This window comes from Pseudomonas sp. RIT-To-2, from assembly GCF_029623465.1.
Taxonomy (GTDB): Bacteria; Pseudomonadota; Gammaproteobacteria; order Pseudomonadales; family Pseudomonadaceae; genus Aquipseudomonas; species Aquipseudomonas silvicola.
On sequence record NZ_JAPYKM010000032.1, the window covers coordinates 1 to 81,153 of the forward strand.

Here is an 81,153-nt window from a genome sequence, read left to right on the forward strand (position 1 = left end):
CTGGCGGGACAACTCCCGGATCTGCCGAAAATGCCTGTGCGGATGTCGGTCAAACGCTATCGCGCTTTCTATGCAACGGCCATCGGCATGGCTATCATGCGTGCCTCATTGTGAGGCGAATCTGGCATGTTGACGTTGTTGAAGCTCTTGAAGGATGGTCGCTTCCATTCCGGGCAGGCCCTGGGTGCTGCGCTGGGCGTAAGCCGCAGTGCGGTCTGGAAACAGCTCCAGCACCTGGAAGCCGAACTCAATCTTCCTATCCACAAGGTCCGCGGCCGCGGCTACCAGTTGGCGACGCCGTTGGCGCTGCTTGATGCTGATGAAATAAAGGCCTATGCCGGGGCTCCAGGCTGGCCTGCCTTCATCTTCGATTCCATCGACTCCACCAACGCTGAAGCGCTGAGGGCTGTAGCGCAAGGTCGGGAGGCGCCCTTCATGGTCCTGGCGGAGCGCCAGACTGCTGGGCGGGGCAGGCGAGGTCGTACCTGGGTCAGCCCTTTCGCGGAAAACCTCTATTACAGCCTGGTGCTGCGTATCGACGGTGGCATGCGCCAGCTGGAAGGGCTGAGCCTGGTGGTTGGCCTTGCGGTCATGCAGGCATTGCGGGAGCTGGGTATCGCCAGGGCTGGATTGAAGTGGCCCAATGATGTGCTGGTAGGCCAACAGAAGATAGCCGGTATTCTCCTGGAGCTGGTCGGCGATCCTGCTGACGTCTGCCATGTCGTCCTGGGTATCGGTATCAATGTGAACATGCAGTCTACCGACGCGGTCGACCAGCAGTGGACTTCGATGCGGCTCGAGTCGGGCAAGTCTGTGGACCGCAATCAGTTGGTGTCATTGCTCAGCAAGCGCCTGCAGGAATACCTGGTGCTGCATCGCGAGCAGGGCTTTGCGCCTATCCAGGCGCAATGGGAAGCTAATCATCTGTGGCAGGGCAGGGCAGTATCGCTGATTGCCGGGGTCAACCAGGTGGATGGTGAGGTCATGGGCATTGATCACCAAGGCGCCTTGCGCCTCAAGGTCGATGGCGTGGAAAAAAGCTTTAGTGGCGGTGAGCTCAGCCTGAGGTTGCGCAATGATTCTTGAGCTGGACTGCGGTAACAGTTTCATCAAGTGGCGGGTCACCGCAGGCGATGACGACAAGCGTATTGCCGGCGGCGTGGTGGACGCTGACGGTGTCCTCATTGATGCCTTGAAAGCCATCGACGGGTTGCAGCTGCAGCACTGCCGCCTGGTCAGCGTGCGCAATGAAGATGAAACCGGCAGGTTGGTGGCGGCCCTGGCAGACGAGTTCAAGGTGCAGCCGATCACTGCGCGGCCGTCCCGGGTGCTGGCAGGTGTCCACAACGGCTATGAAGAGTACGAGCGCCTGGGGCTGGATCGTTGGGTAGCGTTGGTGGCGGGTTATCGCCTGGCCGGCCGAGCGTGCGTGGTCATCGACCTGGGCACGGCCATTACCTCCGACTTCGTTGCCGTCGACGGTGAGCACATCGGTGGTTTTATCTGCCCTGGCATGCCACTGATGCGCGGCCAGTTGCGCACCCATACGCGCAAGATCCGCTACGACGACCAGTCTGCCGAGCGTGCCCATGCCAGCCTGCAGCCGGGGCGGAATACCGTCGAGGCTGTCGAGCGTGGCTGCACCCTGATGACGCGCGGGTTCGTGTTGAGTCAGCTCGAGCATGCCAGGCGCCTGTGGGGGGATGACTTCACGCTGTTCCTCACGGGCGGGGATGCCGGCCTTGTCAGCGACGTGGTCCCTCAGGCGCAGGTTATTCCGGACCTGGTGTTCGTCGGCTTGGCAATCGCCTGCCCTATTGTCTGAGGTGCCTTATGCGCTGGTTATTCCTCCTGCTGGTTGTGCTCAATGTTTTCTACGCCGTGTGGCATCAGCAGGTCGCTCCCATGCGGCCCAAGGAAGTCGCGTCGCTGTCCCTTTACAAAGGCGCGCATCAGGATATCAAGCTGCTCAGCGAGTCGGATGCTGGCCAAACACGGGGAGCAGCGGCCGCCAAGCCTGCAGTGGACACTGAAAACTGTCTGTACGTGGGCGGGTTTTCTCGGCTGGAGCAGCTCGCGCCGGTGGAGCAGCGCCTGACCAGCCTGGATATTTCCTCTCGTGCAGTGGCGGTGAATGCCCCGGAGGGAGTCTCTCACTGGTTGCGCATTTCGCCGGAAGCCCGGCGTTTGCTGGACGAAACCCTGCTCCAAAGACTTTCCAATGATTTCAAAGACTTAAAACAGAAAATAATGTTGTGTGGGGGGTTGCAAGTACCTTGAATCCTGCATAGAATGGCGCCCGCTCCACAGCGATAAGCGGAAACGCTCAAGGTGTGAAGCAGCTGTCAAACGAAGCTAACTTCAAGATTTAATTGAAAAAATAGCTTGACAGCAGGACGGCAGAGGTTGATAATGCCGCCCACGTTACGGAGGGGTTCCCGAGCGGCCAAAGGGATCAGACTGTAAATCTGACGTCTCAGACTTCGAAGGTTCGAATCCTTCTCCCTCCACCAATTTAGCGTGAGCAGCAAGCTCCGCGGGTATAGTTTAGTGGTAGAACCTCAGCCTTCCAAGCTGATGATGCGGGTTCGATTCCCGCTACCCGCTCCAAGTTTGCTGGTTGTGCAAAGTGTTTCGCTCTTGTAGCTCAGTTGGTAGAGCACACCCTTGGTAAGGGTGAGGTCAGCGGTTCAAATCCGCTCAAGAGCTCCATTACTCAGGCAGATATGAAAATATCTGCCTTTGTTTTATAAGTGGTTGAAATCGCTTATTCGGCCCGGCATAATGGTCGGCCTGATTATGTTTTTAGGTCAGTAGCTCAATTGGCAGAGCGACGGTCTCCAAAACCGTAGGTTGGGGGTTCGATTCCCTCCTGACCTGCCAGATTCACTCGGTGATGTCTGGCTTTCTTTTCACAGGATCCTCCTAGATGACCCCGAAGGCTGAAGCCCAAGACTCTCGCTTTGATCTGCTCAAGTGGCTGGTTGTTGTCGCTTTGGTGGTGGTTGGCGTGGTTGGTAATCAGTATTACCACGCGTCTCCGATCCTGTACCGAGTGCTCGCACTGCTCGTCATTGCTGCCGTAGCTGCGTTTACCGCGCTGCAGACCGCGAAAGGCAAGTCGTTCTTCGCTCTGGCAAAGGAAGCTCGCACCGAAATCCGTAAAGTCGTATGGCCAACTCGCCAAGAGACCACGCAGACCACGCTGATCGTAGTGGCGGTCGTCCTGGTCATGGCGTTGCTGTTGTGGGGGCTTGATTCCCTGCTAGGCTGGCTTGTTTCCTTGATCGTCGGCTAAGGGTGTCCCGTGGCTAAGCGTTGGTACGTTGTGCATGCCTACTCGGGTTACGAGAAGCATGTTATGCGCTCTTTGATCGAGCGTGTAAAGCTGGCTGGCATGGAAGACGGTTTTGGCGAGATTCTGGTCCCCACTGAAGAAGTGGTTGAGATGCGCAATGGCCAGAAGCGCAAAAGCGAACGTAAGTTCTTCCCAGGCTATGTGCTGGTCCAGATGGAAATGAACGAGGGTACTTGGCACTTGGTCAAGGACACTCCTCGTGTGATGGGCTTCATTGGCGGTACCGCCGACAAGCCTGCACCTATCACCGACAAGGAAGCTGAAGCTATCCTGCGTCGTGTCGCTGACGGCAGCGACAAGCCAAAGCCCAAGACTCTGTTCGAGCCGGGCGAGGTTGTTCGCGTTACCGATGGTCCTTTCGCGGATTTCAACGGTACCGTCGAAGAAGTCAACTACGAAAAGAGCCGGATCCAAGTGGCCGTGCTTATTTTCGGACGCTCTACTCCGGTAGAGCTCGAGTTCAGTCAGGTCGAAAAGGTCTGATTGAAGGCATATCCCATGCCCCGCAGGCGTAAGCTGCGGGGTTTTGTCGTCTCTGGGATAAAACGCAAGCAACCGGGGAGCCTTTTCAGGCGCCTGTACCCGATATTGGAGTAGCTCATGGCTAAGAAAATCACGGCTTATATCAAGCTGCAAGTAAAGGCCGGCCAGGCCAACCCTAGCCCGCCCGTCGGCCCGGCTCTGGGTCAACATGGTGTGAACATCATGGAATTCTGCAAGCTCTTCAACGCCCGTACCCAGGTGCAAGAAGCCGGCCTGCCGACTCCAGTCATCATCACTGTATACAGTGACCGTAGCTTCACCTTCGAAACCAAAAGCACCCCTGCTTCGGTTCTGCTGAAGAAAGCTGCTGGCCTGACCAGCGGCTCCGCTCGTCCGAACACCGTTAAAGTCGGTACCGTGACCCGCGCTCAGCTGGAAGAAATCGCCAAGGCAAAAGATGCTGACCTGACCGCTGCCGACCTGGACGCCGCTGTGCGCACCATCGCTGGCTCGGCTCGCAGCATGGGCCTTAACGTGGAGGGTGTGTAATGGCTAAGCTGACCAAGCGCCAAAAGGCTATTGCTTCCAAAATCGAAGCTGGCAAAGTCTACAACTTCGAAGAAGCCGCCACTCTGCTGGCCGAGCTGTCGACCGTCAAGTTCAGCGAGTCGTTCGACGTCGCCGTGAACCTGGGCGTTGACCCACGTAAATCCGACCAGGTCGTACGTAGCGCTACCGTGCTGCCACACGGCACTGGCAAGACTGTACGTGTTGCTGTCTTCACCCAAGGTCCAGCTGCTGAAGCTGCCCTGGCTGCAGGCGCAGACCGCGTTGGCATGGACGACCTGGCTGCCGAAATGAAAGGCGGCGACCTGAACTATGACGTCGTCATCGCATCGCCTGATGCCATGCGCGTTGTAGGTCAACTGGGTCAGATCCTGGGTCCACGCGGCCTGATGCCTAACCCGAAAGTCGGTACCGTGACTCCAGACGTAGCCAACGCGGTTAAAAACGCCAAGGCTGGTCAGGTTCGCTACCGCACCGACAAAAACGGCATCATCCACACTTCCGTTGGCAAGGTTGGCTTCGAAGCCACCAAGCTGAAGGAAAACGTTGAAGCCCTGATCGCTGATCTGAAGCGTATCAAGCCAGCTTCCTCGAAAGGTATCTACGTCAAGCGCGTTACCCTGAGCACCACCATGGGCCCAGGTCTGGTAATCGATCAGGGTTCCCTGAGCGCGTAAGACTTGCAGCCGGGGCGGGTAACCGCTCCGAGCTGAAAAATTGGGGTCCCTGCTTTGCGGGGGCTATCCAAGACCGTAGGCGGCGCGAGCCTTAAACCACAAGCCTACGCAGATGGTGCTCCCGGTTCCTTTTGGAACTAGACACCAAAACGACATCCGGCCTCGGCCAGATGAAACGGTAACAAGCAGGAGTTAAACCCGTGGCAATTAAACTCGAAGACAAGAAGGCCATCGTCGCTGAAGTCAACGAGGCTGCCAAAGCTGCCCTGTCCGCTGTCGTGGCTGATGCCCGTGGTGTGACTGTAGGCGCTATGACCGGACTCCGTAAAGAGGCCCGCGAAGCTGGCGTGTACGTACGCGTTGTACGTAACACCTTGCTCAAGCGCGCTGTTGAAGGCACCGATTACTCGATCCTCAACGACGTGTTCAAAGGCCCGACCTTGATCGCTTTCTCGAAAGAACATCCGGGCGCTGCTGCTCGTATCTTCAAAGAGTTCGCCAAAGGTCAGGACAAGTTCGAGATCAAGGCAGCTGCGTTCGAGGGCAAGTTCCTCGCAGCCAATCAGATCGACGTACTGGCAACGCTGCCGACCCGTGACGAAGCCATTTCCCAGCTGATGAGCGTGATTCAAGGCGCTACCAGCAAACTGGCTCGTACTCTGGCGGCACTTCGCGACCAGAAAGAAGCCGCTGCAGCCTAAGGGCCGCTCGCTTCTCGCGTTTTTTGTTTATTTCGATGGTCGCGTAGGCCGTCCCCCAATTCAGGAAAAGAGTCATGTCCGTTACTCAAGAGCAAATCCTCGAAGCCGTTGGCGCAATGTCCGTAATGGAAGTTGTTGAGCTGATCAAAGCTTTCGAAGAAAAATTCGGCGTTACCGCTGCTGCCGCTTCGGCTGGTCCAGCTGCTGCTGCCGCTGTTGTTGAAGAGCAAACCGAATTCAACGTTGTCCTGGTTGAAGCCGGCGAGAAGAAAGTCAACGTCATCAAGGCCGTTCGTGAACTGACCGGTCTGGGCCTGAAAGAAGCCAAAGAGAAAGTTGACACCGCTCCTCAGGTCGTAGCTGAAGGCGTTTCGAAAGAAGCCGCTGCTGACGCTGCCAAGAAGCTGGAAGAAGCTGGCGCCAAAGTCGAAATCAAGTAATTTCGACCTTGCGTCTCCAGCCCGAGCGTCAAGCGAACGGCTGATGGCTGGTGGCTCATGCCACCGGCCTTTTTCCGTTATTGGCAGCTGATCAGGTCAGCGCCAACAACGTGCTTCAACCACCGATGATGGTGGCGCAAACCAAGGGGTTTGCACGATTTTCTGGCTGCTCCCCGTCGGGAGGAGCCAAACAAGCAGGTGACCAAGCTGGGGAACGCTGATGGCTTACTCATACACTGAGAAAAAACGTATCCGCAAGGACTTTAGCAAGTTGCCGGACGTCATGGACGTACCGTACCTCTTGGCTATCCAGCTGGATTCGTATCGCGAATTCTTGCAGGCGGGCGCGACCAAGGACCAGTTCCGTGACGTCGGTCTGCATGCGGCCTTCAAATCCGTTTTCCCGATCATCAGCTACTCCGGCAACGCTGCTCTGGAGTACGTTGGTTATCGCCTGGGCGAACCGGCCTTTGATGTCAAAGAATGCGTATTGCGTGGCGTAACGTACGCCGTACCTTTGCGGGTAAAAGTACGCCTGATCATTTTCGACAAAGAATCGTCGAACAAAGCGATCAAGGACATCAAGGAGCAGGAAGTCTACATGGGGGAAATCCCCCTGATGACCGAGAACGGTACCTTCGTAATCAACGGTACCGAGCGCGTCATCGTCTCCCAGTTGCACCGTTCGCCAGGTGTGTTCTTCGACCACGACCGTGGCAAGACTCACAGCTCCGGCAAACTGTTGTACTCGGCCCGTATCATTCCTTACCGCGGCTCGTGGCTGGACTTCGAATTCGACCCGAAAGACTGTGTATTCGTCCGGATCGACCGTCGTCGCAAGCTGCCTGCGTCGGTACTGCTGCGCGCACTGGGCTACAGCACCGAGGAAGTCCTCGATGCGTTCTACACCACCAACGTATTCCACGTGCAGGGCGAAAAGCTCAGCCTGGAGCTGGTGCCACAGCGCCTGCGTGGTGAAATCGCCGTCCTGGATATCCTCGACAACACCGGCAAGGTGATCGTGGAGCAGGGCCGTCGTATCACTGCCCGTCATATCAACCAGTTGGAAAAAGCCGGCATCAAAGAGCTGGAAGTCCCGCTGGACTACGTGCTGGGTCGCACCACCGCCAAGGCCATCGTTCACCCGGCCACCGGCGAAATCCTGTGCGAGTGCAACACTGAACTGAGCACCGAGCTGCTGGTGAAGATCGCCAAGGCTCAGGTCGTCCGTATCGAAACGTTGTACACCAACGACATCGACTGCGGCCCGTTCATCTCCGACACGTTGAAGATCGACTCCACCGCCAACCAACTGGAAGCGCTGGTCGAGATCTACCGCATGATGCGTCCTGGCGAGCCGCCAACCAAGGATGCTGCCGAGACCCTGTTCAACAACCTGTTCTTCAGCCCTGAGCGTTACGACCTGTCCGCTGTAGGTCGCATGAAGTTCAACCGTCGTATCGGTCGCACCGAGATCGAAGGTTCGGGCGTGCTGAGCAAGGAAGACATCGTTGCCGTTCTGAAGACCCTGGTCGACATCCGTAACGGCAAAGGCATCGTCGACGACATCGACCACCTGGGTAACCGTCGTGTTCGCTGCGTAGGCGAAATGGCCGAGAACCAGTTCCGTGTTGGCCTGGTACGCGTTGAGCGTGCGGTCAAGGAACGTCTGTCGATGGCCGAAAGCGAAGGCCTGATGCCTCAGGACCTGATCAACGCCAAGCCGGTAGCGGCCGCGGTGAAAGAGTTCTTCGGTTCCAGCCAGCTGTCGCAGTTCATGGACCAGAACAACCCGCTGTCGGAAATTACCCACAAGCGTCGTGTCTCTGCACTCGGCCCAGGTGGTCTGACCCGTGAGCGTGCAGGCTTTGAAGTTCGTGACGTACACCCGACTCACTACGGCCGTGTATGCCCGATCGAGACCCCTGAAGGTCCGAACATCGGTCTGATCAACTCCCTGGCCGCTTACGCGCGCACCAACCAGTACGGCTTCCTGGAAAGCCCGTACCGCGTTGTCAAAGAGGGTGTGGTCACCGACGAGATCGTGTTCCTCTCCGCCATTGAAGAAGCCGATCACGTGATCGCGCAGGCTTCGGCGACCATGAACGAGAACAAGGTCCTGATCGACGAGCTGGTAGCCGTACGTCACCTGAACGAATTCACCGTGAAGGCGCCTGAAGACGTAACCCTGATGGACGTTTCGCCCAAGCAGGTAGTCTCGGTCGCAGCCTCGCTGATTCCGTTCCTGGAGCACGACGACGCCAACCGTGCGTTGATGGGTTCCAACATGCAGCGTCAGGCTGTACCGACCCTGCGCGCCGACAAGCCGCTGGTAGGTACCGGCATGGAGCGCAACGTTGCCCGTGACTCCGGCGTTTGCGTCGTGGCCCGTCGTGGCGGCGTGATCGATTCCGTCGATGCCAGCCGTATCGTTGTTCGCGTGGCGGACGATGAAGTCGAGCCAGGCGAAGCCGGTGTAGATATCTACAACCTGACCAAGTACACCCGTTCGAACCAGAACACCTGCATCAACCAGCGTCCGCTGGTGAGCAAGGGTGACCGCGTCCAGCGCAGCGACATCATGGCCGACGGCCCGTCCACCGATATGGGTGAACTGGCACTGGGTCAGAACATGCGCATCGCGTTCATGGCCTGGAACGGTTTCAACTTCGAAGACTCCATCTGTCTGTCGGAGCGCGTGGTTCAGGAAGACCGTTTCACCACGATCCACATCCAGGAACTGACCTGTGTGGCCCGTGACACCAAGCTTGGCCCAGAGGAAATCACCGCTGACATCCCGAACGTGGGTGAAGCAGCGCTGAACAAGCTGGACGAAGCCGGTATCGTCTACGTAGGTGCCGAAGTCGGCGCCGGCGACATCCTGGTCGGCAAGGTCACTCCGAAAGGCGAGACCCAACTGACTCCGGAAGAAAAACTGCTGCGCGCCATCTTCGGTGAGAAAGCCAGCGACGTTAAGGACACCTCCCTGCGCGTGCCTACCGGCACCAAAGGTACTGTCATCGACGTCCAGGTCTTCACCCGTGACGGCGTCGAGCGTGACGCTCGTGCTCTGTCGATCGAGAAGAGCCAGCTGGACGAGATCCGCAAGGACCTGAACGAAGAGTTCCGCATCGTCGAAGGCGCAACTTTCGAACGTCTGCGTCAGGCCCTGGTCGGTCAGATCGTCGATGGTGGTGCCGGCCTGAAGAAAGGTCTGGAAATCACCAACGAAGTCCTGGACGGTCTGGAACACGGTCAGTGGTTCAAGCTGCGCATGGCCGAAGACGCCCTCAACGAACAGCTGGAAAAAGCCCAGCAGTACATCGTTGACCGTCGTCGCCTGCTGGACGACAAGTTCGAAGACAAGAAGCGCAAACTGCAGCAAGGCGATGACCTGGCTCCAGGCGTGCTGAAAATCGTCAAGGTTTACCTGGCAATCCGTCGCCGCATCCAGCCGGGCGACAAGATGGCCGGTCGTCACGGTAACAAGGGTGTGGTCTCCGTGATCATGCCGGTTGAAGACATGCCACACGATGCCAACGGCACCCCTGTGGACGTGGTTCTCAACCCGCTGGGCGTACCTTCGCGTATGAACGTTGGTCAGATTCTGGAAACCCACCTGGGCCTCGCGGCCAAGGGCTTGGGCGAAAAGATCAACCGCATGCTCGAAGAGCAGCGTAAAGTCATCGAACTGCGCAAGTTCCTCACCGAGATCTACAACGAGATCGGTGGCCGCCAAGAAAACCTGGAAAGCTTCAGCGACCAGGAAATCCTGGATCTGGCGAAGAACCTGCGTGCTGGCGTTCCTATGGCTACCCCGGTATTCGACGGTGCCAAGGAAAGCGAGATCAAGGCCATGCTGAAACTGGCAGACCTGCCAGAAAGCGGCCAGATGCAGCTGTTCGACGGCCGGACTGGCAACAAGTTCGAGCGTCACGTTACTGTTGGCTACATGTACATGCTGAAACTGAACCACTTGGTGGACGACAAGATGCACGCGCGTTCCACTGGTTCCTACAGCCTGGTTACCCAGCAGCCGCTGGGTGGTAAGGCTCAGTTCGGTGGTCAGCGTTTCGGGGAGATGGAGGTCTGGGCACTGGAAGCTTATGGTGCCGCCTACACCCTGCAAGAAATGCTCACAGTGAAGTCGGACGATGTGAACGGTCGTACCAAGATGTACAAAAACATCGTGGACGGCGATCACCGTATGGAGCCGGGCATGCCCGAGTCCTTCAACGTGTTGATCAAAGAGATTCGTTCCCTCGGTATCGATATCGATCTGGAAACCGAATAACACGCGACGCGAATCGGGAGTGGGCCCTTAAAGCCCGCTCCCTGCTCCGCCAGGAGGAAAGGCCTTGAAAGACCTACTGAATTTGCTGAAAAACCAGGGTCAAGTCGAAGAGTTTGACGCAATCCGTATCGGGTTGGCGTCGCCTGAGATGATCCGTTCGTGGTCGTTCGGTGAAGTTAAAAAGCCGGAAACCATCAACTACCGTACGTTCAAGCCTGAGCGTGACGGCCTGTTCTGCGCCAAGATCTTTGGCCCAGTCAAGGACTACGAGTGCTTGTGCGGTAAGTACAAGCGCCTGAAACACCGTGGTGTGATCTGCGAGAAGTGCGGCGTTGAAGTCGCGCTGGCCAAGGTTCGTCGTGAGCGCATGGCGCACATCGAACTGGCATCGCCCGTTGCCCACATCTGGTTCCTGAAATCGCTGCCGTCGCGTATCGGCCTGCTGATGGACATGACCCTGCGTGATATCGAACGCGTTCTCTACTTCGAGAGCTATGTCGTTATCGACCCGGGCATGACTACCCTGGAGAAGGGTCAGCTGCTGAACGACGAGCAGTACTTCGAAGCCCTCGAAGAGTTCGGTGACGACTTCGACGCCCGCATGGGTGCCGAGGCGGTCCGCGAACTGCTGCACGCCATTGACCTGGAACACGAGATTGGCCGCCTGCGCGAAGAGATTCCGCAGACCAACTCGGAAACCAAGATCAAGAAGCTGTCCAAGCGCCTGAAGTTGATGGAAGCCTTCCAGGGTTCCGGCAACCTGCCTGAGTGGATGGTGTTGACCGTTCTGCCGGTTCTGCCGCCAGACCTGCGTCCACTGGTACCACTGGATGGCGGTCGCTTCGCGACGTCCGACCTCAACGATCTGTATCGTCGAGTGATCAACCGTAACAACCGTCTGAAGCGTCTGCTGGACCTGTCGGCTCCCGACATCATCGTGCGCAACGAAAAGCGCATGCTGCAGGAAGCTGTCGACGCCTTGCTGGACAACGGTCGTCGCGGTCGTGCCATCACCGGTTCCAACAAGCGTCCTCTGAAATCCCTGGCTGACATGATCAAGGGTAAGCAGGGTCGTTTCCGTCAGAACCTGCTCGGCAAGCGTGTTGACTACTCCGGTCGTTCGGTAATTACCGTAGGCCCGACCCTGCGCCTGCACCAGTGCGGTCTTCCGAAGAAGATGGCCCTGGAGCTGTTCAAGCCGTTCATCTTCGGCAAGCTGGAAATGCGTGGTCTCGCTACCACCATCAAGGCCGCCAAGAAGATGGTCGAGCGTGAGCTGCCAGAAGTGTGGGACGTTCTCGCCGAAGTGATTCGCGAACACCCCGTGCTGCTCAACCGTGCACCGACCCTTCACCGTCTGGGTATCCAGGCGTTTGAACCGGTACTGATCGAAGGCAAGGCTATCCAGCTGCACCCTCTGGTCTGTGCTGCGTACAACGCCGACTTCGACGGCGACCAGATGGCGGTGCACGTACCGCTGACCCTGGAAGCCCAGCTCGAAGCCCGTGCGCTGATGATGTCGACCAACAACATCCTGTCGCCAGCCAACGGTGAGCCAATCATCGTTCCGTCGCAGGACGTTGTACTGGGTCTGTACTACATGACCCGTGAAGCGATCAACGCCAAGGGCGAAGGCCGCGTGTTCGCCGACCTGCAGGAAGTCGACCGCGTATTCCGCGCCGGCGAAGCAGCTCTGCACGCCAAGATCAAAGTGCGCATCAACGAAACGGTCAACGACCGTGACGGCGGCAGCGTTAAGAACACCCGTATCGTCGACACCACCGTCGGCCGTGCGCTGCTGTTCCAGGTCGTTCCACCAGGCCTGTCCTTCGACGTGGTCAACACGCCGATGAAGAAGAAGGCGATCTCCAAGCTGATCAACCAGTGCTACCGCGTGGTTGGTCTGAAAGAGACCGTTATCTTCGCTGACCAGTTGATGTACACCGGTTTCGCCTACTCGACGATTTCGGGTGTTTCCATCGGTGTCAACGACTTCGTTATCCCGGATGAGAAAGCTCGCATCATCGGTACCGCTACCGACGAAGTCAAAGAGATCGAAAGCCAGTACGCTTCCGGCCTGGTAACCCAGGGCGAGAAGTACAACAAGGTGATCGACCTCTGGTCCAAGGCCAACGACGAAGTGTCCAAGGCGATGATGTCCAACCTCTCGAAAGAGAAGGTCATCGACCGTCATGGCAACGAAGTTGACCAGGAATCGTTCAACTCGATGTACATGATGGCTGACTCCGGTGCCCGGGGTTCGGCAGCTCAGATTCGTCAGCTGGCTGGTATGCGTGGTCTGATGGCCAAGCCGGACGGCTCGATCATCGAGACGCCGATTACCGCGAACTTCCGTGAAGGTCTGAGCGTACTCCAGTACTTCATCTCGACTCACGGTGCTCGTAAGGGTCTGGCGGATACCGCGTTGAAAACCGCGAACTCCGGTTACCTGACTCGTCGTCTGGTAGACGTGGCGCAAGACTTGGTGGTTACCGAGATCGACTGCGGCACCGAGCAGGGTCTGCTGATGACCCCGCACATCGAAGGCGGCGACGTTGTAGAGCCGCTGGGTGAACGTGTACTGGGTCGTGTCATCGCCCGTGACGTGTTCAAGCCAGGTACCGACGAAGTCATCGTTCCTGCCGGCACCCTGGTAGACGAGAAGTGGGTAGAGTTCATCGAACTCAACAGCATCGACGAAGTGATCGTTCGCTCGCCGATCAGCTGCGAAACCCGCTACGGCATCTGCGCCAAGTGCTACGGTCGTGACCTGGCTCGCGGTCACCAGGTGAACATCGGTGAAGCGGTCGGCGTAATCGCCGCCCAATCCATCGGTGAGCCGGGTACCCAGCTGACCATGCGTACGTTCCACATCGGTGGTGCGGCAAGCCGTACTTCCGCTGCTGACAGCGTTCAAGTGAAGAATGGTGGTGTGGTTCGTCTGCACAACCTGAAACACGTAGAGCGTGCTGACGGTAACCTGGTTGCCGTGTCCCGTTCCGGTGAGCTGGCCATCGCTGATGACTTCGGTCGTGAGCGTGAGCGTTACAAGCTGCCGTACGGTGCCGTGATTTCGGTTAAAGAAGGTGACAAGGTCGACGCTGGCGCCATCGTGGCCAAGTGGGACCCGCACACTCACCCGATCGTTACCGAAATGAAAGGTACCGTGACCTACGTGGGCATGGAAGAAGGTATTACGATCAAGCGCCAGACCGACGAATTGACCGGTCTGACCAACATCGAAGTACTGGATGCCAAAGACCGTCCTGCTGCCGGCAAGGAAATTCGCCCAGCGGTCAAGATGGTTGGCGCCGATGGCAAGGATCTGCTGTTGCCAGGTACCGACGTACCGGCTCAGTACTTCCTGCCAGCCAACGCCCTGGTCGGTGTGGCGGATGGTGTGCAAGTGGGTGTGGGTGACGTTATCGCCCGTATTCCACAGGAAACTTCGAAAACCCGCGACATCACCGGTGGTCTGCCGCGTGTTGCCGACCTCTTCGAAGCACGTCGTCCGAAAGAAGCGTCGATTCTGGCTGAAGTCAGCGGCACCATCGCGTTCGGTAAAGAGACCAAGGGCAAACGCCGTCTGGTCATCACCCCGAACGACGGTACCGATCCGTACGAAGAGCTGATTCCGAAGTGGCGTCACCTGAACGTGTTCGAAGGTGAACAGGTCAACCGCGGCGAAGTAATCTCCGACGGTCCTAGCGATCCGCACGACATCCTGCGTCTGCTGGGTGTGAGTGCGCTCGCCAAGTACATCGTCAACGAGATCCAGGACGTTTACCGTCTGCAAGGCGTGAAGATCAACGACAAGCACATCGAGACCATCCTGCGTCAGATGCTGCGCAAGGTCGAGATCGCCGAGTCGGGTGACTCCAGCTTCATCAAGGGCGACCAGATGGAACTGACTCAGGTACTGGGCGAGAACGAGCGCCTGGCATCGGAAGACAAGTTCATCTCCAAGTACACCCGTGTGCTGCTGGGTATCACCAAGGCCTCGCTGTCCACCGAATCGTTCATCTCGGCGGCTTCCTTCCAGGAAACCACCCGTGTACTGACCGAGGCGGCGGTAACCGGCAAGCGCGATTACCTGCGCGGCCTGAAGGAAAACGTGGTCGTGGGTCGTCTGATCCCGGCTGGTACCGGTCTGGCATACCACAGCGAGCGCAAGCGTCGCCGTGATGCTGACAAACCGTTGCGTGTAAGCGCGAGCGAAGTCGAAGCGGCACTGACTGAAGCGCTGAACTCCAGCGGTAACTGATCAGCGCAGGGCCCTGGCCTCTACGACCGACGAAACCGGACACATGATGTTCGGGTTCGTCTGGTCGGGGAGGGCGGGGCCTTGCCTTGACTGGGGACAAGATCCTCTTTAGACTCTTGTACCCCTAAATCTGGCGGGACGTATGTCCTGCCATTTTGCTTTTCTTGCAAGACAATAGCGTCGCAAGACAACAGTGGAGCTAGTAGATGGCAACTATCAACCAGCTGGTACGTCAGCCGCGTAAGCGTATCGTCGAGAAATCCGACGTACCTGCGCTGCAGAACTGCCCGCAACGTCGTGGCGTGTGCACCCGTGTGTACACCACCACGCCGAAAAAACCTAACTCGGCACTGCGTAAAGTATGCCGTGTGCGTCTGACCAACGGTTTCGAGGTTTCCTCGTACATCGGCGGTGAAGGCCACAACCTGCAAGAGCACAGCGTGGTACTGATCCGCGGCGGTCGTGTAAAAGACTTGCCAGGTGTTCGTTACCACACCGTTCGCGGCTCCCTGGATACCTCTGGCGTCAAAGGTCGTAACCAAGGTCGTTCGAAGTACGGTACCAAGCGTCCGAAGTAATGGCCGCTTGCAGCACATTGCAATTATCTATTTTTCTGAGTCGATAAGAGTAAGGTCGGGTCCCGCACCTCAGGGTGGGATGTCCCGAGCTAACCTGAAGACCGTTTGAGGGCTTATCCATGCCAAGAAGACGCGTAGCAGCCAAGCGCGAAGTGCTTGACGATCCAAAATACGGCAGCCAGATCCTGGCCAAGTTCATGAACCACGTGATGGAAAGCGGCAAGAAAGCCGTTGCCGAGCGTATCGTTTATGGCGCGCTGGACAAGGTTAAAGAACGCAAGAACAGCGACCCACTGGAAATCTTCGAGAAAGCTCTCGACGCCATCGCTCCGCTGGTCGAAGTAAAGTCGCGCCGTGTTGGCGGTGCTACTTACCAGGTTCCGGTCGAAGTTCGTCCGTCCCGTCGTAATGCCCTGGCAATGCGCTGGCTGGTAGACTTCGCGCGCAAGCGCGGTGAGAAGTCTATGGCTCTGCGCCTGGCTGGCGAGCTGTTGGATGCTGCCGAAGGCAAAGGTGCTGCAGTTAAGAAGCGTGAAGACGTTCACCGTATGGCTGAAGCCAACAAAGCGTTCTCGCACTACCGCTTCTAAATCCAGCGTCAATTATTTTGCGAGGGCTTTATGGCTCGTACAACTGATATCAAACGCTACCGTAACATCGGTATCGTTGCTCACGTGGACGCGGGTAAAACCACGACCACCGAGCGCGTCCTGTTCTACACAGGCGTAAACCACAAAATGGGCGAGGTGCATGATGGCGCCGCGACCATGGACTGGATGGTGCAGGAGCAGGAGCGGGGTATTACCATTACTTCCGCTGCTACTACCGCTTTCTGGGCTGGTTCCGTCAAGCAGTTCGAGAAGCATCGCTTCAACATCATCGATACCCCCGGCCACGTTGACTTCACCATTGAAGTAGAGCGTTCGCTGCGCGTACTCGACGGCGCTGTCGTTGTGTTCTGCGGTACTTCGGGCGTTGAGCCTCAGTCGGAAACCGTATGGCGTCAAGCCAACAAATACGGCGTCCCACGTCTGGTTTACGTCAACAAGATGGACCGTCAAGGTGCCAACTTCCTGCGCGTGGTCGGCCAGATCAAGCAGCGCCTGGGTCACACCCCGGTGCCGATCCAGCTGGCAATCGGCGCGGAAGATGAGTTCCAGGGTCAGATCGACCTGATGACCATGGAAGCCGTGTACTGGGACGACGCTGACAAGGGCATGGCTCCTCGTCGCGAAGCTATCCCTGCCGAGCTGCAGGAACTGGCTGAAGAATGGCGCAGCAACATGGTTGAGGCTGCGGCCGAAGCCAGCGAAGAGCTGATGAACAAGTACCTGGAAGGCGAAGAGCTGTCGATCGAAGAGATCAAGGCTGCGCTGCGTCAGCGTACTATTGCCGGCGAAATCGTTCTGGCCGTTTGCGGTTCCTCGTTCAAGAACAAGGGTGTTCCCCTGGTTCTGGACGCCGTTATCGACTACCTGCCGGCACCTGTCGACATTCCTGCCATCAAGGGTTCGGACCCGGATGACGAGACTGTTGCCATGGAGCGTCATGCAGACGACAGCGAGCCGTTCTCGGCTCTGGCGTTCAAGATCGCTACCGACCCATTCGTGGGTACCCTGACCTTCGCTCGCGTTTACTCGGGCGTGTTGAGCTCCGGCGACGGCGTGATCAACTCGGTCAAGGGCAAGAAAGAGCGCGTGGGTCGTATGGTGCAAATGCACGCAAACACCCGCGAAGAGATCAAGGAAGTACGCGCTGGCGACATCGCGGCCCTGATCGGCATGAAGGACGTCACCACGGGTGACACCCTGTGCTCCGCTGACAAGCCAATCATCCTGGTTCGCATGGACTTCCCGGAGCCGGTTATCTCGGTTGCCGTTGAGCCGAAAACCAAGGATGACCAGGAAAAAATGGGTATCGCTCTGGGCAAACTCGCTCAGGAAGACCCTTCTTTCCGCGTCAAGACCGACGAAGAGACTGGTCAAACGATCATCTCGGGTATGGGTGAGTTGCACCTGGACATCCTGGTTGACCGGATGCGCCGTGAGTTCAACGTTGAAGCCAACATCGGTAAACCACAGGTTTCTTATCGTGAGAAGATCACGAAGAACTGTGAGATCGAAGGCAAGTTCGTTCGCCAGTCCGGCGGCCGTGGCCAGTTCGGCCATTGCTGGATCCGTTTTGCTCCGGCAGACGAAGGTCAGGAAGGTCTGGTATTCGTGAACGAAGTGGTAGGTGGTGTGGTTCCCAAGGAATACATCCCTGCTATCCAGAAGGGCATTGAAGAGCAGATGAAGAACGGTGTTGTTGCCGGCTATCCGCTCATCGGCCTGAAGGCGACCGTGTTCGATGGCTCTTACCACGACGTCGACTCCAACGAGATGGCGTTCAAGGTGGCAGCCTCCATGGCGACCAAGCAACTGGCTACCAAAGGTGGCGGTGTTGTTCTTGAGCCGATCATGAAGGTCGAAGTTGTAACACCTGAGGACTACATGGGCGACGTGATGGGTGACCTGAACCGTCGTCGCGGTCTGATCCAGGGTATGGAAGACACGGTTTCCGGCAAAGTTATCCGCGCCGAAGTTCCGCTGGGTGAGATGTTCGGTTATGCGACCGACGTCCGTTCCATGTCTCAGGGTCGCGCGAGCTACTCTATGGAATTCTCCAAATACTCCGAAGCTCCGTCGAACATCGTCGAAGCTATCGTTAAAAAACAAGGCTGATTCAGCCCCTTTAGGCTAGGAGTTCACTGTCGTGGCTAAAGAAAAATTTGATCGTTCCCTACCTCACGTAAACGTCGGCACCATCGGCCACGTTGACCACGGTAAAACCACTCTGACCGCTGCTCTGACTCGCGTCTGCTCCGAAGTTTTCGGTTCGGCCGTTGTTGAGTTCGACAAGATCGACTCGGCTCCAGAAGAGAAAGCTCGCGGTATCACCATCAACACCGCTCACGTTGAGTACAACTCGACTATTCGTCACTACGCTCACGTTGACTGCCCAGGTCACGCTGACTACGTGAAGAACATGATCACCGGTGCTGCCCAGATGGACGGCGCGATCCTGGTTTGCTCGGCCGCTGATGGTCCGATGCCACAAACCCGTGAGCACATCCTGCTGTCCCGTCAGGTAGGCGTTCCGTACATCGTGGTCTTCCTGAACAAGGCTGACCTGGTAGACGACGCTGAGCTGCTGGAACTGGTCGAGATGGAAGTTCGTGACCTGCTGTCCACCTACGACTTCCCAGGCGACGACACCCCGATCATCATCGGTTCGGCTCGTATGGCGCTGGAAGGCAAAGACGACAACGAAATGGGCACCACTGCCGTTCGTAAACTGGTTGAAACTCTGGATACCTACATCCCTGAGCCAGTTCGTCTGACCGACAAGCCATTCCTGATGCCAATCGAAGACGTATTCTCGATCTCGGGTCGTGGTACCGTTGTTACCGGTCGTATCGAGCGTGGTATCGTCCGCGTTCAGGACGCCCTGGAAATCGTTGGTCTGCGTGACACCACCACCACCACCTGCACCGGTGTTGAGATGTTCCGCAAGCTGCTGGACGAAGGTCGTGCTGGCGAGAACTGCGGCGTTCTGCTGCGTGGTACCAAGCGTGACGACGTTGAGCGTGGCCAGGTTCTGGTCAAGCCAGGTTCGGTCAAGCCGCACACCAAGTTCACCGCAGAAGTCTACGTTCTGTCGAAAGAAGAAGGCGGCCGTCACACTCCGTTCTTCAAAGGCTACCGTCCTCAGTTCTACTTCCGTACCACTGACGTGACCGGTAACTGCGAACTGCCGGAAGGCGTTGAAATGGTAATGCCAGGTGACAACATTCAGATGACTGTTACCCTGATCAAAACCATCGCAATGGAAGACGGTCTGCGTTTCGCTATCCGTGAAGGCGGTCGTACCGTCGGCGCTGGCGTCGTAGCCAAGATCATCGAGTAATCGATGAGCCTTGAAAAAACCCCCGCTTAGCGGGGGTTTTTTTATTGGGTTGACACCCAATGAACCCGTCTATAGAATCACGCCTCCTTTTATCGGGCGTAGTGCGTCCGGTGGGAATAGCAGCCTGGAGTCTGAAATCCAATGCAAAATCAGCAAATCCGTATCAGGTTGAAGGCTTTTGACCATCGCCTGATCGACCAATCCACCCAGGAAATCGTGGAAACCGCGAAACGTACTGGTGCTCAAGTGCGTGGTCCAATTCCACTGCCTACCCGCAAAGAGCGGTTCACCGTTCTGGTCTCCCCGCACGTCAACAAAGACGCGCGTGACCAGTACGAGATCCGTACTCATAAGCGCGTTCTGGACATCGTCCAGCCAACGGATAAAACCGTTGATGCGCTGATGAAGCTTGATCTTGCGGCAGGTGTGGAAGTGCAGATCAGCCTCGGCTAAGACAGGGTCTTAGTCGTGTAACGCTCTGAAATGGGCGGCCATAGCGGGTGAAAGCCCCGTACACTCATGAGGTTTACAACATGACTATTGGTGTAGTCGGTCGAAAATCCGGTATGACCCGTATTTTCACCGAAGAAGGTGTCTCCATTCCGGTCACGGTCATTGAGATCGAGCCGAATCGCGTCACCCAGTTCAAAACTGAAGAGACCGATGGCTATCGTGCAGTGCAAGTCACTGTAGGTGAGCGTCGTGCTTCGCGTGTGACTGCTGCTCAAGCAGGTCACTTCGCTAAAGCGAACGTTGCCGCTGGTCGCGGTGTCTGGGAATTCCGCCTTGAAGAAGGCGAGTACCAGGCTGGCGACTTGATCAATGCTGAAATCTTCGCTGCAGGCCAACTGGTAGACGTTACCGGTCAGTCCAAGGGTAAAGGCTTTGCCGGTACCATCAAGCGTTGGAATTTCCGCGGTCAAGATAACACCCACGGTAACTCCGTTTCCCACCGCGTCCCTGGCTCTATCGGCCAGTGCCAGACTCCTGGTCGTGTATTCAAGGGCAAAAAAATGTCCGGTCATATGGGCGCTGAGCGCGTGACCGTGCAGTCCCTGGAAGTTGTGCGCGTCGACGCTGAACGCAATCTGCTGCTCGTCAAGGGTGCTGTTCCTGGCGCTACTGGCGGCAACCTGGTTGTGCGTCCGGCAGCCAAGGCTCGCGGTTAAGGGGAAGCTGAAATGCAATTAAATGTAAATGACGCTCAAGCGATCGAAGTTTCTGAACTGACTTTCGGTGGCGAGTTCAACGAGACGCTGGTTCACCAAGCAGTCGTGGCCTACATGGCCGGCGGCCGTCAAGGTAGCAAGCAGCAGAAAACCCGTTCCGACGTTTCCGGTGGCGGCAAGCGCCCATGGCGTCAGAAAGGTACTGGCCGTGCTCGTGCCGGTACCATCCGTAGCCCAATCTGGCGCGGCGGCGGTACCACCTTTGCAGCGCGTCCTCAGGACCACTCGCAAAAGCTGAACAAGAAGATGTATCGCGCTGCACTGCGCTCCATCCTTGCTGAGCTGGTACGTAGCGATCGTCTGGTCGTGGTTCAGGACTTCGCTGTTGAAGCTCCAAAAACCAAAGACCTGCTGAGCAAGCTGAATGGCATGGGCCTGACTGACGTCCTGATCGTGTCTGACGCTGTTGATCAGAACCTGTACCTGGCTGCTCGCAACCTGCCACACGTCGACGTACGTGACGTGCAAGGTTCCGATCCAGTTAGTCTGATCGCATACGACAAGGTGTTGATCACCGTGTCGGCCGTGAAGAAATTCGAGGAGCTGCTGGGATGAACCAGGAACGCGTATTTAAAGTTCTGCTTGGCCCGCACGTTTCCGAGAAGGCTACGGTTCTGGCAGACAAAAAAGGTCAGTTCGTTTTCAAGGTTGCTACCGATGCAACCAAGCTGGAAATCAAGAAGGCCGTCGAAAGCCTGTTCAGCGTGAAAGTAGAGCGTGTGACTACCCTGAACGTACTGGGTAAAAGCAAGCGCACTGCTCGCGGTCTGGGCAAGCGTAATGACTGGAAGAAGGCAGTTATCTCCCTTCAGCCAGGCCAAGATCTCGATTTCAGCAGCAGTGCTGAGTAAGGAAGGGGTGCATCATGGCAATCGTTAAATGCAAACCGACTTCCCCTGGCCGCCGTTTTGTGGTCAAGGTGGTCAACCAGGAGCTGCATAAAGGCGCTCCTCACGCACCGCTGCTCGAGAAAAAATCGAAGTCTGGTGGTCGTAACAACAATGGCCGCATCACTACTCGTCACGTAGGTGGTGGTCATAAGCAGCATTACCGTCTGGTCGACTTCCGTCGCAACGACAAGGATGGCATCGCTGCCACCGTCGAGCGTATCGAATACGATCCAAACCGTACTGCTCACATCGCACTGCTGCTGTACGCAGACGGCGAGCGCCGCTACATCATCGCCCCTAAAGGCGTGAGCGCTGGCGACCAGCTGATCGCAGGTGCTCTGGCTCCAATCAAGCCAGGCAACTCCCTGCAACTGCGCAACATCCCAGTGGGTAGCACCATTCACGGCATCGAACTGAAGCCGGGCAAAGGTGCTCAAATCGCTCGTTCCGCTGGTGCTTCGGCTCAGCTGATCGCTCGCGAAGGTGTCTACGTGACCCTGCGTCTGCGCTCTGGTGAAATGCGTAAAGTCCTGGCTGAATGCCGTGCGACCCTGGGCGAAGTCTCGAACTCCGAGCACAGCCTGCGTTCGCTGGGTAAAGCTGGTGCCAAACGCTGGCGTGGCGTTCGCCCAACCGTTCGTGGTGTTGCCATGAACCCGGTTGACCACCCACATGGTGGTGGTGAAGGTCGTACCTCCGGTGGTCGTCATCCGGTATCGCCATGGGGCTTCCCGACTAAGGGTGCTAAGACTCGTGGTAATAAGCGTACCGACAAAATGATCGTCCGTCGTCGCAAGTAAATAGAGGGATACGACAGTGCCACGTTCTCTGAAAAAAGGTCCTTTTATTGATCTTCACCTACTGAAGAAGATCGAAGTGGCGGCGGAAAAGAACGATCGCAAACCAGTTAAGACCTGGTCGCGTCGTTCGATGATCCTGCCACAAATGGTCGGTCTGACCATCGCAGTACACAACGGTCGTCAGCACGTCCCCGTTCTCGTGAACGAAGACATGGTCGGCCACAAACTGGGCGAGTTCGCCGGTACCCGCACTTATCGTGGGCACGTGGCTGACAAGAAAGCCAAGCGTTAAGGGGTAAGGAAATGGAAGTAGCCGCTAAGTTGTCGGGCGCTCGAATCTCCGCCCAGAAAGCCCGCTTGGTCGCCGACCAGATCCGCGGGAAGAAGGTGGGCGAAGCGCTCAACCTGCTGGCTTTTAGCAGTAAAAAAGCCGCGGAAATCATCAAGAAAGTGCTGGAGTCGGCCGTAGCCAACGCCGAGCACAACGAAGGCGCAGACGTTGATGACCTGAAGGTCAGCACCGTTTTCGTCAACGAAGGGCGTTCGCTGAAGCGCATCATGCCGCGTGCCAAAGGCCGCGCTGATCGCATCGTCAAGCGGTCTTGCCATATCACTGTCAAGGTTGCTGACAAGTAACGGAGTCGATCAGATGGGTCAGAAAGTACATCCCATTGGCATTCGCCTGGGAATCGTCAAGGAGCACACCTCCGTCTGGTACGCAGACGGTCGGACTTATGCGGACTACTTGTTCGCAGATCTGAAGGTGCGTGAGTATCTCCAAGACAAACTAAAAAGCGCGTCCGTAAGCCGTATCGATATCCATCGTCCGGCTCAAACTGCACGCATCACCATCCACACCGCTCGTCCTGGTATCGTTATCGGGAAGAAAGGTGAAGATGTTGAAAAACTGCGTCAGGACCTGACCAAGCAGATGGGTGTGCCTGTGCACATCAATATCGAAGAAATCCGCAAGCCGGAACTCGACGGTATGCTGGTTGCCCAGAGCGTAGCTCAGCAGCTGGAGCGTCGCGTAATGTTCCGTCGCGCTATGAAGCGCGCCGTACAGAACGCCATGCGCATTGGTGCCAAAGGCATCAAAATCCAAGTGAGCGGTCGTCTCGGCGGTGCTGAAATCGCACGTACTGAATGGTATCGCGAAGGTCGTGTGCCACTGCACACCCTGCGTGCCGATATCGACTATGCCACCTACGAAGCTCACACCACTTACGGTGTGATCGGTGTGAAGGTTTGGATCTTCAAAGGCGAAGTAATTGGTGGTCGCCAAGAAGAACTGAAACCACAAGCACCAGCGCCTCGTAAAAAAGCTGCTAAGTAAGGGGTACGCCAAATGTTGCAACCTAAGCGTACGAAGTTCCGCAAGCAGATGACTGGCCACAACCGTGGTCTGGCACTGCGCGGTAGCAAAGTCAGCTTCGGCGAGTTCGCCTTGAAAGCTGTAGCCCGCGGTCGTCTCACCGCCCGTCAGATCGAGTCGGCACGTCGTGCCCTGACCCGTCACGTAAAACGTGGCGGCAAGATCTGGATCCGTGTATTCCCGGACAAGCCGATTTCCAAGAAGCCTCTCGAAGTGCGGATGGGTAAAGGTAAAGGTTCCGTCGAGTACTGGGTTGCCCAGATTCAGCCAGGCAAAGTCCTGTATGAAATCGAGGGTGTTTCTGAAGAGCTGGCGCGTGAGGCATTCGCCTTGGCAGCTGCAAAGCTGCCTCTCGCCACCTCCTTTGTTAAGCGGACGGTGATGTGATGAAAGCGAATGAACTTCGTGAGAAATCAGCACAGCAACTGAACGAGCAACTGCTCGGCTTGCTGCGCGACCAGTTCAATCTGCGCATGCAGAAAGCAACTGGCCAGTTGGGGCAGTCTCACCTGCTCTCGCAAGTGAAGCGTGACATCGCTCGCGTGAAAACTGTGCTCAACCAGCAGGCAGGTAAGTAATCATGGCTGAAGCCGAAAAAACCGTCCGTACGCTGACTGGCCGTGTTGTCAGCGACAAGATGGACAAGACCATCACCGTTCTGATCGAGCGTCGCGTAAAGCACCCGATCTACGGTAAATACGTTAAGCGTTCGACTAAGCTGCACGCGCACGACGAAACCAACCAGTGCCACATCGGCGACAAAGTTTCGATTCGTGAAACTCGTCCGATGGCCAAGACCAAGTCCTGGGCGCTGGTTGAAGTTCTCGAACGCGCTGTGGAAGTCTAAGGGCTAGGGGTCGGAGAAATTATATGATTCAGACTCAATCCATGCTTGATGTGGCTGATAACAGCGGCGCTCGTCGCGTTATGTGCATCAAGGTGCTTGGTGGCTCGCACCGTCGTTACGCTGGCATCGGTGACATCATCAAAGTTACCGTCAAGGAAGCAATTCCTCGCGGTAAGGTGAAAAAAGGCCAAGTGATGACTGCTGTCGTAGTCCGCACTCGCCACGGTGTTCGTCGCGCTGACGGCTCCATTATCCGCTTTGATGGCAACGCTGCTGTTCTGCTGAACAACAAGCAAGAGCCGATCGGCACCCGTATCTTTGGGCCAGTGACCCGTGAGCTTCGTACTGAGAAGTTCATGAAGATCGTCTCGCTCGCCCCAGAAGTGCTGTAAGGAGATCCGACATGCAAAAGATTCGTCGTGACGACGAGATCATCGTGATCGCCGGCAAAGACAAAGGCAAGCGCGGTAAGGTGCTGAAGGTGCTCGCTGACGACCGTCTGGTCGTTGGTGGGATCAACCTGGTGAAGCGCCATACCAAGCCTAACCCGATGTCGGGCGTACAGGGCGGTATCGTCGAGAAAGAAGCGCCTCTGCACGCTTCCAACGTCGCCATTTTCAACGGCGAAACCAACAAGGCTGACCGCGTTGGTTTCAAAGTAGAAGAAGGCAAAAAAATTCGTGTCTTCAAGTCGACCCAAAAAGCGGTTGATGCTTGAACACTGCTAGGTAGAAGACCATGGCACGACTGAAAGAGATTTATCGGAAGGAAATCGCTCCCAAGCTTAAGGAAGAACTTAAGCTGGCGAACGTGATGGAAGTTCCGCGCGTTACCAAGATCACCCTGAACATGGGTCTGGGCGAAGCGATCGGCGACAAGAAAGTCATCGAGCACGCTGTTGCCGACATGGAAAAAATCACCGGCCAGAAGGCTGTTGTCACTTACGCTCGTAAGTCGATCGCAGGCTTCAAGGTCCGTGAGGGCTGGCCGATTGGCGTCAAGGTTACCCTGCGTCGCGATCGTATGTACGAATTCCTGGACCGCCTGCTGGCGATCTCCCTGCCTCGGGTACGCGACTTCCGCGGCCTGAATGCCAAGTCCTTCGATGGTCGTGGCAACTACAGCATGGGCGTGAAAGAGCAGATCATTTTCCCGGAAATCGATTACGACAAGATCGATGCTCTGCGCGGTCTGGACATTACCCTGACCACCACTGCTCGTTCGGACGATGAAGGTCGCGCTCTGCTGCGCGCTTTCAAGTTCCCGTTCCGCAACTGATTGGAGTAGGAAAATGGCCAAGAAGAGCATGAAAAACCGTGAGCTGAAGCGTCAGCTGACGGTCGCAAAATTCGCCAAGAAGCGTGCTGAGCTCAAGGCAATCATCGTTAGTCTGACCGCAAGCGACGAAGAACGTTGGAACGCCTCGGTAGCTCTGCAGAAGCAGCCACGTGACGCAAGCGCCTCGCGCATGCGTAACCGCTGCCGCATCACTGGTCGTCCACACGGCGTTTACCGCAAGTTCGGCCTCGGCCGTAACAAGCTGCGTGAAGCAGCAATGCGCGGTGACGTACCAGGTCTGGTCAAGGCCTCCTGGTAAGCCGTGTTCCCAAAGTCCCGGCGCGAGGTTGAGCAATCAGCCGACCGCCGGTGACCTTGAGATCGAATCAAGCCCCTTATGGGGCTTGATTCATTTCTGGGGTGTGTCTAGAATGACCGGCTCGCCTGAGCCTGCGTTTTTCGCAGTCTGCTCGGCGACGTAGTAGCCGGAAGGCTAAATATTTTTGTAACAGGAGCGTCTAGCCCATGAGTATGCAGGACCCGTTAGCGGACATGCTAACTCGAATCCGTAATGCCCAGATGGCTGAAAAGTCCGTCGTAAGCATGCCATCTTCTTCGCTGAAGGTAGCTGTAGCCAAAGTTCTGAAGGACGAAGGTTATGTCGCGGGTTATCAGGTAAGCAACGAAGCAAAACCGTCGCTTTCCATCGAGCTGAAGTACTTCGAAGGCCGTCCAGTCATCGAAGAAGTCAAACGCGTCAGCCGTCCAGGTCTGCGTCAGTACAAGTCCGTCGATGAGCTGCCAAAAGTTCGTGGCGGTCTCGGCGTATCCATCGTCTCCACCTCCAAAGGTGTGATGACGGATCGTGCTGCGCGCGCTGCCGGTGTCGGCGGCGAAGTTCTTTGCACAGTGTTCTAAGGGGGGATAAGCATGTCTCGCGTCGCTAAGAACCCCGTAAAGCTGCCGGCTGGTGTCGAAGTAAAATTCGTCGGCCAACAGCTTTCGGTGAAGGGTGCCAAGGGCACTCTGGAACTGAATGTTCACTCGTCCGTTGAAGTCGTTGAAGAAGCTGGTGAGCTGCGTTTCGCTGCTCGCAACGGCGACCAACAGACTCGTGCAATGGCCGGTACCACCCGTGCCCTGGTCAACAACATGGTCCAAGGCGTAAGCCAAGGCTTCGAGCGCAAGCTCCAGCTGGTCGGTGTTGGTTACAAGGCACAGGCCAAAGGCACCGTCCTGAACCTGGCCCTCGGCTTCTCGCACCCAGTGGACTACGAACTGCCGGAAGGCATCACCGCTGAGACTCCTAGCCAGACCGATATCCTGATCAAGGGCATCGACAAGCAGCTGGTGGGTCAAGTGGCCGCTGAAATCCGCGATTTCCGTCCACCAGAGCCTTACAAAGGTAAGGGTGTGCGTTACGCGGACGAAGTCGTCCGTCGTAAAGAAGCCAAGAAGAAGTAGGGCATAGCAAATGACCGACAAAAAAGTTACTCGACTGCGTCGCGCTCGCAAAGCACGCCTGAAAATGCACGAACTCGAAGTCGTGCGTCTCTGCGTGTTCCGCTCTTCGCAGCACATCTATGCCCAGGTCATCTCGGCCGACGGCAGCAAAGTCCTGGCAAGCGCCTCGACTTTGGACAAAGAACTGCGTGATGGCGCCACTGGCAACATCGACGCGGCCACTAAGGTTGGCCAGCTGGTCGCTTCGCGTGCGAAAGCCGCAGGCGTCTCGCAGGTGGCTTTCGACCGCTCTGGCTTCAAGTACCACGGCCGCGTGAAAGCGCTGGCTGATGCTGCTCGTGAAGCTGGGCTGGAGTTCTAAGTTATGTCAAATAACGACCAAAAGCGCGACGAAGGCTACATTGAGAAGCTGGTTCAAGTTAACCGCGTAGCCAAAACCGTTAAAGGCGGCCGTATCTTCACCTTCACCGCGTTGACCGTGGTAGGTGATGGCAAGGGCCGTGTAGGCTTCGGCCGTGGCAAGTCGCGTGAAGTGCCTGCTGCGATCCAGAAGGCTATGGAAGCTGCTCGCCGCAACATGATTCAAGTTGACCTGAACGGCACCACTCTGCAGTACGCCATGAAGTCCGCCCACGGCGCTTCGAAGGTTTACATGCAGCCTGCCTCTGAAGGTACCGGTATCATCGCTGGCGGCGCTATGCGTGCTGTCCTCGAAGTTGCTGGCGTTCAGAACGTTCTGGCCAAGTGCTATGGCTCGACCAACCCAGTGAACGTGGTTCATGCCACCTTCAAGGGTCTGAAAGCCATGCAATCCCCGTCGTCCATTGCTGCCAAGCGCGGCAAGAGCGTTGAGGAGATCGTCTGATCATGGCTACCGTTAAAGTTACGCTGATCAAAAGCATGACCGGCCGCATCCCTAACCACAAACTGTGCGTTAAGGGTCTGGGTCTGCGTCGCATCGGTCACACTGTAGAAGTCCAGGATACTCCCGAGAATCGCGGGATGATCAACAAGGCTTACTACATGCTGCGCGTCGAGGGTTAATCGATGAAACTCAATGATCTGAGTCCAGCGCCGGGTTCCCGTCGCGAAAAGCATCGTCCGGGCCGTGGTATCGGTAGCGGTTTGGGTAAGACTGGTGGCCGTGGTCACAAAGGTCAGACCTCCCGCTCCGGTGGCACCATTGCTCCAGGCTTTGAAGGCGGTCAACAGCCGCTGCACCGTCGCCTGCCGAAATTCGGCTTCGTTTCCCTGAAAGCCATGGACCGCGCAGAAGTGCGTCTGTCCGAGCTGGCCCAGGTGGAAGGCGACGTGGTAACCGTTCAGTCCCTGAAGGATGCCAACGTGATTAACCAGAACGTTCAGCGTGTGAAAATCATGCTGTCGGGCGAAGTTACTCGCGCAGTCACCATCAAGGGCATCGCAGCCACCAAAGGTGCGCGTGCGGCTATCGAAGCAGCTGGCGGCAAGTTCGAGGAATAAATGGCTAAGCAAGGTGCTCTCTCAGCGCTAGGCAAAGGCGGGTTGTCCGAACTCTGGGCTCGTCTGCGTTTCCTGTTCCTGGCGATTATCGTCTACCGAATCGGCGCGCACATCCCAGTTCCCGGCATCAACCCGGACCGCCTGGCGGACCTGTTTCGACAGAATGAGGGGACCATTCTTAGCTTGTTCAACATGTTTTCCGGCGGCGCGCTGGAGCGTATGAGCATCTTTGCACTGGGGATCATGCCGTACATTTCGGCATCGATCATCATGCAACTGATGACCGTCGTCAGCCCGCAGCTGGAGCAGTTGAAGAAGGAAGGTGAAGCTGGCCGTCGCAAGATCAGCCAGTACACCCGCTACGGCACCGTCATCCTGGCTTTGGTTCAAGCAACTGGCATGTCCATTGGCTTGGCCAACCAGGGTGTTTCGTTCTCTGCTGGCATTAGCTTTTATTTCGTCGCGGTCGCCACCTTCGTGGCCGGCGCGATGTTCATGATGTGGCTGGGCGAGCAGATTACCGAGCGCGGTGTTGGCAACGGTATCTCGATGTTGATTTTTTCGGGTATCGTCGCCGGTCTTCCGAGAGCAATCGGGCAGTCTTTCGAGTCTGCGCGTCAGGGTGATATCAACATCTTCGCCCTGGTAGCTATCGGTCTGCTGGCAGTAGCGATTATCGGTTTTGTGGTGTTCATCGAGCGTGGTCAGCGTCGTATTGCTGTTCACTACGCCAAGCGTCAGCAGGGCCGCAAGGTCTTCGCTGCGCAGACAAGCCACTTGCCGCTGAAAGTGAACATGGCAGGCGTCATTCCTGCTATTTTCGCGAGCAGCATTTTGCTGTTCCCGGCTTCGCTGGGTGCCTGGTTCGGTCAGTCTGCTGGTATGGGCTGGCTGCAGGATCTCTCGCAGTCGATCGCTCCTGGTCAGCCGTTGAATATTCTGCTGTTTAGTGCAGGGATTATTTTCTTCTGCTTCTTCTATACGGCGTTGATGTTCAATCCGAAAGACGTAGCGGAAAACCTGAAGAAGTCCGGTGCCTTTATTCCGGGCATCCGTCCAGGTGAGCAGTCTGCGCGCTACATTGATGGCGTTCTGACCCGCTTGACCATGTTCGGTGCTCTCTACATGACGGCCGTCTGTCTGCTCCCCCAGTTCCTGGTGGTCGCGGCAAACGTACCGTTCTACCTTGGCGGGACCTCGTTGCTGATCGTGGTAGTGGTTGTGATGGACTTCATGTCCCAAGTACAATCGCACCTCGTTTCACACCAGTACGAATCCCTGATGAAGAAAGCCAACCTGAAGGGCTACGGCGGCAGCGGCATGCTGCGCTGAAGACCCATAAGGTTCGAGGAGTTGGTGATGAAAGTTCGTGCATCGGTGAAAAAGCTGTGCCGCAACTGCAAAATTATTCGCCGCGAAGGTGTCGTTCGAGTAATTTGCAGCGCGGAACCACGTCACAAACAGCGCCAAGGCTGAGTGTGATCTGTGCTACAAGCCCAGCAGCTAGTGCGCTGCTGGGTTGATTATTTGTTATTACAGCGATATTATCTCGCGCCCTATTTCTTGGCTTCCGGGGCGTAGGTAGCTGTCAATTGGAGTCCCACTGAATGGCCCGTATTGCAGGCGTTAACATTCCAGATAACAAGCACACTGTTATCTCGCTGACCTACATCTATGGTGTCGGTCGCACTACTGCACAGAAGATCTGTGCAGACACTGGGGTCAACCCAGCCGCAAAGATCAAGGATCTGAGCGACGAGCAGATTGAATCGCTGCGTGGCGAAGTGGCGAAGTTCACCGTTGAAGGTGACCTGCGTCGCGACATCAACATGAAAATCAAGCGCTTGATGGATCTGGGCTGCTACCGTGGCCTGCGTCATCGTCGTGGTCTTCCAGTACGCGGTCAGCGTACCAAGACCAACGCGCGTACCCGTAAAGGTCCGCGTAAGCCGATCCGCAAGTAATCGCACCAGCGAATCGACAGGAATCTAGTCATGGCAAAACCTGCTGCTCGTCCTCGTAAAAAAGTAAAAAAGACAGTGGTTGATGGCATCGCCCACATCCACGCGTCTTTCAACAACACCATCGTGACCATTACCGATCGTCAAGGTAACGCCCTGTCCTGGGCTACCTCCGGCGGTTCGGGTTTCCGCGGTTCCCGCAAGTCCACCCCGTTCGCTGCTCAAGTAGCTGCCGAGCGTGCTGGTCAAGCTGCGCTGGAATATGGCCTGAAAAACCTCGACGTCAACGTCAAGGGTCCAGGTCCAGGTCGTGAATCCGCTGTCCGTGCTTTGAACGGCTGTGGCTACAAGATCGCCAGCATCACCGACGTGACGCCAATCCCGCATAACGGGTGCCGTCCGCCGAAGAAGCGCCGCGTGTAATTCAGGAGACGATAGATAATGGCTCGTTACATTGGTCCAAAATGCAAACTGGCTCGTCGTGAAGGCACTGACCTGTTCCTGAAAAGTGGCGTTCGCGCTCTGGAATCGAAGTGCAATATCGAAGCAGCCCCAGGTATCCACGGCCAGCGCCGCGGCCGCCAGTCCGACTACGGCACCCAACTGCGTGAAAAGCAGAAGGTCCGTCGTATCTACGGCGTTCTCGAGCGTCAGTTCAGCGGTTACTACAAAGAAGCTGCCGGCAAGAAAGGCGCTACTGGTGAGAACCTGCTGCAACTGCTCGAATGCCGTCTGGACAACGTTGTTTACCGTATGGGCTTTGGCGCTACCCGTGCCGAGTCCCGCCAGCTGGTTTCGCACAAAGCGATCAGCGTCAATGGCAAGACTGTAAACGTTCCGTCCTACCAGGTTCGTCAGGGTGACGTGGTCGCGGTTCGCGAGAAATCGCAGAACCAGCTGCGCATCGTTCAGGCCCTTGAGCTGTGCGCCCAGCGTGGCCGCGTTGAGTGGGTAGATGTTGACACTGCCAAGAAGTCGGGCGTTTTCAAGAACGTTCCTGCTCGCAGTGATCTGTCCGCCGACATCAACGAAAGCCTGATTGTCGAGCTCTACTCCAAGTAAGGGCTAGAAAATAGGTGCATCCATGCAGATTTCGGTAAATGAGTTCCTGACGCCCCGCCACATTGATGTGCAGGTCGTCAGTCCAACCCGCGCTAAAATCACGCTCGAGCCTCTCGAGCGTGGTTTCGGCCATACCCTGGGCAACGCGCTGCGCCGCATCCTGTTGTCCTCAATGCCCGGCTGTGCAGTAGTCGAGGCCGAGATTGACGGTGTACTCCACGAGTACAGCGCCATCGAAGGTGTACAGGAAGACGTCATCGAAATCCTGTTGAACCTGAAAGGTCTGGCTATCAAGCTGCACGGTCGTGACGAAGTTACGCTGACCTTGTCGAAGAAGGGTTCGGGGGTGGTTACCGCTGCCGATATTCAGCTGGATCATGATGTCGAGATCGTTAACCCCGATCACGTAATCGCCAACCTGGCGTCTAACGGCGCCTTGAACATGAAGCTCGTTGTAGCTCGTGGTCGTGGTTATGAGCCGGCCGATTCGCGTCAGAGCGATGAAGACGAAAGCCGCAGCATTGGTCGCTTGCAGCTGGACTCTTCGTTCAGCCCGGTTCGCCGTATCGCTTACGTGGTGGAAAACGCCCGTGTCGAGCAGCGTACCAACCTGGACAAGCTGGTAATTGATCTGGAAACCAACGGTACCCTGGATCCTGAAGAGGCTATCCGCCGTGCCGCAACCATTCTGCAACAGCAGCTGGCTGCGTTCGTCGACCTCAAAGGTGACAGCGAACCTGTTGTAATCGAGCAAGAAGACGAGATCGACCCGATCCTGCTTCGCCCGGTTGACGATCTGGAACTGACTGTACGTTCGGCTAACTGCCTTAAGGCGGAAAACATTTACTACATCGGCGACCTGATTCAGCGTACCGAAGTAGAACTGTTGAAGACTCCGAACCTGGGCAAGAAATCCTTGACTGAAATCAAGGACGTTCTGGCCTCCCGCGGTCTGTCCCTCGGCATGCGCCTCGACAACTGGCCGCCTGCAAGTCTTAAGAAGGACGACAAGGCGACTGCCTGATCGTCGTAATCACCGAACGTAAGTTTGGTAAGGAATGAACCATGCGTCATCGTAAAAGTGGACGTCACCTGAGCCGTACCAGCTCTCACCGCAAGGCTATGTTCCAGAACATGGCGGTGTCGCTGTTCGAGCACGAGCTGATCAAGACTACCCTGCCGAAAGCCAAGGAACTGCGCCGCGTTGCCGAGCCGCTGATCACCCTGGCCAAGGTAGACAGCGTTGCAAACCGCCGTCTGGCTTTCGACCGTACTCGTTCGAAAGAAATGGTTGGCAAGCTGTTCAACGACCTGGGCAAGCGCTACGCCACCCGTGAAGGCGGCTACCTGCGCATCCTGAAGTGCGGTTTCCGCGCTGGCGACAACGCTCCTATGGCGTACGTCGAGCTGGTCGATCGTCCTGTTGGCGGCGCTGTAGAAGCTGCTGAGTAAGACGAATAGCTGCATGAAGAACCGGGCCTAGTGCCCGGTTTTTTTATGCCCGTCTATCGGTAACGGGCCAGGTATTGTTAAAAACTATCGGGCACAAAAGATCTATAAATTAGATGTTGTCATCCTGCTCAATGATACTGAACACCAAGCCGCTTTAGCCCGGCAACCCTTCAGGTCTGACAGAGGACGACACACCATGAGCGACAGCAAGACACTCACTACTGCCAGCGGCGCACCTGTTGCCGACAACCAGAACTCCCGTTCCGCCGGGCCTCGTGGGCCATTGCTGCTCGATGATTTTCATCTGATCGAGAAACTTGCACACTTCAACCGCGAGAACATCCCCGAGCGCCGCGTCCACGCCAAGGGTTCAGGCGCCTACGGTACCTTTACCGTCACCAAGGACATCACTGGCCTGACCAGCGCCAAACTGTTCTCCGAGGTCGGCAAGCAGACCCCTACGTTTCTGCGGTTCTCCACCGTGGGTGGTGAGCGTGGTTCGGCCGACACTGAACGCGACCCCCGTGGTTTCGCGTTGAAGTTCTACACCGAAGAAGGCAACTGGGACATCGTTGGCAACAATACCCCTGTGTTCTTCATTCGTGACCCGCTGAAGTTCCCCGACTTTATCCACACCCAGAAGCGCCTGGCGCAGAGCAACCTGAAGAGTGCACAGGCCATGTGGGATTTCTGGTCGCACTCGCCCGAGGCGTTGCACCAGGTCACCATTCTGTTCTCCGACCGCGGCATTCCGGATGGCTACCGCTTCATGCACGGCTTCGGCAGCCACACTTACAGCCTGATCAATGCCCAAGGTGAGCGTCACTGGGTGAAATGGCACTACAAGAGCGTACAGGGCATCAAGAACCTTGCCCCGGCCGATGCGGCCCGTATCGCCGGCACTGACCCGGATTACGCTCAGCGCGACTTGTTCCAGGCCATCGAGCGTGGCGATTACCCGCAGTGGCGTGTGTGCATCCAGGTGATGACCGAGGCCCAGGCCAAAGCCCACCGGGAGAACCCGTTCGACGTGACCAAGACCTGGTCGCAAAAGGAATTCCCGCTGATTGAAGTTGGCCTGCTGGAACTGAACCGCAACCCGCTGAACTACTTTGCCGAGGTGGAACAAGCTGCGTTCGGCCCAAGCAACATGGTGCCGGGTGTTGGCCTGTCGCCTGACCGCATGCTGCAGGGCCGTGTGTTCGCCTACGCTGACGCACACCGCTACCGCGTGGGTACCAATCACCAGCAACTGCCGGTGAACGCGCCACGCAGCCCCGTGAACTCCTATCAGCGTGACGGCGCCATGGCGTTCGGCAGCAATGGTGGTGCTGCGCCCAATTACGAGCCCAACAGCTACAGCGATGCGCCCAAGCAGGCCCCGCAATATGCCGAGCCGCCGCTGGCATTGAATGGCGCGGCGGATCGTTACGATCACCGTACTGATCAGGACTACTACAGCCAGGCCGGCGCTTTGTTCCGCCTGATGAACGAGGCGCAGAAGGCCTTGCTGATCGACAACATCGCCAACGCAATGAGTAGCGTTTCCGGCGACGTAATCGAACGTCAGTTGCCGCACTTCTACGCCGCTGACCCGGCTTATGGCGAAGGTGTTGCCCGCGCGCTTGAGAAAAAACGCGGGTAATTCGAAATGGTAAGGAGAACCGCCCTCATTTGGGCGGTTTTCGCTGCCAATCATCCATTTTTCTCCGGTTTTTTGCGATTTTCTGCCTGGTTGTCCGTGACGTCTTGCCCGCCTTGGTTCAAACTATCCACTTTCAAGCAAGGAGATGTAGGGCGATGCAAGGGCACCCGGACGTAATCGATTATCTGAACACGCTGCTGACCGGCGAGCTGGCGGCGCGTGATCAGTATTTCATCCACTCGCGGATGTACGAGGACTGGGGTTTCAGTAAGCTCTACGAGCGCATCAACCACGAGATGGAAGAAGAGGCAGGCCATGCCGATGCTCTGATGCGTCGTATCCTGATGCTGGAAGGCACCCCACGCATGCGTCCTGATGACCTTGAAGTGGGCACCGACGTACCGAGCATGTTCGAAGCCGACCTGCGCCTGGAGTACAAGGTACGTGCCGCGTTGTGCAAGGGCATCGCACTGTGCGAACAGCACCGGGACTATGTCAGCCGCGATATTCTGCGCCAGCAGTTGTCGGACACTGAAGAAGATCACACCTACTGGCTGGAAAAGCAGCTGGGCCTGATCAAGTCCATCGGTTTGCAGAATTACCTGCAGTCGCAGTTCTGACACTGCCTGCAACAGAAAAAGCCCCGGCATCTTGCGATGCCGGGGCTTTTTCGTGCTTGGCTTGTCGGCGCGGCTCCGGTGGGACCTGGTTATGCCTTGTCGCGCTTCAGCAGGGGCTTGAGGTAGTGGCCGGTATACGACTGCTTCATCTCTGCCACCTGTTCCGGCGTGCCGCAACCAATGATCATGCCGCCCTTTGAGCCACCCTCGGGGCCAAGGTCGACGATCCAGTCCGCCGTCTTGATCACGTCCAGGTTGTGCTCGATGACCACCACCGTGTTGCCGTGGTCGCGCAAGCGGTGCAGCACGTCCAGCAGTTGCTGGATATCCGCAAAATGCAGCCCCGTAGTGGGCTCGTCGAGGATGTACAAGGTCTTGCCGGTATCGCGCTTGGACAATTCGCGGGACAGCTTCACCCGCTGCGCCTCACCGCCGGACAAGGTGGTCGCCGACTGGCCGAGCTTGATGTAGGAAAGGCCAACGTCCATGAGCGTCTGCAGTTTGCGCGCCAGGGCCGGAACGGCATCGAAGAACTCGCGAGCCTCCTCGATGGTCATTTCCAGCACCTCATGGATGCTCTTGCCCTTGTATTTGATCTCCAGTGTCTCTCGGTTGTAGCGCTTGCTCTTGCACACGTCGCAGGGCACGTAGATGTCCGGCAGGAAGTGCATCTCCACCTTGATCAGGCCATCGCCCTGGCACGCCTCGCAGCGTCCGCCCTTGACGTTGAACGAGAAACGCCCCGGGCCATAGCCCCGCGACCTTGACTCGGGCACGCCGGCGAACAGCTCGCGAATCGGTGTGAACAGGCCGGTGTAGGTGGCCGGGTTGGAGCGTGGCGTACGGCCGATGGGGCTCTGGTCGATGTCGACGACCTTGTCCAGGTGCTGCAGGCCGTCGCAGCTGTCATGGGCAGCGGCTTCCAGGGTCGTGGCACCATTGAGCGCGGTGGCGCTCAGGGGGAACAGGGTGTTGTTGATCAGTGTCGACTTGCCTGAGCCGGACACGCCGGTGACGCAGGTCAGCAGGCCGATGGGAATTTCCAGGTCGACATTGCGCAGGTTGTTGCCGCGGGCGCCCTTGAGGGTCAACTGCAGCTTCTTGTTGCGCGGCGTACGCTTGGCCGGCACCACGATCTTGACTCGGCCCGACAGGTATTTGCCGGTCAGCGAGTCCGGGTGGTCCATGACCTCCTGGGCGGTGCCTTCGGCGACGATGCTCCCGCCATGCACGCCGGCGCCCGGCCCGATGTCCACCACGTAGTCCGCCAGGCGAATGGCGTCCTCGTCGTGCTCCACCACGATCACGGTGTTGCCGATATCGCGCAGGTGCTTGAGGGTTCCCAACAGGCGGTCGTTGTCCCGTTGGTGCAAGCCAATGGACGGCTCGTCGAGGATGTACATCACCCCCACCAGGCCTGCGCCGATCTGGCTGGCCAGGCGGATACGCTGGGCTTCGCCGCCGGACAGGGTGTCGGCGCTGCGGTCCAGGGTCAGGTAGTCCAGGCCCACGTTGACCAGGAACTGCAGGCGCTCGCGGATTTCCTTGAGAATCTTGTCGGCAATTTCGCCACGGCGGCCGGTCAGTTTCAAACCGTCGAAATAATCAGTGGCATCGCCAATGGGCAGCCCGGTGACGGCTGGCAGGGTCTTCTCGCCCACCCACACATGCCGCGCTTCGCGACGCAGGCGGGTACCACGGCAGTCCGGGCACGGCTGGGTGCTGAGGAACTTGGCCAGTTCTTCACGCACCGTGGCCGACTCGGTCTCGCGATAGCGGCGCTCCAGGTTGGGCACGATGCCTTCGAAGGGGTGCGAGCGCTTGACGATATCGCCACGGTCGTTGAGGTACTTGAAGTCGACGTTCTGGCTGCCGCTACCGTGAAGCAGGATCTTCTGCTTGTCGGCGGCCAATTCGTTGAACGGCTTCTCAAGGCTGAACTTGTAATGGGACGCCAGTGAACCGAGCATCTGGAAGTAATAGACGTTGCGCCGGTCCCAGCCGCGTATGGCGCCCTCGGCCAGCGTCAGTTCGCCATTGACCAGGCGCTTGGCGTCGAAGAACTGCTTCACGCCCAGGCCGTCGCAGGTGGGACACGCACCGGCCGGGTTGTTGAAGGAGAACAGCTTGGGTTCCAGCTCGCTGATGGCGTGACCGCAGATCGGGCAGGCGAAGCGCGCGGAGAAGATCATCTCCTCGAACGGCTCCTCGTCCATCGACGCTACCAGTGCAATGCCATCCGCCAGCTTCAGCGCGGTCTCGAATGATTCGGCCAGGCGCTGCTGCAGGTCTTCGCGAACCTTGAAACGGTCCACGACCACTTCGATGGTGTGCTTTTTCTGCTTGTCGAGCTTGGGCAGTTCGTCCAGCTCGTGCAGGCGGCCGTTGATGCGTGCCCGTACGAAGCCCTGGGCGCGCAGCTCCTCGAATATCGCCAGGTGCTCACCTTTGCGCTCGCGGATGACCGGGGCCAGCAGCATCAGCTTGCTGCCTTCGGGCTGGGCCAGCACCAGGTCGACCATCTGGCTGACGGTCTGGGCTTCCAGCGGAATATCGTGGTCCGGGCAGCGGGGCGTACCTACCCGCGCATACAGCAGGCGCAGGTAGTCGTAGATTTCGGTGATGGTGCCCACGGTGGAGCGCGGGTTGTGGGAGGTCGATTTCTGCTCGATGGAAATAGCCGGCGACAGACCTTCGATGGTGTCGACGTCGGGTTTTTCCATCATCGACAGGAACTGGCGGGCATAGGCCGACAGCGACTCGACATAGCGGCGCTGCCCTTCGGCATACAGCGTGTCGAACGCCAGCGATGACTTGCCGGAGCCGGACAGCCCGGTGATCACGATCAGCTTGTCCCGTGGCAGGGTCAGGTCGATGTTCTTCAGGTTGTGGGTTCGAGCCCCACGAATCAGGATCTTGTCCAAGAGTGGCCTCGCACGGCGGGCGTAAACACAGGAGTATAAGGCCAAATACTGGATGGATGCACACTATTGGATGACATCCCTGATGCCATACATGACAACTGCGCGGCAAAGCGTCGCCATATACCCCCTCTATCGATGGGACTGGTAGAATCGCCGCCGGTTCACACGAGGTTTTTCCATGCACGATCTCCACAGCGAACGCATGAGTGGCAGCGAGACCCGCGCAGCCGGCGGCCTGGCCCTGGTGTTCGCCTTCCGTATGCTGGGCATGTTCATGGTGCTGCCGGTCCTGGCCACTTATGGCATGGACCTGGCCGGAGCCACGCCGGCCCTGATTGGTTTCGCCATCGGCGCCTACGGCCTTACCCAGGCTTTCCTGCAAATTCCGTTCGGTATCATTTCCGATCGTATCGGCCGTCGGCCGGTGATCTACATTGGCCTGGTGATCTTCGCCCTGGGCAGCCTGCTGGCGGCGCACGCCGACTCCATCTGGGGGGTGATCGCCGGGCGCGTGCTGCAAGGCGCAGGGGCAATTTCCGCGGCGGTCATGGCGTTGCTGTCTGACCTGACCCGCGAACAGCACCGTACCAAGGCAATGGCCACCATCGGCATGAGCATTGGCGTCTCGTTCGCCGTGGCCATGGTGGTCGGCCCGCTGGTGACGCGCATGTTCGGCCTGTCGGGGCTGTTCATCGTGACCGCGGTGATGGCCCTGGTGGGCATCGGGCTGATCGCCTTCGTGGTGCCCAACGCCTCCAGTCACTTTACTCACCGAGAGTCGGGTGTAGCGCGCAAGGCCTTGCTGCCCACGTTGAAGCATCCGGACCTGTTGCGTCTGGACGCGGGCATCTTCGTGCTGCACGCCATCCTCATGGCCAGCTTCGTGGCGTTGCCGTTGGCATTGGTGGAGCGGGCGGGGCTGCCGAAGGAACAGCATTGGTGGGTGTACCTGACCGCCTTGCTGGTATCTTTTTTCGGGATGATTCCGTTCATCATTTATGGTGAAAAAAAGCGCAAGATGAAGCGAGTCCTCATAGGGTCCGTTTCCGTCTTGATGCTCACAGAGCTGTTTTTCTGGGCGTTCGGGTACACCCTGAGCGAACTGGTGGTTGGCATCGTGGTGTTCTTCACGGCGTTCAACCTGCTGGAGGCGTCCTTGCCGTCACTGATCAGCAAGGTGTCGCCGGCCGGTGGCAAGGGCACGGCCATGGGCGTGTACTCCACCAGTCAGTTTCTGGGGGCGGCGCTGGGCGGTATTCTGGGGGGCTGGTTGTACCAGCATGGCGGCCTTGGCGTGGTCTTTGTCGGATGCGCCGGGCTGTTGGCGATTTGGCTGGCCATAGCTGTTACTATGCGTGAACCACCATATGTGACGAGCCTGCGCTTGCCGCTGTCGCCCGAAGCGCTGCGCGAAGCGGGGCTGACCGAGCGCCTCAAGGCCGTACCAGGTGTGACAGATGCAGTGGTGGTGGCAGAAGAAGCCGCCATCTATATCAAATTGGACACAGAAATTTTGGATCGTGCATCCCTGGAGCGCCTGGTCAATCCGGCCCCAGAGACGTGCCAAGCCTAGGAGAACGTTATGGCCCGTGGGGTTAACAAAGTCATTTTGGTCGGTACTTGCGGTCAGGATCCTGAAGTGCGCTACCTGCCCAACGGCAACGCGGTCACCAACCTGAGCCTGGCGACCAGCGAGCAGTGGACCGACAAGCAGACCAACCAGCGTGTCGAGCGTACCGAGTGGCACCGCGTGTCGATGTTCGGCAAGGTTGCCGAGATCGCTGGCGAATACCTGCGCAAGGGTTCGCAGGTCTACATCGAAGGCAAGCTGCAGACTCGCGAGTGGGAAAAAGACGGCATCAAGCGTTACACCACTGAAATCGTCGTCGACATGCAGGGCACCATGCAGCTGCTGGGCGGCCGTCCACAACAGGGCGACCAGAACCAGGGTGGCAACAACTACCAGCAGTCGGCCCCTCGTCAGCAAGCGCCGCGCCCTCAGCAGGCCGCGCCACAGCAGTCGCGCTCGGCCCCGCAGCAAGCCCCGCAACAGGCCGCGCCACAGCCTGCGGCAGACTTCGACAGCTTCGACGACGATATTCCGTTCTGATCGATGCCCGATGTCATGAAAAAGCCCCTGCATTTGCAGGGGCTTTTCTATTGATGGGTCATGCCAGTCGATTGCGCACCTGCATCAAGGCGAAGCCCAGCAGGTTCAAGCCCTGCCACCGTGCCGGGTCCTCGGCCGCCGGGTCATCCGCGGCCAGGCCTATGCCCCAGATAGCATCCACCGGGCTGGCCTCTACCAGCACCCGATCACCTGTATTCAACAGAAGCATCTTGAGCGCGGGGTTCTGATCGAACTTGTGCAGGTTGGCCGCGACCACGATATCGAACCGCGACGCGAGCCATCGCGCGTCATCGTAGCCTTTCACTTCGCGTCCCAGTTTCTTCGCCAGCGCCGGTGTGGATGCCTTGAGGATGCGGTCGACAATGGCGGAATCGCCGAACAGCCGCGCCTTCTCGGCCATCATGTAGTGCTCGGCCGTGGCGTAGTGGATACCGTCCAGTTCGAACGCGGCCGGGAACCACTGGCTCAGGCAACTGCGGTCCGCCTCACCCGCGACCCGTGGCGTATGCCCCCAGAACGTCAGGTACTTCAAGCGTTCACCGGCTTGAACCCGGGCCAGCAGCCCGCTCATATCAACAATGCCTTGCATGGCTATTTATTCCTTCGCAAACAAACCCGTCAGTGCTGCAGTGCCCGTGACCGATCGCGGCCCCGGCCGCGTCCCAATCACTGCGCCGTATCGGCCAGCCTACCCCGTAGCGCCAAAACATGCCCGGCCAATCGATTGATCCGCGCAGCACAAATCCGCAAAATGCAATACCATGAGCCTCTTGACCGATCGCCACGCGGGCTTGGCCCCGGGCAATCGCTGGCTCACCGAATTCACCGGACTGGACCTGCTGACTCTATGCGAATGCGCCTTATGCTGTTGGGCGGCGGTAATGCCCTTGGGCAAGCGCTGATTCGTCTCGGGGCGGAGGAAGACATCGGCTTCCTCGCTCCGCGCCCGCCGGAAGCCGGCTGGGATGCGGCGAGCCTTACCCAACTGCTCGACGATACCCGCCCCGACGCGTTGATCAACCTTGCCTACTATTTCGACTGGTTCCAGGCTGCGACTGTCAGCGAGACGCGCCTTGCCCAGCAGGAACGTTCTGTCGAGCGGCTGGCCGAACTGTGCCAGCACCACCAGGTGATTCTGGTGCAGCCTTCCAGCTACCGCGTTTTCGATGGCTCCCGAGCCACGGCCTATAGCGAAAAAGACGAGCCGGTGCCCCTTGGCCTGCGCGGGCAGGCACTGTGGCGGATCGAGCAGAGCGTGCGCGCTACCTGCCCGCAACATGTATTGCTGCGCTTCGGCTGGCTGCTGGACGATAGCGTCGACGGTGTGCTGGGACGTTTCCTGACCCGCGCCGAGCAGCCACAGGAAATCTTCCTGGCCGATGACCGTCGCGGCAACCCGACGCCGGTGGATGATGCCGCGCGGGTGATCATCTCGGTACTCAAGCAACTCGATTGTGCCGCGCCGTTGTGGGGTACCTACCACTACGCCGGCAACGAGGCCACCACGCCGCTGGCGCTGGGCCAGGCGGTCATCAGCGAGGCAGCCAGCCTGCACCCGCTGGCGATCGAGGCCCCCACGGCCCAGGCCCATGCCGCGCAACCCGACGCCGCTCAGGAGCCGCAGCACGCCGTGCTGGCCTGCAAGAAAATCCTTCACACTTTCGGGATAAAGCCGCGCGCCTGGCGCTCGGGGCTCCCAAGTTTACTGGACAGATATTACCGACATGGTTGATGCACCTGTTTTGATCACCGGCGGCGCCGGCTTCATCGGCTCCAACCTGGTGGACGCCTTGCTGGAAAAGGGCCACGCCGTCCGTATTCTCGACGACCTTTCCACCGGCAAGCGCAGCAACCTGCCGCTGGACAACCCGCGGGTGGAGCTGATCGAAGGCGATGTCGCCGACGCTGCCCTGGTAGCCCGCGCGGCCCAGGGTTGCAAGGCGGTAGTCCACTTGGCTGCCGTGGCGTCAGTGCAGGCTTCGGTGGACGACCCGGTGCGCACGCACCAGGCCAATTTCATCGGCACCCTGAATGTCTGCGAGGCCATGCGCGTCGCCGGCATCCAGCGGGTGGTGTTCGCCTCCAGTGCTGCCGTTTACGGCAACAACGGCGAAGGTGAGGCCATCGCCGAGGACACCCCCAAGGCGCCGCTGACCCCCTATGCGTCGGACAAGCTGGCGAGCGAGTACTACTTCGATTTCTACCGCCGCCAGCATGGCCTGGAACCGGTGATCTTTCGTTTCTTCAACGTGTTCGGTCCCCGTCAGGATCCGTCCTCGCCGTACTCCGGGGTCATCAGCATCTTCTGTGAACGTGCCCAGCAGGGCATGCGCATCAACCTGTTCGGTGATGGCGAGCAGACCCGCGACTTCATCTACGTGGGTGATCTGGTAGCGGTGCTGGTGCAGGCACTGGAAGCGCAGGGCGTGGAAGAGGGGGCCATCAACGTTGGCCTGAACCAGGCCATGAGCCTCAACCAATTGCTGGCCGAGTTGAAGTCGGTGCTGGGTAGCTTGCCTGAGGTGAGTTACGGCGAGGCACGGCCTGGCGACATCAAGCATTCGCGAGCCGACAACGCGCGCATGCTGCAACGCTTTACCTTGCCGCCCATCACCCCCATGGCCACTGGCTTGAAGCGTCTGCTGGGGCTGTAGAGCGCTTGCCATGCAGGGCCTGGGCCGCCCGGCCCTGCATGCGAGTAAGTCAGAACTTGTAACCCACGCCTACCATGTACACCCATGGGTCGACATCGACGTTCACCTTGGTGCGGCCTACGCCCAGCGCGGTCGGGCCGTCGACGCTGGCCTGGGTGTCGATGTCCACGTACCAGACGGCGGCGTTGAGCATGATGTGGTCGGTCAGCATGTAATCGGCACCCACCTGCGCGGCCCAACCCCAGGAGTTCTTCAGGTTCAGGTTGCTGAAGCCCTGGGCCTTGCGCGCGCTGCTCAAGTCTTCGTCATAGAACCAGGTGTAGTTCAAGCCCAGACCCGCGTAGGGCTGGAACTTGGAGCTGCTGTCCAGCGGGTAGTACTGCAGCGACAGGGTTGGCGGCAGTTGCTTGATGTCGGCCAGCTTGCCGTCCAGGCCCGCGCCCTTCACGCCCACGGTGTGCTGGAAGGGGGTGGCGGCCAGCAGTTCCACGCCCACGTGGTCGGTCAGCATGTAGGCAAAGGCCAGCCCCAGCTGGGTGTCACTGTCCAGGGTCGCCTTGGTACCGGCGACTTTCGCCCCGTCGAGTTTCAGGTTGCCGCTGTCCTCATTGGGGGCGGTGGTGGCAGAGCCCGCGCGGACGATGAAATCGCCGGCCTGGTGAGCGTGGGCAAAAGGCGTGACAAGGGCCAGGCTGAACAGCGAGGCCCCCAGGAGTTTGGTGTTCATCGGGTCTCCATCGGACAAGGGGGAAAAAGCCTTGGCCAATGGTAGGAATGCTCTAGGTCGAGGGTTTTGACCCAGCTCAATAAAACCGTCATTAACCGACGAATTTACTCCGGCAATTCGTAGATATAGATCTTGTCCGCTTCCAGCTGGTAGCCGGCGTCGGCCAGTTCGCTGCTGGACGGCTTGACCCGCAGGGTGCCTTCGACCCAGAACGCCTGGTACAGGTCGTCGAGCTTGACGCCCACCTGGCTGGTCACGTGCACGATCTGGTTGGACGGCGGCGGCGGTACGTGAATGCAGGCGCCGTAGTAGGGCACCAGCAGAAAGTCGGTGGTGCGGCCTTCATCGCTGACTTCCAATGGCACGATAAAGCCGGGCATCTTCACGTTCTGGCCATCCAGCGCCTTGACCACCGGGGCATCGGGTTCCTGCTGCTTCACCGCCGGTGCCGATTCCATGTCGCTGCCCATCTTGGACAGGTCGTGCAGCGGCGTCATTTGCGGGGCCACCTTCGGCGCATCGGGCGGAATCATTTCCGCCCAGGTCAGTTCGCGCGGCGCGGCGGCCCACAGGGTGGGGGATACCAGCAACAGCAGGCACAGCAAAGCGGCTTTCATGTTGGCAAGGCTCACAGGTGAATGGACAGGCCATCGGCCAGTGACTGCCGGTAAGCACGCCAGGCCGGCACGGCGCCCATGACCAGGGCTGCGCCGAGGATAATCCCCAGCAGCGACCATTCATAGGCCGTAGGTGCCGACAGCGGCAGATACAGGCCGTAGTTGGCTTGCACATACCCTTGGGCAGCCGCGATACCGGCATAGAGCAAGGCCACGCCGGCGCCAATGCCACACAGGGCCAACGCGAAGGCTTCCAGGATCAGCAAGCTGGCGATATGCCACGGCCGAGCGCCAACGGACCGCAGTATCGCCATTTCCCGCCGACGCTCGTTGAGGCTGGTGAGGATAGCCGTGAGCATGCCGATCAGGCCAGTCAGTACCACGAACAACGACACCACGAACAATGCCTTCTCCGCGGTGCCCATCAGGCTCCACAACTCTTGCAGTGCTACCCCGGGAAGAATGGCCAGCAATGGCTCGCCCACGAAATCATTGATTTCCCGCTGCAGGGAGAAGGCCGAGATCTTGTTGTTCAGCCCCAGCATCATCGCCGTGATGGCGCTGGGCGTGAGGTCCATGTTGCGCGCCTGGTCGGCGCTGATGCGCCCGGCGCCGCGGGCCGGCACGCCGTTGTGCCAGTCGATGTGGATAGCTTCCATGCCGCCCAGGCTGATGTGCAGTGTGCGGTCCACAGGCGTGCCGGTGCGCTTGAGGATGCCCACCACGGTGAAGGGCTTGTCATCGTGCTTGATCAGGCTGATGGCCGCTGTGCCGTGGGCCAGCACCAGGGTGTCGCCCAACTTGTAATGCAGGGCGTCGGCGACTTCGGCGCCCAGCACCACTTCGAACGGGTCGGTGGCGAAGAAGCGGCCGGCGGCCATCTCCAGGTTCTGGTGGCGGCCGTACTGGTAGTGCTCGAAGTACGACTGGTCAGTGCCCAGCACGCGATACCCCCGGTGCGAATCCCCCAGGGACATGGGAATGGCCCATTTTACCCGGGGATCGTGGGCGTAGTGCTGGAAGCTGTCCCAGCGGATGTTGTTGGTAGCATTGCCGATGCGAAACACTGAGTACAGCAGCAGGTTCACAGAGCCGGAGCGGGCACCGACGATCAGGTCGGTACCGCTGATGGTGCTGGCGAAGCTGTTGCGGGCTTCGGTGCGCACCCGTTCAACGGCCAGCAGCAGGCACACCGACAAGGCAATGGCGAACGCGGTAAGAAATGCCGTGAAGCGGCGGTTGGCCAGGCTGGCGACGGCTAGGCGGAACAGGTACATCAGACTTCCCCTGGGGCAGCGGGGCGCACGGCCCGGTTGAGTTCGGCCAGTGACAGGCTGCGGTCGAACAGGGGTGCCAGGCTCTGGTCGTGGCTGACGAACAGCAGGCTGGAACCGGCGTCGCGGCATTCAGCGAACAGCAGGCGGATGAATGCCTCCCGTGCGTCGTGGTCGAGGGCCGAGGTGGGTTCGTCGGCGATCACCAGTTCCGGCTGGCCGATCAATGCGCGGGCGGCGGCCACGCGCTGCTGCTGGCCGATGGACAGGGTGTCGGCGCGGCGTTCCAACAACGCCGGGTCGCCAAGGCCGAGGTGGGCCAGCAGCGTCGCGGCGGCCTGGTCGATGGTGCCGTAGCGCTGGCGGGCCTTGTCGGCCCGCAGGCGGGAAAAGTGGCAGGGCAGTTCGACGTTCTCGCGTACCGAGAGGAACGGCAGCAGGTTGAACTGCTGGAAGATATAACCGGTATGGTCGACTCGGAAGCGGTCCCGGCGGCCCTGGCTCAGGTCGCTGAGCTCCTGGCCCAGCACCTGAACGCTGCCGCTGACCGGTTTCTGCACGCCGCCCAGCAGCCCCAGCAGGGTCGTCTTGCCACTGCCGCTGGGGCCTTTGAGGAACAGTGTTTCGCCGGCCTGCAATTCAAACGCGGGTATGTCCAGCAATGCCGGTTGGCGCGGCCAGGCGAAATGCAGGTCGCGCAGTTCGATGAGGGCTGTGCTGGCCATCAGAATGTCAGGGCGCTGTTGTCCGGGGTCGCGTCCAGGCCTTTCTGTCCGGCTGGGCCGATCATCTGCACCACGACTTTGTGGGTGGCCGGGAACGTCTTGAACAGTTGGGCGGTGTCCAGGGCCTTGAGCTTGTCTGGCGCGGTGCAGGTCAGCTCGTAGCTCGCATGAATCTCACTGTGGTGGTGCTCTTCACCGGCGGCGTGCTGGTCATGGTCATCGTCGCCATCATCGGCGGGCATCGCATCACCGAACAGCGGGCTTTGCAGGTGTTGGCTGGTCACGCTGCAACCGGCCGCGGCTGGCAGGCCGAACAGGGCCAGGGGTTTTTCCAGCAAGGCATGGGCCTTGGCGACGGCCGCCTTGTCGGCGTCGGTGGTAGCCAGGTGCTCGAAACCGACAATGTTCATGGCCGGGGTTTGCAGTTCCAGAGCCAGGGTCCGGTCGTCCAGAGCGGCGTTGACGCGGGCGGTACCATGTTCATGCGTGCCGAGGCTGCCGTGTTTTACCGTGGTGTCGTCAGCGTGGGCAATGGCCAGTGGCAGCAACGCGAGGGGCAGGGCGAGCAGAAGTCGGCGCATGAAGAAATCCTGGTGGAATTGGGATAATTGTAACGTTATAACAACTTTAAAGTGCCTGCGCCATAAAGCCCCAGATGAAATTTCTATCAGGCGCAATGGGTGGGAGCTGTGGGAACATGGCCATTCGCACCAGAGGAATGACCATGTTACGAATTCGCGGAACCATCGGCGCCTGGCCGGTGGACTTGACCATCGAAATGGATGCCGCCGACTGGCAGCAGCTGGGGGCGCACCTTCAGGTACAGGCCGAGCCCGCCCCTGTGCCCGCCCCTGAAGCGAAGCCGGCCGGGCAGGGCGACGCGCTGTGGCAGACCACCCTCCAACTGGTGGAACAGGCCGGGCAGATCAGCGGCCCCGAATTGCTCGGGCAGCTCGAGGGCCTGGCGGGCAGCACGGCGGCGGGCAAGCGTCTGCTGGTGCGCCTGCGCCATTGCCGTGAAGTGCGGGTGGAAAGCGGCGCTGACGCGCCGCTGTATTGCTGGGTGGGGTAGATCAGTACAGCGCGGCGAACAGCTTGCGGCGGTAGGTGGTCACCAGCGGGTGGTCATTGCCCAGCAGGTCGAACACTTGCAGCAATGTTTTGTGAGCAACGCCTTCGTTGAAGCTGCGGTTGCGCACGAACAGTTTCAGCAGGGCGTCCAGGGCCGCCTCGTATTGCTGGCGGGCGAGCTGCTGGATGGCCAGCTGGAACACGGCCTCGTCGTCGCCCGGGTTCTGCGCGATACGGCTTTTCAGGTCGGCGGCGTCCGGCAGGTCGGCGGCCTGGCGCAGGAAGGTCAATTGCGCCTTGGCGCCGGCGAGCGCGGCCTTGTGCTCGTCGCCCTTGACCGCATCCAGCACGGTCTGTGCTTCAGTCAATTCGTTGCGTTCGGCCAGGCAGCGGGCATACAGGATCAGCGCCTTGGCATTGCTGTTGTCCGCTTGCAGCAGGTTCACCAGCACTTGCTCGGCCTTGGCGTACTGACCCTCGCTGAACAGCGCCTGGGCGGTTTCCAGAGGGTCGGCCTCGGCCGGAGCCGGCATGTGCACATGCGGCTCGAGCATGGCGCGTATTTCTGACTCCGGCCGCGCCTCGGCGAAGCCGTCCACCGGCTTGCCCTCCTTGAACAGCACTACGGTCGGCAGGCTGCGAATGCCGAAGTGGGCGACGATGTCCTGTTCCACATCGCAGTTGACCTTGGCCAGCAGCAGCTCGCCCTGATAACTCTCGGCGATCTTTTCCAACAGGGGCATCAGCACTTTGCAGGGCGCGCACCATTCGGCCCAGAAATCCACCAGTACCGGTTGCTCGAACGACTTGTCGATCACGTCCTGCTGGAAGGTGGCGGTGGTGACATCGAAAATATACGGCGTGGGCTGGCTCATCGTGCATCTCGAAAAAAGCGGTAATGGTTGCACTATAAAGGCTGGCGCCGCTGGCCGAAAGCGCCTCAGCCGCGGCGTGCGTGATAGAGGCTGACGTAGCGGAATTCGTGAGGCTCGGCCAGATCCGGCAGGGTGCAGGCTTCAAGGCGCGCCAGTTGCCGGTAGACCGGGTGGCTGAAATCCCGCACCCGGGAGTCGGCGACCAGCACCTGGTGGCCGCGGCTGAGGAAGTGGTCGAGCAGCGGCAGGTTGGCGCGGTCGTACAGCACGTCGGCCACCAGGATCAGGTCGAAGCGGTCGGCTTCGGCGAAGAAATCGGCGCTGTACCCTAGTGTCACACCGTTGAGCCCGGCGTTCGCTCGGCAGGCATCCAGCGCCAGCGGGTCCAGGTCGCAGGCGACTACTTCAGCGGCCCCGGCCTTCGCCGCGGCGATGGCGGCAACACCGGAGCCAGCGCCGAAATCCAGCACGCGCAGGCCCTCGACCCATTGCGGCTGCTCGGCCAGGTAGCGGGCAAGCGCCAGGCCGCTGGCCCAGCAGAAGCTCCAGCAGGGCGGCTCGTGAAGAATGCGCCGGGTTTCCTCGGGGCTGAATGCCCGGTCCATGTTGTCACCGTCGAGCAGCCACAGGCGAATATCCGTGCCGGGCAGCGCAGTGGGTACCAGACGGGCGTCGCCCAGCAAGTCGCCAAGCGCCTGTTGCAATCCCTTCATGGTGCCTGCAGCAATTGCAGTTGCCCCAGGGACTGGGTAGTGGGTTGGCCAACCGGCACGGCCGGCAGGTGCAGGATCAGAATGCCGGACTGGCTGGCACGCCCGCGCAGTTCGACCCGCAGGTTGCTGGGAAAGGCCTCCGGGTTGAACCGCAGCTGGAAGGGCAGTGGCTTGCTGGTGCCGGTCTGCTTGCTGCTGGCCAGCAGTTTCTGTGGACGGCCGCGCTCATCCACCGCCAACAGTGCCAGTTCTACCTCGGCGCCAGCAGGGGCGCCCAACAGGGTGCCGGTCAGTTCACGCTGGTAGGCGGGCAGCGGGCCCAGGGGTTCGGGCCCGGCTACCGCGGCTTTGGGCGCCGGTGCCACGGGTGCAACGGGTTTGGGCTTATCGCTGCCACAGGCCGCCAACAGGGCGACCAGGCTCAGCAAAACAAGGGGGCGTAGGGGCATTGGCAGATCCATCGCAATAAATTACCTCTGTATACCGCAAAGGCTTTGGCTTGTCTTGCCAGTGGGATGCGCTACCATGGCCCTCCCATTTTTTGTTGCCTGCCACCATGCACTGTCCCTTCTGCGGTGCCAACGACACCAAGGTCATCGACTCGCGACTGGTCGCCGAGGGCGAGCAAGTACGCCGTCGTCGCGAATGCCTGGCCTGCGGTGAGCGTTTCACCACCTTCGAAACCGCCGAACTGGTTTTGCCCCGCCTGATCAAGCAGGACGGCAGCCGCCAACCCTTCGACGAAGAAAAATTGCGCGCCGGCATGCAGCGGGCGCTGGAAAAGCGCCCGGTCAGCGTCGAGCGGCTTGAAGCGGCCCTGGCCCACATCAAGCACAAGCTGCGCGCCACCGGCGAGCGCGAGGTCAAATCGCTGGTCGTCGGCGAACTGGTGATGGCCGAGCTGCAGAAACTCGATGAAGTCGCCTACATTCGCTTCGCCTCGGTGTACCGCCGTTTCCAGGACCTGGACGAATTCCGCGAGGAAATCGATCGCCTGGCCCGCGAGCCGTCCAAGGAGTGATCATGGCCAGCGAGCAAGCCGTCCTCGATGCACATTACATGGCCCGCGCCATCGAGCTGGCGCGCCGTGGCCAGTACACCACCCACCCCAACCCCCGTGTCGGTTGCGTGATCGTGCGCGATGGCCAGGTGGTGGGCGAGGGCTGGCATGTGCGCGCCGGCGAAGGCCATGCCGAAGTGAATGCCTTGCGCCAGGCCGGCGAGCTGGCCCGTGGCGCCACCGCCTACGTCACCCTGGAACCGTGCAGCCACCATGGCCGCACGCCGCCCTGTGCCGATGCCCTGGTCAACGCCGGGCTGGCGCGGGTGGTGGCGGCCATGCAGGACCCCAATCCACAAGTGGCCGGCCGTGGCCTGCGGCGCCTGAATGATGCCGGCATCGCTGTGCACAGCGGTGTGCTGGAAGGCGAGGCGCGGGCGCTCAACCCTGGCTTCCTCAAGCGCATGGAGCATGGCCTGCCGTTCGTGCGGGTCAAGCTGGCCATGAGCCTGGACGGCCGCACGGCCATGGCCAGTGGCGAAAGCCAATGGATCACCGGGCCGGCAGCACGCTCTGCGGTGCAACGCCTGCGGGCACGGTCCAGCGTGGTGCTGACCGGTGCCGACAGCGTGCTGGCTGACGGTGCGCGCATGACCGTGCGTGCCAGCGAGCTGGGCCTGGACCCCGAGGCCACCGCGCTGGCCACTGAGCGGCCGCCGCTGCGAGTGTTGATTGACGGCCGGTTGCGGGTGCCCCTGGACGCACCTTTCTTCCAGGCCGGTTCCGCCCTGGTGGTCACCTGCCCAGGCAGCGGCGCGGCCGCGCGTTATCAGCAGCAGGGCCACGAGCTCCTGGAAATCGCTGGCCCCGGGGGCCATGTCAGCCTTCAGGCGCTGCTTGAAGCGCTGGCGGCCCGTGGTGCCAGCGAGGTCCTGGTCGAGGCCGGGCCCACGTTGGCGGGCGCGTTCGCCCAGGCCGGGCTGGTGGATGAGTACCAGATATTCGTCGCCGCCAAGTTCCTGGGCTCCAGCGCCCGCCCGTTGCTGGACTGGCCGTTGGCCCGCATGAGCCAGGCGCCACACCTTGAAATCATTGAAATGCGTGCCGTGGGAGCTGACTGGCGAGTCATCGCGGTACCTGCCAAGGCGCCAAGCGTATAATTTCAGCCTCGCGCCCAGCGCAGGCCCGGTTCCGTAGGAGGATCCATGTTCACCGGCATTATCGAATCCATCGGCAGCATCCGTTCGTTGACCCCCAAAGGCGGCGACGTCCGTGTTTACGTAGAGACCGGCAAGCTGGACCTTGCCGACGTCAAACTGGGTGACAGCATCGCCGTCAACGGCGTGTGCCTGACGGCCGTCGAGCTGCCGGGCGACGGCTTCTGGGCCGACGTCAGCCGCGAAACCCTGGACTGCACCGCATTTCATGACTTGAAGGCCGGCAGCCGGGTCAACCTGGAAAAGGCTCTGACGCCAAGCTCGCGCCTGGGTGGCCACCTGGTCAGCGGCCACGTCGACGGTGTTGGCGAAGTGGTCTCGCGTGAAGAAAACGCCCGTGCCATCCAGTTCCGTGTCCGTGCCCCCAAAGAGCTGGCCAAGTACATCGCCCACAAGGGCTCGATCACCGTCGACGGCACCAGCCTGACCGTGAACGCCGTCGATGGCGCCGAGTTCGAATTGACCATCGTTCCGCACACCCTGGCCGAAACCATCATGGCCGACTACCGCGCTGGCCGTAAGGTCAACCTGGAAGTGGACCTGCTGGCCCGTTACCTGGAGCGCCTGCTGCTGGGCGACAAGGCCGCCGAGCCATCCAGCGGTGGCATCAGCGAAAGCTTCCTGGCCGCCAACGGTTACCTGAAGTCCTGACATAGGGGGTGCCGCGTGGCGCTCAACACGATTGAAGAGCTGGTGGAAGATATCCGCCAGGGCAAGATGGTCATCCTCATGGATGACGAAGACCGGGAAAACGAAGGCGACCTGATCATGGCCGCCGAATGCTGCCAGGCCGAGCACATCAACTTCATGGCCAAGCACGCCCGTGGCCTGATCTGCATGCCCATGACCCGCGAGCGCTGCGAGTTGCTCAAGCTGCCGTTGATGGCGCCGCGCAACGGTTCAGGTTTCGGTACCAAGTTCACCGTGTCCATCGAAGCCGCCGAGGGCGTCACCACCGGCATCTCCGCCGCCGACCGCGCGCGTACCGTGCAAGCGGCCGCTGCCAGGGACGCCAAGGCTGAAGACATCGTGAGCCCAGGCCACATCTTCCCGCTGATGGCTCAGGCCGGCGGTACCCTGGCCCGTGCCGGCCACACCGAGGCCGCCTGCGACCTGGCGCGCATGGCCGGTTTCGAGCCCAGCGGCGTGATCTGCGAAGTGATGAACGACGACGGCACCATGTCCCGTCGTGCCGAACTGGAAGCCTTCGCCGCCGAGCACGGCATCAAGATCGGCACCATCGCCGACCTGATCCACTACCGCATGATCCACGAACGTACCGTTCAGCGGATTGCCGAGCAGCCGCTGGACAGCGAGCTGGGCCAGTTCAACCTGGTCACCTACCGCGATTCGGTGGAAGGCGACGTGCACATGGCCCTCACCTTGGGCACTATCTGCGCCGAGGAGCCGACCCTGGTACGGGTGCACAACATGGACCCGCTGCGCGACCTGCTGATGGTCAAGCAGCCTGGCCGCTGGAGCCTGCGGGCCGCCATGAGCGCGGTTTCCGAGGCCGGCAGCGGCGTGGTGCTGTTGCTGGGCAACCCGGTGGACGGCGATGTGCTGCTGGCCCATATCCGTGAAACCGGCGACAGCGCGCCGGCGAAAAAACCGACCACCTACAGCATCGTCGGGGCCGGTTCCCAGATCCTTCGCGACCTGGGCGTGCGCAAGATGCGCCTGATGAGTTCGCCAATGAAGTTCAATGCGATATCCGGATTCGATCTGGAAGTAGTAGAATACGTGCCCTCCGAATAAACACCGGTAAAAGGGTCGCCAGATTGCCAGGCCAGCGCTATGGTTTTCAGTGACCCCGTACGTGCTTGTTCGTGAACCATTACCCCCATAGGACGCCCCTGGCGTCCTTGCTCTTTAAGACGAGACTCACCCGAATGACCCTGAAGACCATCGAAGGTACCTTCATTGCCCCCAAAGGTCGCTATGCCCTGGTGGTTGGCCGTTTCAACAGCTTCGTCGTCGAAAGCCTGGTGAGCGGTGCCGTTGACGCCCTGGTTCGCCACGGTATCAGCGAAAGCGACATCACCATCATTCGCGCTCCGGGCGCCTTTGAAATTCCGCTGGTGGCCCAGAAAGTCGCTCAGCAGAGCGAGTACGACGCGATCATCGCCCTGGGCGCGGTCATTCGTGGTGGCACCCCGCACTTCGAATACGTGGCTGGCGAATGCACCAAGGGCCTGTCCCAGGTGTCCATGGAGTTTGGCGTACCGGTGGCCTTTGGCGTGCTGACCGTCGATTCCATCGAGCAGGCCATCGAGCGTTCCGGCACCAAGGCAGGCAACAAGGGCGCCGAAGCTGCCCTGTCCGCCCTGGAAATGGTCAGCCTGCTGTCGCAGTTGGAGGCCAAGTGATTTCCGACGAAAGCGATCGTTTCAACCCGCGCGATCCAAAACCTGCGGATGCTGGCAAGCCTTCCAAGAGCATGAAGCGTCGTGAAGCCCGCAAGCTGGCGACTCAAGCCCTGTACCAATGGCACATGGCAAGCCACTCGCTGAACGAGATCGAAGCCCAGTTCCGGGTCGACAACGATTTTACCGACGTCGATGGCGCGTACTTCCGCGAGATCCTGCACGGCGTTCCCGCCAGCAAGAGCGAGATCGATGCCGTGCTCACGCCGTGCATGGACCTGGCCCTGGAAGAGCTGGACCCTGTTGAACTGGCTGTCCTGCGCCTGTCCACCTGGGAGCTGCTCAAGCGTGTCGACGTGCCGTACCGCGTGGTCATCAACGAGGGTATCGAGCTGGCCAAGGTCTTCGGTTCCACCGACGGCCACAAGTTCGTCAACGGTGTGCTGGACAAGGTAGCGCCGAACGTTCGCGCCGCCGAAGTGAAGGCTTTCAAGCGCTGATTCGCGCGCTTGCAGACCATGGGCGAGTTTGAGCTGATCCGACACTTCTTCGCCGCCGCGCCCTGTGCGCAGGGCGGTGACGGGGTGGCGCTCGGCATTGGCGATGACTGCGCCCTGCTGGCCTTGCCAGCCGGCCAGCAGTTGGCCGTGTCGACCGACACCCTGGTGGCCGGGGTGCATTTCCCCGACCCCGCAGACCCCCTTCTGCTCGGCCAGCGCGCGCTGGCGGTGGCAGCCAGTGACCTGGCGGCCATGGGCGCTTCCCCACTGGGCTTTACCCTGGCGCTGACCTTGCCGTCGGTGGCCGAAGGCTGGCTGCAGCCGTTTGCCGAGGGCCTGAACCGCATGGCCCGGCAATGTGGCCTGAGCCTGATCGGCGGGGACACCACCCGTGGGCCGTTGAGCCTGACCGTTACCGTGTTCGGCGCTGTACCCGTCGGGCAGGCGCTGCTGCGCAGTGGCGCCCAGCCGGGCGACCTGCTGTGCGTGGGCGGGGTGTTGGGTGATGCCGCTGGCGCCTTGCCGCTGGTACTGGGCCAGGCCCAGGCGCACGACGGGATGGCCGGGCCGTTGCTGGCCCACTACTGGTCCCCACCGCCGCAATTCGGCCTGGGCCTGGCCCTGCGCGGCAAGGCCACCGCCGCCATGGATATCTCCGACGGCCTGCTGGCTGATTGCGGGCATATTGCCTCGGCCTCCGCCGTGGCGCTGGCGCTGGAGCTCGAGGCCTTGCCGCTGTCGGATGCGCTGGTGGCGTTTTGCGGCCGCGAAGGCGCGCAGAACGCGGCGCTCACCGGGGGGGATGACTACGTGCTGGTGTTCAGCCTGCCGCCCCGGCACCTTGACAGCCTGCGGGCCGATGGCTGGCCGATTCATGTGGTGGGCCAGGTACGCGCGGGGCAGGGCGTCAGCCTGCTGGACGGCGCCGGCCGCGACATCACCCCGGTTGTGCGGGGCTACCAACATTTTCGGGAGACACCGTGACACACCCCTCCAACCAGGCCCTGGAAGAGAACGCAGTTCCGTCGGTGTGGCGCAACCCCTGGCATTTCATGGCCTTCGGCTTCGGTTCCGGTACGCTGCCCAGGGCGCCCGGTACCTGGGGGTCATTGGTGGCCATCCCGTTCATGCCCCTGTGGCAGATGCTGCCCGGCTGGGGCTACTGGCTGATGCTGGGCATCACCCTGCTGTTCGGCTTCTGGCTGTGCGGCAAGGTGGCGGACGACCTGGGGGTGCATGACCACGAAGGTATCGTCTGGGACGAAATGGTGGGCATGTGGATAACCCTGTGGCTGGTGCCCCAAGGGTGGGAATGGCTGCTGGTGGGTTTTCTGCTGTTCCGTTTTTTCGACATACTCAAACCCTGGCCGATCAGTTGGGTCGACCGGCATGTGCACGGGGGCCTGGGCATCATGCTCGATGACGTCCTGGCCGGCGTGTTCGCCTGGCTGGCCATGCAGGCGGTAGTCTGGGGGTGGCACTTCGTTTGACAGGGAGCAGGGCGATGGTCAAAAGGATTCTGGTGATGGTGCTGGGCCTGCTGGCGGTAGCCGGCGTGGCCGCGGCCGAGCCGCCACCGGCACAGATAACCGTCGTCAGCGAAGAGTGGAGCGACTACACCAACGCCGACGGCACGGGTCTGGGCTGGGACATACTGCGCAAGGTGTTCGAGCCTGCCGGGGTTCAGATCCACACCCGCAGCGCACCTTATACCCGTTCCATGGGGTTGGTGCAGCGAGGCGAGGCCGATGCCTGGGTTGGCTCTTACCATGACGAGGTCGCCAACACGCTTTACCCCCGTTGGCACTACGACACCGACCATATCTACGCGCTGGGGCTGGCAGACAAGCCAGCGCCTACGCTGAGCACCATCGGTCGTTACCGCCTGGCCTGGGTGCGTGGCTACGGTTTCGAACGCTACCTGCCCGCCATTCACCAGTACAACGAAGTGCAGCGCCGCACTGGTATCCTCTCGATGCTGGTTCACGACCGCGCCGACTATTACATCGACGCCTTCACCGAGGCCGACGGTATTCTCAAGGAAGCCGACAACCCGCGGCAGTTCAAGCTCACGCATATCGCGGAGCTGCCATTGTTTGTCGGCTTTGCCGACAGCCCGCGAGGCCGGGCCCTGATGGCGCTGTTCGATCAGCGCATGGACGAGCTGGTGCCCGATGGCGGCCTGCGGCCAATCTTCGCCCGCTGGAACCAGCCTTATCCCTTTACGCCATAAGCGATCAAACTTCCCGATCTTTAGCCCCAATAATTCAGCCTAAGCGCCGTCCGTAAGCTGCTGTTACAATGCAGCCTTGGGTCAATTTTCACGTCAGATATTTGATAGGAGCACACGGTGCCCGTCGTTTTTGTCGCCGCTTCCAAGCTGCCAACGCCTTTTGCGCAATTCACCATGCACGGTTTCCTCGACGAAGCCACCGGCCGCGAGCACGTTGTGCTGAGCCTGGGCGATGTAGCCGACGGCGAACCCGTGCTGGGCCGTTTGCATTCCGAGTGCCTGACCGGTGATGCTCTGTTCAGCCAGCGTTGCGACTGCGGTTCGCAACTGGAAGCTGCCCTGCAGGCCATCGCGCGCGAAGGCCGTGGTGTGTTGTTGTATTTGCGCCAGGAGGGCCGCGGTATCGGCCTGTTGAACAAGATCCGCGCCTATGAGCTGCAGGATGGCGGCGCTGATACCGTAGAGGCCAACGAGCGCCTGGGCTTCGCCGCCGACCAGCGTGATTACGCCATGTGCCTGCCGATGCTGGAACACCTGGGGGTCAAGTCGCTGCGGCTGATGACCAACAACCCGCGCAAGGTCAAGGCCCTGACCAACATGAACATCGTGGTGGCCGAGCGCGTGCCGCTGCACACTGGCCACAACCCCCACAACAAACACTACCTGGCCACCAAGGCCGGGAAGTTGGGGCACATGATGGGCAACGAACACCAGAGTGAGGTTGGCCAGGCGTGACCCGGTCCCAGGTGCGCCGCCGTCTGGCGGTGGCCTGGTGCCTGTTGGCCTCCTCCAGCGTGTTGCTGCTATGCCTGTACCGAATTCCTCGTCAGCGCTGCTGATGCGCGTGGCGCTGTTGTGTTGCCTGATGTTCTGCGCCGGGGCATCGGCTGCGCAGCGGGTCATCAGCCTGGCACCGTCGTTGACTGAAATCGTCGTCGAGCTGGGCGCGCAACAGCGTCTGGTGGGCATGCTGGATGCGGGGCCTCGGCCTGCAGGCCTGGAGCAGGTGCCGTCGGTTGGGCATTACAGTCAACTCAATACCGAAGCCCTGTTGGCGCTCAAGCCCGATCTGCTGTTGCTGTGGCCGGGCAGCGTCGGGGTGGCCCAGCGCGATCAACTGCAGCGTCTTGGCATTGCCACCCTGGTGGTCGACCCGCACACCCTGGATGAGCTGGCAGTGCAGATCGAGGTCGTGGGCCAGCATCTCGATGCGTCCGAGAAGGGGCGACGGCTTGCCAGCGATATCCGGCAGCGGCTGGCGGCGCTCAGCGAGCGTTACCACCGGCAGGTGCCGTTGCGGGTGTTCTACCAAGTGTGGGACAAGCCGCTTTTCACGCTGGGTGGCCAACAGATCATCAGCGATGCGCTGCGGGTGTGTGGGGGGGAAAACATTTTCAATGAGCTGCGCGTACCGGCACCGCAGGTGAGCATCGAATCGGTGTTGCAGCGCGACCCCCAGGTGATACTGGTGCCGGACCAGGCCCAGGCTGATGCCTGGCGTGCCTGGCCAAAGGTAGAAGCGGTCAAGGCAGGAAGGGTGTGGGCAAGCGATGGCGCGCTGGAGCGCCCCAGTGCCGCGATGATCGATGCCGTTGAATCGCTTTGCCACAAAATGGCATCGCACACCTGATGTGAAGCGTTGCCTGTTCCCGAGCTTCGCCCGGTCCCACAGGGGGCCGCATCAACCCTGTGGGACCGGGCGAAGCTCGGGAAGGCGTCGACACGCAACCAGGATTTTCCCGAAAGCCCGCGCCTATAGCGCTGGCTGCCACGTCAGCCCAATGGTCCAGGCCCGTCCCTGCTCTCGATACCCATGCGCCTGCCCATCAAACTCGTACAGCACCCGGCTGTACTGGCGATCGAACACGTTATCTACCTTCAGGTCGACCTTGACCTGGGGCGTCACCGCCCAACTGCCACGTAACCCCATCAGCGCGTAACCGCCCATCCCTTGCTGATTGGAGGCGTCGTTATAGCTGCGGCTCACCGCTTGCCAGGTCATGCCGACGCCCAGTGCCCCGAAGCGCCGGTCCAGGTCCCCGTTCAACGTGCGTCGGGCCCGGCGGGTCAAGGTATGGCTGCTGTCGCGGTCGCGGGGGTCGATCACCGCTACGCTCAGGGCGCTATCCCAGCCCAGGACTTGCTGGCGCAAGACGCCCTCGGCACCGTTGATGCGCGCGTGGCCAATGTTCTGCGGCAAAAAGTTGCTGTCCAGCACGATGGCGTCGCTAAGGTCGATACGGTACAGCGAGGTCTCCAGGCGTGTGGTATCGCTCAGACGGCTGCGCCACTGCAGCTCATGGCTCTTCGAATGCTCGGGTGTGAGGTTCGGGTTGCTGTAGCCCGGGTAATAGAGATCGTTGAACGTCGGCGCACGGAAGCCTTCGCTGTAGGACAGCACCAGGTCATTGCTGCGGTTGACGAACCAGGTCAGCGCCGCGCTCCAGGTGTTCTGCCCACCGAACTGCTGATTCACGTCGCGGCGCCAGCCGACCTGGGTCCCGAAGCTGTCGCCGCGATAGCTGTGCTGTACGAACGCCGCGCGGTTCCAACGGCTGTCCTCATCGAAAGCGGTGCTGCTGTTGACCCTGTCCTGGAACATGTCCACACCCGCCAGCAGGGTGTGGCGTTCATCCAGGCGCAGGGTGTTCTGCCAGCCAAGCGAGTCGCGGTAGGTATTGAACACGGAATGCTCGTCGCTGAGGGTGTCGCGCGATATTTCCCTGTTCTCGCTATGGCCCAGTTCCACGCGGCTCTTCCAGCGCTCGGTGAGCTGGGCGTCGACATAAGTGCCGAAACTGCTCAGCTGAAAGTCGCTGTAGGGTTTTTGCCCGACCGAGGTGAAGCTTGCGGGGTCAAAACGGCCAAAGGGGTTGTCGAACTCGTTCTTGCCCTGGTTATCCAGCAGGTTGAACCCAGCCTCCAGGTCGTCGGTGAAATAATGGCTGGCGGTCAGGCTCAAGGACCGGTTGCGATAGGCGTCGTGATCCTGGTCGCTGGCAAACGATGCATGGGTTCGGTTGATGCCCGCGCTTTCGTCCAGCCCGGCGCTAAGAGCGAAGCGGCTGTCGTCATCGGCCCCGGATAGCCCGAGGTCGTGCTGCCAACGCCCTTCACTGCCAGCCGCCACGCGCACCCGGCCCTGCAACCCCGATTGATCGGCGCGGCGGGTAAAGATCTGGATTACCCCTGCCATGGCATCGGCGCCATGAATTGCCGAACGAGCACCACGCAACACCTCCACCCGTTCGATCTGGTCGACGCCGAGGTGTTGCAGGTTGCTGTCGGCCGACGTGGCCGTGGCCACCCGCACCCCATCCACCAGTACCAGGGTCTGGGAGGATTGCATGCCGCGAACGAAGATCCCCGGCAGGCTGCCGCGACCGCCGCTTTGGGCCACCTGGACCCCGGGCACGCGGTTGAGCAGGTCAACCATGCTGTCGGGCTGCAGGCGCTCAATGTCGGCACGGGTGAACACAGTGCTGGCGCTGGTACTGGTGTCGCGGGATTCGGCCTGCCGGTTGGCAGTCACCAGCGTGTCGGCCAGCTTCAACGGCTCATCGTCGGCAAAAGCGTCCGGCGGGCACAGCAGGGCGAGGGGCAGCAGCAGGGCGGGGCGCATGGCGTGTCCTTGCAATGCGCTTCCCGGGGCCCTGTCAGGGCTCCCGGGAAGTCTGGCTCAGAGACCGAGCAGTTGCAGGCGCCGGGCCACGGCGGCTTCGATGCCGGCCTCGTCCAGGCCGCATTCGGCCAGCATCTGGGCGGGTTTGGCGTGTTCCACGTACGTATCCGGCAGCCCCAGGTGCAGCACGGGCTTGAGCAGGTTCTCGCGGGCCAGGAACTCGCTGACCGCGGCACCGGCGCCGCCCATGATGCTGTTTTCCTCGACGGTCACCAGCAGTTCGTGACGGGCAGCGATGTCGCGCACCATGGCCTCATCCAGGGGCTTGACGAAGCGCATGTCGACCACGGTGGCGTCGAGTTTCTCGGCCACTTTCAGGGCTTCGGCCAATTGCACGCCGAACACCAGCAAGGCTGTCTTGCTGCCTTGGCGGCGAATGATGCCCTTGCCGATTTCCAGCGGCTCCAGGCCTGCCTCGATAGGGGCGTTGGGGCCGGTGCCACGGGGGTAGCGCACTGCGGCCGGGCCCGGGAACAGGTGCCCGGTGGTGAGCATCTTGCGCAGTTCGTTCTCGTCGCTCGGGGTCATGATCACCATGCCCGGAATGCAGCGCAGGTACGACAGGTCGAAGCTGCCGGCGTGGGTCGGCCCATCTTCGCCCACCAGGCCGGCGCGGTCGATGGCAAACAGCACATCGAGGTTCTGCACCGCCACGTCATGCACCAACTGGTCATAGCCGCGCTGCAGGAAGGTGGAATAGATAGCCACCACCGGCTTGGCGCCTTCGCAGGCCATGCCCGCGGCCAGGGTCACCGCGTGCTGCTCGGCGATGGCCACGTCGAAATAGCGCTCGGGGTAGCGTTCGCTGAAGTCGACCAGGTCCGAGCCTTCCTTCATCGCCGGGGTAACGCCCACCAGGCGTTCGTCGGCGGCGGCCATGTCGCACAGCCACTGGCCGAATACCGCGGAGTACTTCGGCCCCGTGGCTTTCTTCGGCGCGGCGGGCGCGTTCAACGGCTCCAGCTTGGTGATGGCGTGGTAGCCGATCGGGTCCACTTCGGCCGGCGCGAAGCCCTTGCCCTTCTTGGTGACCACGTGCAGGAACTGCGGGCCCTTGAGGTCTCGCATGTTGCGCAGGGTAGCCACCAGGGTGGGCAGGTCGTGGCCGTCGATGGGGCCGATGTAGTTCCAGCCCAGCTCTTCGAACAGGGTACCGGGTACCAGCATGCCCTTGGCGTATTCTTCGGTACGGCGGGCAATCTCCCAGGCACCTGGCAGGCGCGACAGCACTTTCTTGCTGCCTTCGCGCATGCTGGCGTAGGTGCGGCTGGACAGGATCTTCGCCAGGTAGTTGGACAGGCCACCGACGTTGCGCGAGATCGACATGTCGTTGTCGTTGAGGATCACCAGCATGTCGGCGTTGACCTCGGGTGCGTGGTTCAACGCCTCGAAGGCCATGCCGGCAGTCAGTGCGCCATCACCGATCACGGCGATGGACTTGCGCCCGCTGTTCTGCAGGCGCGCGGCGATGGCCATGCCCAGGGCGGCACTGATGGACGTGCTGGAGTGGCCGACGCCGAAGGTGTCGTACTCGCTCTCGCTACGCCGCGGGAAGGCCGCGAGGCCGTCCTTCTGGCGCAGGCTGGCCATGCGCTCGCGACGACCGGTCAGGATCTTGTGCGGGTAGGCCTGATGGCCCACGTCCCACACCAGGCGGTCGTCGGGCGTGTCGAAGACGTAATGCAGCGCAATCGTCAGTTCGATGACGCCCAGGCCGGCACCGAAGTGCCCGCCGGTCTGGCCAACGGTATAGAGCAACTCCTGGCGCAGTTCATCGGCCAGGGTTTCCAGCTCGGCTTCACCCAGGTGGCGCAGCCCGGCCGGCGTGTCGGCACGGTCCAGCAGGGGCGTCAGCGGGCGTTCGCGGGGAATCTCTTGAAACGTCGTGGGCATCAGGCGAATCGTTATAGATATGAAGTGGCGGCAGTTTAACCTATGCAGCGCCGACTGCCCACGCGATGACGCATCGGGTGGTTGGCGCCGGGTTGTTCAACTGCGACGTTCGACAATGTAACGGGCCAGTTCGCGCAGCGGTTCGGCTGCTGCGTCAAAGGGCCGCAGGGCCTCCAGCGCCTGGTCGCGCAGCTGCAGGGCATAGGCCTTGGCCAGGTCCAGGCCCAGCAGCGCCGGGTAGGTCGGCTTGTCGCGGGCGATGTCTGCGCCCTGGCGCTTGCCCAGGGTCTGGGTGTCGCTTTCCACGTCCAGAATATCGTCTTGAACCTGGAACGCCAGGCCGATGGCCTGTGCATAAGTCTTCAATGCCTCGCGCTGTTCAGGCGTGGCCCGGCCGCTGGCCAGCGCACCCAGTTGCACACTGGCCTCGATCAGGGCGCCGGTCTTGTGCCGGTGCATGAACTCGAGGGCGTTCTGGTCGAGCTTCTTGCCCACCGAACCCAGGTCGATGGCCTGGCCGCCGACCATGCCGGCGGGGCCCGCGGCCTTGGCCAGGACCATGGCCATCTGCAAGCGCAGGGCCTCGTTCTGAGGGCTCAGGCGATCATCCAGCAGCGCACCGAAGGCCATGCTTTGCAGCCCGTCACCGGCCAGGATCGCGCAGGCTTCGTCGAAAGCCTTGTGAGTCGTGGGCTGGCCGCGGCGCAGGTCGTCATCGTCCATGGCCGGCAGGTCGTCGTGCACCAGCGAATAGGCATGAATCAATTCCACCGCACAGGCCGCGCCATTGCCGTGCTCGGCCGGCGCGCCCAAGGCTTCGCAGGCCGCATACACCAGCAGTGGGCGCACGCGCTTGCCGCCGTTCATCACGCTGTAGCGCATGGCTTCGTAAAGCCGCGCCAGCTCAGGGGCAGGCGCGGTGAACAGGCTGTTCAGGGCGCCATCGACACGTGCCTGGCAGGTGGCCTGGTAAGTGCTGATCATTCGGGCTGTTCCGCGTCAAAGGGCTCTTGGGTCAGCTCCCCGTCGCGTTCGAGCAGTACTTGCACCTTCTGTTCGGCCTGGGCCAGCGCGGCCTGGCAGTCGCGGGTCAGGCCAATGCCTTGTTCAAAGGCGGCCAGGGAATCTTCCAGCGACAATTCGCCGTTTTCCAGACGCTCGACCAGGGTTTGCAGATCGGCCAGCGATTGCTCGAAATCCACGGAAGCTTTCTTACGGGCCATGGCGGCTCTCTCGACAGGGTTCAAACCGCGCGACACTAGCAGAGCAGGGCGCCACGGGCAAATCAGTGGTTGCAAAACACTGTTGCAGGTTGGCGCCGTTGGTCACTTTTTCGCCAGTGCAGCGCAAATTTCTTGAGTGCCCCTGGCGCCTGCCTTACTGTATATAAAAACAGTGCCGAGAAAACCCATGCAGCTGATCGAGAAACTCAGCATCCTCGCCGACGCCGCCAAGTATGACGCTTCATGCGCCAGCAGCGCCGCGCCCAAGCGCAGCTCCGAAGGCAAGGCCGGGCTGGGCGCCACCGATGGCATGGGCATCTGCCACAGCTATACGCCGGACGGGCGCTGCGTGTCGCTGCTCAAGATCCTGCTCACCAACTTCTGTCTGTTCGACTGCCAGTACTGCGTCAACCGCCGCTCCAGCGACGTGCCCCGGGCGCGCTTCACACCAGAGGAAGTCGTTACCCTGACCCTGGACTTCTACCGGCGCAATTGCATCAGCGGGCTGTTCCTGAGCTCCGGCATCATCCGCTCCGCCGACTACACCATGGAGCAACTGGTGCGCGTGGCCAGACTGTTGCGCGAAGAACATGAATTTCGCGGCTATATCCACCTCAAGACCATTCCCGAAGCCGACCCGCGCCTGATCGAGGAAGCCGGTCGCTACGCCGACCGCCTCAGCGTCAATATCGAACTGCCCACCGACGCCGGCCTGCAGACGCTGGCGCCGGAAAAGCAGGTCAGCTCCATTCGCCAGGCCATGAGCACCATTCATGTCGGCCGCGAGGCGGTCGTCAACGAGCCCAGGGCGCCGTCCTTCGCCCCGGCCGGGCAGAGCACCCAGATGATCGTGGGTGCCGATGACACCGACGACAGCACCATCCTGCACAGCGCCGAGAGCCTGTACGGCAACTTCAAGCTCAAGCGGGTGTATTACTCGGCGTTCAGCCCGATTCCCAACAGCCCCAAGAGCGTACCCCTGGCCGCGCCGCCACTGATGCGCGAACACCGTCTGTACCAGGCCGATTTCCTGTTGCGCGGCTATGGCTTCAAGGCGGGTGAGCTGTTTCAGGGGCCCGGCCACCTGGCGCTGGACATCGACCCCAAGCTGGCCTGGGCGCTGGAACATCGCGATGTGTTTCCCCTGGATCTCAACCGCGCCGAACCTGCCTTGATCGCGCGTATCCCCGGTATCGGCATTCGTACCACTCAGCGTCTGGTGGAGCTGCGCCGCCAGCGCCGCATTCGCTACGAAGACCTCACACGTCTGCGCTGCGTGCTGGCCAAGGCCAAGCCATTCCTGATCACCAGTGACTACCATCCACGCCAGGCCGAGAGCAGCAGCCACCTGTTGCGCGAACAATTGCGCGACCGCCCGGCGCCCCAGCAGATGGGGTTATGGGGATGATCTGCCTGGACTGCGACGACCTGTTCGCCACCTGGCGCCAACAGGCACGCTGGTTGCTCAGCCACGGGGTAGACCCCAGCCAGGTCAGTTGGGAAACCGCGGACCTGTTCGCCACCGACCAGGACCTGCCTGCCACCCCCGGGCCGTTCCAGGCGCGAATTCCGCTGGCGCTGGTCGAACAGTTGGAAGCGGCCGCCCGCTACCGTGGCCAGCAGCGCTGGAGCCTGCTGTATGAAGTGCTGTGGCGGGTGAGCCATGGTGATCGCACCGCGATGCTTGCCGGCGACAGCCTGGGCAGCGAGCTGCATCGGCGCTTGAAACAGGTTTCCCGTGAGGCGCATCACCTGCACGCCTTCGTGCGCTTCGTGGCCCTTGCGCCGGCCGAGGGCGCGGCAGGCCAGCCAGAATACGTGGCCTGGCACGAACCGGCCCACGACATCCTGGAAAGTGCCAGCGCGCACTTCATCGGGCGCATGGGCCGTCACCGCTGGCTTATTGCTACACCTCGGGATGGCGTTTACTACGACGGTGAACAACTGCACTACCAGCGCCAATGCCCCGTGGCATGGCAGCAGATGGCGCAGCAGGCCGAAGACCCTCATGGCGAACTGTGGCTGACCTATTACAGCCACATATTCAACCCGGCGCGGCTCAACACCCGTGCCATGCAGGGGCACCTGCCCAGCCGTTTCTGGAAACACCTGCCGGAAGGGGTATTGATCCCCGGGCTGATCAGCGAAGCCCGCACGGGCAAGCAGCGGGATGGCCAGGCGGGCTCCATTGGCGCCCGCCAGGGCAAGCGCATCGTCACCGGAGGATGAGCACTGCTCGACATTTCCGGCGTGTGGCCGATTGTTAAACATCAGGCAACTGGTTAATCTTCGCCCGCCTTGAAAACGGGCTATAAAGGGTGTCCGGGAATAGACACTCATCATCATGCATTGCAGGAAGCACCCATGCGATTTCTCCTCTGGTTGAGCGCCATCTTCTGGGCATCCAGCGCCCTGGCGGACACCACGGCCACCCTCGACAGCCCCGTGGGTGGCTGGCGTTATTTCGGCCTGCTCGACCGCACCGAGAACCCGCGCGTGGCCTATCCCACGCCGCCCATCGACCGTGGTATCCAGCGCAACCGCAGCATGATCGAGGGGCAGATCAAGGCCACTTCAGCCGCGCGCCAGCCCCATACCCTGGCCGTGAACGGCAACGCGCTGAGCCTGTATACCGACGAACAAGGCCGCTTCGCCCGGCCCTACGCCTTCGGGGCGGGCTCCAACAGCGTCGAGGTGCGCAGCAGCGAAGGCAATTCGCTCAAGCGCGTGCAATTCTACGAAGCCAACGACCAGCGCACGCCCGCACGCATTCGCATCTTCCTGGCCTGGGATGACCCCAAGGCCGAACTCGACCTGCACATCATCACCCCCGACGGCCAGCACGCCTTCTACGCCAACCCGGTGTTGAGCAACGGCGGGGGCCTGGACACTGACAGCGTCGACGGGCCCGGCCCGGAGATGTTCACCATGACCGCGCCGATGCACGGCACTTATCTGGTCTACGTCAACTACTGGGGCAACTACAGTAATGGCGGCTATAACTTCGAGGAGCGCGGCAACCAGAACGAGGTGATCACCTCGCAGATCAACCTGGTGCTCAACGAAAACACCGTCAATGAAAAACGCGAGAGCTTCATCGTGCCCTTGCGCGCCATCGGCGACCTGCTGCTGGTCAAGACCTTCACTTATTGAACCCTGCACCGCATGGATGAATCGGGCTTTGCGAACATGAGCGAAAACACCGCTGTACCGGCCGCCACACCTGCGGCGCCGTCACCTTCCAGCACCGGCAAGCGCCGCAACCTGCTGCTGGCCGCGGGCCTGTGCTTGGTGGCCGCGGTAGCGGGCGGCATGGGCTGGTTCCTGCACAAGCCCGCCTTGCCGGCCGTGGCCCTGGCCATGGACAAGTTCGGCCTCAGCCGCCCTGATGCGCTGCTGGAGACCCGGTCCCTCAGCCAGTTGCCCCGCGACCTGCTGAGCGTGCCGTTCCTGCGCGACACCCTCACCGAGGATTTCGTCTTCTACTACGAAACCCACGGTGACCGCCTGGGCCTGATCGGCAGCTTGCGGCGCATCATCTACGAGCATGACCTGAAACTGCAGGACAACCTCATCGAAGCGCTGTTCGACCAGCCCGCCGATGTGGCCCTGTGGCGCGGCGCCGATGGCCGCCTCAAGGACTTCCTGCTGGTGATGGACCGTGGCGGCCTGGCCAGACTGCTGGAGCCACTGGCCCATGTCGCGCTGGACGATCAGCAGCTGAGCAAGGTCGGTGAGTTGAAAGTGGCAGGGGAGGCTGTCCCGCTTTACCGCCTGAGCTACAACGCCACCAGGTCATTGCTGTTCGCCTCCCGTGGCGACAAGCTGGTGGTGTTGTCCAACCCCGACAAGCTTTACGAACACGCCGATGACAGCGAAGTGGCGCCGGGCGCGGTGTCGACCCAGGCGCTGGCCGCGCTATTGAGCGGCAACCAGCTGTTCCCCGAGGCATTTGGCCTGAAACCGCGTGACGGCGGAATCAAACAGCGTATTTCCATCGGTTCCAGCGTGCTTGCCATGGGCTACCAGCGCTTCATACCCACCTTCGCCGGTGTGCGCCTGGACATGGACGACAAGGGCTGGCACAGCTACCTGGCGCTGGATGAAACGGCAAGCGGCGCGGACCTGAATTTCGCCCCCGTGTGGCAAGCCATGCCGGTTGGCGCCAGTGCCTGTGTGGCGCTGCCTCTGGCTGCCGAACAGCAACAGCCCTTGCTGGTGAAACTGGGCGCCGACGAACAGGCCGCCAAGGCCCTGACCGGCCACATGACCGGCGCGGCAGGCCTGTGCTGGTACCCGGACTCCAAACTCTATACGCCATTGCTGGTAGCCGGCCTCGACACTGCGGACGGCGGCAAGCTGGATGCAGACCTGGGCAACCTGTTCGGCTCCATGGTAGGGGCCTGGGAAAGCAAGGTACCTGGCGGCAAGTTCGCGGTCAGCGAGCAGGCGCCAGCCGACGGCCATCAATGGCAACGGCAGGTGAGTTCCAACTTCGGCCAATACCGCAACCGCGAGGCCGAGAAGCCTGACAGCATCACCGGCAAGGGCTTTTTCAAGGTCAGCCTGGCGCGCCATGGCTCGACCCTGCTGTTCTCGCTGGACGACAAACTGGTGGACAAGGCCGTTGCCACCCTGGACAAGCACTTCGCGCCGCTGGCCGATGTAGCGCCCAAGGATGCCCTGATGTCCGTGTACCTGGGGCCTGACTCCCTGGCACAGCTGATGCAACAGGAAACACTCGATAGCCTGCCCCAGGACATGGAGCCGGTGTTTCGCAATGCCGCCCAGACCCACCTGATTCCCAAACTGCAGAAGTTGGCTGGCTATGGCAAATACGCGCTGACCTTGCCCGAGGGCAGTGAGCCGGATGGGCACTGGCAGTGGCTGCCCTTGCAATGGCGTGCCCTGTGAAATCATTCGTCCTGGGCATGGCCGCGCTGCTGTTCAGCGTTCGGCTGCTGGCCGCGCCCATACCGGCGCTGGATGCCGAACAGAGTCAGGTGTTCCGCGCCTGGTTCGTGCGTATCGCCCAGGAACAACTGACCCAGGGCCCCAGCCCGCGCTGGTACCAACAGGACTGCGCGGGCCTGGTGCGGTTCGCCGCCAATGAAGCGCTCAAGGTTCACGATGACAAGTGGTTGCGCGCCAATGGCCTGTCCAACCGCTACCTGCCGCCAGAGCTGGCGCTCACGGATGCCCAGCGCAGCCTGGCCCAGCAGTGGCAGCAGGGCGGCGGCCAGGTCGGCCCCTACGTCAATGCCATCAAGCTGGTTCAGTTCAACAGCCGCCTGGTAGGCCGTGACATCAACCAGGCTCGCCCTGGCGACCTGATGTTCTTCGACCAGGGTGACGACCAGCACCTGATGATCTGGATGGGCCGTTACATCGCCTATCACACCGGCACCACCACCCCCACCGACAACGGCATGCGCTCGGCAAGCGTGCAGCAACTCATGACATGGAAGGACACCCGATGGATACCCGACGCAGCCAACCCGAATTTCATCGGTGTGTATCGGCTCAATTTCCTGCGATGAGCCGCGCGCTGGTGGTGCGCCTGTGCCTGTGGCTGCTGTGCCTGCTGGCGCCCGTGGGCCTGGTGCGCGCCGAAGACTCGGTGCCGGCCAGCGACTACGCGCCCCTGGCCGGCGAAAGCTTTTTTCTGCTGGCCGACAGCAGTTTCGCCACCGATGAGCAGGCCATGGTGCGCCTGGAGGCACCGGGGCGTGACTACCGTCGGTTCCGCATGGAGCCCTACGGTGGCGCTGACATTCGCGTCTACCGCATCGACCAGCCGCTGGAATTCCTCAAGCGGCAGAAGAACCTGCACCGGGTGGTCAGCGAAGGCCAGTTCAAGGGTGAGGGGCTGTCCAACACCCTGGCGTACCTGTGGGACAATTGGTACCGCAAGTCCCGCCGCGTGATGCAGCGGGCGTTTTCCTACGAGTCGCGCAAGGAAGTGACTGAACAGGTGCCGGAACTGAAGATGGGCAATACCATCGCCGCACCCACCCAGTACGATGCCCAGCCCCAGTACGCGCCCATTCCCGGCCTACCGCTGGTGACCCAGTTCCGCTACCCGCTGTGGCAAGCCAAGCCGATCCAACCGCCCAAGGGCGTCGACCTGGCGGGCTCCTCCAGCGAGTTCATCAGTGTCGCCCCTGGCAACGTGTACATCCCTCTGGGCAAGCTGAAGCCCGGCCTGTACCTGGTGGAAGCGCTGATCGGCAAGTACCGCGCCACCACCGTGGTGTTCGTCTCCAATACCGTGGCCGTGAGCAAGATCGCCGGCGACGAACTGCTGGTGTGGGCCGCGCGCAAGCATGAAGGCAGCTCGGTACCCAAGGTGAAAGTGCTCTGGACCGACGGCCTGGGCGTGATGAGCAGTGGCGAGACCGACAACGACGGCCTGCTGCGCCTCAAGCACGTCAGCCCCGAGCGCTCCTTTGTCATTGGCGAAGACGCCGAGGGCGGGGTATTTGTCTCGGAGAACTTCTACTACGACAGCGAAATCTACGACACCAAGCTCTATGCCTTCACCGACCGGCCGCTTTACCGGCCTGGCGACTGGGTGTCGATGAAAATAGTGGGGCGCGAATTCAAGAACGCCCGCGACTCGGTCAACCCTGCGGGTGGTGCCGTGCACGTCAGCGTCATTGATGCCACGGGTACTACCCTGCAAGGCATGGACCTGAACCTGGACGCCAAGGCCGGTACCCAAGGCCGCTTCCAGTTGCCCGACAACGCCGTGGCCGGGGGTTACGAGTTGCGTTTCACTTACCGCGACCAGACCTACAGCAGTGCCTTCCGGGTAGCTGAATACATCAAGCCGCACTTCGAGATTTCCCTCGACCTGGCCAAGCAGGACTTCCGTACCCATGAACCGGTCAAGGGCAAACTGTTGCTCATGTACCCCGACGGCAAGCCGGTGGCCAACGCCAAGCTCACCCTCAGCCTGCGCGCCCAGCAATTGTCGATGGTGGAAAACGAGCTGCAGTACCTGGGCCAGTTCCCGGTGGAACTCACCAGTACTGAACTGACCACCGATGCCAAGGGCTACGCGAGCATCGAGCTGCCGGCGGCTGAAAAGCCCAGCCGCTACATGCTCACCGTGTTCGCCAGCGACGGCGCCGCGTACCGGGTCAAGACCACCAAGGAAATCCTCATCGAGCGGGGCGCCGCCCAGTACCAGCTCGGTGCGCCCGAGCGCTTCAGTGCCGTGGGTGACAAGGTCGCCTTCAGTTACCAGAGCGAGCAGCCGACTACGGTCAAACCCGCGGCCTACACCTGGGTACGCCTGGAAGACCAGACCACCGGCGGCGCCAAGCTGGGGGCGGCGGACAAGGGCTTCACCGTTGCCTTCGACCGGCCCGGCACCTACAACCTTAGCCTCGTCGACGAACACCAGCGCATCCTTGGCGCCACCGGCCATTCGGTGACCGGCGACGGCGTCAAGGCAGTGCCTGGTACCGTGGAGATCACCCTCGACAAGGCCGAGTACAAGGCGGGTGACGAAGCCTTGGCGCTGATCACGTTCCCCGAGCCTGTCAGTGATGCCTTGCTGTCGCTCGAGCGTGACAAGGTCGAGGCCACCGCGCTGCTGACCAAGGGCGGCGACTGGCTGAAAATCGATACCATCAGCCCCACCCAATACCGCGTGCACATCCCGATGAAAGATACCTTCGCGCCCAATCTGACCTTCTCGGTGCTCTACACCAAAGGCGGCGAATACAGCTTCCAGAACGCTGGCATCAAGGTCGTGCAGCCGCAGATCGACATTGCCATCGCGACCGACAAGGACCACTACCAGCCCGGCGAGACCGTTACTGTCGACCTCAGCACCCAGTTCGCCGGAAAGGCCATTCCCGCACACCTGACTGTCAGCGTCGTCGACGAAATGGTCTACGCCTTGCAACCGGAAATCGCCCCTGGCATCGACCAGTTCTTCTATCACCCACGGCGCAACAATGTGCGCACCAGCGCCAGCCTGTCGTTCATCAGCTACGACGTCGCCCTGCCGGGCAGCCCCACGGCACCTGGCAAGGCCAACCGCAGCGAGCGCGGCGTGAAGGTGCTGGAGCGCCCGCGCCGCGAAGACGTCGACACCGCTGCCTGGCAGCCGGAATTGGTCAGCGACGCCAGCGGCAAGGCGCGCTTCACCTTCCGCATGCCCGACTCCCTGACCCGCTGGCGCATCACCGCACGGGCCATCGCCGATGACGGCCAAGTGGGCCAGAAAAAGCAGTTCATTCGTTCCGAAAAGCCTCTTTACCTGAAATGGAGCGGCCCGACGCGCTTCCGCGCAGGTGACAAGCCTGACCTGGGTGTGTTCGCCTTCAGCCAGGCAGAACAGGCGGTCAAGGCTGAACTGGTTATCCACAACGCCGGCCAGGAACAACGCCTGCCACTGACCCTCAACCCAGGCATCAATTACATTCCCTTGCCTGGCGAGGCGCTGCAACTGGCCTTGGGAACGACCAACCTGACGGCCGAGATCCAACAGGATGGCAAAACCCAGGACGCCTTGGCCATCGACCTGAAAACCGTCGCCGACGGTTGGCAGACCGTGCACACCCAGGCCCTGGACGTTACCGCTGGCGACATCCCCCTGTCGTTGCCCGTCGATGCCAGCAACCTGCGCCTGCGCCTGGACGACAGCCCGCAAGCCCTGTTCCGCGCCAGCCTCGATGACCTGCTCGAATACCCGTGGGGCGGTGTCGAACAGACGGCCAGCCAACTGTTGCCGTTGTCCATCGCTTACCCGGCCATGACCGCCGACCCCAGTGTGCGTGACCGCCTGCGGCTCATCCTGCAGAACAGCCGCCTGCGCCTGGTGCAGATGGCCGGGCCTGAAGCGGCGTTCACCTGGTGGGGCGAAGACCGTGCGCCCGATGCGTTCTTGACCGCATACGCTTATTACGCCGACTGGCATGCCAGCAAGGCCTTGGGTCTGACCCTGCCGCCAGAGCATTGGCAGCGAGTAATGGACGTGTATGCCAAACAGGCGGCCAGCACCCCCTTGCTGCAACGGGCGCTGATCCTGTCGTTTGCCCGCGAGATGCAATTGCCGGTCAACACCCTGCTCAGTGGCCTGATGGCCGACCTCGCCAAGGCTGGCCCGGGGGCCAACGCCAACCTGATGGACGATGGCGAAGACAGCGTGGTCATGGACGCCCCCGAGTCCGCCCTGGGCCTGGCCAGTGCTCGCGTATTGACCGCAGCCCTGGCGCAACAGGCCAAGGTCACCCAACCGCCGGCCTTCGCCAGCGGCCTGGAAGAGGCTCGGCAACGGGTTGCTACCAGTGGCCAGCCGTTCGCCGCGGCCTTGGACCTGTCGCTAAAGCCTGCCACTGCAGACCAGGTCCGCGACCTGCTGCAACGTCTGTTGCCGCAGCAGTCGACCCTTGAGCGTGCGCTGGCTCTGACCTGGCTGCAACGCAGCATCGAACAGGCACCCAAGCCCACTACCTTGGCTTCCGGGGTTGACTGGCGGGCGGCACAGGGCGCCACCGGCACTGGCTTCTGGCAGTGGCAGGGCAGTGGCGTACCGGCCGCCCTCAACATCACCGGCACCAGTGAGCGCCCCGTTCGCGCAGTGCTGACCTTCAACAGCAAGCAGACCGCCCCGGATGACCTGCCGGTGGTGGTCAAGCGCCGGCTGCTGCGCCTGGTTCCCGGTGACCAAGCCTTCACCTTCAAGCTCGAAGCAGTGGGCAACAAACCTCTGGCCAGCGACAGCCTTTACCTGGATGAGGTGACGGTCAGCACCAAGGGCCAGCCACTGCGCTATGGCATGCTTGAAGTGCCGCTGCCGCCGGGCGCCGATGTGGAACGCACCACGTGGGGCATCAAGCTGACAGGGCAGGGCGCCACCGACGCCGCACCGCTGGAAAAGGCCCGCTTCGAACCCGGGCAGATGGCCTATGGGATCGCCGTCGACAGCCTCAGTGGCGAGCTACGCTTCCGCCACCTGGTACGCTTCTCGCAGAAAGGCCAGTTCACCTTGCCGCCTGTGCGCTACACCCAGCTCTATGCGCCGCAGCACAAGGCCGAAGAGAAGAAGGCAGCGGTTGGCCAGGTTACGGTCCAGTAACATGAGACGTGCGCTGCTGGGCGGTTTGCTATGCCTGTTTCCTCTGCTGACCTGGGCAGGGGAGGCGCCTCTGCGCCTGGCCTGGCCCCATGGCGCAGGGTATGAGCTGGTACAGTTCAGTGAAACCCAGGCCATCGGCCGCGCGCCACTGCCGGCCGACTTGACCACGCCTCTGGGCAGCCTGTGGAAACTGTTCGTCTATGCCTGGCTGGTGGACACTGACCAGCACGAACCGGCCTATGACTGCCAGGGCCAGGACCGCGACGAAGTCTATTGCTGTACCCCCGGCGGCACCATTGCCCGTGACGCGGCGCTGGTGCATTCCTGCGGGCTGTATTTCGACCCGCGGCGTTTGCAAATCGATGTGCAGCAGTGGCATGACTACTGGCACGCCCGCCAGGCCCCGGCCTGGCTTGCCGACCTCGGCCAACTCCAGCCCGGCACCCGCGTCCCGGTGGCGCAATTGCTCGACAGCCTGCGTACCCTGCCATCCCAGGGGCAGGCCCGGCAGTTGTTGCTGGACGTGGTGCTCGACGCTGCCGACGGCCAGGCAGTGGGCAGCCTGGGCGGCCGCCTGCGGGTGAAAACCTGGAGCTGGCTGGCCGACAGCGACCCCAAGGCACGGCAGGGCGGTTTTGCGGGCTGGCTGCAGGATGGCACGCCGATCTGGGTTGGCGGGCGCGGTACCAGCCAGATGGTCCTGCGCCATTACGCCGACGTGCTCGGCGCCTTCCTGCCGGCGCCCTGGCCCACGGACACCGGGCGTTGCGTGGAGGTCGACCTGTTCGCCCGCTACCCGCTCAAAAGCGTGCTGACCCCCTCGGGTACCCCAGCACCCCAGGGCATGCTGCAAGGCCGCTACCGTGCTGTATTCGCCAATGGCAACGATCTGGATATCGACAGCAGCGGCGACCTGTACCTGCAGCAAGGTCCCCATCTGATCGCTCGCCTGGACCGCGAAGAATACGTTGCCCGGGTGCTGCAACGGGAGGCGAAAAGCCAGCCTGCCGAAGCGGCCAAGGCACTGGCCGTGGCGATTCGCACCTACCTGCTGCAGAACGCCGGGCGCAATGGCGATTGCCTGAGCATCGACGATAGCAGCAGCCACCAGCGCGTCGCCCCGCGTGCCGCCACGGTCGACACCCGGCGCATCGTCGCGTGGACCAGCGACCTGGTGCTGGCCGGCAGCCCGGTCACCTACCACTCCGATACCCCCGGGCCGGACAAGCTGTCCTGGGCCCAGGCCGTGCAGCAAGCCCGTGATGGCCTGCGTTACGACGTGATTCTGCAGCGCGCCTACCCTCGTGCAAGCCTGAGCCGCTGGGACAACCCGGTCGCCTCCTGCGAAGCGCTACCCGCCGCCCAGGAGTGGTTGCAGAGCCAGAAGCGCCAGTGGCGCCCGGCCCTGGACAACGAAGTGGGCTACAACGAACTCAACACCTTTGCCGTGTGTCGCCTGGCCTACGGCCGCCCCTACGTGGACCGCGAACGCCAGCGTATCTACGTGCGCGGCGTCCTCACCCTGCAAGACCGCCTGGACCTGACCCATGAATACCTGCACCTGGCCTTCGAGGCCCACCCCAATGGCCAGGATGAAACCTACATCGAAGGGCTCGCCCGCCACCTGCTTCTGGACTAGGCCATGACACCGCGTACCTGTACTACCGCCCTGTTCCTCAGCGCCTTGCTGGCGTTGCCGGCCGCCCGCGGCGACAACCCCGTCAGCCTTGATACCCCCATCGGCGGCTGGCGCAGCGCTACCCCGGAAGGCGAGCACTTCCGCCAGACCGTCAATTACCCGGCCTCCTCGGTGAACACCCCCGCCGGCCAGGCCGACACGGCGCGCATCATGGGGGCCATCAAGGGCATGCCCAAAAGTGCCGACCAGCCTGGCAAAGTCATCGTCAACGGCGTCGCCATGCCGCTGAAACTCGACGGCAACGGCCACTTCGACCGCCCGTTCTCGTTCCCCAGCGGCACCAACAGCGTTGAAATCCGCAGCCCTGACGGCCAGCAGAAACGCCGCGTGCAGTTCCTCAACACCGGCAGCGCCAGCCCCGCCAAACTGCGCATCCTGCTGTCGTGGGACAGCGACAACACCGACCTGGACTTGCACGTCATCACCCCTGACGGCGCACACATCTGGTACGGCGACCGCACCGCCCCCAACGGCGCGGCACTGGACGTGGACGTCACCACCGGCTACGGCCCGGAGATCTTCGCCATGCCCGCGCCGCAAAAGGGCCAGTACCTCATCTACGTCAACTACTTCGGGGGCGGTTACCGCAGCGACGACGACAGCGGCGGCCAGGAAAACCCGGTCAAACCCCTGACCACCGCCCAGATCACCCTCATCACCGAAGAGGGCACGCCCAACGAGAAAATGGAAACCTTCCTGGTGCCCATGCGCGCGCCGGGTGAGCTGACGCTGGTGCATCGGTTCAGCTATCCCTGAGGTCTTTGACTACCGGCAGTGGCCTTGGGCTTGTTGGCCAGTGGAAAGCGCGGTGCGGTCCGCCAGGGAGAATGCGGCGCTTGTGACGCGGCCAGGTCCGCTGCTACATCTGATTGCGCTACCAGGTCCTGCCTGGCAAAAGCCCGGGAAACGGGGCGCTTGGACGCTGGCACCGTACAAGTAACCGTACAAGTAACCGTACAAGTAGATCGGTGTACTATTACGGCCGATGAAGCTCCCATTCACTGTCCACTGACTCGCCGGAAAGACCATTGAATCGTTACCAGCCGCCCCTGACCCTCACTACACGCATGCTCGCTCTGGTGGCAGAAATCAGTGAGCAGGTTGGCCGTCTCTCGGAACGCCGTGAAGCCGAACTCACCCCGCAATTGCGGCGCGGCAACCGCATCCGAACGATTCAGGCTTCGCTGGCCATTGAAAACAACACCCTGAGCCTCGAACAGGTCACCGCCGTGCTCGACGGCAAGCGAGTACTCGGGCTGCCCCGCGAAATCCAGGAAGTACGCAACGCGTTCACGACCTATGAGGCCATGCCGACTTTCCGCCCAGACTCTCGAGCGCATTTGCTGCAGGCGCACGGGACGCTGATGTTCGGTCTGCTGGACGACGCAGGTGAGTTCCGTGGTGGCGGTGTAGGCATTTACCGAGGGGATCGCCTTGTACATATGGCGCCTCCTGCCAGCCGTGTCGCTACGCTGGTTGACTCGCTGTTGCAGTGGGCGGGCTCAACCGAGCTGCATCCACTGATCGCGAGTTGCGTGTTCCATTACGAGTTCGAGTTCATCCACCCGTTCGCCGATGGCAATGGCCGAATGGGGCGTCTCTGGCAGACCTTGCTGCTCAGCCAATGGCGCCCCGTGCTCGCTTGGTTGCCAGTAGAGACCGTGATACGCGACCAGCAGGATGCCTACTACGCTGCACTCTCGCGGGCCGATCAGTTGGGTGAGGCAACGCCCTTCGTCGAGTTCATGCTGAGTGCCTTGCAGCAGGCTTTGCTGGATGCAGGTAGCACTGATGACCACAGCACCGAGCCATTGAGCGACCAGGTTGCAAGCCTGTTGCGGTGCTTAAGCCACCGTCAGGCGATGAGAGCTGCGGAGTTGATGGACAGTTTGGGAATTTCCCACCGTGCCACCTTCCGTGAAAACTACCTAAACCCCGCGCTTGCCCAGGGGTTGGTCGAGATGACTCATCCTGATTCACCGCGCAGTCCTGCACAGAAATACCAAATTAGCCAGAAGGGCGCCGATTGGGTCGCCTCGACAGCGGGCTGATCAGGTTGCCCCTCAGTCATACAACCAGGGCTTCAATGCCTGCAGGTTTTTCACCACGATCTGCTGTGCCTCCGGCTTGGGGTTCAGGTTCTTGGGGTCAAGCTGATAGCGCTGCAGCACATATTTCACCAGCGCCCGACGGCTGGGTACCAGCAATTGCCCGTCGACCATGCCGAAGTCCGTCTCGATGATCGCCTTCTGCACCGGTTCCAGGCGCGGGTCCGGTGTGATGACCACATCAATGTCCGTGTTCCAGTCCACGTCGGCAGCGCTGCCGTTGTCCGACAGGCCGAGCAACTCCGGTTCGCCACGCAGTCGGCTCAGCACAAAGTCGCGATACTGGCCGTTCTTCTCGCAGTACGCCCGCACATGCCAGCGCATGCCGGTGTACACCAGGGTGTGCGGCGCAATCAGCCGGACCTCGGCTTGCGGCGTGTTCAGTGACACATACTCGGTCTCCAGCCGCAGCCCCTCGCGGCACGCCTTCAACAAAGGCCGCAGTACCTCCGGACGAATCGGCCGGTCAGGTACTTCCAGTACCCGCGTGTGGGCATAGGCCAGCGCGAGCCCTTCGATATGGTCCTGGCGTTCATTGTTCTGATACAGCAGGTGCAGGTAGGCGCTGGCGCTGTTCTCGATGAACCGCGGTGCGAACGCGGAGGTAGGCACGTAGCCTTTTATTTGTTTGTCATATGTAAGGTTTTCAGGCGCATGCTCGTTGATGTACGTGTTGATGTCCTTGGAGGCCTGCTGACGGCTGATGCCGAAGCTCTGGATCAAGTGCCCCGTGGTCAGCCGGCCTTCCCACCAGGCGACGGTCTCGATCAAACGATAGCGAAGTGCCAGGTCCCAGCGGACCTGTTCGATTTCCTGCAAGCGTTTCATCGGTGCTCCATGTGTGCGAATTGTTTACCTGTATAAGTCTACATTCTAGACCTGTCGTAAAACACTACATATCGTGTGTCTGGCAAAGGCATTCCCGGCCTCCACAAAGGACACCGAACATGAGTATTTCAGAGCTGGTATCAACAGGCGCCATCGCCCTTATCGCCGCGATCCTGCTGATCCTCCTGATGCAATACCTGCGGCTGCGCGAACTCTGGGAACTGGCGCGCGACTGCCAAAAGGGTGCACGCTGGGCACGCATCCATGCCATGGAAAACCGCGAACTACGGCGCACCCTGCGCGCTGAAAAGGCCCGTATCATTGAACTCAAGCAAGCACTGGCCCGCCTGCAGCACACCGAACTGGCATCGTAAGGAGACCGCCATGAACCGACTCGACCGCATCAAGGGCTGCCTGCTGGGGGGCGCCGTTGGCGACGCCCTGGGTGCCCCCGTGGAGTTCCTCGAGTGGCCGGTGATCGAAGCCCGCTACGGCCGACGCGGCATCATCGACTTCGCCCCGGCCTACGGCCGTATCGGCGCCATCACCGACGACACGCAAATGATGCTCTTTACCGCCGAAGGCTTGCTGCGCGCTTACGTACGCGGCAGTTCCCGGGGCATCTGCCACGTGCCCGGCGTCATACACCACGCCCTGCTGCGCTGGCTGGTCACCCAGAACGAACAGCCGGCCACGCACGTGAGCCAGGACGGTTGGCTCATCAGCGAAAGAGCGCTCTGGGCTCGCCGCGCCCCTGGCACTACCTGCATCAGCGCCCTGAAGGCCAGCAAGCGACTGGGCATTCCCGCCCAGAACAACAGCAAAGGCTGCGGCGCGCTGATGCGCTCCGCACCCTGCGCCTTCTTCGCCAACGCCTTCGAGTGGGCCAGCGAAGCCGGCCAACTTACCCACGGCCATCCCAGCGGCTACCTGGCTGCCGGCCTGTTCGCCGACATCCTGCAACGCATGGCCGACCACGGCGCGGGCCTGGAAAGAGCCGTGGTCGACAGCCTGGCCACACATGGCGACAAACCCGGCATGCATGAAGTGCGTGAGCTGCTGGAGCGCGTATTGTTCTTCGTGCGCGAGGGCTACCGGCCCACCCCCGAGCGCATCAGTGAACTGGGCGCCGGCTGGGTCGCCGAGGAAGCGCTGGCCATTGGCGTGTGGTGCGCATTGATGGCGGACAACCTGGAGGACGGCATCATCCTGGCAGTGAACCACAGCGGTGACAGCGACAGCACCGGGCTGGTGGCGGGGCACCTGCTGGGCATCGAGTACGGCGCGGCGGCCATACCGGCACGCTGGTTTCAGCGGCTGGAGTTGCGTGCGGTGATCGAGCGGGTAGCGGAAGACATCGAGCGTGTGCCACGCGATTACTACGGGTATGGCGGCGAGGACGATGAGTGGATCGAGTTGGCGTATCCCGGGGGTTGAACCGGGGGCCAGCATCAGAACCGTTTGTAGTTTCGCGTTACATCTTCCCCGGGATGTAGGGGGTGATCAGAGGGGTAGCGCCTGATAGCCTCCGACCGCCGCTGACAATCAGTGGCCGGAATTGACCGTCCGACATACCTAAGCACTTCAGCTTTCCAGCTGTTGCGGGCACACTCGTCCTGCAGCTTGCATCATGGCGGCTGTAGGCGGGACATCCTCGGATGTGCCGGGTGCTTTGGTCCCGGTCGGTCAACCCGTTTACAGCTGCCACCCTTGTTTGACCGCGAGCGGTGGCCGTTCAACTACCAAAGGAACTGGCGATGATCGATTGCTTCAAACCCACCGCTTTTTACCGTCATAACCGTCCGCTGCGCGGGATGATGTTCGAATTCCAAGCCTGGTTTTGCACCCGCGATCTGGGGCGGCTGATGGGCACAGGAATGCTTGACCGAAAAATTGCCAAGCTTGACCCTGATCAGCGCCGTGCGGCATGGCTCGATAGCGACGGGCAGTGGCGCAAGACGACCATTGTCAGTGAGTCGGCGGTTTTCGCACTGCTGGTTCATCACTACGCACCGGAGAATCGAGCGCTGCGGTACTGGCTCTCCCACGAGGTCATACCGTTGCTTCATGAAGACCGGCACGGACACCTGACGCAGGCGCCGCGCGTGGACCAGATGCGGTTTGGGAGCGGCGTCGTAGGCGTGCTGCAGTGGCGAAATGAGCCGTGGGTGAGGGTTCGCGATTTGCCCGAGGTGCTGGGCGCCGGGACCGTTTGAGGTGCCTGGAGCGGTTTCGAGCTGTCCGGCTCAGCGTGTAACTACAGGTATTCATTCTATTTTTTTGCTTTCGAGCTTGACGCCAAGCGCGTAAAAACGTCTAATCCCGCCTGCGGCCCAGATAGCTCAGTCGGTAGAGCAGGGGATTGAAAATCCCCGTGTCGGCGGTTCGATTCCGTCTCTGGGCACCACACATTGAAAAACCCCTGAATCGCAAGGTTCAGGGGTTTTTTCGTTTCGGTGCTGATGGCGAATAAGTCTGCGACGCAGGCTCTGTACGAAAATTCTTGTTTCGGGCCACAGAGACCCTTGATACGACAGGCATTAAAAAGCCGGCTTGTGGCCGGCTTCTCGGGGACGGCGTTGGTCTATTTTTGGTAGACCGCCACCGCCTTCAAAAATGTAGAACCAGTAACCTTGCGTCACCGGTTAGCCAGGCCGCGATGTACACCGCCCGACTGTGCAAGCCAGCTGCCTGTGCAGCATGCCTTGCGAAAACGTGCGGCAAGAATAGCGGCATTGCCGGCAAATGCCCAGCACAAATGTCATTCCTTCTCATCCGGCCGGCGGGTTTGAAGGGTCGACCACCAGAATACCCAGCCCAGTACTTCTATCGCATCCGTGGCACTGGCCAGTTCATCGCTGAACTGCGACAGGTTGTGCGGGCGCAAGCGCGTGGCGTCGCAGGTCATGGGGTAGAGGGTGCGGATCGCCAGGTCGCCGCCGTGCAATACGGCATAGAGGTGGCCGGGCTGATACAGGGTGTGGCTGCGGTCGATGGCCAAGGCGGCGCCAGGCTGGATGCGGGGGGCCTGGCTGGTGTCGGGCATGATCAGGGCGGCGCAGTGGTCGGGGTTTATGCACAGGCTGTCGATGGCTTCCCGGGGCAGGCGCAGGTAGCGGTCGTCGACGGCGATGAGCTGTTGGTTGAGGGGGCGATGGAAGGGGATGAGGACATCTTCCAGG

89 protein-coding genes and 5 tRNA genes are annotated in these 81,153 nt (G+C 60.9%); 78 read left to right on the forward strand and 16 right to left on the reverse strand.

What is annotated here, in order from left to right; all coding sequences use genetic code 11:
* Positions 1-126: 126 nt before the first annotated feature.
* From birA to bfr, 49 genes are all read left to right on the forward strand, one after another.
* Positions 127-1,086 (forward strand): bifunctional biotin--[acetyl-CoA-carboxylase] ligase/biotin operon repressor BirA, encoded by a 960-nt coding sequence (birA, locus tag QBK88_RS23505; protein WP_277963919.1) that lies wholly within the window; start codon positions 127-129, stop codon positions 1,084-1,086.
* A complete protein-coding gene (locus QBK88_RS23510; protein WP_277963920.1) occupies positions 1,076-1,825 on the forward strand; it encodes a pantothenate kinase in 750 nt (249 codons plus the stop codon). Before birA ends, QBK88_RS23510 begins: the two co-directional genes overlap by 11 nt.
* Positions 1,826-1,833: 8 nt before the next feature.
* Positions 1,834-2,280 carry a hypothetical protein gene (locus QBK88_RS23515; protein ID WP_277963921.1) on the forward strand — a complete coding sequence of 149 codons (447 nt, stop codon included), beginning with the start codon at positions 1,834-1,836 and terminating at the stop codon, positions 2,278-2,280.
* A 148-nt stretch (positions 2,281-2,428) separates the two neighbouring features.
* A tRNA-Tyr gene (locus QBK88_RS23520) sits at positions 2,429-2,513 on the forward strand.
* 23 nt (positions 2,514-2,536) lie between these two features.
* Positions 2,537-2,610 (forward strand) — tRNA-Gly (locus tag QBK88_RS23525).
* Positions 2,611-2,636: 26 nt separating this feature from the next.
* Positions 2,637-2,712, forward strand: a tRNA-Thr gene (locus QBK88_RS23530).
* A gap of 95 nt (positions 2,713-2,807) precedes the next feature.
* Positions 2,808-2,883 (forward strand) — tRNA-Trp (locus QBK88_RS23535).
* A 46-nt stretch (positions 2,884-2,929) separates the two neighbouring features.
* The gene (gene secE / locus QBK88_RS23540; RefSeq protein WP_268147882.1) at positions 2,930-3,298 is read left to right on the forward strand and encodes a preprotein translocase subunit SecE; all 369 of its coding nucleotides are present in this window, start codon (positions 2,930-2,932) and stop codon (positions 3,296-3,298) included.
* A 9-nt stretch (positions 3,299-3,307) separates the two neighbouring features.
* Positions 3,308-3,841, forward strand: a complete 534-nt coding sequence (gene nusG, locus QBK88_RS23545) for a transcription termination/antitermination protein NusG (RefSeq protein WP_108240418.1) — start codon at positions 3,308-3,310, stop codon at positions 3,839-3,841.
* A gap of 117 nt (positions 3,842-3,958) precedes the next feature.
* Positions 3,959-4,390: a 50S ribosomal protein L11 gene (gene rplK / locus QBK88_RS23550; protein ID WP_277963922.1), complete on the forward strand. Its 432-nt coding sequence runs from the start codon at positions 3,959-3,961 to the stop codon at positions 4,388-4,390.
* Positions 4,390-5,085 carry a 50S ribosomal protein L1 gene (rplA, locus tag QBK88_RS23555; RefSeq protein WP_158154249.1) on the forward strand — a complete coding sequence of 232 codons (696 nt, stop codon included), beginning with the start codon at positions 4,390-4,392 and terminating at the stop codon, positions 5,083-5,085. Before rplK ends, rplA begins: the two co-directional genes overlap by 1 nt.
* Positions 5,086-5,285: 200 nt before the next feature.
* On the forward strand, positions 5,286-5,786 hold the full coding sequence (gene rplJ, locus QBK88_RS23560) for a 50S ribosomal protein L10 (protein WP_277963923.1): 501 nt from the start codon (positions 5,286-5,288) through the stop codon (positions 5,784-5,786).
* A gap of 74 nt (positions 5,787-5,860) precedes the next feature.
* Positions 5,861-6,226: a 50S ribosomal protein L7/L12 gene (gene rplL, locus QBK88_RS23565; RefSeq protein ID WP_268147891.1), complete on the forward strand. Its 366-nt coding sequence runs from the start codon at positions 5,861-5,863 to the stop codon at positions 6,224-6,226.
* A 220-nt stretch (positions 6,227-6,446) separates the two neighbouring features.
* Positions 6,447-10,520, forward strand: coding sequence for a DNA-directed RNA polymerase subunit beta (gene rpoB / locus QBK88_RS23570; RefSeq protein WP_268147893.1), 4,074 nt, complete (start codon positions 6,447-6,449; stop codon positions 10,518-10,520).
* Between the two features lie 64 nt (positions 10,521-10,584).
* Positions 10,585-14,784: a DNA-directed RNA polymerase subunit beta' gene (gene rpoC, locus QBK88_RS23575; protein WP_277963924.1), complete on the forward strand. Its 4,200-nt coding sequence runs from the start codon at positions 10,585-10,587 to the stop codon at positions 14,782-14,784.
* A 206-nt stretch (positions 14,785-14,990) separates the two neighbouring features.
* Positions 14,991-15,362, forward strand: coding sequence for a 30S ribosomal protein S12 (gene rpsL / locus QBK88_RS23580; RefSeq protein ID WP_003186084.1), 372 nt, complete (start codon positions 14,991-14,993; stop codon positions 15,360-15,362).
* 119 nt (positions 15,363-15,481) lie between these two features.
* A complete protein-coding gene (gene rpsG, locus QBK88_RS23585) occupies positions 15,482-15,952 on the forward strand; it encodes a 30S ribosomal protein S7 (RefSeq protein WP_010490886.1) in 471 nt (156 codons plus the stop codon).
* A 30-nt stretch (positions 15,953-15,982) separates the two neighbouring features.
* A complete protein-coding gene (gene fusA / locus QBK88_RS23590) occupies positions 15,983-18,085 on the forward strand; it encodes an elongation factor G (protein ID WP_277963925.1) in 2,103 nt (700 codons plus the stop codon).
* Between the two features lie 31 nt (positions 18,086-18,116).
* Positions 18,117-19,310, forward strand: coding sequence for an elongation factor Tu (gene tuf / locus QBK88_RS23595; RefSeq protein WP_268147900.1), 1,194 nt, complete (start codon positions 18,117-18,119; stop codon positions 19,308-19,310).
* Between the two features lie 141 nt (positions 19,311-19,451).
* Entirely contained in the window at positions 19,452-19,763 is a 312-nt protein-coding gene (gene rpsJ, locus QBK88_RS23600; RefSeq protein ID WP_003186070.1) for a 30S ribosomal protein S10, read from the forward strand.
* An 80-nt stretch (positions 19,764-19,843) separates the two neighbouring features.
* Complete coding sequence (gene rplC / locus QBK88_RS23605; RefSeq protein ID WP_008374169.1) at positions 19,844-20,479, forward strand: 50S ribosomal protein L3; 636 nt, start codon at positions 19,844-19,846, stop codon at positions 20,477-20,479.
* A gap of 12 nt (positions 20,480-20,491) precedes the next feature.
* Entirely contained in the window at positions 20,492-21,094 is a 603-nt protein-coding gene (gene rplD, locus QBK88_RS23610) for a 50S ribosomal protein L4 (protein ID WP_158154255.1), read from the forward strand.
* A complete protein-coding gene (gene rplW / locus QBK88_RS23615; RefSeq protein WP_002555488.1) occupies positions 21,091-21,390 on the forward strand; it encodes a 50S ribosomal protein L23 in 300 nt (99 codons plus the stop codon). Before rplD ends, rplW begins: the two co-directional genes overlap by 4 nt.
* Before the next feature lie 14 nt (positions 21,391-21,404).
* On the forward strand, positions 21,405-22,229 hold the full coding sequence (gene rplB, locus QBK88_RS23620) for a 50S ribosomal protein L2 (protein WP_008374163.1): 825 nt from the start codon (positions 21,405-21,407) through the stop codon (positions 22,227-22,229).
* Between the two features lie 16 nt (positions 22,230-22,245).
* Positions 22,246-22,521, forward strand: a complete 276-nt coding sequence (rpsS, locus tag QBK88_RS23625) for a 30S ribosomal protein S19 (protein WP_002555486.1) — start codon at positions 22,246-22,248, stop codon at positions 22,519-22,521.
* Positions 22,522-22,532: 11 nt separating this feature from the next.
* Positions 22,533-22,865, forward strand: coding sequence for a 50S ribosomal protein L22 (gene rplV, locus QBK88_RS23630; RefSeq protein ID WP_003210077.1), 333 nt, complete (start codon positions 22,533-22,535; stop codon positions 22,863-22,865).
* A 13-nt stretch (positions 22,866-22,878) separates the two neighbouring features.
* The gene (rpsC, locus tag QBK88_RS23635) at positions 22,879-23,565 is read left to right on the forward strand and encodes a 30S ribosomal protein S3 (RefSeq protein WP_027982006.1); all 687 of its coding nucleotides are present in this window, start codon (positions 22,879-22,881) and stop codon (positions 23,563-23,565) included.
* A gap of 12 nt (positions 23,566-23,577) precedes the next feature.
* Positions 23,578-23,991, forward strand: a complete 414-nt coding sequence (rplP, locus tag QBK88_RS23640; protein ID WP_003255479.1) for a 50S ribosomal protein L16 — start codon at positions 23,578-23,580, stop codon at positions 23,989-23,991.
* Positions 23,991-24,182 (forward strand): 50S ribosomal protein L29, encoded by a 192-nt coding sequence (gene rpmC, locus QBK88_RS23645; RefSeq protein ID WP_002555481.1) that lies wholly within the window; start codon positions 23,991-23,993, stop codon positions 24,180-24,182. Before rplP ends, rpmC begins: the two co-directional genes overlap by 1 nt.
* A gap of 2 nt (positions 24,183-24,184) precedes the next feature.
* On the forward strand, positions 24,185-24,451 hold the full coding sequence (gene rpsQ / locus QBK88_RS23650; protein ID WP_027982007.1) for a 30S ribosomal protein S17: 267 nt from the start codon (positions 24,185-24,187) through the stop codon (positions 24,449-24,451).
* Positions 24,452-24,474: 23 nt separating this feature from the next.
* Positions 24,475-24,843, forward strand: coding sequence for a 50S ribosomal protein L14 (gene rplN / locus QBK88_RS23655; protein ID WP_002555479.1), 369 nt, complete (start codon positions 24,475-24,477; stop codon positions 24,841-24,843).
* An 11-nt stretch (positions 24,844-24,854) separates the two neighbouring features.
* Entirely contained in the window at positions 24,855-25,169 is a 315-nt protein-coding gene (rplX, locus tag QBK88_RS23660; protein WP_008374158.1) for a 50S ribosomal protein L24, read from the forward strand.
* A gap of 20 nt (positions 25,170-25,189) precedes the next feature.
* Positions 25,190-25,729, forward strand: a complete 540-nt coding sequence (rplE, locus tag QBK88_RS23665; protein ID WP_027982008.1) for a 50S ribosomal protein L5 — start codon at positions 25,190-25,192, stop codon at positions 25,727-25,729.
* Between the two features lie 13 nt (positions 25,730-25,742).
* On the forward strand, positions 25,743-26,048 hold the full coding sequence (gene rpsN / locus QBK88_RS23670) for a 30S ribosomal protein S14 (protein ID WP_158154257.1): 306 nt from the start codon (positions 25,743-25,745) through the stop codon (positions 26,046-26,048).
* A gap of 206 nt (positions 26,049-26,254) precedes the next feature.
* Positions 26,255-26,647, forward strand: a complete 393-nt coding sequence (gene rpsH / locus QBK88_RS23675; RefSeq protein ID WP_027982010.1) for a 30S ribosomal protein S8 — start codon at positions 26,255-26,257, stop codon at positions 26,645-26,647.
* Between the two features lie 12 nt (positions 26,648-26,659).
* Positions 26,660-27,193, forward strand: a complete 534-nt coding sequence (gene rplF / locus QBK88_RS23680) for a 50S ribosomal protein L6 (RefSeq protein ID WP_043861928.1) — start codon at positions 26,660-26,662, stop codon at positions 27,191-27,193.
* A gap of 10 nt (positions 27,194-27,203) precedes the next feature.
* Positions 27,204-27,554 carry a 50S ribosomal protein L18 gene (gene rplR, locus QBK88_RS23685; protein WP_008374147.1) on the forward strand — a complete coding sequence of 117 codons (351 nt, stop codon included), beginning with the start codon at positions 27,204-27,206 and terminating at the stop codon, positions 27,552-27,554.
* A gap of 3 nt (positions 27,555-27,557) precedes the next feature.
* Positions 27,558-28,058 carry a 30S ribosomal protein S5 gene (gene rpsE / locus QBK88_RS23690; RefSeq protein WP_008374145.1) on the forward strand — a complete coding sequence of 167 codons (501 nt, stop codon included), beginning with the start codon at positions 27,558-27,560 and terminating at the stop codon, positions 28,056-28,058.
* Positions 28,059-28,060: 2 nt separating this feature from the next.
* A complete protein-coding gene (gene rpmD / locus QBK88_RS23695) occupies positions 28,061-28,237 on the forward strand; it encodes a 50S ribosomal protein L30 (RefSeq protein WP_003176408.1) in 177 nt (58 codons plus the stop codon).
* Between the two features lie 3 nt (positions 28,238-28,240).
* The gene (gene rplO / locus QBK88_RS23700; protein ID WP_008374142.1) at positions 28,241-28,675 is read left to right on the forward strand and encodes a 50S ribosomal protein L15; all 435 of its coding nucleotides are present in this window, start codon (positions 28,241-28,243) and stop codon (positions 28,673-28,675) included.
* Positions 28,676-30,007, forward strand: coding sequence for a preprotein translocase subunit SecY (gene secY, locus QBK88_RS23705; RefSeq protein WP_158154258.1), 1,332 nt, complete (start codon positions 28,676-28,678; stop codon positions 30,005-30,007).
* Positions 30,008-30,034: 27 nt separating this feature from the next.
* A complete protein-coding gene (gene rpmJ, locus QBK88_RS23710) occupies positions 30,035-30,151 on the forward strand; it encodes a 50S ribosomal protein L36 (RefSeq protein ID WP_002555468.1) in 117 nt (38 codons plus the stop codon).
* 131 nt (positions 30,152-30,282) lie between these two features.
* The gene (gene rpsM / locus QBK88_RS23715) at positions 30,283-30,639 is read left to right on the forward strand and encodes a 30S ribosomal protein S13 (protein WP_176572072.1); all 357 of its coding nucleotides are present in this window, start codon (positions 30,283-30,285) and stop codon (positions 30,637-30,639) included.
* 30 nt (positions 30,640-30,669) lie between these two features.
* Positions 30,670-31,059 carry a 30S ribosomal protein S11 gene (gene rpsK / locus QBK88_RS23720; RefSeq protein WP_002555466.1) on the forward strand — a complete coding sequence of 130 codons (390 nt, stop codon included), beginning with the start codon at positions 30,670-30,672 and terminating at the stop codon, positions 31,057-31,059.
* An 18-nt stretch (positions 31,060-31,077) separates the two neighbouring features.
* Positions 31,078-31,698 carry a 30S ribosomal protein S4 gene (gene rpsD / locus QBK88_RS23725; protein ID WP_158154259.1) on the forward strand — a complete coding sequence of 207 codons (621 nt, stop codon included), beginning with the start codon at positions 31,078-31,080 and terminating at the stop codon, positions 31,696-31,698.
* A 22-nt stretch (positions 31,699-31,720) separates the two neighbouring features.
* Complete coding sequence (locus QBK88_RS23730; RefSeq protein WP_007924176.1) at positions 31,721-32,722, forward strand: DNA-directed RNA polymerase subunit alpha; 1,002 nt, start codon at positions 31,721-31,723, stop codon at positions 32,720-32,722.
* A gap of 41 nt (positions 32,723-32,763) precedes the next feature.
* Entirely contained in the window at positions 32,764-33,150 is a 387-nt protein-coding gene (gene rplQ, locus QBK88_RS23735) for a 50S ribosomal protein L17 (protein ID WP_158154260.1), read from the forward strand.
* A gap of 196 nt (positions 33,151-33,346) precedes the next feature.
* Complete coding sequence (locus tag QBK88_RS23740) at positions 33,347-34,795, forward strand: catalase (protein ID WP_277963926.1); 1,449 nt, start codon at positions 33,347-33,349, stop codon at positions 34,793-34,795.
* A gap of 155 nt (positions 34,796-34,950) precedes the next feature.
* On the forward strand, positions 34,951-35,415 hold the full coding sequence (bfr, locus tag QBK88_RS23745) for a bacterioferritin (protein ID WP_268147917.1): 465 nt from the start codon (positions 34,951-34,953) through the stop codon (positions 35,413-35,415).
* 89 nt (positions 35,416-35,504) lie between these two features.
* On the opposite strand, the gene uvrA is transcribed toward bfr, so the two are convergent.
* Entirely contained in the window at positions 35,505-38,339 is a 2,835-nt protein-coding gene (gene uvrA / locus QBK88_RS23750; protein ID WP_277963927.1) for an excinuclease ABC subunit UvrA, read from the reverse strand.
* Positions 38,340-38,517: 178 nt separating this feature from the next.
* On the opposite strand from uvrA, the gene QBK88_RS23755 reads away from it, so the two are divergent.
* Positions 38,518-39,912: an MFS transporter gene (locus QBK88_RS23755; RefSeq protein WP_277963928.1), complete on the forward strand. Its 1,395-nt coding sequence runs from the start codon at positions 38,518-38,520 to the stop codon at positions 39,910-39,912.
* Positions 39,913-39,921: 9 nt separating this feature from the next.
* Positions 39,922-40,449, forward strand: a complete 528-nt coding sequence (locus QBK88_RS23760; RefSeq protein WP_268147923.1) for a single-stranded DNA-binding protein — start codon at positions 39,922-39,924, stop codon at positions 40,447-40,449.
* 58 nt (positions 40,450-40,507) lie between these two features.
* Here QBK88_RS23760 and QBK88_RS23765 read toward each other — a convergent pair whose 3' ends face one another.
* On the reverse strand, positions 40,508-41,059 hold the full coding sequence (locus QBK88_RS23765; protein WP_277963929.1) for an NADAR family protein: 552 nt from the start codon (positions 41,057-41,059) through the stop codon (positions 40,508-40,510).
* A gap of 258 nt (positions 41,060-41,317) precedes the next feature.
* Here QBK88_RS23765 and QBK88_RS23770 point away from each other — a divergent pair, with 258 nt between their 5' ends.
* Positions 41,318-42,202 (forward strand): sugar nucleotide-binding protein, encoded by an 885-nt coding sequence (locus QBK88_RS23770; RefSeq protein WP_268147927.1) that lies wholly within the window; start codon positions 41,318-41,320, stop codon positions 42,200-42,202.
* Entirely contained in the window at positions 42,195-43,124 is a 930-nt protein-coding gene (locus tag QBK88_RS23775; protein WP_268147929.1) for an NAD-dependent epimerase/dehydratase family protein, read from the forward strand. Before QBK88_RS23770 ends, QBK88_RS23775 begins: the two co-directional genes overlap by 8 nt.
* A 49-nt stretch (positions 43,125-43,173) precedes the next feature.
* Here the strand turns inward: QBK88_RS23775 and QBK88_RS23780 are convergent, their stop codons facing one another.
* The 5 genes from QBK88_RS23780 to QBK88_RS23800 all read right to left on the reverse strand — a co-directional run bounded on the left by QBK88_RS23780 (position 43,174) and on the right by QBK88_RS23800 (position 47,048).
* On the reverse strand, positions 43,174-43,851 hold the full coding sequence (locus QBK88_RS23780; protein ID WP_268147931.1) for an OmpW/AlkL family protein: 678 nt from the start codon (positions 43,849-43,851) through the stop codon (positions 43,174-43,176).
* Positions 43,852-43,955: 104 nt separating this feature from the next.
* The gene (locus QBK88_RS23785; protein WP_268147933.1) at positions 43,956-44,468 is read right to left on the reverse strand and encodes a DUF3299 domain-containing protein; all 513 of its coding nucleotides are present in this window, start codon (positions 44,466-44,468) and stop codon (positions 43,956-43,958) included.
* 11 nt (positions 44,469-44,479) lie between these two features.
* Positions 44,480-45,745 carry an ABC transporter permease gene (locus QBK88_RS23790; protein WP_277963930.1) on the reverse strand — a complete coding sequence of 422 codons (1,266 nt, stop codon included), beginning with the start codon at positions 45,743-45,745 and terminating at the stop codon, positions 44,480-44,482.
* The gene (locus QBK88_RS23795) at positions 45,745-46,467 is read right to left on the reverse strand and encodes an ABC transporter ATP-binding protein (protein WP_277963931.1); all 723 of its coding nucleotides are present in this window, start codon (positions 46,465-46,467) and stop codon (positions 45,745-45,747) included. Before QBK88_RS23795 ends, QBK88_RS23790 begins: the two co-directional genes overlap by 1 nt.
* Positions 46,467-47,048 carry a DUF2796 domain-containing protein gene (locus QBK88_RS23800; RefSeq protein ID WP_277963932.1) on the reverse strand — a complete coding sequence of 194 codons (582 nt, stop codon included), beginning with the start codon at positions 47,046-47,048 and terminating at the stop codon, positions 46,467-46,469. The genes QBK88_RS23795 and QBK88_RS23800 overlap by 1 nt, the downstream gene beginning before the upstream one ends.
* A gap of 143 nt (positions 47,049-47,191) precedes the next feature.
* On the opposite strand from QBK88_RS23800, the gene QBK88_RS23805 reads away from it, so the two are divergent.
* Complete coding sequence (locus tag QBK88_RS23805) at positions 47,192-47,539, forward strand: hypothetical protein (RefSeq protein WP_268147941.1); 348 nt, start codon at positions 47,192-47,194, stop codon at positions 47,537-47,539.
* 1 nt (position 47,540) lies between these two features.
* Here the strand turns inward: QBK88_RS23805 and trxA are convergent, their stop codons facing one another.
* From trxA to QBK88_RS23820, 3 genes are all read right to left on the reverse strand, one after another.
* Complete coding sequence (trxA, locus tag QBK88_RS23810; RefSeq protein WP_268147943.1) at positions 47,541-48,413, reverse strand: thioredoxin; 873 nt, start codon at positions 48,411-48,413, stop codon at positions 47,541-47,543.
* A 65-nt stretch (positions 48,414-48,478) separates the two neighbouring features.
* On the reverse strand, positions 48,479-49,126 hold the full coding sequence (locus QBK88_RS23815) for a 50S ribosomal protein L11 methyltransferase (protein ID WP_277963933.1): 648 nt from the start codon (positions 49,124-49,126) through the stop codon (positions 48,479-48,481).
* Positions 49,123-49,575 (reverse strand): YbaY family lipoprotein, encoded by a 453-nt coding sequence (locus tag QBK88_RS23820; RefSeq protein ID WP_277963934.1) that lies wholly within the window; start codon positions 49,573-49,575, stop codon positions 49,123-49,125. Before QBK88_RS23820 ends, QBK88_RS23815 begins: the two co-directional genes overlap by 4 nt.
* A 107-nt stretch (positions 49,576-49,682) precedes the next feature.
* On the opposite strand from QBK88_RS23820, the gene nrdR reads away from it, so the two are divergent.
* The 11 genes from nrdR to QBK88_RS23875 all read left to right on the forward strand — a co-directional run bounded on the left by nrdR (position 49,683) and on the right by QBK88_RS23875 (position 58,072).
* Complete coding sequence (gene nrdR, locus QBK88_RS23825; protein WP_158152613.1) at positions 49,683-50,147, forward strand: transcriptional regulator NrdR; 465 nt, start codon at positions 49,683-49,685, stop codon at positions 50,145-50,147.
* Between the two features lie 2 nt (positions 50,148-50,149).
* Positions 50,150-51,286, forward strand: a complete 1,137-nt coding sequence (gene ribD / locus QBK88_RS23830; RefSeq protein WP_277963935.1) for a bifunctional diaminohydroxyphosphoribosylaminopyrimidine deaminase/5-amino-6-(5-phosphoribosylamino)uracil reductase RibD — start codon at positions 50,150-50,152, stop codon at positions 51,284-51,286.
* 45 nt (positions 51,287-51,331) lie between these two features.
* Positions 51,332-51,994, forward strand: coding sequence for a riboflavin synthase (locus tag QBK88_RS23835; protein WP_268147951.1), 663 nt, complete (start codon positions 51,332-51,334; stop codon positions 51,992-51,994).
* Positions 51,995-52,009: 15 nt separating this feature from the next.
* Positions 52,010-53,101, forward strand: coding sequence for a bifunctional 3,4-dihydroxy-2-butanone-4-phosphate synthase/GTP cyclohydrolase II (ribBA, locus tag QBK88_RS23840; protein WP_277963936.1), 1,092 nt, complete (start codon positions 52,010-52,012; stop codon positions 53,099-53,101).
* Between the two features lie 134 nt (positions 53,102-53,235).
* Positions 53,236-53,712: a 6,7-dimethyl-8-ribityllumazine synthase gene (gene ribH, locus QBK88_RS23845; RefSeq protein ID WP_158152609.1), complete on the forward strand. Its 477-nt coding sequence runs from the start codon at positions 53,236-53,238 to the stop codon at positions 53,710-53,712.
* Positions 53,709-54,209 (forward strand): transcription antitermination factor NusB, encoded by a 501-nt coding sequence (nusB, locus tag QBK88_RS23850; RefSeq protein ID WP_277963937.1) that lies wholly within the window; start codon positions 53,709-53,711, stop codon positions 54,207-54,209. The genes ribH and nusB overlap by 4 nt, the downstream gene beginning before the upstream one ends.
* Positions 54,210-54,227: 18 nt before the next feature.
* Positions 54,228-55,193 carry a thiamine-phosphate kinase gene (gene thiL / locus QBK88_RS23855; RefSeq protein WP_277963938.1) on the forward strand — a complete coding sequence of 322 codons (966 nt, stop codon included), beginning with the start codon at positions 54,228-54,230 and terminating at the stop codon, positions 55,191-55,193.
* Entirely contained in the window at positions 55,190-55,699 is a 510-nt protein-coding gene (locus QBK88_RS23860; RefSeq protein WP_277963939.1) for a phosphatidylglycerophosphatase A family protein, read from the forward strand. Before thiL ends, QBK88_RS23860 begins: the two co-directional genes overlap by 4 nt.
* Positions 55,700-55,713: 14 nt before the next feature.
* Positions 55,714-56,442 carry a transporter substrate-binding domain-containing protein gene (locus tag QBK88_RS23865; RefSeq protein WP_277963940.1) on the forward strand — a complete coding sequence of 243 codons (729 nt, stop codon included), beginning with the start codon at positions 55,714-55,716 and terminating at the stop codon, positions 56,440-56,442.
* 117 nt (positions 56,443-56,559) lie between these two features.
* Positions 56,560-57,177: a GTP cyclohydrolase II gene (gene ribA / locus QBK88_RS23870; RefSeq protein ID WP_268147960.1), complete on the forward strand. Its 618-nt coding sequence runs from the start codon at positions 56,560-56,562 to the stop codon at positions 57,175-57,177.
* Between the two features lie 103 nt (positions 57,178-57,280).
* Entirely contained in the window at positions 57,281-58,072 is a 792-nt protein-coding gene (locus tag QBK88_RS23875) for a cobalamin-binding protein (protein ID WP_277963952.1), read from the forward strand.
* A gap of 123 nt (positions 58,073-58,195) precedes the next feature.
* Here QBK88_RS23875 and QBK88_RS23880 read toward each other — a convergent pair whose 3' ends face one another.
* The 4 genes from QBK88_RS23880 to QBK88_RS23895 form a co-directional block, all read right to left on the reverse strand.
* Positions 58,196-60,064 (reverse strand): TonB-dependent receptor domain-containing protein, encoded by a 1,869-nt coding sequence (locus QBK88_RS23880; RefSeq protein WP_277963941.1) that lies wholly within the window; start codon positions 60,062-60,064, stop codon positions 58,196-58,198.
* A 57-nt stretch (positions 60,065-60,121) separates the two neighbouring features.
* A complete protein-coding gene (dxs, locus tag QBK88_RS23885; RefSeq protein ID WP_268147964.1) occupies positions 60,122-62,017 on the reverse strand; it encodes a 1-deoxy-D-xylulose-5-phosphate synthase in 1,896 nt (631 codons plus the stop codon).
* Between the two features lie 96 nt (positions 62,018-62,113).
* Positions 62,114-63,001 carry a polyprenyl synthetase family protein gene (locus QBK88_RS23890; protein ID WP_268147966.1) on the reverse strand — a complete coding sequence of 296 codons (888 nt, stop codon included), beginning with the start codon at positions 62,999-63,001 and terminating at the stop codon, positions 62,114-62,116.
* Positions 62,998-63,240: an exodeoxyribonuclease VII small subunit gene (locus tag QBK88_RS23895; protein WP_158152602.1), complete on the reverse strand. Its 243-nt coding sequence runs from the start codon at positions 63,238-63,240 to the stop codon at positions 62,998-63,000. The genes QBK88_RS23890 and QBK88_RS23895 overlap by 4 nt, the downstream gene beginning before the upstream one ends.
* A gap of 187 nt (positions 63,241-63,427) precedes the next feature.
* On the opposite strand from QBK88_RS23895, the gene QBK88_RS23900 reads away from it, so the two are divergent.
* The 9 genes from QBK88_RS23900 to QBK88_RS23940 all read left to right on the forward strand — a co-directional run bounded on the left by QBK88_RS23900 (position 63,428) and on the right by QBK88_RS23940 (position 77,086).
* Complete coding sequence (locus tag QBK88_RS23900; RefSeq protein WP_277963942.1) at positions 63,428-64,648, forward strand: putative DNA modification/repair radical SAM protein; 1,221 nt, start codon at positions 63,428-63,430, stop codon at positions 64,646-64,648.
* Positions 64,645-65,469, forward strand: coding sequence for a TIGR03915 family putative DNA repair protein (locus tag QBK88_RS23905; RefSeq protein WP_277963953.1), 825 nt, complete (start codon positions 64,645-64,647; stop codon positions 65,467-65,469). Before QBK88_RS23900 ends, QBK88_RS23905 begins: the two co-directional genes overlap by 4 nt.
* Positions 65,470-65,604: 135 nt before the next feature.
* Positions 65,605-66,393: a DUF2135 domain-containing protein gene (locus QBK88_RS23910; RefSeq protein WP_277963943.1), complete on the forward strand. Its 789-nt coding sequence runs from the start codon at positions 65,605-65,607 to the stop codon at positions 66,391-66,393.
* A 36-nt stretch (positions 66,394-66,429) separates the two neighbouring features.
* Entirely contained in the window at positions 66,430-68,154 is a 1,725-nt protein-coding gene (locus tag QBK88_RS23915) for a DUF2138 domain-containing protein (protein ID WP_277963944.1), read from the forward strand.
* Between the two features lie 17 nt (positions 68,155-68,171).
* Positions 68,172-68,780, forward strand: a complete 609-nt coding sequence (locus QBK88_RS23920; protein ID WP_268151323.1) for a DUF1175 domain-containing protein — start codon at positions 68,172-68,174, stop codon at positions 68,778-68,780.
* Complete coding sequence (locus QBK88_RS23925) at positions 68,777-73,336, forward strand: alpha-2-macroglobulin family protein (protein ID WP_277963954.1); 4,560 nt, start codon at positions 68,777-68,779, stop codon at positions 73,334-73,336. Before QBK88_RS23920 ends, QBK88_RS23925 begins: the two co-directional genes overlap by 4 nt.
* A gap of 1 nt (position 73,337) precedes the next feature.
* Entirely contained in the window at positions 73,338-74,975 is a 1,638-nt protein-coding gene (locus QBK88_RS23930; RefSeq protein ID WP_277963945.1) for a DUF2300 domain-containing protein, read from the forward strand.
* 3 nt (positions 74,976-74,978) lie between these two features.
* Positions 74,979-75,791 carry a DUF2135 domain-containing protein gene (locus tag QBK88_RS23935; protein WP_277963946.1) on the forward strand — a complete coding sequence of 271 codons (813 nt, stop codon included), beginning with the start codon at positions 74,979-74,981 and terminating at the stop codon, positions 75,789-75,791.
* Between the two features lie 272 nt (positions 75,792-76,063).
* A complete protein-coding gene (locus QBK88_RS23940) occupies positions 76,064-77,086 on the forward strand; it encodes a Fic family protein (protein ID WP_277963947.1) in 1,023 nt (340 codons plus the stop codon).
* 12 nt (positions 77,087-77,098) lie between these two features.
* Here QBK88_RS23940 and QBK88_RS23945 read toward each other — a convergent pair whose 3' ends face one another.
* Positions 77,099-77,971, reverse strand: a complete 873-nt coding sequence (locus QBK88_RS23945; RefSeq protein ID WP_277963948.1) for a WYL domain-containing protein — start codon at positions 77,969-77,971, stop codon at positions 77,099-77,101.
* Between the two features lie 119 nt (positions 77,972-78,090).
* On the opposite strand from QBK88_RS23945, the gene QBK88_RS23950 reads away from it, so the two are divergent.
* The 4 genes from QBK88_RS23950 to QBK88_RS23965 all read left to right on the forward strand — a co-directional run bounded on the left by QBK88_RS23950 (position 78,091) and on the right by QBK88_RS23965 (position 80,378).
* A complete protein-coding gene (locus tag QBK88_RS23950; protein ID WP_268147984.1) occupies positions 78,091-78,345 on the forward strand; it encodes a hypothetical protein in 255 nt (84 codons plus the stop codon).
* 10 nt (positions 78,346-78,355) lie between these two features.
* A complete protein-coding gene (locus QBK88_RS23955; RefSeq protein WP_277963949.1) occupies positions 78,356-79,408 on the forward strand; it encodes an ADP-ribosylglycohydrolase family protein in 1,053 nt (350 codons plus the stop codon).
* 320 nt (positions 79,409-79,728) lie between these two features.
* Positions 79,729-80,187 (forward strand): BRO-N domain-containing protein, encoded by a 459-nt coding sequence (locus tag QBK88_RS23960; RefSeq protein ID WP_277963950.1) that lies wholly within the window; start codon positions 79,729-79,731, stop codon positions 80,185-80,187.
* Positions 80,188-80,302: 115 nt separating this feature from the next.
* Positions 80,303-80,378, forward strand: a tRNA-Phe gene (locus tag QBK88_RS23965).
* 354 nt (positions 80,379-80,732) lie between these two features.
* Here QBK88_RS23965 and QBK88_RS23970 read toward each other — a convergent pair.
* On the reverse strand, positions 80,733-81,153 hold a 421-nt coding region (locus tag QBK88_RS23970; protein WP_277963951.1), incomplete at its 5' end, for a S24 family peptidase.

Coding starts and splice junctions, on each gene's coding strand:
- birA (WP_277963919.1), top strand. CDS start 127: ATGTTGACGTTGTTGAAGCTCTTGAAGGATGGTCGCTTCCATTCCGGG.
- QBK88_RS23510 (WP_277963920.1), top strand. CDS start 1,076: ATGATTCTTGAGCTGGACTGCGGTAACAGTTTCATCAAGTGGCGGGTC.
- QBK88_RS23515 (WP_277963921.1), top strand. CDS start 1,834: ATGCGCTGGTTATTCCTCCTGCTGGTTGTGCTCAATGTTTTCTACGCC.
- secE (WP_268147882.1), top strand. CDS start 2,930: ATGACCCCGAAGGCTGAAGCCCAAGACTCTCGCTTTGATCTGCTCAAG.
- rplK (WP_277963922.1), top strand. CDS start 3,959: ATGGCTAAGAAAATCACGGCTTATATCAAGCTGCAAGTAAAGGCCGGC.
- rplA (WP_158154249.1), top strand. CDS start 4,390: ATGGCTAAGCTGACCAAGCGCCAAAAGGCTATTGCTTCCAAAATCGAA.
- rplL (WP_268147891.1), top strand. CDS start 5,861: ATGTCCGTTACTCAAGAGCAAATCCTCGAAGCCGTTGGCGCAATGTCC.
- rpoB (WP_268147893.1), top strand. CDS start 6,447: ATGGCTTACTCATACACTGAGAAAAAACGTATCCGCAAGGACTTTAGC.
- rpsL (WP_003186084.1), top strand. CDS start 14,991: ATGGCAACTATCAACCAGCTGGTACGTCAGCCGCGTAAGCGTATCGTC.
- rpsG (WP_010490886.1), top strand. CDS start 15,482: ATGCCAAGAAGACGCGTAGCAGCCAAGCGCGAAGTGCTTGACGATCCA.
- fusA (WP_277963925.1), top strand. CDS start 15,983: ATGGCTCGTACAACTGATATCAAACGCTACCGTAACATCGGTATCGTT.
- rpsJ (WP_003186070.1), top strand. CDS start 19,452: ATGCAAAATCAGCAAATCCGTATCAGGTTGAAGGCTTTTGACCATCGC.
- rplC (WP_008374169.1), top strand. CDS start 19,844: ATGACTATTGGTGTAGTCGGTCGAAAATCCGGTATGACCCGTATTTTC.
- rplD (WP_158154255.1), top strand. CDS start 20,492: ATGCAATTAAATGTAAATGACGCTCAAGCGATCGAAGTTTCTGAACTG.
- rplW (WP_002555488.1), top strand. CDS start 21,091: ATGAACCAGGAACGCGTATTTAAAGTTCTGCTTGGCCCGCACGTTTCC.
- rplB (WP_008374163.1), top strand. CDS start 21,405: ATGGCAATCGTTAAATGCAAACCGACTTCCCCTGGCCGCCGTTTTGTG.
- rplV (WP_003210077.1), top strand. CDS start 22,533: ATGGAAGTAGCCGCTAAGTTGTCGGGCGCTCGAATCTCCGCCCAGAAA.
- rpsC (WP_027982006.1), top strand. CDS start 22,879: ATGGGTCAGAAAGTACATCCCATTGGCATTCGCCTGGGAATCGTCAAG.
- rplP (WP_003255479.1), top strand. CDS start 23,578: ATGTTGCAACCTAAGCGTACGAAGTTCCGCAAGCAGATGACTGGCCAC.
- rpmC (WP_002555481.1), top strand. CDS start 23,991: ATGAAAGCGAATGAACTTCGTGAGAAATCAGCACAGCAACTGAACGAG.
- rpsQ (WP_027982007.1), top strand. CDS start 24,185: ATGGCTGAAGCCGAAAAAACCGTCCGTACGCTGACTGGCCGTGTTGTC.
- rplN (WP_002555479.1), top strand. CDS start 24,475: ATGATTCAGACTCAATCCATGCTTGATGTGGCTGATAACAGCGGCGCT.
- rplX (WP_008374158.1), top strand. CDS start 24,855: ATGCAAAAGATTCGTCGTGACGACGAGATCATCGTGATCGCCGGCAAA.
- rplE (WP_027982008.1), top strand. CDS start 25,190: ATGGCACGACTGAAAGAGATTTATCGGAAGGAAATCGCTCCCAAGCTT.
- rpsN (WP_158154257.1), top strand. CDS start 25,743: ATGGCCAAGAAGAGCATGAAAAACCGTGAGCTGAAGCGTCAGCTGACG.
- rpsH (WP_027982010.1), top strand. CDS start 26,255: ATGAGTATGCAGGACCCGTTAGCGGACATGCTAACTCGAATCCGTAAT.
- rplF (WP_043861928.1), top strand. CDS start 26,660: ATGTCTCGCGTCGCTAAGAACCCCGTAAAGCTGCCGGCTGGTGTCGAA.
- rplR (WP_008374147.1), top strand. CDS start 27,204: ATGACCGACAAAAAAGTTACTCGACTGCGTCGCGCTCGCAAAGCACGC.
- rpsE (WP_008374145.1), top strand. CDS start 27,558: ATGTCAAATAACGACCAAAAGCGCGACGAAGGCTACATTGAGAAGCTG.
- rpmD (WP_003176408.1), top strand. CDS start 28,061: ATGGCTACCGTTAAAGTTACGCTGATCAAAAGCATGACCGGCCGCATC.
- rplO (WP_008374142.1), top strand. CDS start 28,241: ATGAAACTCAATGATCTGAGTCCAGCGCCGGGTTCCCGTCGCGAAAAG.
- secY (WP_158154258.1), top strand. CDS start 28,676: ATGGCTAAGCAAGGTGCTCTCTCAGCGCTAGGCAAAGGCGGGTTGTCC.
- rpmJ (WP_002555468.1), top strand. CDS start 30,035: ATGAAAGTTCGTGCATCGGTGAAAAAGCTGTGCCGCAACTGCAAAATT.
- rpsM (WP_176572072.1), top strand. CDS start 30,283: ATGGCCCGTATTGCAGGCGTTAACATTCCAGATAACAAGCACACTGTT.
- rpsK (WP_002555466.1), top strand. CDS start 30,670: ATGGCAAAACCTGCTGCTCGTCCTCGTAAAAAAGTAAAAAAGACAGTG.
- rpsD (WP_158154259.1), top strand. CDS start 31,078: ATGGCTCGTTACATTGGTCCAAAATGCAAACTGGCTCGTCGTGAAGGC.
- QBK88_RS23730 (WP_007924176.1), top strand. CDS start 31,721: ATGCAGATTTCGGTAAATGAGTTCCTGACGCCCCGCCACATTGATGTG.
- rplQ (WP_158154260.1), top strand. CDS start 32,764: ATGCGTCATCGTAAAAGTGGACGTCACCTGAGCCGTACCAGCTCTCAC.
- QBK88_RS23740 (WP_277963926.1), top strand. CDS start 33,347: ATGAGCGACAGCAAGACACTCACTACTGCCAGCGGCGCACCTGTTGCC.
- bfr (WP_268147917.1), top strand. CDS start 34,951: ATGCAAGGGCACCCGGACGTAATCGATTATCTGAACACGCTGCTGACC.
- QBK88_RS23755 (WP_277963928.1), top strand. CDS start 38,518: ATGCACGATCTCCACAGCGAACGCATGAGTGGCAGCGAGACCCGCGCA.
- QBK88_RS23760 (WP_268147923.1), top strand. CDS start 39,922: ATGGCCCGTGGGGTTAACAAAGTCATTTTGGTCGGTACTTGCGGTCAG.
- QBK88_RS23765 (WP_277963929.1), bottom strand. CDS start 41,059: ATGCAAGGCATTGTTGATATGAGCGGGCTGCTGGCCCGGGTTCAAGCC.
- QBK88_RS23770 (WP_268147927.1), top strand. CDS start 41,318: ATGCGAATGCGCCTTATGCTGTTGGGCGGCGGTAATGCCCTTGGGCAA.
- QBK88_RS23775 (WP_268147929.1), top strand. CDS start 42,195: ATGGTTGATGCACCTGTTTTGATCACCGGCGGCGCCGGCTTCATCGGC.
- QBK88_RS23780 (WP_268147931.1), bottom strand. CDS start 43,851: ATGAACACCAAACTCCTGGGGGCCTCGCTGTTCAGCCTGGCCCTTGTC.
- QBK88_RS23785 (WP_268147933.1), bottom strand. CDS start 44,468: ATGAAAGCCGCTTTGCTGTGCCTGCTGTTGCTGGTATCCCCCACCCTG.
- QBK88_RS23790 (WP_277963930.1), bottom strand. CDS start 45,745: ATGTACCTGTTCCGCCTAGCCGTCGCCAGCCTGGCCAACCGCCGCTTC.
- QBK88_RS23795 (WP_277963931.1), bottom strand. CDS start 46,467: ATGGCCAGCACAGCCCTCATCGAACTGCGCGACCTGCATTTCGCCTGG.
- QBK88_RS23800 (WP_277963932.1), bottom strand. CDS start 47,048: ATGCGCCGACTTCTGCTCGCCCTGCCCCTCGCGTTGCTGCCACTGGCC.
- QBK88_RS23805 (WP_268147941.1), top strand. CDS start 47,192: ATGTTACGAATTCGCGGAACCATCGGCGCCTGGCCGGTGGACTTGACC.
- trxA (WP_268147943.1), bottom strand. CDS start 48,413: ATGAGCCAGCCCACGCCGTATATTTTCGATGTCACCACCGCCACCTTC.
- QBK88_RS23815 (WP_277963933.1), bottom strand. CDS start 49,126: ATGAAGGGATTGCAACAGGCGCTTGGCGACTTGCTGGGCGACGCCCGT.
- QBK88_RS23820 (WP_277963934.1), bottom strand. CDS start 49,575: ATGCCCCTACGCCCCCTTGTTTTGCTGAGCCTGGTCGCCCTGTTGGCG.
- nrdR (WP_158152613.1), top strand. CDS start 49,683: ATGCACTGTCCCTTCTGCGGTGCCAACGACACCAAGGTCATCGACTCG.
- ribD (WP_277963935.1), top strand. CDS start 50,150: ATGGCCAGCGAGCAAGCCGTCCTCGATGCACATTACATGGCCCGCGCC.
- QBK88_RS23835 (WP_268147951.1), top strand. CDS start 51,332: ATGTTCACCGGCATTATCGAATCCATCGGCAGCATCCGTTCGTTGACC.
- ribH (WP_158152609.1), top strand. CDS start 53,236: ATGACCCTGAAGACCATCGAAGGTACCTTCATTGCCCCCAAAGGTCGC.
- thiL (WP_277963938.1), top strand. CDS start 54,228: ATGGGCGAGTTTGAGCTGATCCGACACTTCTTCGCCGCCGCGCCCTGT.
- QBK88_RS23865 (WP_277963940.1), top strand. CDS start 55,714: ATGGTCAAAAGGATTCTGGTGATGGTGCTGGGCCTGCTGGCGGTAGCC.
- QBK88_RS23875 (WP_277963952.1), top strand. CDS start 57,281: ATGCGCGTGGCGCTGTTGTGTTGCCTGATGTTCTGCGCCGGGGCATCG.
- QBK88_RS23880 (WP_277963941.1), bottom strand. CDS start 60,064: ATGCGCCCCGCCCTGCTGCTGCCCCTCGCCCTGCTGTGCCCGCCGGAC.
- dxs (WP_268147964.1), bottom strand. CDS start 62,017: ATGCCCACGACGTTTCAAGAGATTCCCCGCGAACGCCCGCTGACGCCC.
- QBK88_RS23890 (WP_268147966.1), bottom strand. CDS start 63,001: ATGATCAGCACTTACCAGGCCACCTGCCAGGCACGTGTCGATGGCGCC.
- QBK88_RS23895 (WP_158152602.1), bottom strand. CDS start 63,240: ATGGCCCGTAAGAAAGCTTCCGTGGATTTCGAGCAATCGCTGGCCGAT.
- QBK88_RS23900 (WP_277963942.1), top strand. CDS start 63,428: ATGCAGCTGATCGAGAAACTCAGCATCCTCGCCGACGCCGCCAAGTAT.
- QBK88_RS23905 (WP_277963953.1), top strand. CDS start 64,645: ATGATCTGCCTGGACTGCGACGACCTGTTCGCCACCTGGCGCCAACAG.
- QBK88_RS23910 (WP_277963943.1), top strand. CDS start 65,605: ATGCGATTTCTCCTCTGGTTGAGCGCCATCTTCTGGGCATCCAGCGCC.
- QBK88_RS23915 (WP_277963944.1), top strand. CDS start 66,430: ATGAGCGAAAACACCGCTGTACCGGCCGCCACACCTGCGGCGCCGTCA.
- QBK88_RS23920 (WP_268151323.1), top strand. CDS start 68,172: ATGGCCGCGCTGCTGTTCAGCGTTCGGCTGCTGGCCGCGCCCATACCG.
- QBK88_RS23925 (WP_277963954.1), top strand. CDS start 68,777: ATGAGCCGCGCGCTGGTGGTGCGCCTGTGCCTGTGGCTGCTGTGCCTG.
- QBK88_RS23930 (WP_277963945.1), top strand. CDS start 73,338: ATGAGACGTGCGCTGCTGGGCGGTTTGCTATGCCTGTTTCCTCTGCTG.
- QBK88_RS23935 (WP_277963946.1), top strand. CDS start 74,979: ATGACACCGCGTACCTGTACTACCGCCCTGTTCCTCAGCGCCTTGCTG.
- QBK88_RS23945 (WP_277963948.1), bottom strand. CDS start 77,971: ATGAAACGCTTGCAGGAAATCGAACAGGTCCGCTGGGACCTGGCACTT.
- QBK88_RS23950 (WP_268147984.1), top strand. CDS start 78,091: ATGAGTATTTCAGAGCTGGTATCAACAGGCGCCATCGCCCTTATCGCC.
- QBK88_RS23955 (WP_277963949.1), top strand. CDS start 78,356: ATGAACCGACTCGACCGCATCAAGGGCTGCCTGCTGGGGGGCGCCGTT.
- QBK88_RS23960 (WP_277963950.1), top strand. CDS start 79,729: ATGATCGATTGCTTCAAACCCACCGCTTTTTACCGTCATAACCGTCCG.